89 protein-coding genes, 3 tRNA genes and 1 other RNA gene (2 of these 93 running past the window's edge) are annotated in these 115343 nt (G+C 55.2%); 36 read left to right on the top strand and 57 right to left on the bottom strand.

Annotation, left to right across the window (positions count from 1 at the left end; genetic code table 11):
• From STH12_RS04145 to STH12_RS04115, 7 genes are all read right to left on the bottom strand, one after another.
• On the bottom strand, positions 1-15 hold the start of the coding sequence (locus STH12_RS04145) for a TSUP family transporter (protein WP_126166387.1). The gene continues 756 nt to the left of window position 1, outside the view; the window shows 15 of its 771 coding nt (coding positions 1-15); its start codon is at positions 13-15; its stop codon lies beyond the left edge, outside the window.
• Positions 16-184: 169 nt separating this feature from the next.
• The gene (locus STH12_RS04140) at positions 185-2167 is read right to left on the bottom strand and encodes an NERD domain-containing protein kinase family protein (RefSeq protein WP_126166386.1); all 1983 of its coding nucleotides are present in this window, start codon (positions 2165-2167) and stop codon (positions 185-187) included.
• A 145-nt stretch (positions 2168-2312) separates the two neighbouring features.
• Positions 2313-2711 carry a ribonuclease E inhibitor RraB gene (locus STH12_RS04135; RefSeq protein ID WP_126166385.1) on the bottom strand — a complete coding sequence of 133 codons (399 nt, stop codon included), beginning with the start codon at positions 2709-2711 and terminating at the stop codon, positions 2313-2315.
• A gap of 10 nt (positions 2712-2721) precedes the next feature.
• Positions 2722-2952: an RNA-binding S4 domain-containing protein gene (locus STH12_RS04130; protein WP_126166384.1), complete on the bottom strand. Its 231-nt coding sequence runs from the start codon at positions 2950-2952 to the stop codon at positions 2722-2724.
• Positions 2953-3021: 69 nt separating this feature from the next.
• Positions 3022-3564: a GNAT family N-acetyltransferase gene (locus STH12_RS04125; protein ID WP_126166383.1), complete on the bottom strand. Its 543-nt coding sequence runs from the start codon at positions 3562-3564 to the stop codon at positions 3022-3024.
• 104 nt (positions 3565-3668) lie between these two features.
• Positions 3669-3947: a peptidylprolyl isomerase gene (locus STH12_RS04120; protein ID WP_126166382.1), complete on the bottom strand. Its 279-nt coding sequence runs from the start codon at positions 3945-3947 to the stop codon at positions 3669-3671.
• 126 nt (positions 3948-4073) lie between these two features.
• Positions 4074-5897: a DUF885 domain-containing protein gene (locus STH12_RS04115; protein WP_126166381.1), complete on the bottom strand. Its 1824-nt coding sequence runs from the start codon at positions 5895-5897 to the stop codon at positions 4074-4076.
• Positions 5898-5973: 76 nt separating this feature from the next.
• Between STH12_RS04115 and STH12_RS04110 the strand changes: the two genes are divergently transcribed.
• Positions 5974-6483 (top strand): diguanylate cyclase domain-containing protein, encoded by a 510-nt coding sequence (locus STH12_RS04110; RefSeq protein ID WP_126166380.1) that lies wholly within the window; start codon positions 5974-5976, stop codon positions 6481-6483.
• Positions 6484-6683: 200 nt separating this feature from the next.
• Here STH12_RS04110 and STH12_RS04105 read toward each other — a convergent pair whose 3' ends face one another.
• The 10 genes from STH12_RS04105 to STH12_RS04060 all read right to left on the bottom strand — a co-directional run bounded on the left by STH12_RS04105 (position 6684) and on the right by STH12_RS04060 (position 20853).
• Positions 6684-7937 carry a tetratricopeptide repeat protein gene (locus STH12_RS04105; protein WP_126166379.1) on the bottom strand — a complete coding sequence of 418 codons (1254 nt, stop codon included), beginning with the start codon at positions 7935-7937 and terminating at the stop codon, positions 6684-6686.
• Between the two features lie 2 nt (positions 7938-7939).
• Complete coding sequence (locus tag STH12_RS04100; RefSeq protein ID WP_126166378.1) at positions 7940-8560, bottom strand: energy transducer TonB; 621 nt, start codon at positions 8558-8560, stop codon at positions 7940-7942.
• A gap of 2 nt (positions 8561-8562) precedes the next feature.
• The gene (locus tag STH12_RS04095) at positions 8563-8967 is read right to left on the bottom strand and encodes an ExbD/TolR family protein (RefSeq protein ID WP_011759373.1); all 405 of its coding nucleotides are present in this window, start codon (positions 8965-8967) and stop codon (positions 8563-8565) included.
• 13 nt (positions 8968-8980) lie between these two features.
• Positions 8981-9508, bottom strand: coding sequence for a MotA/TolQ/ExbB proton channel family protein (locus tag STH12_RS04090; protein WP_126166377.1), 528 nt, complete (start codon positions 9506-9508; stop codon positions 8981-8983).
• Complete coding sequence (locus STH12_RS04085) at positions 9508-10863, bottom strand: MotA/TolQ/ExbB proton channel family protein (RefSeq protein WP_126166376.1); 1356 nt, start codon at positions 10861-10863, stop codon at positions 9508-9510. The genes STH12_RS04090 and STH12_RS04085 overlap by 1 nt, the downstream gene beginning before the upstream one ends.
• A complete protein-coding gene (locus STH12_RS04080) occupies positions 10863-11645 on the bottom strand; it encodes a DUF3450 domain-containing protein (protein WP_126166375.1) in 783 nt (260 codons plus the stop codon). Before STH12_RS04080 ends, STH12_RS04085 begins: the two co-directional genes overlap by 1 nt.
• Positions 11646-11903: 258 nt before the next feature.
• Positions 11904-13670, bottom strand: coding sequence for a tetratricopeptide repeat protein (locus STH12_RS04075; RefSeq protein ID WP_126166374.1), 1767 nt, complete (start codon positions 13668-13670; stop codon positions 11904-11906).
• Between the two features lie 64 nt (positions 13671-13734).
• Positions 13735-16455: a TonB-dependent receptor plug domain-containing protein gene (locus STH12_RS04070; RefSeq protein ID WP_126166373.1), complete on the bottom strand. Its 2721-nt coding sequence runs from the start codon at positions 16453-16455 to the stop codon at positions 13735-13737.
• Between the two features lie 506 nt (positions 16456-16961).
• Entirely contained in the window at positions 16962-18170 is a 1209-nt protein-coding gene (locus STH12_RS04065) for a porin (protein ID WP_126166372.1), read from the bottom strand.
• 214 nt (positions 18171-18384) lie between these two features.
• The gene (locus STH12_RS04060; protein WP_237158741.1) at positions 18385-20853 is read right to left on the bottom strand and encodes a DNA polymerase II; all 2469 of its coding nucleotides are present in this window, start codon (positions 20851-20853) and stop codon (positions 18385-18387) included.
• 77 nt (positions 20854-20930) lie between these two features.
• Between STH12_RS04060 and dinG the strand changes: the two genes are divergently transcribed.
• The 6 genes from dinG to STH12_RS04030 are packed head-to-tail and all read left to right on the top strand — an operon-like array spanning position 20931 to position 26380.
• Complete coding sequence (gene dinG, locus STH12_RS04055) at positions 20931-23006, top strand: ATP-dependent DNA helicase DinG (protein WP_126169410.1); 2076 nt, start codon at positions 20931-20933, stop codon at positions 23004-23006.
• A gap of 8 nt (positions 23007-23014) precedes the next feature.
• Positions 23015-23788, top strand: a complete 774-nt coding sequence (locus STH12_RS04050) for a TSUP family transporter (RefSeq protein WP_126166371.1) — start codon at positions 23015-23017, stop codon at positions 23786-23788.
• Positions 23785-24447 carry a primosomal replication protein gene (locus STH12_RS04045; RefSeq protein ID WP_126166370.1) on the top strand — a complete coding sequence of 221 codons (663 nt, stop codon included), beginning with the start codon at positions 23785-23787 and terminating at the stop codon, positions 24445-24447. Before STH12_RS04050 ends, STH12_RS04045 begins: the two co-directional genes overlap by 4 nt.
• Before the next feature lie 9 nt (positions 24448-24456).
• The gene (locus STH12_RS04040; protein WP_126166369.1) at positions 24457-25170 is read left to right on the top strand and encodes a DUF2057 domain-containing protein; all 714 of its coding nucleotides are present in this window, start codon (positions 24457-24459) and stop codon (positions 25168-25170) included.
• Position 25171: 1 nt separating this feature from the next.
• Complete coding sequence (locus STH12_RS04035; protein WP_126166368.1) at positions 25172-26086, top strand: histone deacetylase family protein; 915 nt, start codon at positions 25172-25174, stop codon at positions 26084-26086.
• Between the two features lie 15 nt (positions 26087-26101).
• Positions 26102-26380: a late competence development ComFB family protein gene (locus STH12_RS04030; RefSeq protein WP_126166367.1), complete on the top strand. Its 279-nt coding sequence runs from the start codon at positions 26102-26104 to the stop codon at positions 26378-26380.
• A gap of 298 nt (positions 26381-26678) precedes the next feature.
• Here the strand turns inward: STH12_RS04030 and ffs are convergent.
• The 8 genes from ffs to pspA form a co-directional block, all read right to left on the bottom strand.
• An RNA gene (gene ffs / locus STH12_RS04025) (signal recognition particle sRNA small type) lies at positions 26679-26775 on the bottom strand.
• Between the two features lie 151 nt (positions 26776-26926).
• The gene (locus STH12_RS04020) at positions 26927-27265 is read right to left on the bottom strand and encodes a ComEA family DNA-binding protein (protein ID WP_126166366.1); all 339 of its coding nucleotides are present in this window, start codon (positions 27263-27265) and stop codon (positions 26927-26929) included.
• A 286-nt stretch (positions 27266-27551) separates the two neighbouring features.
• Positions 27552-28730, bottom strand: a complete 1179-nt coding sequence (gene megL, locus STH12_RS04015; protein WP_126166365.1) for a methionine gamma-lyase — start codon at positions 28728-28730, stop codon at positions 27552-27554.
• A gap of 113 nt (positions 28731-28843) precedes the next feature.
• Positions 28844-29932, bottom strand: coding sequence for a TIGR01620 family protein (locus STH12_RS04010; protein WP_126166364.1), 1089 nt, complete (start codon positions 29930-29932; stop codon positions 28844-28846).
• Between the two features lie 24 nt (positions 29933-29956).
• Entirely contained in the window at positions 29957-31378 is a 1422-nt protein-coding gene (locus STH12_RS04005) for a YcjX family GTP-binding protein (protein ID WP_126166363.1), read from the bottom strand.
• Positions 31379-31466: 88 nt separating this feature from the next.
• Positions 31467-31862, bottom strand: coding sequence for an envelope stress response membrane protein PspC (pspC, locus tag STH12_RS04000; protein WP_126166362.1), 396 nt, complete (start codon positions 31860-31862; stop codon positions 31467-31469).
• Complete coding sequence (gene pspB, locus STH12_RS03995) at positions 31849-32088, bottom strand: envelope stress response membrane protein PspB (RefSeq protein WP_126166361.1); 240 nt, start codon at positions 32086-32088, stop codon at positions 31849-31851. Before pspB ends, pspC begins: the two co-directional genes overlap by 14 nt.
• A gap of 24 nt (positions 32089-32112) precedes the next feature.
• Positions 32113-32796 carry a phage shock protein PspA gene (pspA, locus tag STH12_RS03990; RefSeq protein ID WP_126166360.1) on the bottom strand — a complete coding sequence of 228 codons (684 nt, stop codon included), beginning with the start codon at positions 32794-32796 and terminating at the stop codon, positions 32113-32115.
• Between the two features lie 175 nt (positions 32797-32971).
• On the opposite strand from pspA, the gene pspF reads away from it, so the two are divergent.
• The 8 genes from pspF (at position 32972) to ung (ending at position 41483) form a co-directional block, all read left to right on the top strand.
• Positions 32972-34051, top strand: a complete 1080-nt coding sequence (gene pspF, locus STH12_RS03985; RefSeq protein ID WP_126166359.1) for a phage shock protein operon transcriptional activator — start codon at positions 32972-32974, stop codon at positions 34049-34051.
• Positions 34052-34121: 70 nt separating this feature from the next.
• Entirely contained in the window at positions 34122-35750 is a 1629-nt protein-coding gene (locus STH12_RS03980; RefSeq protein WP_126166358.1) for an ABC transporter substrate-binding protein, read from the top strand.
• Positions 35750-36781 (top strand): ABC transporter permease, encoded by a 1032-nt coding sequence (locus STH12_RS03975; protein ID WP_126166357.1) that lies wholly within the window; start codon positions 35750-35752, stop codon positions 36779-36781. Before STH12_RS03980 ends, STH12_RS03975 begins: the two co-directional genes overlap by 1 nt.
• Positions 36768-37658 (top strand): ABC transporter permease subunit, encoded by an 891-nt coding sequence (locus STH12_RS03970; protein WP_126166356.1) that lies wholly within the window; start codon positions 36768-36770, stop codon positions 37656-37658. The genes STH12_RS03975 and STH12_RS03970 overlap by 14 nt, the downstream gene beginning before the upstream one ends.
• A gap of 2 nt (positions 37659-37660) precedes the next feature.
• Positions 37661-38668: a peptide ABC transporter ATP-binding protein gene (locus STH12_RS03965; RefSeq protein WP_126166355.1), complete on the top strand. Its 1008-nt coding sequence runs from the start codon at positions 37661-37663 to the stop codon at positions 38666-38668.
• The gene (locus STH12_RS03960) at positions 38649-39434 is read left to right on the top strand and encodes an ATP-binding cassette domain-containing protein (protein WP_126166354.1); all 786 of its coding nucleotides are present in this window, start codon (positions 38649-38651) and stop codon (positions 39432-39434) included. Before STH12_RS03965 ends, STH12_RS03960 begins: the two co-directional genes overlap by 20 nt.
• 96 nt (positions 39435-39530) lie before the next feature.
• On the top strand, positions 39531-40733 hold the full coding sequence (gene fabV, locus STH12_RS03955) for an enoyl-ACP reductase FabV (protein ID WP_126166353.1): 1203 nt from the start codon (positions 39531-39533) through the stop codon (positions 40731-40733).
• Positions 40734-40826: 93 nt separating this feature from the next.
• The gene (gene ung, locus STH12_RS03950) at positions 40827-41483 is read left to right on the top strand and encodes a uracil-DNA glycosylase (protein ID WP_126166352.1); all 657 of its coding nucleotides are present in this window, start codon (positions 40827-40829) and stop codon (positions 41481-41483) included.
• A 121-nt stretch (positions 41484-41604) separates the two neighbouring features.
• Here the strand turns inward: ung and STH12_RS03945 are convergent, their stop codons facing one another.
• The 9 genes from STH12_RS03945 to STH12_RS03905 form a co-directional block, all read right to left on the bottom strand.
• Entirely contained in the window at positions 41605-43452 is a 1848-nt protein-coding gene (locus STH12_RS03945; protein WP_126166351.1) for a SurA N-terminal domain-containing protein, read from the bottom strand.
• Between the two features lie 196 nt (positions 43453-43648).
• A complete protein-coding gene (gene hupB / locus STH12_RS03940) occupies positions 43649-43921 on the bottom strand; it encodes a nucleoid-associated protein HU-beta (protein ID WP_011759343.1) in 273 nt (90 codons plus the stop codon).
• Positions 43922-44179: 258 nt separating this feature from the next.
• Entirely contained in the window at positions 44180-46537 is a 2358-nt protein-coding gene (gene lon / locus STH12_RS03935) for an endopeptidase La (RefSeq protein WP_126166350.1), read from the bottom strand.
• Between the two features lie 128 nt (positions 46538-46665).
• Positions 46666-47943, bottom strand: a complete 1278-nt coding sequence (clpX, locus tag STH12_RS03930) for an ATP-dependent protease ATP-binding subunit ClpX (RefSeq protein WP_126166349.1) — start codon at positions 47941-47943, stop codon at positions 46666-46668.
• Positions 47944-48025: 82 nt separating this feature from the next.
• The gene (gene clpP / locus STH12_RS03925) at positions 48026-48634 is read right to left on the bottom strand and encodes an ATP-dependent Clp endopeptidase proteolytic subunit ClpP (RefSeq protein ID WP_126166348.1); all 609 of its coding nucleotides are present in this window, start codon (positions 48632-48634) and stop codon (positions 48026-48028) included.
• Positions 48635-48723: 89 nt separating this feature from the next.
• Positions 48724-50028 (bottom strand): trigger factor, encoded by a 1305-nt coding sequence (gene tig, locus STH12_RS03920; RefSeq protein WP_126166347.1) that lies wholly within the window; start codon positions 50026-50028, stop codon positions 48724-48726.
• 254 nt (positions 50029-50282) lie between these two features.
• Positions 50283-50358, bottom strand: a tRNA-His gene (locus STH12_RS03915).
• Between the two features lie 11 nt (positions 50359-50369).
• Positions 50370-50446 (bottom strand) — tRNA-Arg (locus tag STH12_RS03910).
• Positions 50447-50511: 65 nt separating this feature from the next.
• A tRNA-Pro gene (locus STH12_RS03905) sits at positions 50512-50588 on the bottom strand.
• 237 nt (positions 50589-50825) lie between these two features.
• On the opposite strand from STH12_RS03905, the gene folD reads away from it, so the two are divergent.
• On the top strand, positions 50826-51680 hold the full coding sequence (gene folD / locus STH12_RS03900) for a bifunctional methylenetetrahydrofolate dehydrogenase/methenyltetrahydrofolate cyclohydrolase FolD (RefSeq protein WP_126166346.1): 855 nt from the start codon (positions 50826-50828) through the stop codon (positions 51678-51680).
• A 115-nt stretch (positions 51681-51795) separates the two neighbouring features.
• On the opposite strand, the gene cysS is transcribed toward folD, so the two are convergent.
• The gene (gene cysS / locus STH12_RS03895; protein ID WP_126166345.1) at positions 51796-53175 is read right to left on the bottom strand and encodes a cysteine--tRNA ligase; all 1380 of its coding nucleotides are present in this window, start codon (positions 53173-53175) and stop codon (positions 51796-51798) included.
• A 141-nt stretch (positions 53176-53316) separates the two neighbouring features.
• Between cysS and STH12_RS03890 the strand changes: the two genes are divergently transcribed.
• Both STH12_RS03890 and STH12_RS03885 read left to right on the top strand, forming a co-directional pair.
• Positions 53317-53811, top strand: coding sequence for a peptidylprolyl isomerase (locus tag STH12_RS03890; RefSeq protein ID WP_126166344.1), 495 nt, complete (start codon positions 53317-53319; stop codon positions 53809-53811).
• A 10-nt stretch (positions 53812-53821) separates the two neighbouring features.
• The gene (locus STH12_RS03885) at positions 53822-54535 is read left to right on the top strand and encodes a UDP-2,3-diacylglucosamine diphosphatase (RefSeq protein WP_126166343.1); all 714 of its coding nucleotides are present in this window, start codon (positions 53822-53824) and stop codon (positions 54533-54535) included.
• Positions 54536-54617: 82 nt separating this feature from the next.
• Here STH12_RS03885 and miaE read toward each other — a convergent pair whose 3' ends face one another.
• Entirely contained in the window at positions 54618-55385 is a 768-nt protein-coding gene (gene miaE / locus STH12_RS03880) for a tRNA isopentenyl-2-thiomethyl-A-37 hydroxylase MiaE (protein ID WP_126166342.1), read from the bottom strand.
• Positions 55386-55571: 186 nt separating this feature from the next.
• Between miaE and STH12_RS03875 the strand changes: the two genes are divergently transcribed.
• Positions 55572-56168 carry a Yip1 family protein gene (locus tag STH12_RS03875; RefSeq protein WP_126166341.1) on the top strand — a complete coding sequence of 199 codons (597 nt, stop codon included), beginning with the start codon at positions 55572-55574 and terminating at the stop codon, positions 56166-56168.
• Positions 56169-56235: 67 nt separating this feature from the next.
• Here STH12_RS03875 and glnS read toward each other — a convergent pair whose 3' ends face one another.
• The 3 genes from glnS to STH12_RS03860 form a co-directional block, all read right to left on the bottom strand.
• The gene (glnS, locus tag STH12_RS03870; protein ID WP_126166340.1) at positions 56236-57903 is read right to left on the bottom strand and encodes a glutamine--tRNA ligase; all 1668 of its coding nucleotides are present in this window, start codon (positions 57901-57903) and stop codon (positions 56236-56238) included.
• A 163-nt stretch (positions 57904-58066) separates the two neighbouring features.
• Positions 58067-60361 (bottom strand): Fe(2+) transporter permease subunit FeoB, encoded by a 2295-nt coding sequence (gene feoB, locus STH12_RS03865; protein WP_126166339.1) that lies wholly within the window; start codon positions 60359-60361, stop codon positions 58067-58069.
• Positions 60354-60608 (bottom strand): FeoA family protein, encoded by a 255-nt coding sequence (locus tag STH12_RS03860; protein ID WP_126166338.1) that lies wholly within the window; start codon positions 60606-60608, stop codon positions 60354-60356. Before STH12_RS03860 ends, feoB begins: the two co-directional genes overlap by 8 nt.
• Before the next feature lie 393 nt (positions 60609-61001).
• Here STH12_RS03860 and STH12_RS03855 point away from each other — a divergent pair, with 393 nt between their 5' ends.
• From STH12_RS03855 to STH12_RS21410, 14 genes are all read left to right on the top strand, one after another.
• Positions 61002-61958 carry a DmsE family decaheme c-type cytochrome gene (locus STH12_RS03855; RefSeq protein WP_126166337.1) on the top strand — a complete coding sequence of 319 codons (957 nt, stop codon included), beginning with the start codon at positions 61002-61004 and terminating at the stop codon, positions 61956-61958.
• A 10-nt stretch (positions 61959-61968) separates the two neighbouring features.
• The gene (locus STH12_RS03850) at positions 61969-64071 is read left to right on the top strand and encodes an MtrB/PioB family decaheme-associated outer membrane protein (protein WP_164551139.1); all 2103 of its coding nucleotides are present in this window, start codon (positions 61969-61971) and stop codon (positions 64069-64071) included.
• A gap of 25 nt (positions 64072-64096) precedes the next feature.
• Positions 64097-66022: an OmcA/MtrC family decaheme c-type cytochrome gene (locus STH12_RS03845; RefSeq protein ID WP_418856596.1), complete on the top strand. Its 1926-nt coding sequence runs from the start codon at positions 64097-64099 to the stop codon at positions 66020-66022.
• Between the two features lie 57 nt (positions 66023-66079).
• Positions 66080-68233 carry an OmcA/MtrC family decaheme c-type cytochrome gene (locus STH12_RS03840; protein ID WP_126166335.1) on the top strand — a complete coding sequence of 718 codons (2154 nt, stop codon included), beginning with the start codon at positions 66080-66082 and terminating at the stop codon, positions 68231-68233.
• Positions 68234-68835: 602 nt separating this feature from the next.
• Positions 68836-71241 (top strand): OmcA/MtrC family decaheme c-type cytochrome, encoded by a 2406-nt coding sequence (locus STH12_RS03835; RefSeq protein WP_237158740.1) that lies wholly within the window; start codon positions 68836-68838, stop codon positions 71239-71241.
• 273 nt (positions 71242-71514) lie between these two features.
• A complete protein-coding gene (locus STH12_RS03830; RefSeq protein WP_126166333.1) occupies positions 71515-73704 on the top strand; it encodes an OmcA/MtrC family decaheme c-type cytochrome in 2190 nt (729 codons plus the stop codon).
• 307 nt (positions 73705-74011) lie between these two features.
• The gene (locus tag STH12_RS03825; protein WP_126166332.1) at positions 74012-75982 is read left to right on the top strand and encodes an OmcA/MtrC family decaheme c-type cytochrome; all 1971 of its coding nucleotides are present in this window, start codon (positions 74012-74014) and stop codon (positions 75980-75982) included.
• 133 nt (positions 75983-76115) lie between these two features.
• Positions 76116-77036 carry a DmsE family decaheme c-type cytochrome gene (locus STH12_RS03820; protein WP_418856602.1) on the top strand — a complete coding sequence of 307 codons (921 nt, stop codon included), beginning with the start codon at positions 76116-76118 and terminating at the stop codon, positions 77034-77036.
• Between the two features lie 12 nt (positions 77037-77048).
• On the top strand, positions 77049-79130 hold the full coding sequence (locus STH12_RS03815; RefSeq protein WP_126166330.1) for an MtrB/PioB family decaheme-associated outer membrane protein: 2082 nt from the start codon (positions 77049-77051) through the stop codon (positions 79128-79130).
• A gap of 272 nt (positions 79131-79402) precedes the next feature.
• Positions 79403-80491: a M35 family metalloendopeptidase gene (locus tag STH12_RS03810; RefSeq protein WP_126166329.1), complete on the top strand. Its 1089-nt coding sequence runs from the start codon at positions 79403-79405 to the stop codon at positions 80489-80491.
• 206 nt (positions 80492-80697) lie between these two features.
• A complete protein-coding gene (locus STH12_RS03805) occupies positions 80698-81270 on the top strand; it encodes a hypothetical protein (protein WP_126166328.1) in 573 nt (190 codons plus the stop codon).
• Positions 81267-81854, top strand: a complete 588-nt coding sequence (locus tag STH12_RS03800; RefSeq protein ID WP_126166327.1) for a uracil-DNA glycosylase family protein — start codon at positions 81267-81269, stop codon at positions 81852-81854. The genes STH12_RS03805 and STH12_RS03800 overlap by 4 nt, the downstream gene beginning before the upstream one ends.
• 59 nt (positions 81855-81913) lie before the next feature.
• Positions 81914-82708 carry a GGDEF domain-containing protein gene (locus tag STH12_RS03795; protein WP_126166326.1) on the top strand — a complete coding sequence of 265 codons (795 nt, stop codon included), beginning with the start codon at positions 81914-81916 and terminating at the stop codon, positions 82706-82708.
• Positions 82709-82711: 3 nt separating this feature from the next.
• Positions 82712-82873 carry a hypothetical protein gene (locus tag STH12_RS21410; protein ID WP_164551138.1) on the top strand — a complete coding sequence of 54 codons (162 nt, stop codon included), beginning with the start codon at positions 82712-82714 and terminating at the stop codon, positions 82871-82873.
• 60 nt (positions 82874-82933) lie between these two features.
• Here the strand turns inward: STH12_RS21410 and STH12_RS03790 are convergent, their stop codons facing one another.
• Positions 82934-84394, bottom strand: a complete 1461-nt coding sequence (locus STH12_RS03790; RefSeq protein ID WP_126166325.1) for a M4 family metallopeptidase — start codon at positions 84392-84394, stop codon at positions 82934-82936.
• Between the two features lie 379 nt (positions 84395-84773).
• On the opposite strand from STH12_RS03790, the gene panP reads away from it, so the two are divergent.
• Positions 84774-86420: a pyridoxal-dependent aspartate 1-decarboxylase PanP gene (panP, locus tag STH12_RS03785; RefSeq protein WP_126166324.1), complete on the top strand. Its 1647-nt coding sequence runs from the start codon at positions 84774-84776 to the stop codon at positions 86418-86420.
• A gap of 166 nt (positions 86421-86586) precedes the next feature.
• Here the strand turns inward: panP and STH12_RS03780 are convergent, their stop codons facing one another.
• The 7 genes from STH12_RS03780 to agaR all read right to left on the bottom strand — a co-directional run bounded on the left by STH12_RS03780 (position 86587) and on the right by agaR (position 95147).
• Positions 86587-87882, bottom strand: a complete 1296-nt coding sequence (locus tag STH12_RS03780) for a sugar MFS transporter (protein WP_126169408.1) — start codon at positions 87880-87882, stop codon at positions 86587-86589.
• Positions 87883-88017: 135 nt separating this feature from the next.
• Positions 88018-89391, bottom strand: coding sequence for an N-acetylglucosamine-6-phosphate deacetylase (nagA, locus tag STH12_RS03775; protein WP_237158739.1), 1374 nt, complete (start codon positions 89389-89391; stop codon positions 88018-88020).
• Positions 89388-90479, bottom strand: a complete 1092-nt coding sequence (locus STH12_RS03770) for an ROK family protein (RefSeq protein ID WP_126166323.1) — start codon at positions 90477-90479, stop codon at positions 89388-89390. Before STH12_RS03770 ends, nagA begins: the two co-directional genes overlap by 4 nt.
• Positions 90480-90481: 2 nt before the next feature.
• Positions 90482-91687, bottom strand: a complete 1206-nt coding sequence (locus STH12_RS03765) for an SIS domain-containing protein (RefSeq protein ID WP_126166322.1) — start codon at positions 91685-91687, stop codon at positions 90482-90484.
• Between the two features lie 6 nt (positions 91688-91693).
• A complete protein-coding gene (locus STH12_RS03760; RefSeq protein WP_126166321.1) occupies positions 91694-92962 on the bottom strand; it encodes a class II D-tagatose-bisphosphate aldolase, non-catalytic subunit in 1269 nt (422 codons plus the stop codon).
• 4 nt (positions 92963-92966) lie between these two features.
• The gene (locus STH12_RS03755; protein WP_126166320.1) at positions 92967-94334 is read right to left on the bottom strand and encodes a Gfo/Idh/MocA family protein; all 1368 of its coding nucleotides are present in this window, start codon (positions 94332-94334) and stop codon (positions 92967-92969) included.
• Positions 94335-94352: 18 nt separating this feature from the next.
• The gene (gene agaR, locus STH12_RS03750; RefSeq protein WP_237158738.1) at positions 94353-95147 is read right to left on the bottom strand and encodes a transcriptional repressor AgaR; all 795 of its coding nucleotides are present in this window, start codon (positions 95145-95147) and stop codon (positions 94353-94355) included.
• Positions 95148-95460: 313 nt separating this feature from the next.
• On the opposite strand from agaR, the gene STH12_RS03745 reads away from it, so the two are divergent.
• Entirely contained in the window at positions 95461-98304 is a 2844-nt protein-coding gene (locus tag STH12_RS03745; RefSeq protein WP_126166319.1) for a TonB-dependent receptor, read from the top strand.
• 50 nt (positions 98305-98354) lie between these two features.
• Here STH12_RS03745 and STH12_RS03740 read toward each other — a convergent pair whose 3' ends face one another.
• The 5 genes from STH12_RS03740 to STH12_RS03720 all read right to left on the bottom strand — a co-directional run bounded on the left by STH12_RS03740 (position 98355) and on the right by STH12_RS03720 (position 106100).
• Positions 98355-99095 carry a helix-turn-helix transcriptional regulator gene (locus STH12_RS03740; RefSeq protein ID WP_126166318.1) on the bottom strand — a complete coding sequence of 247 codons (741 nt, stop codon included), beginning with the start codon at positions 99093-99095 and terminating at the stop codon, positions 98355-98357.
• Between the two features lie 69 nt (positions 99096-99164).
• Positions 99165-99548, bottom strand: a complete 384-nt coding sequence (locus STH12_RS03735) for a VOC family protein (RefSeq protein ID WP_126166317.1) — start codon at positions 99546-99548, stop codon at positions 99165-99167.
• A gap of 144 nt (positions 99549-99692) precedes the next feature.
• Positions 99693-101450, bottom strand: a complete 1758-nt coding sequence (locus STH12_RS03730) for a phospho-sugar mutase (protein ID WP_126169405.1) — start codon at positions 101448-101450, stop codon at positions 99693-99695.
• A gap of 199 nt (positions 101451-101649) precedes the next feature.
• On the bottom strand, positions 101650-105210 hold the full coding sequence (locus STH12_RS03725) for an ABC transporter permease/M1 family aminopeptidase (RefSeq protein WP_126166316.1): 3561 nt from the start codon (positions 105208-105210) through the stop codon (positions 101650-101652).
• 11 nt (positions 105211-105221) lie between these two features.
• Positions 105222-106100 carry an ABC transporter ATP-binding protein gene (locus tag STH12_RS03720; RefSeq protein WP_126166315.1) on the bottom strand — a complete coding sequence of 293 codons (879 nt, stop codon included), beginning with the start codon at positions 106098-106100 and terminating at the stop codon, positions 105222-105224.
• A 258-nt stretch (positions 106101-106358) separates the two neighbouring features.
• On the opposite strand from STH12_RS03720, the gene STH12_RS03715 reads away from it, so the two are divergent.
• Positions 106359-107651: a transglycosylase SLT domain-containing protein gene (locus STH12_RS03715; RefSeq protein WP_164551136.1), complete on the top strand. Its 1293-nt coding sequence runs from the start codon at positions 106359-106361 to the stop codon at positions 107649-107651.
• 5 nt (positions 107652-107656) lie between these two features.
• Here the strand turns inward: STH12_RS03715 and STH12_RS03710 are convergent, their stop codons facing one another.
• The 5 genes from STH12_RS03710 to oleC all read right to left on the bottom strand — a co-directional run.
• Positions 107657-108583, bottom strand: coding sequence for a LysR family transcriptional regulator (locus STH12_RS03710; RefSeq protein ID WP_126166313.1), 927 nt, complete (start codon positions 108581-108583; stop codon positions 107657-107659).
• A gap of 29 nt (positions 108584-108612) precedes the next feature.
• On the bottom strand, positions 108613-108903 hold the full coding sequence (locus tag STH12_RS03705; RefSeq protein WP_126166312.1) for a TapY2 family type IVa secretion system protein: 291 nt from the start codon (positions 108901-108903) through the stop codon (positions 108613-108615).
• Between the two features lie 9 nt (positions 108904-108912).
• Positions 108913-112428, bottom strand: coding sequence for a pilus assembly protein (locus tag STH12_RS03700; protein WP_126166311.1), 3516 nt, complete (start codon positions 112426-112428; stop codon positions 108913-108915).
• 374 nt (positions 112429-112802) lie between these two features.
• Positions 112803-113864: a 2-alkyl-3-oxoalkanoate reductase gene (oleD, locus tag STH12_RS03695; protein ID WP_126166310.1), complete on the bottom strand. Its 1062-nt coding sequence runs from the start codon at positions 113862-113864 to the stop codon at positions 112803-112805.
• Positions 113861-115343: the 3' portion of an olefin beta-lactone synthetase gene (oleC, locus tag STH12_RS03690; protein WP_126166309.1), read on the bottom strand. It continues 209 nt past the right edge of the window; only the last 1483 of its 1692 coding nucleotides appear in the window; its start codon lies beyond the right edge, outside the window; its stop codon occupies positions 113861-113863. The genes oleD and oleC overlap by 4 nt, the downstream gene beginning before the upstream one ends.

The following is a 115343-nucleotide window of genomic DNA, read 5'->3' as shown; positions in this document are numbered from 1 at the left end:
CAGCGAAAAATCCATGTTTACATCCAAAGGTCAGTCAGGCGAAATCGACACAAACCGGCGAGCGCCGGGTGTCGGTATTGGGAAATTCGAAACCAGCATTTAACGCTTTTTTGCCGTAAAAGGCAAAGGCAGGCAAGCGCGCAATTGTCCCCCTGAGCAAGGGGACAATTGCGGCAGTTTTCAATCAGCGAAAGTTCACATCGCTGTAGTCTTCAAGGCCGAACTGCTTGAGATAACAGGTATTGGGGTCGACCTGCGCCTTGAAGGTCAACACAGCTTCACAGTAATCAAACAACGTCTTGCCAAGATAGTCTCTATCGAAAGCATGCAGGGCACTGAGCATGCCCTCGGGCCCCATGTCGCCTTTGAGCTCTATGGGGGTCAGCACATCGATAAAGCTCGCCACCAGGCCATAAATATCGCGCTCGGCCTCGCCTTCATGCTCCCACAAAGCCGGGTCGGCATACTGGCTGGCGTAGCAGCTGGCGGCGATATCGAGTCCAACACCAAAGTTCACCAAACTGGCATTATCGGCATCAATAATAATGTTCTGCGGACAAATGGCCCCATGGTAGATATCGAGCTGATGCAAATAGTTGAGCGCGGTAAGCAGCTTGGCAAACCACAACAGAGGCTGTCCGGGCTCAATGGGGCCGCAGGCATCCAAAGCCGTGCCCTGCTCCCACTCGCGAACGATAAACAGGCTGTCGCTTTGAGGCAATTGGCCAAAGGCCAGAACCCGCTCAATATTGGGATGGCTGATACGACTTAAGCTGCGATAAAGGCTGGAAAGCATGGGCCAGGAAGCCTCTGTGCTGTGATACAGGCTCACCGCCACAGGGAAATTACCCAGCACGTGTTTGGCACGCCAAAGCTCGCTGTGATCGCCCTGCGCGGTTTGCTCCAGCAGTGCGTAATGGTGCTCAATCACGGCGCCGGGTTTGGTTTCAAAGGGCGCTTCGTCGTAATCGCAAACCCCAAGTTCAATCAGCGCGGAAAGATCAGCCCGAATGGCATCCAGGTCCACAGTCACGCCCTTGGCGGCGGCGCGGTACCACTGGTAAATTCGCGGCTGACGGGTGGCCTCGGCAATATTCAGGAAAACCGCCGCATAGGCTTTCAGATCGTCAAACTCACTGACATCACTGCGAATATCAATAAATTCCACATCGCCGCTGTCGCTGACAAAGACGCAATTCTCGGCCCAGCCCCCTACGGTGTGGCCACGGCGATGGATTTGCTGCAGCCCGGTCACCGAGCGACGCAATATCTCCAGCTTTTGATAGGTCGACAAGGGCGTGAGCGGCAGCAGATGCAGCGGCAGACCACGGGGCATACGGATCGGCAGCACCAGTTGCTCACCATCCTGGATCAGCGGGGCGCTGTATGGCACAGCGCCCAGGCCCGACAGCGCCTGCAGCCGCTGAAACTCCTGTCGCAGCCGCTCTTCGTGGCGGGCAGCTTCAGAGGCGTCTTCAAATTCAATGGGCAGAAGAATTTTCAGCAGCCAGGGAGCGCTCCAGCCGCCGGGATTATATTCCGCCTGCCAGACTTCCAGCCCCTTTTGTAAAAACAGACACTTAAGTTTAATGAAGTCCTGGATTTTGTTGTTGCGGCTCTCCACCAGAGCAACCTGACCTATGGTGTCGAGCACCAGCTCCTTCTGCGCCCGGGTCACCGGATGCTTGTGTGGCGCGGTCAGGCCCCACTCTTTGGTCAGCGCGGCGATGATTTCATCAGGGGTATAGATACTGAGGCTTTCGCCGGACTTGTCGAGCTCAATCTCCTCGCCCTTGCGGCCGGTGACAAACACCATGCCCTGACACCAGGGCGCATACACCCCGACCGGCACCTTGTGTTTAAGCTTGCCCGCCAGCACCCGCGCCACATAGTTGGCTTTGGAGAGGCTGTTATCGACATCGCGGCCATCCAGCAACCAGGCGTGCAGCCCGGCATCGAGCCTGCCGATGTAGCCTTTGACATCCACTACATACACACCCCACTGCCCTACCACCAGCGCATCGACTTCCATCGCCTGACCGGTCTTGGTGGGGATCTCCACATTGGTCAGCAAGAAGTAATCGGTGGGAAGCTCATCGGCCAGCAGACCGAAGGCCCAGCGCTCGGCATCGTTTACCGGGGTTCCAAAGCTGATGTGTTTTGCCAATCCTGCCTCCTTTCACGCTGACCGGTTGCTTCGCCCTGAAGCCTGCCCCGGCCGCATATGCCACGTTCTGTTTATAAGCACCTGAGTTTACGGCAATAAAAAACCACCGCAAGCGGTGGTTTTCATGAGTTTTTACTCAGGTCTATCAGTGGTTGCAGCCGGGGCCACAGTCGTGATGCTCATGGTCTTCGTCGTCCATGAACTCGTCATCACCTTCCTGATGCTGCATCACACCCCAGCCATCGCTCTGACCGTCGAACTGACCGGCAAAGGTGTTCAGTTCAAGCTCTTTGGCGACCAGCGCGTCGTATTCAGGCAGCATGTTGATGCAGACAATCAGCTCCCACTTCTCGATTTCTTCGTTGAAGTTGAGCTCAATCTCGCCGTCGGCCTCCTGGGCAACCAAGTCTTCCAGTGCTGATTCGGCATCGCGTCTGTCGTCAAACACCAGGAAAAAATCCACGTCCAGCGGCTTGGACAAATCGATACCCGATTCGTGCATTGCTTTGAGCATCTGGCCGTTATCGTCTTCTGGGAAATGCATTTTTTACTCCTTAGGGGGCGAGGATCTCGACGGTTTCACCATTGAAGGCAACAGTGTCACCGGCAACCAGTTTCTTACGCTTGCGGGTTTCCACTTCACCGTTCACCAACACCATGCCTTCGGCAATGACACGCTTGGCTTCGGCGCCGTCTCCGGTCATGCCTTCTACCTTAAGTACTTTATAAAGCTCGATATAGTCTTCACCCGCATGCAGGGTGAGGCTGGATGCTGAACCGCTCAATGCCGCTCTCCACTGATTATAAACCGCTGCATTATACACATAACCGCCGCCTGTCGCGTGAAGTTGCGGTTAATTTACATCACCGCGATCATCGGCCAGCAGACCATAAACGCAGTCGTTGTGCCATTCATCGCCGATAAGGCTGTGGCTTTTCAGCACACCCTCGAGCTGAAAACCAAGTCGCTCAAGCACGGCGCGTGAGCCGAGGTTTTGCTCACTGCACCAGGCAACAAATTTATGAATATTAAAAAGGTGAGCGCCCCAATCGATAACGGCGCGGGTAGCCTCGGTGGCAAAGCCCTTGCCGGACATTGCCGGACTCAGCATATAGCCCACTTCGGCGCGCCGCGACAGTGGGCAGTCCTGATGAAAACCCGTGTAGCCAACAAAGTCGCCCTCAAGGGTTTCAATCACCAGGGTAAGCCAGTCGCCACTGTCGTACTCCCATGGAAGCAACCGGGCTTCAAACTTGGCTTCCACCTGAGGCAGGCTTTCGCATACCCGCACATATCGGTTTACGCCTGCATCGGTTTGCATGGCCACAAAATTAGCCTTGTCGTCGGGGCCGAGGGTTCTGAGTTTGAGGCGGTCGGTGAAAAGCTCGATATGCACAGGGGTATCCTTTCTGAACTGGCAAGAATAAAGGTCAAAAGTGGTGGATGACGAACACTATGAGCAAAAGAAAACGGCTGCCAGTGCAGCCGTTTTTTAATCTATCATCCCCGACTGGTCACTTCCACCAGATGGTAACCAAATTGCGTTTTGACCGGCCCCTGGACCACATTGATGGGGGCACTGAATACCACTTCATCGAATTCCCGCACCATCATGCCGGGGCCAAACGCACCGAGTTCACCACCCTGGGTACCCGATGGACACGCGGAGTGCTGTCTGGCGATATCGCCAAAATCCGCGCCGCTTTCGATAAGTTGCTTCAGGATCTCGCAGTGTTCCTGCGAGCTGACCAAAAGATGTCGCGCTGTTGCCCGAACCATAGCTTTCTCCTTATCAGTATCGGGGCAAACGCCCCGGCTATTTACAGCTCATGGCCTGCACACCGCAGCAGGAAATCCAGTATAGGGATTCCCATACCAATTAAAAAGCCGGAGACGAAAAAATCATCAAAGCTGGCTTTCGACCCAGCGATTGATTTTTTGCTCCATCACCGCCATCGGCAGCGAACCCGATGTCAGCACCTGATCGTGGAAAGCGCGCAGGTCGAACTTGTCACCCAGGCGCTTCTCGGCATCGGCGCGCAGTTCCAGGATTTTAAGCTGGCCCACTTTATAGGACAGCGCCTGGCCTGGAATGGCCATATAACGTTCCACCTCGGCGATAATGTCGCTTTCGGCCATCGGTGAGTTGTCCTTCATATACTGAATGGCCTGCTCTCGGCTCCAGCCCTTGGCGTGCAGGCCGGTATCGACGACCAGACGCATAGCGCGCAGCATCTCATCAGACAGCTTACCAAAGTACTGGTATGGGTCGCTGAAGAGCCCCATTTCGATGCCCAGATACTCGGCATAGAGCGCCCAACCCTCTTCAAAGGCGGTATAACCGCTGAAGCGCTGGAACTCAGGTACACCGGTCAGCTCCTGCTTGATGGCAATCTGGAAGTGGTGCCCAGGCGCGGCCTCGTGCAGCGACAAGGTGGTCATGCCCCACTTTGGCTGGGCTTTGAGGTTATAGGTGTTGATGTAGAACACACCCGGACGGCTACCATCCACTGCGGGCGCCTCGTAGGAGGCTCCGGCGGCGGATTGCTCACGGAAGGCTTCCACCGGCTTAACAACATAATCGGCTTTTGGCATTACGTTGAAGTACTTGGGCAGCACCTTGTTGATGTCATCCTTGATGGCCATGTAACCATCGACCAGATCCTGGCGCTCGCTGAAGAAATACTGCGGCTCGCTGGAAAGCGAGGCAAAGAAGGCCTTGAGGTCGCCTTCGAAGCCGACCTGCTGACGCACCTTGTCCATTTCAGACAGGATGCGGGACACTTCGCTAAGGCCGATGTCATGGATGTCGTCCACAGACTTGTCGGTGGTTGTGTGCAGGTTGGCCAGATGCTGATACCACAGCTTACCGTTGGGCAGCCCCCACCAGCCGTCAGACGCTCGGGCGGCAGGCAGATAACTTTCTTTGAGGAAACCTTCCATACGGGCAAGAGCTGGAAGCAGGCGCTCGCTAATCAGTACCTGATAGCGGTTTTCAAGCTCAAGCTTGTCTTCGGCGCTGAAGGACTCAGGCAGTTTGCTAATGGGCGCGTAGAAGATGCTGTCTTTGGCATCGGCCACTTGCTGGGCAGTAAACTGAGGGATCATCCGCTCCACCAACACCCGTGGCAACACCACTTTGCTGGCCATGCCTTCTTTCATGCGTGCCTCAGCCCTATCGAGCCAAGCGATAAAACCATCAACCCGCGATTCCCAATTGAGGTAGTCCTGTTTGGTCGCAAAAGGCTGCGCCGCTTCACCACTGCCCAGCTGGATCATGGTGATCACTGTGCTGTAGAACTGGTTCATCGGCAGGAAACGCGCCGGGAAGGTCTCGTCCACGAGGGCGATGTTACGGTCATAGACGAACAGGTCGTAGGACAGCTGCAAATCGGCTGGTAAGGCGTCGCGGTTTATCTTCTTCACCTCGGCAAGATAGCGGGTATTGAAGTCGTGACGGGCTTTCAGGTATTCATCGGACAGATCGCCGCCAAACTGGTCGTTGTAGTCATTCACGCCAAAGAAGGTAGCGTAGATAGGCTCAAGCTTGAGGTAGTCCTTAAAGTAATTGTCGACCATCTCCAGATAGCGGGCCTCGGCCGACACCTCAGGGCTGCTTGCCGTCTCGGCTTTGGCCGGTGCCTGAGCTGGTGCCTGCGTCTGGGCTTCACCACAACCACCCAACCACAGCACGGACGATACTGCCAGTGCCAATATACCTTTTTGCATTATCCTTATCTCCCTTTCGCTATAAACCCGCAAAGTTTCCTATACTGGGATCAGAACCTTTGCAGGAGTTCGCCTTATGATTTATTCATTTCGTAATTCCGGATTCAGGGATCCGGAGACGGGCGTCTACAATCAAACCTATTTTTTGGAAGTGTTCAATCGCGAATGGCACAGGCACATTCGTGAACAACAAAGTCTGGCGCTATTGTATCTGTACCCTCACCTGCGCGAAACCATTAAACACCCCGGTATTTTAGAGCTGTTTACCAAAGAAATTGAAGGCGCCCTATTACGGGCGACTGACCTGCTGGCAAGGATGAGTGATGACTGCTTCGCGCTGGGACTGTTTAACATAGATACCGAAGGTACATCTGTGGTGACCGAGCGCATCGAAAGCGCTATACGGGAGTTTGTACACAAATATGATAAGGACCACAGCGTGCAAATGGAGTACAAGCTGGCCGCCTGTGTCTGCAGTCCCAATCGTGAGCAGCGGATCGAAAAGCTGTTTACCAATACCGAAACCATCGCCAAATTACTCGAGCAGGACAAAGGCAAACATTCGGTGATGGAGCAGCTGCAATAGTCTGTCAGTAGATCTAACGGATATTGGCAAGACACGTTGCCGCAAACATTCACAGAGGCAATCACTAAACAGTAAACCACCTGTGAGGCCTGGGCACTAACAGCCAGTCAGACACCCATTGGCAACTTGCGTTTCCCTGTTTCGCCGCCAATAAAAAAGCCACCCGAGGGTGGCTTTTTTGAGCTTGGGATCAAGCGCCGTTACAGAGTCACGTTGTTGATACGTGCTTTCTCTTCGATGTAAGAGACATAGCTCTTGGCACTGCGCTCGGTCTTCTTGTCCTGGGCAGCCAGTTTCGCACGGCGATGTGCGGACTTGTACTGCTTCAGTTGAAGATGAGCCAGAGCCAGTTCGAAGTGAACTTCACCTGGGTGTTCAACACCGGCATTGAGCGCCTTTTCGAGAACCGGGATAGCTGCAGAGTATTTCTCAGCCAGTGCCAGCATGCGGCCCTGCTTCAGATACAGCTTGCCATCGTTCTTCTCTTCTGCAGCCTTGCCATAGAATTCGGCAGCTTTTACCGTTTCTTTGGCATTGGAGTAGAAGTTAGCCAATTGCTCGTAGTTCTTGGCGTTGGTCTCAATCACACCAGCCTTCATGTATTTTTCCATGATGGTACTGGCACGATAAGGAGCGCCCTGGCTGGCAAGCAGCTGAGTGAAGCGAGTCAGGTTGCTGCCGTCTTCTTTCAGGAAGCCGTTGCGGTAGCACAGATCATAGGTCTGCAGCGAACGAGGAAAATCCTCGGTCAGCAGATAAAACTGTGCCAACTGGATCCAAAGACGTTTGTCGTCCTGGAACAACGGAACCATGGTCTCAAGTACCTTTACAGCGTTCTTGTACTGCTTCTTCTCAAAGTAAGCAGTCAATTTCATCTGATACAGGTTCTTATCGGGCTCTTTGGCGTGAGACAGACCTTTGTCTGCAACCTCAACTACCTTGTCCCACTGCTTCAGTTCGCTGTACGCGATACCGATGCGACGATATACCACAGGATCGTCAGTCTTACAGGCAAAGTCCATCCACTTATAGTAAACGGCAATAGCCTCTTTCCACTTCTTCTCCTGGATGAGCAGATCCGCATACAGCTTCATCGAGGCTGCATGGTCGGTTCCGCCCAGTACATCGGCGTCAACGGCTTGCTTCATGTACTTGATAGCAGTGCCCATCTGGCCCTTCTCGGCATAAAAGTTACCCAGCATACGGGCAACATAGGCCTTGTCAAAGTCACCTTTGGCATTGGCTTCAAGCAGAATAGCAATCGCTTCGTCAACCTGGCCGTTGGTGTAGGCTTCGAAGGACTTTTGTACCTTCTTACCTACACTTTCTCCAACAGCTCGGGACTGGCGCTTTTCCATTGGACACTTTTCAACAGCCTGCGCCATGGGAACAACCAAGGCGCCGGCAGTCAGGGACAGCAACAGAGCGCTGGCAAGTTTATTGACTTGACGCATCCTTATTTGCCTCCCTTATCCAGTTTAAAGTCCAACTGTACAGTCATACCGGTTTGCTTCTGGGCTTGGCCATCAACAACCTTTGGCTTGTACTTCCACTTTTTGAGCGCGCGAATCGCTTCTTTATCGAATACACGCTTGGGTTCTGCGGCGATAACTTCAACGTCATCAACACCACCAATCTCGTTAATGGTGAAGCGCAGCTGTACCCAACCTTCCTTACCGTCACGTGCCGCAGCAATAGGATACTGAGGTTCGATACGCACGATTGGCGTTGCATCGCCATCGCGGGTCATCATGTTACCCAGTTTAAACCCAGTGCTGGCACCACCGGCCTCAAGGCCACCCATGTTAAAGGTAAGGCCGCCGTCGATGTTAGTCGACGTGTCTGGCGGAGTGGTATCCGGCTTTGGCGGCTGCTCTGGTGGTGGGGGTGGCTTAGGCACCACCCTCGGCTTGTTCTGCGCCTTCGCATCCTGCCTGTCCATGGTGATTTCAATCACCGGGGACTCGGTGGAGTTATCGTGGCGCGTGGCGCCACCTCCGACCAAGGCAGCCATGAACCAGAACAAACCAAATGTCACCAAAGCACCAATAATGATAGATACTAGTGCTCTCAACATAATTAGTCGTTCCCCGCAGATACCGCGATCTTGTCGATACCGGCAGCCTTCACCTGGTCCAGAACCTTAACAACGATGCCGTGTTGGGCTTCTTTGTCGGCCTGGATCAGAACAGAGGCTTCCGGCGCTTCCGCCAGCATACGTTCAACGTTTGCAGTGACGCGCTCGATGTCAACCTGACGGTTTTCCATCATGATCACACCAGTCTTGCTTACACCGATAAAGATGTTAGCAGATGGCTTCTTGGTCGCCTGTGCTGCCGGAGGCTTGTTGTAGTCCAAACCAGATGGCTTCACGAACGAAGTAGTTACGATGAAGAAGATCAGCATGATGAACACGATGTCGAGCATCGGGGTCATGTCGATTTGAGCTTCCTCGTCTACGCTGGAATGCTTTTTACGAGCCATGTTAAATCTCTCTTTAGTGGTGTGGCAGGCTGTCTTTCAGCCGCTCAAGGCTAATTCTCATTTTGGCATCCAGACGGGTACTGAAGAATACCCCTGAGAGTGCCGCAACCATCCCAGCCATAGTTGGCATAGTTGCTTGAGAGATACCAGCCGCCATCATACGAGCATTACTGGTGCCCTGTACTGCCATCACATCGAACACTGTGATCATACCGGTAACGGTACCGAGCAGACCAATCATGGGGCAAAGCGCCACTAAGGTCTTGATCATCAGCATACGCGCGTTCATATCTTGCTTCGCTTGGGATACCCAAGCTTCACGGATACGGTGAGCATACCAGGAAGTTGTTTCTTCCCTGGCTTCCCATGCAGAGATGATGGCCAGATGCTCTTTTGGTGCTACCCAGTTCAGGTACCAAAAGCGCTCCAACATCAACACCCACATGACAAACAGCACAACCGCTACAAGCCAGAGGACGTCGCCCCCGGTGGCCATGAAGCCCCTGACGGAATCCCAAACATCCATCAGGAATAGCATCATTAGTTAGCCCTCTTCTCAGCGTGTTCAGCAATGATACCCGCACTCTGCTCTTCGAGAGTTTGTACGATAGTCTTGCTGCGAGCTACCACGATAGCGTGAACCAGCATCAGTGGCAGTGCGGCAACCAGACCCTGTACAGTAGTAACCAGCGCCATAGAGATACCGCCGGCCATCAGTTTTGGATCGCCAGTACCGAACAGCTGGATGCTCTGGAAGGTTGCAATCATACCGGTTACGGTACCCAGCAGACCCATCATAGGAGCGATAGCGGCCAGTACTTTGATGATAGAGATACGAGTCTCAATCGCAGGAGTTTCTTTCAGGATGGCTTCATCCAGTTTCAGCTCCAGAGTTTCAACGTCGGCATCTTTGTTGTCCTGATACACTTTCAGGATACGGCCCAGAGCGTTGTTACCTGGGTTGGCCACGTTCTTGGACTGAGCCTTAACTTTAGAACCGATCACGAACAGAGTCAGCAGACGCTCAAGACCAATCAGCAGACCCAGAGCCAGAATACCGATGATGATGTAACCGATAGGACCACCGGCTTCGATACGGTCTTCGAAAGAGGCTTTCTGAGTGAAGATGTTCAGCAGAGTACCGCGAGCTGGATCGATGTACATCTTCTCAGCACCGCTGGTAGCGGCTTCCCACTTGGCGATAGGTGCAACCTGGTAGCCTTCTGGCTGAGCAGACAGCTGCTGGATCAGACCCAGTTCTGGGTTGTAAACAACATACTTGCCATCGGCAGTCAGGTTGAATGCACCGATACGGTGTACAGTGGTGTTCACTACGTTACCGTCGATGTCGGTTACGGCAGCTTCGAACTTAACCACTTTGCCAGACTCGGCCATTTCGAACAGCTGCTCTTGCCAGAACTTTTCCAGTTCTTCGATTTTTGGCAGCTGCTTGCGAGAACCCAGGTCAGCGATGAACACGTCACGCTTAGGGTACTGAGCAGAAACGTTAGAACCTACCAGCTTACCAGCGAAATCACCGGCTTCACCTTTAACCACACCGAACATCTCACCCAGGTCACCCTGAGCAGTTTTCAGGTCTTCTTCGAGCTGAGCGATTTTACGCTCGTTGTCGATGAAGGCTTGGTTCAGGTCCTTGCCACGCTGCTTTTCGGCAGCCAGGGCAGATTTTTCACGCTGCAGCAGTGCCGCTTTATCACCACGCTCAGCTTTGAACTCGGCTTCGCGCTTGGCGTTGACTTTGCCTTCAGCTACACGCTCGGTTTTCACCTGCTGCAGCAGCTGATCGATAGTCTTTGGCGCGTCGGCAGCACTAACCATACCGGCAGTGAGTGACAGACTGGCCGCAACAACGGCGGTAGAAATTAGCTTCTTCATTATTTTGCAGTCTCCGCAGCTGGAATTGGTAACGCAAAGAGGTCAAGAGCGCCCTGCTTACGGGCAATGCGGATGCCTTTGGTCAGCTCACGCAGGTGGCTGTCTTCCAGCTTGTCCCAACCTTTGGTTTCAGTGTTGTACATCCAACCGGTCTTCTGGTCCAAGCTCTGAGCATACAGAGCAACACGGCCCAGGTTGAAGAAGTCAACCAGCACTTCTTTACCGTCGAGGTTCAACTTACCAGTGTTAACTGCAACGAAAGTGCCGTACTCACGCTCGATGCTGTAAGCATCCAGGATAAGACGATATTTTTCGGCCAAGGTAACTTCAGCAGTGCTGAGGAGGTTTTTCAGGTTATCAATACGCTCTTTGCGTACTTCGGTGTTGAATGGCAGATCCAGAGCAACAAACTGCTCCAGTGACTCAACCATTTTAAACATCAGGGGCACAACACCCTGACGCAGCTTATCAACACCGTTGATGTCGTCCTGGATAGACGTCATGGTCTTCTGCTGGTCAGCAACCAGCGAAGCCAGGTAGTCGTTGTAGGCTTTCAGCGCTTCGCGCTCATCAGCGACAGAGCCGTATTCAAACAGCATGTCCTGAGCCTGATCAAAGTAGCCATCTACTTTTTTCTGAGATGCAGCCGCATCGGCGTGGATCTGGGCATCGGCTTTCTGAACCTCTTTCAGAGGATCTGCAACTACCAGGTTGCTGCCGGCCAGAGCCAACGCGCCAACGAGTGCAGTAGCGATTTTGGTTCTATTGCTTACCTTGGACATAGTTCCCAACCAATTTGAAGTGAATAAAGGTTTAACTTACGAGTAACTCAGACGGTTTGACGGGTCAAACGCCCGTTTATCACACATAAGTTGGTCTTTCTCTTGTGATTGTTAGAGTTTTCTTCCCTTTCCTATGCCCCGCAGGGCATAGACCCGCTCGCATCATTTCACAAAATGTTGACCTGTGTCAACATGCGATAATGACTGAATACGCGGCCTTTACAGCCTAAAAGCGAGCCTCTTATCGAACCGGTTTGATTATATAAACTTGATATCAAATGCGACTGTCATTCTCTGGTGATTGGCGCTAAACGACTCAGTCCCATGCCACATATAAGATGGAAATACAACGAGCAAACCCTCTTTGGGTTGAACAATGAAGTCAGGATGATCTTTGAACCACTCGCCTAGTTCAGCCTGACCAAACTTCAACCACCCTTCTCCAGCCACCTGACCCACACCTGATACATCAAGGTAGAGACATGCACTGTAGTCACCCGCATTGTGAAAATGATTTGCGTGAAAGTGCCCTGAATGCAAAAGAACAGACCAAGAGTCTTTGATGATTAAGTCGTCTGAAGCGATATTGGCCAGAGGGCTCAATGAACCTATCTCATCGCCACGTTTCAGTCCCGTCAACTGCCGCAATATCCGCTTCTTCAACTCAACGATCACCGGAACCTGACTATCAAACAGTTGCCCAACGGTCTGACTCCCACCGCGCAACGACTGTTCAAACGGTTCATAATTCAAAGAGTGTAAATCGGTTAAATAACCTAACAGATCTTCATATAGATTATCTGTTTTAAGGTCCACCGAACGAAACTGGACCAAACGGTCATAATCAAATAGTTGCCGGTAAGCCTTAAAATCACCACTTTTCTTGAGCACAGTCCCATAAAGTGCGTAGCTACCCTGAGTTAGATCTGCTTGCTTAAGGCGAGTATCCATTAAGGCCCGGGCTTCACTTATTTGTTCGGAAGCCAGACAGGCTTTGGCCTTGAACTCCAGTAATTGACCATCTTCACTGTTTGTTTCTAACAATGCGTCGAAACAGCTATGCGCTTCTTCTGGAGCATTCATCTCAAGGGCAAGGACTCCCTTAAGAAAAGTCACACCGAATGTAGTTGATGAACCGCTATGAAGTGCTCGGTAGGCCTTTTCGTAAAGACCACATTTCATCAGTTTTTTTACATAGTCCTCAAAAACGCCGGCAACGTTTAAGTCAGACCACTCATAAACGGAAAAAGCCTGGTCTCGCTCGCCCCCCCATAACGTACGAAAACGTATGTCCAATGATTGACGATAACAAGGGTGCGTTGCCGGTACTTTCGCAAGCCAAGCTGCCACAATGCAGTGCGTTTTCCGGTCAGCAATAAGCTTATACATCAAATCCATTGTAGCGCCGGAGATATTATCCATTTGACACCGGGTCACCAGCACCTGCGTGGCTTCAACAGGACTTCCCAGAGAAAAAAATAAAAAGGCCGCTTTTTCAATTAACTGTTGGGACAAATCAGGTTGTTGAATGAAAACCCTGAGCTCTTTTAGAGCAACGCCTTCCTCACCCAACTGTCTTAAACATTCAATGTATGACAGCCTCGAAGGCCTATCCCCAGGTTTGATAGCAAGAGCCCCTTTGAGGGCATCCTTCGCGGCAAGCCAGTTGGCTTGTACAAAGTAAACTCGCGACAAATTCACCAACGCATCGTGGTGTGGCTGCCGTGCCAACACCTCCTTATAAAGGCTTTCTGCTTCGGTATACAGCTGCTGTTGGACATATAAGTTGCCCAGTGCAATCAGATAGTCTGGCAAGCGTTTCTTTTTCAACAAATCCAATAGAATACGAGCAGCCATATCAGAGTCCCCCAGCTTTCTAGCGCACAGGCCGAGCAAAAAGTGGGCATCCAGATGCTGTGGAACCTGTTTAACAATGGGGTTCAGATACCTATAGGCCAGATGAAAGTCGTTCTGTTGAAACGATTGAAGTGCCATGAGATAGGCCTGCCCGACGCTCATTTTCATCGCTGTTCCCTCCAAGCAAAAAGCCAGCCCTAAGGCTGGCTTTTTCTAACACGAGAAATTCAAATTAGAACTTCACGTTCACACGAGCATACCAGTACTGGCCAGCAGTATCGTACGATACTGGGATAGTGTTCATGTCCTGGTTGTTGGAGATATAAGGGGCCTCTTCGTCAAACAGGTTGCGCACACCCAAGGTCAGTGACAGGTTGTCCATTGCGAAGTAAGTACCCTGCAAATCGTGGTACCAAATGGCATCAGCGATGTTATCCAGGTTGTCCTCGCTGGCGAAGTAGTCTTCACCTTCAGACTGGTAACGGGTCTGCCAGCTAACAGACCAGTTGTCCATTGCGTAGTTCAGAGACAGGTTGGCACGCAGTCTTGGGAACACCGCTAAGGTAGTTTCCCACTGGTCAGCAGCCACTTTACCGGCAGCAGAAACGATATCTGCACCTTCATATGGCAAGTAGTCGTACTGATCCAGGTAAGTACCGTTCAACAGTGCAGAGAACTGGCCTTGGCCAATGTCTGTCTTGTACGACAAATCAAAGTCAACGCCTGATGTTTCGAAAGTAGACAGGTTAGCGTTGGTCAGCAGGATACCAGCCACTGGACCCAGAGCGGTACGGTATGGTGAAGTAGCGTGCGGTGCATCACCAGTCAAGCTAGGACCCTTGATTAGATCACACAGTGGGCTGGAGAAGTTGGCAGAGTTCCAGCACGCACTCACTACGTTGTCGGTACCAGCAGTACCAATACCGTTAGTGATTTCAATGTTGAAGTAATCAACACTGGCGCTGAAGCCGCTGTCGTGGCTGTATACGAAACCTGCAGTGAAGCTCTCAGACTCTTCAGGCTGCAGATCGGGGTTACCACCTACTACTGTTGAAGATTGGTTGGAAGACAGTTCGAAATCGCCTGGCAGACCTTCAGCAGCACAGTTTGCTTTCACAGTAGCGTTTTGACCACCGGTAGCATAGTTCTTACAAGGCTCAGCATAAGCCAGGTTAGTTTCAGACTGAGGTGCATACAGTTCACTTACGCTAGGGGCACGGAAGCCTTCAGCAATGGTAGAGCGAATCAGCAGACCATCAAACGGAGCCCATTCCAAACCAAATTTAGTATTGGTGGCACCATCGTCCAAGAAGTCAAAATCAGAGTAGCGAACTGCAGCAGTCAGTCGGACAGACTCAGCGAAAGGCAGACCTTCCACGATAGGCATATCGAATTCGGCGTATGCTTCATTCACTGAATAGTCACCCGAAGTCGGCTCACCGGCTACAGAGTAGATCTGACCGATTGATGCCGCACCATCAGGAACGCTCTGGTATTCTTCCCAGCGCTTTTCGAAACCAGCAGCAAACATCACTTCGCCACCTGGAAGTTCAAGACCGAACAGGCTACCAGAGATGTTACCTTGCAACTGACGGGTTTCACCACGAACAACTGGAGAGTTAGGTACGAAAGCGTAAGCCAGCATTTCTGGAGTCAGAGTGCCCTCTTCCAGAGGATTCCAAATGCCTGGGCAAGCATCGTCTTCAGCACACAACGCTGGATCGAGCAGAGTTTCGGCACGAGTTGGGTTGACACGACCCAGATCCAGACGTGAATCAACATAACGCGCAAAGTTGTAAGACACATCCCAGTAGTAATCACCGAGAGCGCCTTCCAAACCAAACACCATGCGATAGTCTGAGAAATCCTGAGTAAAGCCACGACCACCAGTTTCCGCCAAACGACGCACTACAACCAAATCTTCACCAGTCGGGTTGTATGGGTTAGAAGCTGGCATGGTCGGTCCCCAGAAGGTACCTTCCGGAGCCATCAACTGATCAGATTGACGGTTGGTGAAACCACCTTCCAGGAAGCCAGTCAGGTTGTCAGTAATTTCATAGCGGCCAGCGCCATTAATGCTGAATACTTCCTGTGGCGTAACCATGTAGCTGGCTACTGAATAGTTGTAACCATCAACTGCTTGGTCAAATGGGCGAACCTGACCAGAGGAAGGATCAACTACATAACCGCCTTTTGGTGAGCCATCAGCGTAGAAGAATTGACCGTAAGGAATGGTGCCTGAACCACCACAGAGTTTTTCACCGTCACGTTCAAAAATTGGGCAGTCAGAGAAATCACGATCACCCTGCCAAATAGCATCACGCTTGGTATATTGCAGAGACATGATCACGTTACCGCGATCACTTGAGGTACCGGTAGTTACAGACATAAGAGTCTTCTCACCGTCACCTTCGCCACTGATATCGTACTGTGCACCAAACTCAATACCTTCAAAGTCTTTCTTGGTAATGAAGTTGATTACACCAGCGATGGCATCCGAACCGTAAACAGTCGATGCACCGTCACGGAGAACTTCAATTCGCTCAACATAAGCGGTTGGGATAGAGTTCAAATCGCCAGAAGCGAAACGACGTCCGTTGATCAGTACCAGCGTACGTCCGGAACCCAGACCACGCAATGAAGCAGTTGCAAAACCGCGGCTACCGTTGTTCACAGATGAACCTTCAGCGCCACCGTTAATAGCAGGAATGTTTTGAACAAAATCTTCCAGCGTAGCTACGCCAGAATTTGCAATGTCTTCCGCAGAAAACATAGTGATAGGACTGGCAGTCTCAAGGTCGGTGCGCTTAATGCGTGAACCGGTAACCTCGATACGTTCAACAGTCTCACCCTCGTCAGCAGCATAAACTGCTGGGATGGTCAGTGCTGAAGTAGTCGCACCAGCGACCAAGGCAAATCGTACTGATTTTGCCAACATGCTGTTCTTAAGCATCGTCTATCTCCCTGGATTTACATTTTTATAATGTGCCCTATGGGCTTGTGCTGCAGGCGTTACATTGATGAACGCCATGTCACTTTCAATGATGGATGGAAACACATAAAACACAACTTTTCAACATCCAGCAACAGATGCGACACACCCACTCCAGTTTGATCGAGTAAAAAACTCACAACAATGCGCACAAAAAACCACCAAATGATGAAGATTCCTCCTTACTTACAAAGACATAGAATGAAGTCATCAAGCTCTTCCTGCCACCCACTATTAACAATTATTTAATCTTTTACATAAATTGACATTTGTTGATAAAACAACCAAAAACACTCTTGGTCAGATCGTTGACGCATTTATCCATGGGAAAACCTGCATTTGTCGGCTATTCCAATCGAAATCAACGATAACCACCAATTCAATCTCTTGAATATTTGGTCAATAAAAAAGCCGGGCGTATGCCCGGCTTAATCAACTGATAACAAATTACTCGACTGGCTTTCTGCTTAGAGCGAGTAACGGATACCGATGGCGATGCCGTCGTCTTCCGACAGGGCCATTCTGGCTTCCTGCTCTTGATCTGCGCTGGAGAAGTCGCTGAAGTCTTTACGACCTTCCACGTAAAGCACGGTGTCTTTGTCCCAAACGTAGTGCAAGCCAGCTACCACGAACTGACGCTTGAACACGTCGTTTGGATCAGCATTGTAGTTTGGCTGGATCACGTAGTCGCTGCCGGCATCCAGCAGGTTGTAAGACACGAAGGTGCGGAAGCCGTTTTCAAACTTGTACGAAAACAGGGTTTCAACACCGTAGGCTTCTTTGATCAGACGACCAATGTTGTCGGTGTCGTGGTTTTCGTTGTAGTTCACATTGGCAGAGGCGTAGAAACCATCGGCATCAAAGTTGCCCCAGGTCACGCCCATACCGTAGATGAGGTCAACGGCAGTGATACGCTCGCCGTTACCATAGGTCACGTCGAACTCACCGCGGTTGGCACCCAAGGCAATGGCCAGTTTGTCCATGGCCTGCCAGGTTACAGCGCCGCCGTAGGTATAGTTGTATTCCACCTGCTGAGCTGCACGCTCGCCGGCGTTCCACTTGTCTTCACAGGCTTCCTGGGTGATATCGTCGAAATCACAGGTAAAGAAGGTGCTGTTTTTCAGCTGCGCCTGTACGGCAAAGCTGAAATCGCCCAGGGTGTTGCGATACTGCACCACTTTGTCACCACGACCAACACCGTTTACGGCGCCGTCGTCTTTGTTATAGGTGTAGACGCCCGCTGCGTTACCGTCCCACACAAAGCCATAGTTGGTGCCATACACCACGTCGTACCAGGCACCCCATTGCTTACCAATGGTCAGCGTACCCCAGGTGTCGTGGCTCAAACCGGCGTAGCCAAGACGGTTATAGAAGAACTCGTCCTGTACTGACTCAAATTTGTTGTTGTAAACGATTTCGCTGCTGCCAAAGGGGTTAATGCCCCACTCCACCAGTGCGAAGGCTTTCCAGTCGTTGCTGAGCTGACGTTCGAAACCAAAATTAATTCGCGAGGCACCGTTCACCACTTCCGTGGTGTCTTGCGTGTTGATGACGCGTGCGTCGATAAAGCCGCCGATAGATACGGCATTTTTGTCATCTTTGTAGATTTCAATGGCCGAAGCCGTTGGAATGGTCAGCAGTGCGATGATGCTGCTGGCTAACATGGTCTTGTTCATGGGTGCCTAACCTTTCTATTTGAGCCGCAGGACATATCCGTAATTTTATTTCCATCCTGGTCCTGCGCAGATTAGCAAACACCGAACTAACCACCAAAGAAAAAACTCTGACAAACGTGTTAAAAATCACACAAAGAACACCAAAAAACAGGATTTGCGCAGAATTTTAACCCGTGGTTAACCACTAAATTGGTCAAGCACCATCGAAAAAACACTAAATTAACAAGAGTTGCTCAGCGCCCTCTTTTTGGTAATTAACTTTCAGAACAGCCAAAATAGGCTCCAAAATGGGCATCAGTTGTTTGTCGAAATAATAGTCATAGTCAATGGGTAACGACCTAAAGCCCAACGGCTCGGCCCCTGCCTTGGTAAAGACATACTCGATTCGGGTGCCCCTTTTGCCCTTTGACTCATCGCCGGTAGCCTTTACCCAGGCGGTTGCTGCTTTTACATGGGGGGCCGACTTGGCGGTGTACTGGCTGATATCCCGTTTGAGCCGCTTCTTAAACACCAGTTCTTTGTCGAGTAGCCCGCCGAACAGCGCCTTTTCGGTGTCACGCATAAAGCCAAGCACATCTTCATCCTCAAACAGACGTCGATACAGCTCGTGTTGTACTCGCCTTGCCAGCGGCGTCCAATCGCTTCGCACCTGCTCCATGCCTTTAAACACCAGCGGCCGCTCAGCGGCATGCTGATACTGGCCAACATAGCGCTTCTTGCTGCCCTCTGTGGAATGGCGCAGTGTGGGCATAAAAAACCTGTGATAGTGACGCTCAAACTCAAGCTCGAGGTGGCTGTCTATGTTCAGGGTTTCAGCCAGAGTGTTACGCCAGCGCTGATTAACCATTTCAACCAGACGTTTACCGGTGGCATCTGCATCGGGCGCTTCATCACCCAGCCACACAAAGGTTGAGTCGGTATCGCCATAAATCACGGTATAGCCTTCGGCTTCAATCCACTTGCGGGTGGTTTGCATGATTTCATGGCCCCGCAGGGTAATGGAGCTTGCCAGGCGATAATCGTGAAACACGCAGCCGCGGGAGCCAAGCACTCCATACAGCGAGTTCATTATAATTTTTACCGCCTGCGACATGGGCGCATTGCCCATGGCTTTAGCCTGTTCACGCCGCTGCGCCAGGGATTTAATCAGCTCTGGCAAAATAGGGGCGCGGCGACTGAAGCGGGCGCCGCGAAACCCGGGCACTGTGTCCTGCTCGTCTTCGGCAAGCCCCAGCACCAGCCCCTTGGGATCAATCAAAAAGGTACGGATAATCGATGGGTACAGGCTTTTAAAATCCAGCACCAATACATTGCGGTAAAGCCCTGGCAGCGAGTCCATTACGTAGCCGCCAGGGCTGTCCGGCCCCGGCTCTTTGGCCATCACAGGCGCCACAAACCCGGCCCTGTGCAGGTGGGGCAAATACAGATGATTGAAAGCCGCCACGCTCGCCCCTACCCGGCCAAACTCAAGCCCGGTAAGCCGCGCCCGCTCCAGCGCAAAATTAATCAAATCGGTATGAGCAAAAATATCCCACACCAAACGGCAATCGGTGAGGTTGTAATAGGCCAGCGCCGGCTTATCTTCATTAAACAGCCGGGTAATTTCCTCACCTCGGTCTTCCGGGTTGTGGATGGCTTTGCCTTCGCCGAGCATTTCATTGGCAACCGCGTCCAGGGCAAAGCTGTCGAACTGATAAAAAGCCGCCTTAAGCCAATCTATGCCATCCAGCACCACCCTGCCGGGTAAATCCAGGGTTTCGGGCCTGTGTTTATCCTCCACCTTCCAGCCAAGGGGCCGGCCGAAACGACCTATATTCAGACGTATGCCGTGGTGTCTGGCGCGCCGCCATAACAGCGATAAATCGAAGGTCACCACCGACCAGCCAAGCAGCACGTCCGGATCCACCCGATAAAACCAATCCTGCAGTGCCAGCAGCAGCGCCAGTTCATCGGCCACCCACAAAACAGGTACGTCCTGAGGCTCGCCATTGTGGGTATGCCTCAGTGTGGCCTCGCCAGAGCCTTCTGCACCGACCATCAGCACCAGTGGCTCGCAGTCGCCATATAGCCCGATGGAATACAGCTCACCAGCGAAGCTACATTCGATATCGAGCGACACCGCACTAAGCGAGATGTCCGCCGGTGCGTTTCTGACTCTGGATGCGACAAAGCTTTTGTTATCTTTGGAAAACTGCCCATAGAACTCGCCATCGAGAGCGACAAAGCGCTCGATAAGAAACCGCTGCTCGGCCTTGATATCGGCCTCATAAAGGGGGATATCCAGCTCGGCGGCACGGGCAATCAGGCGGCGCATCACCTGGGGATTACGGCAATAAAGGCCACTGACACTGCGCATATCAAAGCTTTTAAGCTCAAGCGGCTTGGCGCTGACGTCCTCGGCGCTGAACTGAGCTGTGAGCGCCGGAGCGTCTGCCTGCGGGCAAAACGCCAGCACCTTTTGCTCTGGCACTTCCACCCGCAGCGGCCCGGTGGGCGTTTTCACAAAGTACTCAAGCACTGTTTCGCCGCCGCGCTGCGTCACACTTCGGGTCAGCACCCGTCCTTTCACAAGCTGTGCAGGTTGTGCTTTGCGATTGGCAGCGCCTGAACTTGATTCAAGCTCAGGCTCAGAACCTGGGGCAGCGTGGGATGAATTCATGGTGATGGGGCAAAAAACAGCCATATTCGAGTGATGCAGGGTTCTTAGCCTAAGCAATCACTGTTATTATGTACAGCATTATCGCGCCTGTAGAGAGCCCCATGCTGCCAGACAAAGTTAAAACCCAAGTTCGTGCCATCTATAAGGACATCGCTGCCGCGCTGCCGAATTTCCGCTCCCGGCGCGAGCAAAACTATATGGTGGCCGAGATCTCCAAGACGCTGGCAGGGGAATACGACAAGCACAGGCGCATTATCGTGGTTGAGGCGGGCACGGGGATCGGTAAGTCGCTCTCCTATATTCTCGGCACCATTCCGCTGGCGCTGAGCACCAAGAAAAAGGTCTGCATTGCCACCGCCACCGTAGCGCTGCAAGAACAGCTGCTGCATCAGGATCTGCCCTTTTTCCTCGCTCAGTCCGGGCTCAATTTCCGCTTTGGTTTGGTGAAAGGCCGCCAGCGCTACGTGTGTCTGGCCAAGCTTGAGATGCTGATTGGCGATAACAACGGCACCCAGATGGCCATGTGGCAGACCAAACCCGATACGGCACAGGTTGAAATGCTGCAAAAACTGCATCAGGACTACCATAAAGGGCTGTGGAACGGTGAAATCGACACCCTGGAAACGCCGCTGCCGGACCATTTGTGGCAACAAATTGCCTGCGACAAGCACTCCTGCCATCGGCAAAATGCCAGCCACCGCAACTGCCCGTTCCACAAAGCGCGGGAAGACGTGGATACCTGGGATGTGCTGATTGCCAACCACAGTCTGCTGTTTGCGGATCTGGAACTGGGCGGCGGGGTGATCCTGCCGGATCCCGAAGAGATGTTTTACGTTATCGACGAAGCCCATCACCTGCCGGTGGTGGCCCGCGACTTCTCCAGCGCTCAGGCTACGCTGAGGGGGGCCGCCGATTGGCTGGAGAAAATCGGTAAAACGGCCGCCAAACTGCAAAACCAGATTAAAAGCAACAACATCATCGCCCCTGCGCAGGCGATGCAGGACCATGTGGGCGATCTGGTGGGCATGCTCAATCAGGTGGCCCATTACTGCGATGGCGAGCGCGCCAGGTTTGATAACCCGGAAAACCGCCTGCGCTTCAACAACGGCGAGTTGCCAGAGGTGCTGAAGCGTCACGCCGAAAACCTCACCACGGCCAGCAGCGGCGCGCTAAAGCAATTCAACAAGATGCAGTTGCTGCTCGCCGAAGCCATCAAAGATGGCGACATCCCCCGCCATCAGGCCGACAGTTTACAAACCGAAACCGGTTTTATGCTGCAGCGGCTCGAAAACCTTCACAAACTGTGGAAGATGATGGCCAAGGAAGACAGCAAAAAAGGCGCCCCCACCGCGCGCTGGATTGAACTGTTATCCGCCGGAAAGCTGCCGGACTATCTGTTTTGCGCCTCCCCCATTGAAGTGGGCTTTATGCTCGAATCCATGCTGTGGGAGAAAGCCGCCGGCGTGGTGCTGTGCAGTGCCACCTTAAGGGCCTTGAATCAATTTGATTATTTCGCCCATCAGGTGGGATTGTCGCTCCACGACGGCAGCCGTTATCTGGCGCTGCAATCGCCCTTCGACTTTGAGAATAACGCGACCCTGTATTTGCCGAAGATGCGCACTGAGCCCACCGACGACAGCTACACCGAAGAGCTGGCGGAACACATTTTAAAGCTGACTGAAAATGAGATGGCCAGCCTGGTGCTGTTTGCTTCTTACTGGCAAATGGAGAAAGTGGCTGAGATCCTCGGCCCCAAACTTAAAATTCCGCTGCTGATTCAAGGTAATGCGCCGCGCCAGCTGCTGCTGGAAAACCACAAGAAGCGCTGTGATGAAGGCAAACCATCGCTGATGTTCGGCACCGGCAGCTTCTCTGAGGGTCTCGATTTGCCCGGTGACTATCTCACCAACCTTATCGTGACCAAGCTGCCCTTTGCCGTGCCCACCTCACCGGTGGAGCAGGCCCATGCCGAGTACATCAAGGCCAAGGGTGGCAATCCGTTTTTGCAGCTGACCATTCCCGATGCTTCACGTAAACTCATTCAAAGTTGCGGCCGTTTGCTGCGTAAAGAGCAGGACTATGGCAGGATCACCATTTTGGACCGGCGCCTGGTGAGTAAACGTTATGGCAAATCGCTGCTCGATGCCCTGCCGCCGTACCGCCGGGTCATTGAATAGGATTGAATTTGGACTTACTGCTTGACCCGACCAGTCTGGCCATTTTGGCGGCGGTCGGGCTCCTGGCTGGATTTATCGACGCCGTGGTCGGTGGTGGTGGACTGCTGTCAATCCCGGCGCTACTGACGCTGGGGCTGCCGCCCCATCTTGCGCTGGGTACCAACAAACTGTCAGCCTGCTTTGGCTCGGCGATGTCGGCCTTAACCTACTACCGCAAACAGCTGTTTGTGCCCGGCTTTTGGTACAGTGCAGCAATCGCCACTTTCATTGGCGCCCTCTTTGGCACCCTGGCGGTGTATCTCACCTCTGAAACCGTGCTGGCCAAGCTGCTGCCACTTATCATCATGGCCATCGCCATTTACACCTTGTTAAGCCCAGGCGCCATTGAGCACGCCGAGGCAAAAAGCCGCGAGCGCGCGCCGGGGCCGAAGCGGCAATGGTTGCAGGGGCTGCCACTTGGATTTTACGATGGTTACGCGGGTCCTGGCATCGGCGCCTTCTGGACCCTGAGCTCCAGCCGCCTGTATCGTTTACCGGTACTGCAAAACTGCGCCCTGGCGCGGGCGATGACCTTTATCAGCAACAGCACGGCGCTATTGATGTTTTTACTGCTGGGACAGGTTAATCTGGCTGTTGGTCTGTTTCTTGGTGCCTGCATGATGGCGGGCTCCTACCTTGGGGCGCGCAGCGCCATCCAATTTGGGCTTCCTTTTATCCGGCCACTCTTTATTCTGATAGTCATAGCCGCATCCTTCCAACTCGCCTGGAGAGCCTGGTTTTGAAATACGACGCACTGCTTGCAAGGTTAAAGAGCCAGCTTAAAACGCTGGAGCAGGAAGTATTGCAGCACGATGCCGCCCTGGCGCCCCACAGTCGTAAGCTGATGCAGGATACCGAACGCTTCAACAATGAGCTGTTTGTTCAGCATGGCGCGCAGCTCCACCCGTGCATCGCTCAGATTGAAAAAGACATAAAGCAGCTGGAACAGCGACTTAAGCTCAATCTTAACGCCGGCACCATCATTGCCGCCTGTGAACGGATTAACGACAGATTCAGCGCCGTGAAGCGAGCGCTGGTGACCACCGGCATCAACGTCAAAGCCCAGGCACAGGCCAAAGCGAGTGCACGGGAGCGGATGCTCAGCAGCCGCCAGCGGCAACACGACAACAGCGGTTTTACCTGGATAGCCGCCGGCGTGATGCAAAACAGCCACTTACTTTACGAAGAATTGAATAAACATTTGAACTGGGCCAGAAAAATAGAGTCAAAAATCGAAGAGCTGGAAACAATGCTTGAAAATTGTCACGGTGCTGACAAAATCAAAGCGCAAAATGAGATCCTTTTGATGCACCGCCGGCTGGGAAAATGCCGTCAGGCAATCAGCTATATCGAAGACCGCATTCAGGCTTTCGAGCGGCCACATCAAAGTTACAATCGTTAAGGAGCAACAATGAAATCAGTTTTGCCTGTCGGCGCTTTGCTTGCGCTGGCCGCCTCATCTTCGGTGTTTGCCGGCAGTCTCACCATTCCCATGTCATTTGAGTACCTGGCACTGGATGGCCAGCAAATTTCCACCAATAGCTTCACCCACAAAGCCGAGCTTGATCTGGCCCCGGGTACCCACAAAATTGCTATCCGCTACCACGACATGGTGGAAGACGACTTCAGTGACAGCCAAAGCTTTATCAAGTCTGCCCCCTTTATTGTGACCCTGAGGGTAGATGGCGACCATGATTACTTCCTGAAACCTGCCAGCGGCGAAGTCGTCAAGCAGCCCAAGCAGTTTGCCAAAGCGCCTCAGGTTGTTGTGACCCGCGCCGACAAGGGCGAAGTGAGCTACAAGGTTTTCCAGACCGACTACAAAGAAGACAGCTTTGTTGACCGCCTGTTTGGTGGCAGCAAAGGCGTGGACATCGATGAAGCCGCCGCAGCCGCTACCGCTGCTGCCGGTGTAGGCGCGGTTGCCGCTGCATCTGCCCCTGTGGCACCTGTCAGCCAAAGCGCACCTGTTGCTGCCACTGCAGCCCAGGCGCCTCAGGCCACCAGCCCAGTGCCACCGGCCCAGGCTGGCGACCATGCCCAGCAGATGCTGCAATACTGGTGGCTGCAGGCCGATGAGAAAACCCGTAAGGAATTCATGAGCTGGGCCATTAAACAGCTCTAAGATGATCCCACTGGTCTATCACACCAGCTATTCCCGGCTGGTGTTGCCGCCCAAGCATCAATTTCCTATCACCAAATACGCCCATCTCCGGCAATATCTGCTGGAGCATGGGCTTGTTTGTGAATCTCAGTTTATCTCTCCAGAGCCGGTTTCCGGCGCCGATATCCGCCTTATTCACGACAAAACTTACGTGGAAGCCTTCTTGGAGGGCAGCCTTGCCCCGGTGGCAATACGGCGGCTCGGCTTCCCCTGGAGTGAAGACTTGGTTATTCGAACCCTGCACTCCCTTGGGGGCACAGTGACCAGCGCCCGGCTCGCCTTCACCCATGGCGTAGCCCTGCACCTTGCCGGCGGCTATCACCATGCACATCATGACTTTGGCAGCGGCTATTGCGTGTTTAACGACTTGGCACTGGCCGCGCGGATGATGATAGATGAAGGCCGCGCTGACAAGGTCATGATTGTCGATTGCGATGTACATCAGGGGGATGGCACCGCCACCCTGTGCGCGAAGATGGACGATGTGATTAGTGTGTCGCTGCACTGCGACGCCAATTTCCCAAGCCGTAAGCCCCCTTCAGATTACGATGTGCCTTTGCCACGGGGACTTGATGATCAGGGCTACCTGGACAGCCTGAGCCAAACCCTCAGCTATCTGATCCGTCTGGAAAAACCAGACGCCATTCTCTATGATGCGGGAGTAGACATTCACCGGGATGATAACCTCGGTCATCTGGATGTCAGCACCCAGGGGCTATTTGAACGCGACCTGATGGTGCTGGGGATGGCAAAGGAAGCCGGGATCCCCATAGCTGCGGTCATTGGCGGCGGATACAGTGCAAATCCGCTACACTTGAGCGAAAGACACAGTCAGCTGTTTATCGCCGCCAACCAGTTGTGGAAACAGGATAATTAAAACGCGGAGCGCCCTATGCAACTCGAAATCCGGAATTACTATGAAGTGCTGCTGATGGAAATCCTCTCCGATGAGGGGTTAATGGATGAACTTCCTGAAGACTATCTGGCCGATCTCTCCTGTATCACCCTGAATCAATTGCCGGTACGTTATATCCGCCATCTGGTGGATACCTACTTTTTTGAGGATTACAACGAGCTGGCGCAAATGAAAAATGAAATTCAGGCGGCGCTGGAAAAATCCAGAGCATTTCTGAAAAAGCGCAACATCGAAAGGCTGCGTGAACAGGAATGAGCCTCCCCAAGCCATATTGCAGCTTGAGCCATCAGCCAGTGTGAGCTGCCAACCAGCAATGGTAGAGTGAGCAGTAGTGCACTGAGCCATTAACTAAACGAGCGGCAGTTCGGGAGTCGTAGTTCAGCCTAATCGTCACCACGAACTGATCCAGGTATCTATCGATAATCAATGGATAATCAATGGATATAAGTGAAGCGAATCAAGTTGATAGTTCTGCAAGCTGATACAACTTCGGGTGAAACAAGCACTGGGTGTGGTCTGATAAATCGAGGGGGAGATACAGATTTGGGTGGTTCCCCCAGAGCCTCACCCCGGCACACGAGTCGCCTGCTGCGGTTGCTTCCTTCCGGACCTGGCCGAGTTCACAGGTTATCATTGCGGGGGGACCCTGGGGTCACCATTGATTTCCACGATTGTGGAACGGCGCCGATTATCCCCCAAGCGCCAAGCGCAAATCAAGTAAATCCGGGAAATTAGCAGGCAAGCCTGTATCAACCGCCCAATAGATAAACAAAAGGCCTGCATTTGCAGGCCTTTTGGACTTCACAGACTCAATAAATCCCGGTTGTCGTCCAGCACCTTCTGCCCCACCCCGGGTACCTTGGTCAAATCCTCCACCGAGGCAAAACGGCCGTACTGCTTACGGTACTCAACAATCGCCTTGGCCTTGGCTTCACCAATGCCTTTGAGCAGCTGTAATTCTGCTTCGGTGGCGCTGTTAATACTGATTTTACTGGTTTGGTGCTTTTGCACTGAGGCATTGGGCGTCGGGGCATTGGTCGCCGGGGCCTTAGCCGCAGGCTCAGTTTTGGCGGCGTCGGCGGCATACAGCGGTAAATGGCAAGCAGCGCCGAGCAGAAGACAAACAAGCAGTTTGTTCATGATTCACTCCTTTGAGTCGTTTAACGTGGCCGGGGCTCCCTTTCCTTGCCACAAAATAACTCTAGTCAGCTGTCATAAAACTGCAAAATTCTGACCCATAAAAAATGAGCGCCGTGCAAATATTTGCATCGAAGCGCTCATCGGCGGTCTTCAGCGAATGACTTACGCTTTCTTGGCTCACGCAGTAATTGCCTGACGTTCAAACCACCTGAGGTGAACCCTGTGGCAAGCCACGCGGCAGTTCAGTTCAATTCAGCGCCGCCCTGATTTCAAAGCTGCCCTGAGTTCAAAGCCGCGCCAGTGCCTGATCCAAATCGGCAATCAGATCGTCCACATCTTCAAGGCCAACTGAAATCCTAAGCAGCGTATCAGTGATCCCGGCTTCCAACCTTGCCTCCGGCGTATAGGGGGAGTGGGTCATGGAAGCCGGATGCTGAATAAGCGACTCGGCATCCCCGAGGCTCACAGCAATGGTAAACAGCCTGAGACTGTCAACAAAGTTGATTGAACCATCCATGTCGGATTTAAGCTCAAAGGCTATTACCCCACCGGCGCGGCGCATCTGTTTGCCCAAAAATCTGTGGCCCTGATGGCTTTTAAGCCCCGGATAATACACCCGGCCCACTTTGGGGTGGGATTCAAGATACTCGGCCAGTTTTTCCGCATTATCGCAGTGGCGCTGTACCCGCACATCCAGCGTCTTCATGCCACGCAGAATAAGCCAGGCATCGTGGGGCGACATCACAGCACCAATATCTTTGATTATCTGGTACTTAACCTTATCAATCTGCTCTTTGCTACCGGCTACCATGCCAGCAATCACGTCGCCGTGACCATTGAGGTACTTGGTGGCGCTGTGAATAACCATGTCGATGCCATGTTCAAGCGGGCGCTGCAGCAGAGGAGTCATGAAAGTGTTGTCGACTATGGTTAAAATGCCCCGGCGCTTGCCAATGTCGGCAATCGCATCCAAATCAAACACTTCCAGATGCGGATTCACCGGGGTTTCACAGAAAATCACCCGGGTATTCTCACGGACCGCAGCCTCGATGGCACCGGCCTCTTTGAAATCCACCAAGGTCACTTCAATACCAAAGCGGGCCATCAGCTCAGTCATCAGCGCAAAGGTGCAGCCATATACGGCGCGGCTGGCGATCAGGTGCTCGTCCTGGCTGAGGTTGGCCAGCAGAGCCGCCGAAACGGCGCCCATTCCGGATGCGGTGGCAGCTGCTTCTTCTGCTCCTTCAAGAATGGCGAGTTTGCGCTCAAGCTCTCTGGTGGTGGGGTTTCCCAGGCGGGTATAGATATAACCGGTCTCGTCACCGGCAAAACGGGCGCCACCCTGACGGGCGTTGTCGAACACAAAGGTCGCGCTCTGATAGAGGGGGCTAACCAGGGCTCCCATGGCGTCACGCTCGTGGCCACCGTGGATAACCTGGGTGGCCAACTTGCTTTTATCCTGCATAAAACTGCTCTCCCAAAAGCACCACCTTAGGAAATTATAGGTTGTGGCGGTGGTGTGGGCACTAACATGACGGCCCCGGACGCAAACGCCAAGGGCCGTGGCAGAATTAAGCGTCAGCTGTTTGTAAAATCTTTGTTACGACGCAGACGGCTATCCACCTGGCCATTTAGAGCGCTACTAAACAAAGACTTAAGTTCAACAAGCAGTTGCTGATGGATACGGGAAAGCTTGGGTTTCTGCTCCGCTTTAAAGGTCAACGGCCGACAAAGTGCCATCGCCTGGTAACCAAGCCGCGCAGTCAGCAGTCCGCCGCCGAGCCCCTGAGCCAGGCGGGCTGACAGCTTGCCTGTCATCTCCACCGACAGCAGTTGACTGCCAAGGTCGGTCACAAGCTCGGTGGTCCCGGCATAAAAAATATTGACCAGAATGGCGCGGATAAGCCGGATGCGGCTCCAGTAGCCCAGCTCTACCCCGTAGCAGTCGGCCACATCACGGATCATCTTTTGGTTACGCCACAGGATGATCCCCATATCCAGCACCGCCAGAGGGCTTGCCGCCAGCAGCGCTGCCGACTCCATGGCATAGCGGCTCACTTTGCGTTTGGCGGCCTCATCCTGGGCTGTTAGTACACACTCCTCGTACAGGGTCAGCTTTTCCGCGTCGTTATGGTCATCGCACACCAAGCCCTTGAATTTGCTGAGCGCCTCAGCGGGCGCCTTGGTACTTAAGCTCTCGATAAAGGCATCGGCCTCGCCGATTTGTACGCTTTCACGGATCCGGGCGCCCTGCTCTCTGGCGTCATCTGTGGCTTTAAGGCGCTTGAGCAGCCGGTACTCGCGCCAGGCGGCACCAAGCCCCCAGGTGAGCACCAGCCCAAGCACCACCCCATAAAGGCCAAAGAGCCAGGGGCTTTGCCGGTAGGCATCCATTAAGCCCAGCGTGGTTTCGGTAACCACAAGCACACCCAGGCCTGTGAGTGCCCACTTCGCCAGCGGCGACCAACGGCGGCCCTTCAGCCCCTGCAGGGTAATATGGGCATCTATGGGTGACAGTGCCTGTTCAAGTTCGGTTTCATCGAGGGTGCGCACCTCGGTCTCTACGGCAAAGCGTTGGGTGCCGGCAAGGGCATCATCGCTTGGCTGCTCGGATTCAAAGCGGCGTGCGGGCGCCAGCGGCGTCTCGTCTTTCATGATTTCAGTCATCTCCTGCTACAAACTGGTTCCCACTCAGGCAAGCTTATCGCCGAGCAGGTATTCCAGCAGATGATCGAGGCGGATATGGGCCATGGGGCTCTCGCCATTTCTGGCCATGGGCGCAAACTGCACAAATTCAAAGCCCTGATTTTGCCAGAAATCCGGCTTGGGCAAGCTTTGCGGCACTTCGCCGGGAAACAACGTAATGGGCTTGCCAGTAGCGAGCTCGGTGCCTGTGACCACTTCCACCTCGCCTTTTTCGGTATTGACCATCCCCGGCCGGGTGGCACGGATAGCGCTGATGGCCATGGCCTCCACCTGACAGCCTTCGAAGCGGGCGAAGTGCTCACTTCGCCCCAGCATTTGTTTAAGCAGCCCCAGCACCCTGCCCTGCTGATCCCGGGTCACGTGGTCAATTTTACTGGCGGCAAACAGCAGTTTGTCGATGCGGGGTGAAAACAGCCTGCGGATCAGGCTGGACTGACCGAACCTGAAACTTTCAAGAATACCATCCAGCGCCAGGCTCATGTCTTCAAACTGGGCTCGGCCACGATTCAGCGCACTGAAGCAGTCCACCAGCACCAATTGCCGGTCAAAACGGGCAAAGTGACGTTTAAAGAAGGGCTCGACCACCGCATCCACATATTCACGGTAACGGCGACAAAGCTGGCCGTAGGCGCTGTCTTTGCCTGCCTCGGCGGCCCGCTTATGGGCCGCCTCATCCAACGGCAGCGGGAAGAACGCCAGCAGCGGCGCGCCTTCAAGCTCCCCAGGCAGCAACATGCGTCCTGGCTGGGCAAAATAATAGCCCTGGCTATGTACCGACTCTTCAAGGTAGGCGCGATACAGGCCTGCGATGCGCTCAAATTCTTCATCGCTTAAGGGCTCATCGAGGCGAACCCGGCTCGCCGCGTCGAGAAAAGCGCTGAGCGACTCCGATGGTGTGCGCTTGTTGATGGCGGCAAACACGCTCTGACTCCAGCTGGCATAGTCCTGACGCAGCATGGGTAAGTCCAAAAGCCATTCACCGGGATAATCCACCAAATCGAGATACAGGGTGGACACATCTGAGAGTTTTGATAACAAGCCGCCTTTGGGGCGATAGCGGATTTCGAGCCTGAGCTCAGACAAATTGCGGGTAGATGCAGGCCAGCTTGGCGGCATCTGTGATAAGGCCGAGAGTGCCCCCTGGAGGTCAAAACTGGCAATGTTTAAGTCTGGCTGACTGGCGCGGCGAACCCCAACCAGCCTTTCATCGCGGCTCACCTGCCACAGTGGCAGGTTTTTATCGTTTGCAGCGGTGGCACTCAGAAGCTGATGGACAAGGCCGGTGATAAAGGCGGTTTTCCCTGCCCCCGAGAGACCGGTTACCGCCAGTCTTAAATGCCGGTCTGTGCTCCTTGCCAGCAGATCGCGTGCCTTTTGTGTGAGTTTATCCACCGGGCTGCTCGCCATAGAATCTCCTGTGTCATTCCCTTAACGACGTCTTTGTTTTATACGCTGCCAACAAAGACAAAGGGCGACCGAGTCGCCCGTAGTTAACTTAAAGGTTATTGATTTGCCGCTTTAAGTCGTAGTTGTCTGATGTCACGTAACGCTCGAGTGACCTAAGCCTTGACTCCAGGGAGCGAAAGCGACTGTTCACATCGGCCAGTGCCTGTTTGGCGGGTTCTCCGGCCTGCCAGACCTTGCGCTTGACCTCGATGTCACTGATGTCGTCGTGGACTTTGGTGGATGCCGGCTTCACATCCAAAATCATCCACAGGGCCACGTAAAGAATGAAGATGATACCTGAGCCGCCAAGGAGGAAGATGGACACTGCCACCACTCGCACCAACCAGGTCTCGAAGCCGAAGTACTCGGCGACTCCGGCGCAGACCCCGGCGATTTTGCCTTGCTGGGGTATGCGATAGAGGGTCCTGCCATCACGCGTGCTCATGCTTGTTCCTCCACTCAGGAGACTCGGCGTCCAGAATAGCTTCCAGAGTCTCGATACGCTGATCCATCTTGTCAGCCAGGGCGATGAGTTCGTTAAGCTGTTTAAACTCTTCGTCGGAAAGTCCCTGGCTCACCTGCCGCTTGCTGCGGTAATGCAGAACCAGCCATATGGGTGCCACTATCACCATGAAAATAATAATGGGCGCCATCAATACATCCATATCCATAACTCACCTCCCCCGAATAATTCGTTACTTGCCAGCTTTTTCTTTGGTCTTGCCCTTCATTTTAGCCTTCAGGGCTTCCAGCTCGGCATTCACTGAATCTTCGGCTTGCAGGGCGGCAAATTCGTCATTCAGACTGGATTTGTTACCCAAATCGTAAGATTCCACCTGGGCTTCCAGGCTCTCAACACGGGCTTCATACTGCTCAAACTTCAGCATGGCGTTGTCGATTTTGCTGGAATCCAACTGCTTTTTTACCTCAAGACGGCTGGAAGCAGTTTGCTTGCGCATGATGATGGTCTTCTGGCGAGCCTTGGCATCGGCCAGTTTTTCCTGCAGCTGAGTCACTTCTTCTTTCAGGCGCAGGATATGGTCTTCAACCACTTCCAGCTCGCGCTGCAGGGTGTCGGCCAGGGTAGAGGCTTTTTGCTTTTCTACCAGGGCGGCACGGGCCAGATCTTCACGCTCTTTGGAGATGGCCAGTTCGGCTTTCTCTTCCCAATCCTGTACCTGGGCGTCAACCCGGGCAATCCGGCGAAGGATGTCTTTCTTCTCGGCCAGAACCTTGGCTGAGGTAGAGCGCACTTCCACCAGGGTGTCTTCCATTTCCTGAATGATCAGGCGAACCATTTTTTCCGGATCTTCCGCCTTGTCCAGCAGGGCGCTGATGTTGGAATTAATGATGTCCGCGAAACGAGAGAAAATACCCATAATTCAGTCCTCACATGTAGTTGGTTTTCGCAATGAGTAATACACAGAGCGTGCCAACTTTTGTTTTTCCTTTAAATTCAATAAAAAGCGTCAAAATTTAAGATTCACTTTATTTTGCCAGCCCAGGCACCTATTATGATTTTCACCACTTGTTAGCGAATAAGACCAACAAAAAGTGCCCAACGCATTCAAACAGGACAACCTGATAGGCCAATCCAACGCACTTCTGGAAGTGCTGGAGCATGTATCCCGCATCGCCCCTCTGTCAAAGCCGGTATTGATTATCGGTGAACGGGGCACAGGTAAGGAGCTCATCGCCGAGCGTTTACATTACCTGTCCCAGCGCTGGGATCAGAGCTTTTTAAAGCTAAACTGTTCATCGCTGAGTGAAAATCTACTCGAAACTGAACTGTTTGGCCATGAGTCAGGTGCCTTTACCGGCGCAAAAGGTCGTCATGAAGGTCGCTTTGAGCGCGCCGATGGCGGCACCCTGTTTTTGGATGAACTGGCCAACACCTCCGGACTTATTCAGGAAAAACTGCTGCGGGTCATCGAATACGGTGAATACGAACGGGTCGGTGGCAGCAAGACCCTGCAGGCGGATGTGCGCCTGATTTGTGCCGCCAACGAAGACTTGCCGTCACTGGCAGAAGCCGGTGAATTCCGGGCCGACCTGCTCGACCGCCTCGCCTTCGATGTGATCACCCTGCCGCCCCTGCGCCACCGCAAAGAAGACATTATGCCGCTGGCGGAATACTTCGGCATCGGCATGGCACGCCAGCTCAAACTGGATTTGTTCCCGGGTTTTGCCGAGCATGCAATTGAGCAGCTGATGGACCATCAATGGCCGGGCAATATCCGCGAGCTTAAAAACGTGATTGAGCGTTCTGTGTACCGCGCCGGTGGCAGCTGTGAGCCCATTGAAGACATAGTGCTGGACCCGTTCGAGTCGCCCTGGCGTCCCAAGGGAAGGATTAAAACGGTGGAGCGTCAGGCCAAAACAGTGCCTGTGGTTGAGGCCGCCGTCCAGGACACCCCGGCTGCCACGGCGGGTAGCCCAATGCAAGTTGCATCCCTTGAGGTGAATTTTCCGCTGGATCTTAAAGAACATCTGGAAGCGGTCGAGAAAGATCTTATCCAGCAGGCATTGGCGGCAAGCCAGTTCAATCAGAAAAAAACCGCCGATCTGCTGGGGCTCAGTTATCACCAGCTGCGCGGGATCCTCAAGAAATACAATTTACTGGATAAGGCATAAGTGGATTGCCCGCGGCGGCGGGCGACTGTTAGAATCAATCATTACTGCTTACACCAATAACGATTCATTAATGAATGCGCTGAAAAACCGGCTTTATCGGCTCGCCCTGCTGCCCCTGGTTGGGGGATGGCTTACAGCCTGTGGCCATCAGCAACTGCCACCCGGGGTGGTTTACTGCTCCGAGGGTAACCCTGAGTCATTTAATCCGCAGACCGTGACCTCAGGCACCACCATTGATGCCACTTCCCAGCAGATCTACAGCCGCCTGGTGGACTACGATGCCGACGAAGGCAAAATCGTACCGGCGCTGGCTACCAACTGGGAAATCAGCGACGACGGCCTCGAGTACCGCTTCACCCTGCGCGAAGGGGTGAAATTCCACCGCAGCGCCCTCTTTACCCCAAGCCGTCCTTTCAATGCCGACGACGTGCTCTTCTCCTTCCAGCGCATTCTGGATGACGACCATCCATTCCACTGGGTCAGCCGCAGCGGTTATCCGTTTTTCCAGAGTATCGACTTTGTCAATCAGGTCAGTTCGGTTACCAAAGAAGGCGACCATCAGGTGGTGTTCCGCCTGAATCGCCGTGATGCATCGTTTCTGTCGAACCTCGCCACCGACTTTGCGGTGATCCTCTCGGCCGAGTATGCCGAGCAGCAACTGAACGCAGGCACGCCGGAGCGGCTCGACACCCAGGCCATAGGCACAGGTCCTTTCCGCCTGGTGGAATACGTGAAAAACGAATACATCCGCTATCGCCGCCATGAAGGCTATTGGGGCAAGGCGCCTGAAATCGATATGTTGGTGTATGACATCACTTCCAAAAGCACCGTCAGGCTGTCTAAGCTCATTACCGGCGACTGCAGTGTCTCGGCGCTGCCCAAGGCCGGTGAGCTTGATTTGATTGATGAACATCCGGATTTACAGTTGCAGTCGCGCCCCGGCCTGAACGTGGCATTCTGGGCCTTCAACACCCAAAAGCCGCCACTGGATGATGTGCGCGTACGTCAGGCGCTGTCGCTCGCCATCGATAAGCGCAATATCCTTGCCGCCGTGTATCAGGACACCGCCGTTGAGGCCCAAAGCCTGCTGCCACCCTCTTCCTGGGCCTACGCCCGCGACTATGAACTGGATATCGACTACTCCCCCAGCAAGGCCATGACCTTACTGGCCGAGGCAGGAGTCACCAACCTCAGTATCGACATCTGGGCCATGCCGGTCGCCCGGGCCTATAACCCCAATGCGCTGAAAACCGCCGAGCTTATTCAGGCGGATTTAGCCAATATTGGCGTTAAGGCCAATATCGTCAGCTACGACTGGTCGGTGTTTACCCAAAAGCTCAACCGCAGCGACTACGACTCGGTATTGATTGGCTGGAACGCCGATAACTCAGATCCAGACAACTTCTTCACCCCGTTGCTGAGCTGCGCCTCGGTGGGCTCAGGCAACAACCGCTCCCGCTGGTGCTCACCCGAGTTTGATGCCCTGCTGACCCGCGCCCGCGCCAGCACCGACCGGCTTGAGCGCACCGCGCTGTATCAGGAAGCCCAGGCCGAAGTGGCCCGGGAACTGCCGATGTTTGCCTTTGCTCACGCCAAGCGCACCCTGGTGCACCGCAATAACATCAGCCATATGCCCATCAGCCCCTTTGGCGGCATCTCCTTTGCCGACATCAAACCCAAAATTGAGGAGCAAGATTGATGGGCGTGTACCTGCTTAGGCGTCTTAACCTCTTTATTGCCACCTCCTTGCTGATGGTGAGCATTCTGTTTATTGCCACAAGTCATTTCCCAACAGACAGAGCCTACGCGCTGACCGGGGTAATTAACCCTACTGCCGAGCAGGCGCAGCAAATCATTGATGCGTACAAGCTGGATAAATCCGAGTTTCGTCAGTATCTGGCGTATCTGGAGCAGCGGCTCTCAGGTGACCTTGGCATTTCCATCACCTCCCAGCAGAGCGTGGCCAAAGAGCTTGCCAGTGTGCTGCCGGCATCCTTTGAGCTGGCGTCATTTTCCGGATTGCTGGCGCTGCTACTGGGGATCCCGCTTGGGGTACTGGCGTCACTCAATCAGCACAAGCTGACCCAGAATGCCATTATGGCGATTACCCTGACCGGCTACTCAATTCCGGTATTCTGGCTGGGTCTGTCGCTGTCACTCTGGTTTGGGGTGCGGCTGGGATGGTTGCCAATTTCCGGACAAATCAACCTCTTGTATGAAATTAAGCCGGTCACAGGCTTTATGCTGATTGATACCCTGCTGTCGGATTCAAGCTACCGACTGTCAGCCTTTAAAGACGCGCTGGCGCACATAGTGTTACCGGCGGTTACCCTGGCGGTGCTGCCCTTCACCGTGGTGGTGCGCATTACCCGCGCGGCCATGCTCAACGTGATGAACCAGACCTATATTCGCGCCGCCGAGGCACGCGGGCTGCACACGGGGAAAATCATTTTAAAGCACGCCCTGCCCAACGCCCTTATTCCGCTGCTTAAACACCTGGGCTTGATGCTGGGCGCCTTTGCCAGCTATGCCATTGTGGTGGAAGTTATTTTCTCCTGGCCAGGGGTTGGCTCCTGGCTGGTTTCAGGCATTTATCAGCGCGACTATACCGTTATCCAGGGCGGTATTCTGGCGGTGGCGCTGCTGATTATTTTCCTGAGCATCCTGATTGAAGTGATACACACCGCCTCCAATCCGCTCAGCAGGAAGGAACTTTATGCCTCAAGTTAAGATTTATCAGGAAGACGATATCCCGTCTCCCATGAGGCGGTTGTGGCAGTCTTTTTCGGCGAATCCTTTTGCCCTTGCCGGGCTGTGGGCCATTGCCTTTTTGTTGCTGCTGACAGTGCTTGGGCCCTGGTTTGCCCCCTTCAGCCCCGAGGCGCAAAACCCCAAGGCACTGCTGCTGCCGCCATCCTGGGATCCGGCTGGCACAGTGGAACACTTCCTCGGCACTGACGATCTTGGCCGCGATATTTTCAGCCGCCTGCTGCACGGCGTTCACCTCACTTTCGGCATGTCGCTGGCGGTGGTGGTCACCGCACTGCTGCTCGGCTTCCTGATTGGCTCCATCTCGGGCATGATGAAGGGGCTTAAATCCAGTATTCTCGGGCACTTACTCGATGCCCTCTTGTCTATTCCATCGCTGCTGATGGCCATTTTGGTGGTGGCCGTGCTGGGCCCCGGACTCGACAACGTATTTTGGGCGGTGGGCATTGCCTTAACGCCGCAGTTTGTACGGGCCATCCATCAGGCTATCCACGAAGAGCTGCAAAAAGAGTATGTGACCGCCGCGCGCCTCGATGGCGCCAGCAGCATTCAAATCTTCTGGTTTGTGATTATGCCCAACGTCTGGGAAGTGGTGATTATTCAAACCACACTGGCAATTTCCACGGCAATTCTGGATATTGCCGCACTGGGGTTTTTGAACCTGGGAGCTCAGGCGCCCAGCCCCGAATGGGGAGCTATGGTGTTTCAGGGACTCGATAACCTGCTGACCGCCCCCTGGACCGTGACCATCCCCGGGGTGGCCATTCTCTTTACCGTGCTTGCCGTTAATCTGGTGGGCGACGGGCTGCGTTCGGCGCTGGCGCCGATAAAGAACTGATTATGCCGCTACTGGATATACGCAACCTCACCATAGAGCTGGACACCCCCCACGGGCGGGTAAAGGCGCTGGAAAAAGTCAGCCTGATGCTGCACGCCGGTGAAATTCACGGTCTGGTGGGCGAGTCGGGTTCCGGACGAAGCCTGCTTGCCCGTGCCGTGCTGGGCATTCCAGGCCCCAACTGGACTGTCACCGCCGACCGCATGATGTGGGATGGCCACAACCTGATGGAAATGTCCTCGGCCGAGCGACGTAACCTGATGGGCAAAGAGATGGCGATGATTTTCCAGGACCCATCCGGTAGCCTCGACCCTGTTATCACCATTGGCACCCAGCTGATTGAAGCCATGCCAACCGACACCAGTCTGCCGTTCTGGCGCCGTGGTCGCGGCAAGCTCAACACTGCCGAAAAATGGCTGCACAAGGTGGGGATTAAAGATCCCAAGCGGGTGATGGACAGCTACCCATGGGAAACCTCCGAAGGCGAATGTCAGAAGGTGATGATTGCCATGGCACTGGCCAAGCAGCCACGACTGCTGATTGCTGACGAGCCGACCAACTCGATGGAGCCCAGCACTCAGGCGCAAATTTTCCGCCTGCTGGCTCAGCTTAACCAGCTGCAGGGCGTGACCATTATGCTTATCAGCCACGAGCTGGAGACCCTGGCCGAGTGGTGCAATAACCTCACTGTGCTCTACTGCGGCCAGGTGATGGAGTCAGGCCCCATTGATGAACTTATCCGCGAGCCGCTGCACCCCTATACCAAGGCGCTGATGGACCATATGCCGGATTATCGCGGCAACCTGCCCCACAAGAGCCTGATGCCGACCCTGCCGGGTTCTGCGCCTGCGCTGCAGCATTTGCCGATTGGCTGTCGTCTGGGGCCGCGCTGTCCCGAGGCCCGTAAGCAGTGTGTGCATCAGCCGCAGCTTCAGCATCAAAAAGACAGGTATTACGCCTGCCACTTCCCCTATCAAACGGAGAGCAGCAATGACGACACCTCTGCTTAAGGTCACCAGTCTCTCCAAGCGCTATTTCACCGGCTATCGCCGTTTCCGGGCCCAATACAACGAGGCGCTGGCGCCTATCTCGTTTGAGCTTGGCCGCGGTGAAACCCTGGCCGTAGTGGGTGAAGCCGGCTCGGGTAAAAGTACCCTGGCGCGCATTCTGGTGGGCGCCGAGCAGCGCTCCAGCGGCGAAATTCTGTTTGAAGGCACAGCCCTTGAAACCCGCAACGTCAAGCAGCGCTGCCGTCTTATTCGGATGATTTTCCAGGATCCCAACACCTCGCTCAATCCGCGGCTGTCCATTGGCGAACTGTTGGAAGAGCCGCTGAGGTTCAACACCGACATGAGCGCCGCTGAGCGCAGCGCGCTGGTCACAGAGACCCTGCGCAAGGTGGGATTGCTGCCGGAACATGCCGACTTTTATCCGCACATGATTTCCGAAGGTCAGAAACAGCGGGTCGCCGTGGCCCGGGCACTGATGCTGAGCCCCAAGGTGATCATCGCCGACGAAGCCCTGACCGCTCTCGACCTCTCGGTGCGTTCACAAATCCTCAACCTGTTGCTGCAACTGCAAAAGGAAATGGGGCTGTCGTATATTTTTGTGTCCCATAACCTCAATCTGGTGCGCCATGTGAGCGATAAAATCATGGTGCTGCACAAGGGTCAATTGGTAGAAAAAGGCCCGGTGCAAAAGGTTTTCGAAAGCCCGGAGCATGAGTACACCGCCAGGCTGATTGCCGAGCAAACCCGTCAGGTGCGCAAGCGCTGAACTCATCCAACCACCGGGGTAAAACGTAAAAAAGAGGCTGCCATTGGCGCCTCAAGTCATTATTCTATTGCCAGTGTTGACTGAAGAAGCATAAACATGATTATCAAACCAAAAATTCGTGGCTTTATTTGTACCACCACTCATCCGGTTGGCTGTGAAGCCAACGTGCTTGAGCAAATCAATCTGACCAAGGCCCGTGGCCCTATCGTCAATGGCCCCAAGCGCGTACTCGTGGTTGGCTCTTCCAGCGGCTATGGTCTGTCTTCCCGTATCGCAGCCGCCTTTGGCAGCGGCGCCGCCACTATCGGCGTGTTCTTTGAAAAGCCTGGCACCGAAACCAAGCCTGGCACCGCCGGCTGGTACAATTCGGCCGCTTTTGACAAATTTGCCAAGGCCGAAGGCCTGTACAGCAAGAGCCTGAACTGCGATGCCTTCAGCCATGAAGCCAAAGCCAAGGTGATTGAGCTGATTAAAGCTGACCTCGGTCAAATCGACATGGTGGTCTACTCACTGGCCTCGCCTGTGCGTAAACTGCCTGACAGCGGCGAACTGGTACGCTCTTCACTGAAGCCTATCGGTCAGCCATACAGCTCTACTGCGGTAGACACCAACAAAGACACCATCATCGAAGCCAGTGTTGAGCCTGCTACCGAGCAGGAAATTGCCGACACTGTCACCGTGATGGGTGGTCAGGATTGGGAACTGTGGCTGAATGCGCTGGATGAAGCCGGCGTGCTGGCCGATGGCTGCAAGACTGTGGCTTACTCCTACATTGGTACCGAGCTGACCTGGCCTATCTACTGGCATGGCGCGCTGGGCAAGGCCAAGATGGACCTCGACCGCGCCGCCCACGCCCTGAACGACAAGCTGGCAGCCAAAGGCGGCAGCGCCAACGTGGCCGTACTCAAGAGCGTTGTGACCCAGGCCTCTTCTGCCATTCCGGTGATGCCACTGTACATTGCCATGGTATTCAAGAAGATGCGCGCCGAAGGCCTGCATGAAGGCTGTATGGAGCAGATCCTGCGCATGTTTTCTGAGCGCCTGTACAAGGCCGATGGCAGCGCCCCTGAAGTGGATGAAGACAATCGTCTGCGTCTGGACGACTGGGAACTGCGTGATGACATTCAGCAGCATTGCCGTGACCTGTGGCCACAGATCACCACCGAAAACCTGCCTGAGCTGACCGACTACGTCGAGTACAAGGCCGAGTTTATTAAGCTGTTTGGTTTCGGTATCGAAGGCATCGACTACGATGCCGACGTCAATCCAGAAGTTAGCTTCGATGTGATTGAACTCTAAGCGCAAACGCTTTAAAAAACGCCGCACTGCGGCGTTTTTTTATGCTCAAATATCAGCATAATAGAGACATTCAGACAAAGAGAAGGACAAAAGGTGGATTGGCAACAGCTTCTTGGCGCTGAAAAACGCGCCCCCTATTTTCAGGACACCTTGAGGTATGTCGACAAACGCATCCATGCCGGAGTGACCGTCTATCCGCCTAAAGCCGACATCTTCAATGCCTTTCGCTACACCGCCTTTGAGCAGGTGAAGGTGGTGATTTTGGGACAAGACCCTTACCACGGCCCCAATCAGGCCCACGGGCTGTGCTTCTCGGTCAAGGCTCCCTGCCCGCCGCCACCGTCGCTGCAGAATATGTTTATCGAGCTGGCAAACTCAATTCCGGGCTTTGTGGTGCCAGCCCATGGCGACCTAAGCGCCTGGGCCCATCAGGGGGTGTTGCTGCTCAATACCGTGCTGACCGTGGAGCGGGGCCAAGCTCACTCCCACGCACACCTAGGCTGGGAGCGCTTTACCGATGCGGTGATCCGCGGCCTGAGTGAGCACAGAGCCGGGCTGGTGTTTCTGCTTTGGGGCAGTCATGCGGGCAAGAAGGCGAGTTTGATTGATGCCAACAAACATCTGGTGCTGCGCTCGCCACATCCATCGCCCTTGTCGGCAAATCGGGGCTTTTTCGGCTGTAACCACTTTGCCAAAGCCAATGAGGCGTTGATCTGCCAGAACCTCACCCCCATCGACTGGCGCCTGTAGGCAATCTACGCGCGCCATTCCGGCCGATTGATGAAAAAGTCAGGCGGCTGCGCCAATCAAACGCCAAGATAAAAACAAAAAAGCCAGCACTGAGGCTGGCTTTTCATTTGGCAAATTGAGCTTATTCGGCGGCGTAGCTGATTTCAGCTTTGGCTTTCAGTGACTCAATCACACCACGGTAGGTGGTTTCAGTAAACTGACCGGACAGACGCTGAGCCAGAGCCTGCACCAGAGCGTCCTGAACGCCTTCAGCAGGATTTACCTTGTCCAGCACTACCAGTGCATAGCCAGCAGCCATATTCACGGTATCAGCACCGCCTACGGCCAGCTGGAAGCCCTTGTTCACAATGGACGGGTCCAGTTCGCGGTCAAAACGGGCCACTTTGGCTTTGGCCGTCAGCTCAAGCGCTTCACCTGCCTTGAACTTGGCCAGCAGTTCCTGAGCCTGCAGCTTGGCCGCTTCGTTGGCTTTGTCCTGGGTCAGACGGGCCACGATACCGGCTTTCACTTCATCAAATGGCAGGGTACCGGCCATCTTGTGCTCTTTCATGCGCACCACGGCCACGTTGTTATCACCAAGGTCAATCAGGTCACTGTTCATACCGCTTTGCAGTACCTGCTCAGAGAAGGCTGCCTTGATGAGCGCCGGGTTGTTGATTTCAACCGGTGGCAGTTCACGGGTAAAGAGAGCAGTGCTCTTCACTTCAAGACCTGTGGCCTTGGCAGCTTCACTCAGGGTATCAGGCACTTCGTAGCTGGTATCAGCCAGTTTTTGCTGCAGACCGTAGAACTTATCCAGCGCTTCTTTTTCTTTCAGCTGCGCCAGAATGCGGTCTTTAACCTCGGCAAAGGCCGCCTGCTCACCACCCTGCACATCCAAAAGCTTGATGATGTGGAAACCATAATCGGTTTTCACCACGGCAGAGTACTGGCCCTTTTCCAAACCGAACAATGCGGCATCGAAGGCTGGGTCCATTACGCCCTGTTCAAACCAGTCCAACTGACCGCCCTGCTCACCGCTGAAGGTGTCTTCAGAGTCGGTTTTCGCCAGCTCGGCGAAATCGGCGCCGCCCTGCAACTTGGCGTAGATGGCGTCAGCTTTGGCTTGCGCCGCCGCTTCATCATCTCCCAGATTCACCAGGATGTGGGCCGCCAGACGCTTTTCAGGAGTCTTGTACTGGCTCATGTGCTCATCGTAGTAAGCCTTGGCTTGCTCATCGGTCACGGTAATGGCATCGGCCAGTGACTTGGCAGACAACATCAGGTACTCGAGGCTCACCTGCTCAGGGTTGATGAACTGATCCGGGTTGGCATCGTAGAAGTTTTTGGCTTCTTCATCAGTGACGGTCACGCCCGCTTCGAAAGGTGCGGCTTCTACCACCAGATAACGCAGATCGCGGGTCTGGCCCTGCAGCTCGGCTACCGCCTTGCTTTCGGTGGGCAGCACAAACTCGCTGCCCACCAGGGCATTGAGCAGCTGACGTCGGGTCATATCAACACGCATCATGTCGCGGAAACTGTTGGTTTGATAACCCAGCTGACGCAGGATGGCCAGATAACGCTCGTTGTCGAACTTGCCATCGGTTTGGAAGGCTGGCTCATCAACAATAGCTTGCTTGATTTGCTCGTCAGAAACGCGCAAGCCCAGCGAAGTGGCAGTCTGGTCCAGCAGCTTGTCGGCGATAAGACGCTCGAGTACGCCCTGCTTGATGGAGCGCAGGTAGTTATCATCTGCTGCCAGGGTTTCGAACATTTCGCCCAGTTGCTGCTCCATACGGGCCTTTTCATTTTGATAGGCCTGCTCCAAAGCTGACTGGGGAATTTCCTCGCCATTGACGGTGGCAGCCGGAGTCTCGGTTGACGAGCCCAGGTAGCTGCTCACGCCGGTAAAGGCAAAGGAAAGGATCACCAGCACCAGGATGCTCTTGGCAATGGTACCTTGGGCACCTTCACGGATCTTTTCTAACATCAGATGTCCCGCTTGTTACTCTTGTGATTGAAATAAAAAAGCGCATCTCTGTTAGGATGCGCCTTTATGTAACTTTTCAGGAATGACCTTTAATGCTTCGTCACTCCGGACCTCGGTGCTGACACCCAAGCCCTTCAATTCGTAAAAAGCACTGCAAACGCAGTGCTTGAAGAACGAAAGCCTACAAAGGCGAGTCTTAGTTGACAGCGTCTTTCAGAGCTTTACCAGCTTTGAATGCTGGGATCTTAGCAGCAGGGATTTTGATCTCTTTGCCAGATTGTGGGTTACGGCCGGTACGCTCAGCACGCTCACGAACTTCAAAAGTACCAAAACCAACCAGGGAAATCTTACCGCCGTCCTTCAGACCTTCGGTCACAGCAGCGATGAAAGAATCCAGTGCACGGCCGGCAGCGGCCTTGGAAATGTCAGCACCAGAAGCAATTTTCTCGATCAGTTCAGATTTATTCATGTCATCCCCTTGAATGTAGTTTTTGCGCCGCAACCAAATCCTTCTCTAGAGCGGTCTGCGGAGGCTTTTATAACAAGCTTGAAACCAAAGTTCAAGCGTCAACGAAAAACCAAAGAATTAAAGTTGGATACAGCTCAAAGCCAGCCCTGCCAAGGGTTTGGGAGGTACTGGCTCTCCACGAACCTAGGCTACCACAGCTAAGGGGTTTGTTAAGCCCCTTTTTTCACTTTTTTTAAGCCTGTAGCGCACTTTTTTGCCTTATCCGGCGTTTTTTACCACTTCGAAGCCTTCAACCGGGCGCTCAAGCGCCAGTTTCAGCACTTCATCCACCCAGCGAACCGGGTGAATTTGCAGGTCCGCCACGACGTTAGCCGGGATTTCCTCAAGGTCACGCTCGTTTTCTTTGGGGATAAGCACATGCTTGATGCCACCGCGGTGAGCCGCAAGCAGCTTTTCTTTCAGGCCACCAATGGGCAGCACTTCGCCGCGCAGGGTGATTTCGCCGGTCATGGCGACATCGGCACGCACCGGGTTACCGGTGAGGCTGGAAACCAGTGCGGTGCACATAGCACAGCCTGCAGATGGGCCATCTTTTGGCGTTGCACCTTCAGGCACGTGCACGTGGATATCACGCTTCTCGTAGAAGTCAGGGTTGATGCCAAGCTGTTCGGCGCGGGCACGCACCACTGTCATGGCCGCCTGAATCGACTCCTGCATCACATCACCGAGTGAACCTGTGTAAGTAAGCTTGCCTTTACCGGCCACGGAAGTGGCTTCGATGGTCAGCAGGTCGCCGCCCACCTGAGTCCAGGCAAGACCTGTTACCTGGCCCACCTGATTGTTCGACTCAGCCTTGCCGTAATCATGACGCTGCACACCGAGGAAGGACTTGAGGTTGTCACCGGTCACATCCACGTGTTTCACGCTCTTATCCAGCAGGATTTGCTTAACGACTTTACGGCAAATCTTCGACAGCTCACGTTCAAGGGCACGCACGCCCGCTTCGCGGGTGTAGTAACGAATGATGCCCAGAATTGCGCCATCATCGACGCTGATTTCATGTGGCTTCAGGCCGTTACGCTCAACCTGCTTTGGCAGCAGATGCTGCTTGGCGATATTGAGCTTCTCGTCCTCGGTGTAACCAGACAGACGAATGACTTCCATACGGTCCAGCAGCGGGCCTGGAATATCCATGGAGTTACTGGTAGCCACAAACATCACATCGGAGAGATCGTAATCGACCTCCAGATAGTGATCGTTAAAGGTGGCATTCTGCTCGGGATCCAGCACTTCCAGCAGCGCTGACGCCGGGTCGCCGCGCATGTCGGAGCTCATTTTGTCGATTTCATCCAGCAGGAACAGCGGGTTTTTCACGCCCACTTTGGCCATCTTCTGGATGATTTTGCCAGGCATTGATCCGATGTAGGTACGGCGGTGACCGCGGATTTCCGCTTCGTCACGCACGCCGCCAAGGGCCACACGCACATACTTACGACCGGTCGCCTTGGCAATCGACTGCCCAAGCGAGGTCTTACCCACACCCGGTGGGCCTACCAGACACAGAATTGGGCCTTTAAGCTGTTTAACCCGGGTCTGCACCGCCAAATACTCAAGGATGCGCTCTTTAACCTTCTCAAGACCATAGTGGTCAGCATTGAGCACCTGCTCGGCCTTGGACAGGTCGCGCTTGATTTTGGAGCGCTCAAACCAGGGCACCGAGGTCATCCAGTCGACATAGGAGCGCACCACAGTGGCTTCGGCCGACATGGGCGACATCATTCTGAGTTTGTTCAGCTCGGCCTGGGCCTTGTCTTTGGCATCGGCGGGCATCTTGGCCTCTTCAATCTTGCGATTGAGAGTCTCGAATTCGTCGTGGCCTTCGTCCAGATCGCCAAGCTCCTTCTGAATGGCTTTCATTTGCTCATTCAGATAGTACTCGCGCTGGCTCTTCTCCATTTGCTTCTTCACGCGGGAGCGAATGCGCTTCTCCACCTGCAGCAAATCGATTTCGGCTTCCATCATCGCCATCAGGTACTCGAGGCGTTCGCCAACATTGACCATCTCGAGCACGGACTGCTTGTCTTCGAGTTTGAGCGGCATATGGGCCGCCATGGTGTCGGCCAGACGCGCAGCTTCATCGATGCCGGACATGGAAGTCAGCACTTCGGGCGGGATCTTCTTGTTAAGCTTGATGTAGCCTTCAAACTGGGCGATGGCGCTGCGTACCAGCACCTCTTCTTCCTTCTCGGCCAGTGGGTCCGATGGCAGCTCTTCAATTCGCGCAACAAAGAAGGGCTCTTCCTGAGTAAAACGGGCCACGCGGGCGCGGCGGCCGCCTTCAACCAGTACTTTTACTGTGCCGTCGGGCAGCTTGAGCAATTGCAAAATAGAGGCAATGGTACCGACTTCAAAGATGTCATCGGCCGCAGGTTCGTCAAGATCCGCATCGCGCTGGGCGACCAGCATGATCTGCTTGTCCTGTGCCATGGCGGTTTCCAGGCAACGAATGGACTTCTCACGACCCACGAATAACGGAATGACCATATGGGGGTACACCACCACGTCTCTCAGTGGCAGGACCGGCAATTCGAAATGCGCTTCACGCTCTTGGGACATAACTCGATTCCGTATCAGATGGACTATATCCGAGTATATTGGGGCAGTTTCCGCCCTTTCAATGGCTCAAATGTAAAAAAGGAGCCCAATCGGACTCCTTTCGTATCTTCTTGAAAGCAAATGACCAATTATTGGTCGCCGCTGGCGGCCTGTGATTCGGCTTGCTCGTAAATCAGGATGGGGGCCGATTCGCCCTTCACCACAGACTCATCTACCACGGCTTTGCTCACACCGTCCTGAGAAGGCAGGTCATACATGGTATCAAGCAAAATGCCTTCTACAATCGAGCGCAGACCACGGGCACCTGTCTTACGTGACATGGCCTTCTGGGCGATCGCCTTCAGCGCATCTTCACGGAATTCAAGCTCTACCCCTTCCATCTCAAACAGCGCCGCGTATTGCTTGGTGAGGGCGTTCTTGGGCTCAGACAGAATCTGGATAAGCGCGTCTTCATCCAGCTCAGCCAGGGTAGCTACCACAGGCAGACGACCGATGAACTCAGGGATAAGGCCGTATTTGACCAGATCTTCCGGCTCAACCTGCGACAGGATGTCAGACATGCTTTCTTTGTCTTCTTTGCCTTTTACCTGGGCACCGAAGCCAATACCACTGCCGGTATGGGTACGCTGCTCAATCACCTTCTCAAGGCCGGCAAAGGCGCCGCCGCACACGAACAGGATCTTGGAGGTATCAACCTGCAGGAATTCCTGCTGCGGATGCTTGCGGCCCCCCTGGGGCGGCACCGCAGCCACTGTGCCTTCAATCAGCTTCAGCAGCGCCTGCTGCACACCTTCACCACTCACATCACGGGTGATGGAGGGGTTGTCGGACTTACGGCTGATTTTGTCGATTTCATCGATATAGACAATGCCACGCTGGGCCTTTTCCACATCGTAGTCGCACTTTTGCAGCAGTTTTTGAATGATGTTCTCAACGTCCTCACCCACGTAACCGGCTTCGGTCAGGGTGGTGGCATCGGCCATGGTAAACGGCACATTGAGGAAACGCGCCAGGGTCTCGGCAAGCAAGGTCTTACCGCTACCGGTAGGACCAATCAGCAGGATGTTACTCTTGCCAAGCTCAACCCCTTCTTTGGGATTGCCGTTACGCAGACGCTTATAGTGGTTATACACTGCCACCGACAACACCTTCTTGGCTTTTTCCTGGCCAATCACGTAGTCGTCCAGATGCGCTCTCAGTTCATGAGGCGTCGGCAGTTTGTCGTGATCCCGCTTAGGCGAGATCTCTTTAATCTCTTCGCGAATGATGTCGTTGCAAAGCTCAACACATTCGTCGCATACATACACAGATGGTCCGGCGATCAGCTTTCGCACTTCGTGCTGGCTCTTTCCGCAGAAAGAGCAATACAGCAGCTTGCCGCCATCACCACTCTTGTTCTCGCCCATTACTTTACCCCGTTTGCGATGTGGCCATCGCCTGTCTCTCTCAACCCCGTCAATCTGAGCTTAGCCCAGTCGCCGGTAAAAATCAGCGGCTGGTCAGTACCGAATCGATAAGACCGTACTCGGCCGCCTGCTCTGCGCTCATGAAGTTGTCACGATCGGTATCGCGCTCAATCACTTCCATCGGTTGCCCGGTGTGATGCGCCAGCATCTGGTTGAGTTTGTGCTTAATGCCTAAAATTTCCTGAGCATGGATAGCAATATCCGATGCCTGTCCCTGGAAACCACCCAATGGTTGGTGGATCATCACCCTTGAATTAGGCAAACAGTGACGCATGCCTTTCTCGCCACCTGCCAACAAAAATGCGCCCATGCTGCAGGCCTGACCGATACATACGGTGCTGACCTTTGGCTTGATAAACTGCATGGTATCGTAAATCGCCATGCCAGCGGTTACCGAGCCGCCAGGGGAGTTGATATAGAGATAGATCTCTTTATCAGGGTTTTCTGATTCCAGAAACAGCAGCTGCGCTACGATAAGGTTGGCCATGTGCTCTTCAACCTGGCCCACCAGGAAGATGACACGCTCTTTCAGCAGACGTGAATAGATATCGTAGGAACGCTCACCTTTGGCGGTCTGTTCCACCACCATAGGCACGAGCGCATTGAATACTGATTCCGGTGCGTTATGCATTTATCCCTTCCCTAAATAAAAATGGCTCGCATGAGGAGCCTCATACGAGCCATTATAAATGGCTTAACGCCAATCAAGTCAAGCTGCGGTTACGCGCGGCCGGTAGCCTTGTTCATAAATTCTTCAAAAGCAACTTCCTTCTCGGTCACTTTTGCAGATTTCAGCAGCGCTTCAACGGCTTGCTCTTCCAGAGCCACGTTGCGCATGTTCTGCATCAGCTCTTTGTTGCCGTTGTAGTATTCAACTACTTCAGATGGATCTTCGTAGGCAGAAGCCATAGAAGCGATCAGCGCCTGAACGCGCTCATCTTCCACTTGCAGTTCGTTAGACTTGATCACTTCGCCCAGCAGCAGGCCCACTTTAACGCGGCGCTCGGCTTGCTCGGCGAACAGCTCGGCTGGCAGCTCAGGCATGTTGGCAGTCTGACCGCCGAAACGCTGAACGGCTTGACGACGCAGTACGTTGATTTCGCCGTCGATCAGGGCTTTTGGCAGCGTGATTTCGTTAGCAGCCAGCAGACCGTTGATTACCTGCTCTTTCACGTTGGCTTTCAGAGCTTGTTCCAGCTCACGGCCCATGTTCTTGCTAATTTCAGCTTTCAGAGCGTCTACGCCGCCGTCGGTGATACCGAACAGCTTGGCGAATTCGTCGTTCACTTCTGGCAGGTTGGCAGCTTTCACTTCAGTCAGAGTGATAGCGAACTTGGCCGCTTTGCCTTTCAGGTTTTCGGCGTGGTATTCCTCAGGGAAAGTCACGTCGATATCGAATTCTTCACCGGCCTTGTGGCCTTTGATGCCTTCTTCGAAACCAGGGATCATGCGACCGCTGCCCAGCTGCAGGTCGAAACCTTCAGCCTTGCCGCCTTCGAATTCTTCACCGTCGATGCTGCCAACAAAGTTGATGGTCACTTTGTCGCCATCTTCGGCAGCGCGTTCAACGGCTTCGAAAGTGGCGTGCTGCTTGCGCAGAGTTTCAATCATGTTGTCTACGTCAGCGGCAGTAACTTCAGCCTTTGGCTGCTCAACTTCGATGGCGTCCAGACCTTTGAGTTCAACTTCTGGGTACACTTCAAAAGTTGCTACGAACTCAAACTTGTCAGCGTCGCTGCTGCCAGGAGCAAAAATAGGCGCTCCGGCTGGGTTCAGTTTTTCAGCGATGATGGCTTCAACAAAGTTGCGCTGCATGATTTCGCCAGTCACGTCCTGACGGATAGCGGCGCCATAGCGCTTGCTGATAACGCTCATAGGAACTTTGCCAGGACGGAAACCAGGAATACGGGCACGCTTGGCTTCGCGCTTCAGGCTCTCGTTAACCAGTTTCTCGATCTGCTCGGCAGGTACAGAGATGGTCAGGCGACGCTCTAAGCCTTGAGTTGTTTCAACAGAAACTTGCATTGTTTTACCTCGAAATATGTCTAACGTCCTTTGTAAATAGCCGAGTCATCAACTATTCAGGTGTTCAGTTCTTGATCTTCTTAATTTGACTTTAATGCCTGTCGCGACTGACGCGCCAGCACGGGTCGCAGATGGTTGACAGTTATCAAGACGCGACATTATAGCCACCGTTATTGCCCGAGTCGAGCCTGAAAGGCGGGTATAAAGGTAGAAAAAAAGCGGCCATTGGCCGCTTTTTAAGCTTCTAGAAGAAGTGGGGTGACTGATGGGGCTCGAACCCACGACAACCGGAATCACAATCCGGGACTCTACCAACTGAGCTACAATCACCACTGAATTTTTGGCACGCCCGGCAGGATTCGAACCTGCGACCATCCGCTTAGAAGGCGGATGCTCTATCCAACTGAGCTACGGGCGCAAGGTATCAACCAACGTTGAAGCCTATCCGGGGCGGTCGACGCATACCTGCATCGCCTTAAAATTTGGTCGGTGATAGAGGATTCGAACCTCTGACCCTCTGCTCCCAAAGCAGATGCGCTACCAGACTGCGCTAATCACCGAGAAGTCTTTGTTTTTGACGCCTCGCGTCAGAACGGAGCGCATCTTATCCCCTCACCTGACACCCGTCAACGATTTTTTTAAGGCAAAAATCTGCCTGGCGAATTATAGAACAATACAGAGTTATCGGGATTTCTCCCCAATGGGAGCAATGACACTCTGCGCCTTGGCTGTTAGAATATGCGCGCTAAAAACCTCAGGCGGTCCAGAGCCCGCCAAATAAAGGAAGCCCTACACCCATGACAGCCCAAAATATTGATGGCAAGGCCATTGCCAGTGCCATCCGTACCACCCTCAGCGACAAGGTCAAAGCCCGTAAAGAGGCTGGCCAGCGCATTCCGGGTTTGGCCGTGATCCTCGTTGGTCTGGATCCCGCCTCTCAGGTCTATGTTGGTTCCAAGCGCAAAGCCTGTGAAGAAGTGGGATTCCTGTCCCAGTCTTTCGATTTGCCGGACACCACCAGCGAAGAAGATCTGCTGGCGCTGATTGACCGCTGCAACGAAGACCCTGCTATCGACGGCATTCTGGTGCAATTGCCGCTGCCGGCGCATATCGAATCCTCCAAGGTAATTGAGCGCATTCGCCCCGACAAAGACGTGGACGGCTTCCACCCTTATAACGTAGGTCGCCTGGCCCAGCGTATTCCTGTGCTGCGCTCCTGCACCCCGATGGGCATCATGACCCTTATCCGCTCCACCGGCGTGGATACCTATGGTCTGGATGCGGTAGTGGTAGGCGCCTCCAACATTGTTGGCCGCCCTATGACCCTGGAGCTGCTGCTCGCCGGTTGTACGACTACCACCTGTCACCGCTTCACCCGCAACCTGGAACAAAAGGTGCGCCAAGCTGACTTGTTGGTGGTGGCCGTGGGTAAGCCACACTTTATCCCGGGTGACTGGATTAAGCCCGGCGCCATTGTGATTGACGTGGGCATCAACCGCTTGGACGATGGCCGTCTGGTGGGTGACGTAGAGTTTGATGTGGCAGCCGAGCGCGCATCCTTTATTACTCCGGTACCAGGTGGTGTGGGCCCAATGACCATTGCGAGCCTGCTGGAAAACACCCTTTACGCCGCCGAAAACTATCACGACTAACTATCGTGACTGACTATCACGACTGACTATCACGACTGATGTGGTTTTCAGCCCCATAAAAAACGCCTGCGGATGCAGGCGTTTTTGTTTGGACTCAACCAGATAAAGGCGCGGCTTACTTTTTGCGCCAGGTGGTACCTTCCGGGCCATCTTCAAGCACTACGCCAAGGGCATTCAAGCGGTCGCGGGCTACATCGGCAGCCGGCCAGTCTTTCTCGGCGCGGGCTCGGTTACGCTCAACAATCAAGGCTTCGATTTCAGCCACTTCATCGGCGCTGCCTTCACCCTGCAAAAATGCCTCTGGGGTGGAAGACAGAATACCGAGCACAGCGCCCAGATCTTTAAGCACGACTGCCAGCGCAGACGCAGCTGCCATATCGGTCGCCTTGAGACGGTTGATTTCACGCACCATATCAAACAGCACAGAATAGGCCTCTGGGGTGTTGAAATCATCGTCCATCGCTGCAACAAAGCGGCTGACAAACTCATCGCCACCGGCGGCAGCCACGGTCAAATCCAAACCTTTAAGCGCTGTGTACATACGCTCAAGGGCGGCGCGGGCCTGCTTTAAGTTGTCTTCGCTGTAGTTCAGCTGGCTGCGATAGTGGCCAGAGAGCAGGAAGTAACGCACGGTCTGGGCATCGTAATGAGCCAGTACGTCGCGGATGGTAAAGAAGTTGCCAAGGGACTTGGACATCTTTTCTTTATCTACCATCACCATCCCTGTGTGCATCCAGGTGTTCACATAAGGTGTGTCGTGGGCGCAGCAGGACTGGGCAATTTCGTTTTCATGGTGCGGGAACTGCAGGTCACTGCCGCCGCCATGGATATCGAAGTGCAGCCCCAGGTGCTTGCTGTTCATGGCCGAGCACTCGATGTGCCAGCCTGGGCGACCCGGACCCCATGGCGAATCCCAGGTAGGCTCGCCGGGCTTGGACATCTTCCACAGCACAAAGTCCATCGGGTTACGCTTGTTTTCATCCACTTCCACCCGGGCACCGGCTTGCAACTGCTCGAGGTCCTGGCCTGACAAACGGCCGTATGCGGCGTAGGAAGACACATCAAACAGTACGTCGCCATCGGCCGCCACATAAGCATGACCACGGTCGAGCAGGCGATTCACCATGTCGATGATTTCATCGATGTGCAGGGTAGCGCGGGGCTCAAAGCTTGGGCGCACCATATTCAGCGCATCGAAATCCGCGTGCATATCACCAATCAGGCGCTCAGTCAGGCTGTCGCAGCTCTCGCCGTTTTCATTGGCACGTTTGATGATTTTGTCATCCACGTCGGTGATATTACGCTGGTAATTTACCTCATAACCACGGTAACGCAGATAACGCACAATCATGTCAAAACACACAAAAGTACGACCATGGCCGATGTGGCACAGGTCATAGATCGTCACACCACAAACATACATACCGACTTTGCCGGGCTGTATAGGTTTAAACTCCTCTTTTTGACGACTGATACTGTTGTATATCTTCAACATTATTGTTCTCTTTCCACTTACCAATGGGTGTAAAATCAAGCCTGTGAGTCTATCATGGTCAAAACGCCTTGAATACTGCACTTTCAGGGCCGTGCCAGATAAGTTAGAATCCGGCGACATTTTCAAATGAGTACTGCAAAAATGATCACATTGCACACCAATTTTGGCGATATCAAAATCGCTCTGAACCACGAACAAGCCCCAGTAACTGCTGAAAACTTCCAGCGTTACGCCAGCGAAGGTTTCTTCGACGGCACCATTTTCCACCGTGTAATCGATGGTTTTATGATCCAGGGCGGTGGTTTCACCGAGGATATGGTGCAAAAGCGTACCCATGATCCTATCAAGAACGAAGCCAACAACGGCCTGTCCAACAAGGTTGGCACCCTCGCCATGGCCCGTACGTCTGATCCTCACTCTGCCACTGCGCAGTTCTTCATCAACGTCAACGACAACACCTTCCTGGACTTCAAATCTGAGTCTATGCAGGGCTGGGGTTACTGCGTATTCGGTGAAGTAGTTGAAGGCCTGGACGTAGTCAACGCCATCAAGGGCGTGAACACCGGCAACCGTGGCATGCACCAGGATGTGCCTCTGGAAGCGGTTGTGATTGAGAAGGTCAGCATCGAAGGCTAATCCCAGGCAGATGCGTACCCTCTTTATCGGCGATCTGCATTTAAGTGCAGATCGCCCCGATATCACCGCGGCTTTTCGCCGCTTCCTGTCTCAACCCTTCGATGATGTCGATGCCCTGTATATTCTGGGCGATCTGTTCGAGGTTTGGGTGGGTGACGATATTGCCGAGCCTTTCGCGCTCAATATCGCTGCCGACATCGCCAAACTCAGCCAAAAACTGCCGGTTTACTTTATTCATGGCAATCGCGACTTTTTGATTGGCAAGCAATTTGCCGCATTAAGCCGGATGCAATTACTTGATGAAGTGCACCAAATCGACCTTTATGGCATCCCTACCCTGCTGCTGCACGGTGACAGTCTGTGCACTCTGGATAAGGGCTATCAGCGCTTTCGTTGGTTCAGAAATCAGCCTTGGGCCAAATGGGTCTACGGCAAGCTTTCTGAAAATCGCCGCCTGCGGATTGCCGCTAATTTGAGGGCCAAAAGCAAGGCCGGTAATCAGATGAAAAGTCAGTACATCATGGATGCCGAGCCCAGCGCCGTGGCTGAGCTGTTGCAAAAGCACCACTGCACTCAGATGATCCATGGCCACACCCACAGACCCGCCATCCATGAAGAAAGCGCGGGCAGGCGCATCGTGGTGGGAGACTGGTACGAGCAAGGCAGCGTGCTTGAAGTCAGCGCCGCGGGTGCCAAACTGCTCGAACTGCCATTCGGCAACTAATACCTATCTGCAGTAATGGCCAGCAACAAAAAAGCCCGGGCTATGGCCCAGGCTTAACACACCTTCTGGATCGCGGCACAGATTAATTCAGTGGCGTGCCACTGTGAAACCTAAACTCATCATCGGCTGATTGAATAAGCTCGGCTTCCACCGCCGCAAAATAGGCAACCCGCTCATCGATATTGGCCCCTGCCACCGCTTCGGCCAGTTTCAGATAATCCTGATAATGCCTCGCTTCTGAGCGCAGCAAAGACACATAAAAGCGCGACAACTCCTCGTCCATAAAGGGGGCCAGCTTGGCAAAGCGCTCACAGGACCGAGCCTCAATAAAGGCGCCGACAATCAGCTTATCCACCAGGGTGGCAGGCTCGTTGGTACGCACATGGCTCATCATCCCCTTGGCGTAACGGCCGGCATTGAGACTGGCATAGGGAATGTCGCGCTCATGCATGATTTCCAGCACCTGCTCAAAGTGATGAAACTCTTCCTTAATCAGCCGCACCATTTTGGCAATAAGCTCATCACCGTGGGCAAATCCCGCCTTGGGCGTGAGCGCCACATCGAGATCGTTTTTCTTGCCGCTGCGGGCCAGAAACGCCGCCATATCACGGTCTTTATGGTAAACAAAGGTCTCATAGGGCTTAACCCAGGCAAGCAGAGCCTCGTTGCAGGCGGGATCAACGGCATACTTACGGATCAGAAACAGCGCCGTCTGGGCGGCCTTGAGCTCACAGTTACAGTGATCCACCAAAATGGCCTGCAACATCTCGGGACTTTTGGCTTTTTCTATCCAGGCATCCGGGGTTTCACAGGCCAAAAATGCCTTCACCGGCGCCAACAACTCCTGCATCACCTTAGGTTTCTCCTTGGGGCTGAAAGAGCGCCATTTTACTGACTTGCAAAGCCCGTTAACAGCACAGTTTCGGGCACACCTTGACGGACATCAATTTTTGTTCAATAAATAACCTCAGAGCTGTAAAAGGTTCGTCTGAAGTTTGGCGAGCATGGGAACCACTGCTAAACAAGGATAATTATAATGATATTGAATCACTTATTGGGGTTATACACTCATCCAAAAGAAGAGTGGCACACTATCGAAAAGAACCACGAGGCGCTCAAAAGCAGTATGAGCCACCTGCTGTTGATTGCGCTCATCCCACCTATCTGCAGCTATTTTGCAATGGCCCATATCGGATGGAACCCGGGCGCAGGAGAGCCTTTGTTCCTGACCAGCCAAAGCGCACTTTACATGTCAGTCGGCATGTACTTCGGCTTGATTGCCGGGGTCTTTGCCCTGGCCTATCTGGCCCACTGGATGGCCATTACCTTCGACGCAAAACCCGATTTCACCCAGGCACTTGAACTTGCCACCTACACAGCTACCCCACTGTTCATGGTCGGCCTGTCGGCGCTCTATCCGGTGCTCTGGTTTATGATGGTCGTTGGTTTGGTTGGACTGGCTTACTCTGTGTATCTGCTCTATACCGGGGTGCCCATCATCATGAACATCCCTGAAGAGAAGGGCTTTATCTACGCAAGTTCCGTGGTCACCGCAGGCCTGGTACTGCTGGTTGCCCTGATGGCAGGCAGCGTGATCCTCTGGAGCCTCGGCTTCGGCCCTATGCTGCAATAACAGGCTGCAGCAACATCCGTAAAAAGAAAAAGGCGCCAAATGGCGCCTTTTTCAGTGGCTCATCCGATTAGAATGATTCGCGCAGTGGCACAGTCAGGTTAAACACCAGCTTGCCTGGGGCGGAGTCTTTGCTGTCGGCACAGAAGTAGCCTTCTCGCTCGAACTGATACGCCTGCGAAGCCTTGGCATTGGCCAGCGGCGCTTCGGCAAAGCCGTGCACCACTTCCAGCGAACCCGGGTTCAACACTTCATCCACGGTTTCAGCGGCAGCCGGATTGGCATCGATGAACAGACGATCGTAGAGGCGGAACTCGGCAGGCAGCGCTGTGGTTGCTTCTACCCAGTGGATCACACCTTTCACCTTGCGACCATCGCTTGGGTTTTGGCCCAGGGTCTCAGGATCGTAGGTGCAGTACACAGTAGTGACATTGCCTTCGGCATCTTTTTCGCAGCGCTCAGCCTTGATTACATAGGCATTACGCAGACGCACTTCCTTGCCCAGCACCAGGCGCTTGTATTGCTTGTTGGCTTCTTCACGGAAGTCGGCAGCATCGATATAGATCTCACGGCCAAACGCCAGCTCACGCTCACCCATCTCTTCGAGGTTGGGGTGCACAGGCGCCTTCACATACTCAAGCTCAGGTGCAGTGAAGTTCTCGATGATCACCTTAATAGGGCGAATAACCGCCATGGCGCGTGGGGCGTTTTCGTTAAGATCTTCACGAATACAGGCTTCCAGCATGCCCACTTCCACCAGGTTGTCCTGCTTGGTCACACCAATGCGCTGACAAAACTCGCGGATAGAGGCCGGGGTGTAACCACGGCGACGCAGACCGGCGATGGTTGGCATACGTGGGTCGTCCCAACCGGACACCAAACCACGTACCACCAGATCGTTCAGCTTGCGCTTGGACATCAGGGTGTATTCAAGATTCAGACGGGAAAACTCGTACTGACGGGTACGGTTAGGCGCCTGGAAATCATTGAGGTTATCCAGCACCCAGTCATACAGACGACGGTTGTCCTGGAACTCCAGCGTACACAGTGAATGGGTGATGTTTTCGAGCGCATCCGAGATACAGTGGGTAAAGTCGTACATCGGATAGATGCACCACTTGTCACCGGTCTGGTGGTGATGGGCAAACTTCACGCGGTAAATCACAGGGTCGCGCATACACATAAAGGGCGACGCCATATCGATTTTTGCACGCAGCACACACTCACCCTCTTTGAAGCCACCGTCGCGCATCTTTTCAAACAGCGCCAGGTTTTCTTCGGGGGAGGTGTCGCGGTAAGGGCTGTTACGGCCCGGCTCTTTCAGGGTGCCACGGTATTCGCGGGTTTCCTCGGCATTGAGGAAACACACATAGGCCAGGCCCTTGTTGATCAATTCAACTGCATAGCCGTAGAGCTGATCGAAATAGTTGGATGAATAGCGAACCTCGCCATCCCACTGGAATCCGAGCCACTTAACGTCTTCCTGAATCGAATTAACATAGTCGATGTCTTCTTTTTCAGGGTTGGTATCATCAAAACGCAGGTTGCACTGGCCCTTGTAGTCCTCTGCGATACCGAAGTTCAGACAGATAGACTTGGCGTGACCAATGTGCAGATAGCCGTTTGGCTCAGGCGGAAAACGCGTGTGCACACTGGTGTGCTTACCGCTGGCCAAATCCTCATCTATGATATTGCGAATGAAGTTACTGGGACGTACTTCGTTGTCCACGTGACTCATGGAGCTCCTCTTTTGCAAACAGTGGCAAATTTGTCAAAACCTGCATGATCCTACAGAAATCCCCCGCTGACAATGCCCCTGTATCAAAAACTCTGCCAAGGGGGATAATGCCCATAAAAAAGCAGCCGCAAGGCTGCTTCTCATTAAAAACTCAAGGCGACAATCAGCCCGTGATCACCCTGATCCCCGGAATAATCTGCTGGGTCTTCTTAGCCTTTTGCTTCAGGTAGAAATAGAAGGCCACCAGCGCACCCAAAATCACTGTGGTCCAGGCCAGGGTTTGCAGCGGATGCGCCGCCACATTGCCCCATTGATACACCAGGGTCGCCACGCCATAGGCAAGACCAAAGGTCCAGGTCGCGGCAAACACCGCCCAGCCCTTGCCAAACTCATTCACCAGGGCGCCCATGGCCGCAACGCACGGCGTGTACAGCAGCACAAACACCAGGTAAGAGAAGGCTGCCAGTTGTCCGGCAAAGCCGCTTTGCAGCGCACTGAAGGTACTTCTGTCCACGCCTTGCTCTTCGGCGGCGGTATCCACACTGGACACATCACCTACTGACATCGACATGGGATCTTCAGGGGCAATGCCGAGCAGGTTTGCCGGAATGGTGGCCAGCGCCTCGCTGAAGGATTCAGACAGCGGCGTCAGACCTTCATCGTCGCTGCCCGGCGTGCTGTAGAGGCTGTTCAGGGTGCCCACGACCGCTTCCTTGGCGAAAATCCCGGTGATAATGCCAACCGTCGCCGGCCAGTTATCAGCTTCTATACCCATGGGACTGAAAATTGGGGTCACTTTTTGGCTGACAACACTGAGTACAGACTCGCTGCTGTCTTCATGGCCAAAGGTGCCATCCACGCCCACGGCGTTGATAAAGTTCAGCAAGGTCACCACCAGCACGATGGTTTTACCCGCGCCGAGAATAAAGCTCTTGGTACGCTTGCCGGTACGGGACAATACCGCCTTGAACTTGGGCATCTCATAGTTCGGCAGTTCCATCACCACGGCGCTGCTCACCCCCGGCAGCAGGGTGCTGCGAAGCAAAAGGCCTGTGCCGATGGCGGCGATAATGCCGATGATATAAAGCAGGAACACCAGATTCTGACCCGATTCCGGGAAGAAGGCCGCAGCAAAAAGGGCGTAAACCGGCAAGCGGGCACCACAGGACATAAAGGGCGCCATCATACCGGTCACGATGCGCTCGCGCTCACTGCCAAGGGTGCGGGTAGCCATAATCGCCGGTACTGAACAGCCAAAGCCCACAATCATAGGCACGAATGCTTTTCCGGGCAGACCGATGCGGCGCATCAAACCATCGACCACAAAAGCGGCACGGGACATATAGCCCGAGCTTTCCAGCACCGACAGCGCCAAAAACAGCGCCATGATCACCGGAATAAAGGTCGCCACAGTTTGAATGCCCTGACCAATGCCGCCAGCCAGTAGGGTCACCAGCCACTCAGGCGCGCCCCAACTACCAAGAAGCGCACCAAAGTGATCCACAAACAGGGCGCCGGCGCTGATATCAAAGAAATCGATAAAGGCGCTGCCCACGTTAATGGCAAACATGAACATCAGATACATGACCAGCAGGAACACAGGCACACCCAGCAGCGGATGCAACACCAGTTGATCCAAACGGTCACTCAGGGTTGGCGCTTCATCGTTGGCCACAGCGCTGCGGTAAACCTGTTCAACAAAGTTGAAGCGGGTGGTGGCAACCATCAGCTCAATGTCCAGCCCCTGGGCCTTAAGACCATCGGCGCAGCGGCTCACTTCCGATTCAAACTCACTGTTTTTACAGGAGCCACAACCAAGGCCGTTGCCGAGCATGGCAAGCGCCCTGCCCCGTGGCAGACTGGTGTCTTTGGCTTGCAGCTCGGCCACAGCGGCTTCAATGGCGCGCTCGTAATTGAGCACCAACGGCGCTTCAGAAACCTTTCCTTCGAGCAGCGAAACCACTTGCTCCTGCACCTTGACCACATCTTTGGCATCTCGGGCGCACACGGCTACCACAGGGCAGCCAAGTTCCTGACTCATTTTCTGGGTATCAATATGCACACCGCGCTTTAAAGCGATATCGATTTTATTGACCACCACCACCATGGGGATGCCAAGCTCGCGCAGCTGTACGGTCAGGTACAGGTGACGCTCAATATTGGTCGCATCCACCAGGTTGATAATGCCATCCATGTGCTGCTCGGCCAGATATTGCTGGGCAATTTGCTCATCGAGGGAGCAATCGCAGCTGCGACCGGCGGGCAGAATGTCGTAAATGCCGGGTAAGTCGGTGAGATACACATCGGCGCCACTGAGGCTAAAGTGGCCGGTTTTCTTCTCAACGGTGACCCCGGACCAGTTGCCTACCTGCTGGTTGGCACCTGTGAGGGCATTGAACAGGGTCGATTTACCGGCGTTGGGATTACCAACGGTAACGCAATGAAATTGTTTAGCCATGGGCAGCTCCGCTCTCGATGGGATTGACGTCGATGATTTCCGCCAGCTCCTGACGCATGCACAGCTTGCTGCCGCGGATATCCAGCTCAATCCCACTGCCAAGTGGCGCCTTGCGAATAAAGGTCAGTCGGGTATTGGGGGTGATCCCCATCGACAACAGCTTGCGCTTGACGGTTTGTGGCAGGTCGAGCTGCCCGACTTCGGCGATAACAGCTTTATCACCCGGGCGAAGGTCACTCAATTTCATTAACAAGGTCCACCCTGTTCCATCTTGATCTTTGACTGACCGGCATTTTATCCAAGTCTGTCATTCGATAATCGTACCTGGATCAATTTTTTGACTGGTAACGATAATAGTTTTCAATTAATGCCAATTATGAGGCAAAAATCCGAAGGAATAAACGGGGGCTGCAAAGTTCTTGAAAGTGCCTTCCACAAGAAACCACAATTAAAATGTGATTAACATCACACTCCGCTGATATTCCTTGGAAAATCAACCAAATTACCACATACCAGACACGCGCCTGTTAATGACTTGTCGCAATTTTGCTCTACACTCTTGTTTTAGTGCTTTGCCAATTTACTGAATTAGCAATCACAGAATAACTATAAACCCGAACGCGCGTCAGGAAGTGTGAGAATGAAGATGGACATCCCCCTGCTTGGCAGCAAGCTGACCCTGGGTCTGCTTTGCCTGCTGTTTTCGTTCCAGTTGGCAGCCACGCCCTGGAAAGACATGCCCCCCAGTGAAATCGAAGCCACCCTCGATAAAAAGTTTGCCGAAGGTAAATACTCCTCCAAGGGAGCCGACTCCTGTTTGATGTGCCATAAAAAGAGCGCCACCGTCATGGCACTGTTCGATAATGTGCATGGCAGCACCCATTCGAGCGCCTCACCTATGGCCGATCTCCAGTGCGAAGCCTGCCACGGCCCCATGGGCAATCACAACAAAGGTGGCAAGGAGCCGATGATCACCTTCGGCAAAGACGCGCCAATTCCCGCCGACAAGCAAAATTCGGTATGTATGTCCTGCCATCAGGACGACAAACGCATGGCATGGGAAGGAAGCCATCACAACAGCGCCGATATCCCCTGCGCCAGTTGCCACCTTATCCATACCGCCAAAGACCCCATCACCGACAAGCAAACCGAGGTTGAGGTATGTACCAATTGCCACCTCGCCCAAAAAGCCGACATGCATAAGCGCTCAAGCCACCCGCTTGAAAGCAACCAGATGGTGTGCAGCGACTGCCACAATCCCCACGGCAGCCAGGGTGAAGCCGGCTTAAAACAAATGAGCATTAATGAGAACTGCTATGCCTGCCACGCTGAAAAGCGCGGCCCCAAACTGTGGGAACACGCCCCGATTACCGATAACTGTGTCAGTTGCCACAATCCCCACGGCAGCGTCAACGAAGCCATGCTCACCATCAAGGCGCCGCAACTGTGTCAGCAGTGCCACGCCAGCGTTGGTCACACCGCCAATGCCCAATTCAACGCCGCACCCAGCGCCTTTACCGCAGGCCAAAGCTGTATGAACTGCCACAGCCAGGTGCATGGTTCCAATCACCCATCCGGCAAATTGCTGCAACGCTGAGGAGGTCATAATGAAGCCATTTCCCAATACCGCCCTCAGCCTGCTGGCACTGGCACTGGCCGTGGCCTCGGCGCTGTCCGCGCAGGCATCGGCTGGCTACGGTTTGAAAGACGCCAACCGCAGCACCATCAAGCAAGAGGCCTGGGTGTGCAAAGGTTGCCAGTCGAAAACTGAGCTAACATCGTCCGTCACCGCAGGGGTTGCGCTGCAGAATGGCAAAGACAGCCATATCGGCAACACCACAGGGACAGACACAGACGGTGCCACCGCCTTCCTCAGTGCCGATATCCATGACCGGGGCGAAAACGACTACCGCCTCGATTTTCAAGCCGACAAACTGGGCTTCGATGCTGCCAGCGCCAATCTGAGCATTGCCAAGCCCGGCAGTTATCGCTTCTATCTCGATTACCGCGCTCTGGCCCGCTTCGACAGTAACGCCGCGCGCAGTCCTTACCGTGAAGACGGTGATAACCTGCGTCTGCCGGACAACTGGCAAGCGGCTGGCACCACCGCCGGAATGACGGAACTCGATAATGCTGCAACAGTCACCCTTGAGAAGAAGCGCCAGCGCTTCACCCTCGGCGGCACGGTAAAAGGCGAGGGTTTTGATACCGAGCTTAACTTCCGCCATGAAACCCGCAGCGGCGCCAGTCGAAGCGCGGTCAATCTGCTGACCAACGCCGCCATGATTGCCAAGCCCATCGACGACAGTACCGACACCCTGGAAGCACGGCTGTACTGGCGCGGCGAAGGTTTTTTGGGTGGCCTCAATGGCCAAATCAGCAAATACAAAAACGATCATCAACGCCTGGCCTTCGATAATGCCTTTTACCCCACGTTTGGCGCCGCCTATAACGGCCAGATGGCAGTAGACCCGGACAATCAGGCCTTCAGCCTTGGCGGGGACTTGCAGTTTTTTGAAGGCGCACAGCAAGCACTGATCCACAGCCGTTTTGCCCGCATGACCCAGGACGACCCGCTGCTGCCCGCCACTGTGACCGGCCCCTCGCCAGCGCTGCCCCACGCCAGTGCCGACACCCAGGTCGATATGATGGAGCTTGGGCTCAGTTACCGTAATCGGCTCAGTCGCGAGCTCTCTGTCTATGGCTCCTACGATTATCGCGACCGGGATAACAAAACCGAGCAGGCCTGGTATCCGCTGGTAACCACCGACAGCATCTATCGCGGTGAAGTCCAGAATACCCCTTACGACCGCACCCGCCAGTTACTGAAGCTTGGCGCCAAATACCGTTTTGGCAGTAACTGGAACCTGGATGCCAACTACAGCTACGACCATAACCAGTATTCCGGCCTGAGCCGCGATTCTGTGTTTGAAAACAGCGTCGAAGCGGCACTGCGGGCACAGCTGATGCCCGGATGGCGCGTGAGTCTGATGGGTGAAGTGCGGGCCCGACGCGGCGACAGTTACCAAACCAGCGAACTGACCCAAGCGGCCAACCAGAGCGCCATGCGGCAGTATTTCCTTGCCGATCGCGACAAGCGTGAGCTGAGATTGATGACAGACCACAACTTCAACGAGGTCTCCATTCAGTTCAACCTGCACACCGGCCTTGAAGACTATCTGGAAACCGAGCTTGGCCTCACCGAAGTACGCTACACCGGCTATGGATTGAACGCGGCTTATCCACTGGGCGACAACCTGAGCCTCAACGGCTTCTTTGGCCAGGATTGGCGCGATAACCGCCAAACCGGCAGCGCCAATGGTGTCAGTTTCTGGCAGGCGGAAAACCGAGACGACCAAACCAGTGCCAGCCTGGGCCTGAAATGGCAGCAGCTGATGGACAACAAGCTGACGCTCGGCATCGATTACGGCTACAGCGATGGCGCCAGTGACACCGAGGTCAGCCAGGGCTTGTCAGTGGTGTATGGCCCCTACAGCGCTACCCGTCACAACCTCAGCGCCTGGGCGGATTATCAGCTGGCCGACAACATGTCGATGCGCCTCGATTGGTTGTACGAAGACTATCAGGACATGGATTGGGGCAACGATGGCCTGATGCCGGATTCGATCCCCAACCTGATTTTGCTTGGCTCCCTGAGCCACGATTATCAGGCCCACTATGTTGGTCTCAGCTTCAGCTACCAGTGGTAACAGGCTTGCAAGGAAGGAACGCACAATGAACACAATAATCAATAAAAACAGAATGATTCAGATGTATCGCATGCCGCTGGTAGCCGCAGGTCTGTTGGCTCTGGCGGCCTGTGGCGGCAGCGATGGTGAGCCGGGCAATCCCGGCGATCCGGGCGGCGAACCCGCCATGGATATTCAAAGCCTGAATGTCGAGTTTATGGAGGTCGGTCTTAAAGACGGTATCGCCGAGGTCAAATACCGGGTTACCAATCAGGCCGATGAAGTGGTTATAGGTATTCCCTCCGCCACCTTTATTGCCGCCCAATTGGTACCTGAAGGCTTTACCGGTGCCGGCAATGCCAGCACCTGGCAGCACTTCGGCGCCGAGAACTGCTCCGCCTCGGCCTGTCCGGGCAGCTATACCGACCTTAAAACCGGCATCTACACCTACAGTTTCAGCGCGCCTTTTGATGGCATGAATGGCCAGACTTTGCAGGAAGGCGCCACCCAGAGGCTGGTGATAAAACTTGGCGGCGATGCGCTGCCTGACGGCACCAAGCTGCCAGTCACCAACGTCCACAAAGACTGGCAAACCGGGGGCGAGCCTGCCTACACCCGCAATATTGTCAGCATTGAAACCTGTAACAGCTGCCACAGTAATCTTGCCTTCCACGGCAGCAAATACAATCAGGTCGAAACCTGCGTCACCTGCCACAACGCCACCAAGGTCTCCAATCCGGCCAATGTGTTCGCTCCCATGGTGCATGGCAAGCACTTGGCGGGTTTCCCCAAACCGCTGGCAGACTGCCAAACCTGTCACAAGGCCGATGAGCAGCTCGCCGATAACCAGAACTGGCACACAGTGCCCACCATGGAAGCCTGCGGCAGCTGCCACACCAACATTAACTTCCCCGCCGGTGAAGGCCACCCGGCGCAGCCCACCAATGCCAATTGTGTCGCATGCCACAATGCCGACTGGACCGCTGAAGTCCACAGCGACGGCGACAAGGACACCACTCTGGCAGCCTTCCACGCTGAAATCGTCTCTGCAAGCCTCAGTGGCGACACAGTCACCGTAGGGGTGAAGCTGTCCAATCCGCAAACCGGTGAAGTGTACGGCGCTGCCGACAGCCTGCCCTTTGTCTCTGACCTTCGCGTCTACGCCAACTGGGGCGGCAGCATGGATTATGCGACCCGCAGCGCCCGCTCAGTGCGGCTGCAAAGCACAGCGCCAGTCTCCTCAGCCGATGGCGTGAACTACTATGCCATTGCCGGCCTTACTGTGCCTGCCGGCACCGAAACCGATACCGGCACGCTGGCGATGCAGGGCCGGGTATGCGGCGCCAATGGTGCGCTGGCCGAGTGCGCTGATGGCATTGAGGTTATCGTGACCAAATCGAGCCACGCTTTCTTCAGCGCCTCGGCACTCAGCGCCAGCGGCCGTCGCAGCGTGGTCAGCAATGAAACCTGTGGTAATTGCCACGGCGATCAGCAGCTTAACTTCCACGGCGCCCGCAACGACCTTGAGGCTCAGTGTCAACTTTGCCACAACCACAATATGCAGGCCGATGCCACTGCCGCCAATCCAGCCCATACCACGGCGGATTTCAAGCAGCTTATCCACGCCCTGCACCAGGGTAAGTTTGAAGGTTTCGAGACCCTCAACTATCCGGGCAAGATTGGCAACTGCGCCCAGTGTCACGCAAATAATGCCAGCGGCGTGCTGAGTATCGCCCTGCCACTGTCCACCGCGGTGCAGCCCATGGCATTGAATGATGGCAGCTTTACCAGTGCCACCGCCGCCGTGTGCAGCAACTGCCACGAGTCAGACAGCGCCAAAAACCACATGAGGCAGCAAGGTGCCGTGTTTGGCGGCACCCAGGCCGATGCCACAGCAGGCACCGAAAGCTGCGCCACCTGTCACGGCCAGGGCGGCATAGTCGATGTGCTGAAAGTGCACCCCATTCAATAATCCGCGCGGGGCCACCCACTTGGCGGCCCCTGACTTTTACAGGTTCGGGATACGACGATGAAGCAATACAATCACAGTTTATGGATGACACCGCTTCTTGGAGCCTTGCTGCTTGTTGGCTGTGGAAGTGACGGTAAAGACGGTGAAGATGGCACGCCCGGCGAAGTGGGACTGACCCTGGCCAGTGCCAGGGATATCGCAGTGCAAATTGACGATGTCAGCATTGATGCGGGCACAGTGGTGGTGAATTTCAGTCTGACCAATAAAAATGGCGTCGCCATTACCGACCTGGACACCTACGCCGGGGTCGATACCCTGGGGGTGGGCATTGCCAAGCTGGTGCCCCAAAGCGGCAAAGGCTACAAAACGCCCCAGTGGGTCAGTTACATCAACCGGGTGGTCGAGCCGGTAGCGGCGCAAATCCCCGCAGGCTACGAAGACAAAGCCGGCACCCAAATCCAGGCCAACATCGAAAGCAGCTGCCGTCAGGAATGTATCGAAAAAACCGGCAACGGCAGTTACAGCTACACCTTCAAGCAAAATATTGCCTCAGTGGAACCCATCGAGGGCCTGGATTTAACCTATGACGCCAACCTGACCCACAGGGTGAGCTTTGAGCTCAGGGTCGATGGCAGTACCGACAAACTGGTCAACAGCCACTACGACTTTATCCCGGTCACAGGCCAGGCCGCGAGCCCGGAAGAAACCCGCTTGGTGGAGAATTTGCAGGACTCCTGCCTGCGCTGCCACAGCAGTGATTACGGCCACGCCTGGGCGCCCAAGCTAATTTTCCACGGCAGCCGCCGCTTCGATACCCCCAACTGCCAGGTATGCCACACCAGTTACGCCGCCGATCCTGAAACCGGCTCGCCACTGGACTTTGGCTATATGCTGCACCAAATCCACCGCGGCAAGTATCTGATGGTGGGCTATGGCGGCAGCGTGCATGACTTCTCGGAAGTCACCTTCCCTGCCGATGCCTATGATTGCCGCGTCTGTCACCAGGAAGGTGAAAACCGCCCAGCGGATGCCGCTAACTTCCGCCATCACCGAGCGCTCGCCTGCGGCTCGTGCCACGTAGACAGCACAGACCCGGCCACCATCAAGGCTGAGATGCACGCCAAGTATCAACCTGACCATGCCTGCGCCGCATGCCATGCAGACAAAGATACAGAAGGCGCAGGGCATCATTTCACCGACGCTATCGCCAAAGACAATGTGCGCCTGGATTATCAGGCGACTCTGGTTGCTGATTCAGTGCGTCTCGAAGCTGGTATGCTGAAGTTTGCCGTCAGCGTGAAAGACAGCAAGGGCGCAGCGCAGCCAAGCCCGAATGCCGATCCCAGGATCAAATACAGCACCCTGTATTTAGGCTTTGGTAATGAAGAAGACTTTACCGCCGGCCACACCAACGTGAACCTGCTGAACCTGGCTCCGGTTTCCGGTGCCGATGGCATTTACCAGTACGAAAATGCCTTCAGTCTGACGGTCGACCCGGCGCTGCCTTCGTCGGCCTTCATCACCTCGCAAATGTGTGTCGACCGCGACACCCTGGCTGGCGTGGCTTGTGGCAGCGGCAGCGATGAAGCGCTTAACCCGTCGGTGATCCCGGGGCCTGCGGTAGTGTTTAATCTTCAGGGCGATACCGGTTTGGCAGCGCGTCGCAGTCTGGTGAAAAACAGCACCTGCGATAACTGTCACGACAATAAGTATCTGGCCAAGTTCGAAAGCAAGATGACCCACAGCGGCCGTCGCAGCAACTTCGAAGGCGAGTGCCAGACCTGCCACAACCCGTCCTATAACAATGCGGGCACCAAGGAAATCCAAAACCACATCGACTTCAAGGTGCGCATCCACGCCCACCATGCCGGTAAACGCACAGGTGAAGATCCGATAACCTTCCCCGAGCACTATGGCAACTGCGCCAGTTGCCATGACAAGGGCAGCCTTAGTCTGACCGGCCTGGCCAAGGTTCCCGCCACCCCGGCAACCGATGCCAATGGCAATGAAGTGGAGTTCTCGCCGATTGCCGCAGCCTGCATCAGCTGCCACGGTCCAAAAGACTCGCTGCTGGCCCACGTACGTGCCAATGGTGGCGTAGCCTCTGACCCTCGCGGCAGCTTCACCCCTGGCAGCGAAACCTGCGCCGTCTGCCACGGTGAAGGCAAGGCCGCCGGTGTCGATAGCGTGCATCCGGTACGTTATAAATAAATCATCCGCTTTAACCGAAAAGGCAGCTCAGGCTGCCTTTTGTTTTTGGCTCAGTTGCCCATCGCAATCGGCGCTGAAGTATCGCTTTCTCAGTGGCACTTGAATTGCCGTAACCAAATGACAGGCCAAACGCCCCGCCAGCCTTACAGCTGGCATAGCTTTATATGCTCTGCGTTATGAGTTATGTGCTCTGGCTTGCCCTGGAACAAATGCGGTGCCGATACCTTTTGCAGCAACTGTTATCGACCAGGCTTTGGCGTTTTCAGTTCAGTAACGATTCACTGAGTTGCCCTTGCTCGTACCTCACCAGCAACGCATAGCGGCATGATTTAGCGCAATAAATCGGCACAGAATTTCGCCATCCAGTCAGCCCGGATTCAGAATGGCCAGCCTAAATCGGCACGCCTTGCTCCCGGCACCAAAAACCTCTAACTATCTGCTTGTATTGAAAAGCAAATTACAAAGTTAACAATTCATCAACCGCCAGTTTGAAGCAGTTCACATCCCCTTTTATCGGCCGTGGCTGGCACTACGCCTTTATGGGTAAATCACGCCGAACACCAAACCTACCGGGAACCCGGTGACCTTTGCAGGGGAAAATGATGAAAAACCATAATAAAAGCAATCGGCTCCGTGCTGCCTTTGGCACGGCATTGCTGGCAGCCATGGTCGGCGGCTGCGGCAGTGATGGCAAGGATGGCAGCGACGGCAACGACGGCGTCACCGGCGTGCCCATCCAATCTGCCAGCAGCTTAACAGCAACTATTCTTGATGCCCGGATTGATAACGGCAGGGTGAGTCTGGATTTCAGCCTGGAAAATGCCAACGGCGTGCCCGTGTATGGGCTTGAGTCCTTCAAAGAAATCAATACCCTCGGCGTCGGCATCGCCAAGCTGGATGTATTACAAAAGCGCCAGCTTGATGAAGCGCCGGGCAAATCGAGCCGCAAGGGAAGCAAACCCAGCCAGTGGACCAGCTATATCAACAGCCTCAAGCAGCCAAACGATGCCCATGTACCTCCAGCGTTTGCGGCTCTGGCACGGACGCAGATCCAACCCGGCATCGAAAGCAGCTGTAAAACCGACTGTATTGACGTGCTGGACTCAGGGGTGTACCGCTTTACCTTTCCCAAAAGCCTTGCCGAGTATCCTCAAATTGATGGCCTGAATACCGAGTTCAACCCCGAACTGACCCACAGAGTCACCCTGGAGCTGAAACCCACCGCCACTGTCAGCAATGCCACTTTGATTAACAGCCATTACGACTTTGTTCCCGCCACCGGCATGGCAGCCAAGGCGGATGAAAGCCGCGAACTGGTGGCGCTGCAACAGTCCTGTATCCGCTGTCACAACGATGATTACCAAAACGCCGCTGCGCCCAAGCTGCTGATGCATGGCGGCAAACGCACCGATATCGAAAACTGTGTGGTCTGTCATACCAGCTACGCAGGCGATCCGGAAACCTTCGCCACCCTCGACTTTGGCGCCATGCTGCACCGCATTCACCAGGGCCGCTACACCATGGTGGGCCATGGCGGCAGCATCCATGACTACAGCAAGGTCACCTTCCCCGGAGGTGAGAGTTGCCAAACCTGTCATATTCAGGGTGAAGATGCCCCGGCGCAGGCTGAATACTTTGGTTTCCATCGTCAGGAAGCCTGTGCCTCCTGCCATATGGGTGAATTTAATGTAGTCGACCAGGCCGCCTGGCTCACCCCACCCGACGGCCAGAAAGACCGTGGCTTTGTCGGTAACTACTTCCACTACTACGCCAGCCCGGACATAGATGGCATCAAGGGCGCCGATGTGCGCGCAGTATTTGAGGCTGGCAACTGCGCCGGTTGTCATGCCGACGACTCCAATCCCTTGGGCTCCGCCATCTTCCACACTGCGGTGGACAACGCCAAAGCCTCGGTGCGCGAAACCTATGCATTCAGCCTGGAGACCGGCCGCTTTGTCCTGAATGAAGGCAAGGGCAGCCTGACTGTCACCCTGAACTGGCCAGCGGCGCAGGCACCGGATCTGGACCCTGCGGTAAAAAGTCTCTGGCTGGTTGCCGCAGCTTTTGACGGCGACTACAGCATCCGCCGACTGTCAGCCAACTTTGGCCAGCATGCCGGGCGCTTCAGCGTGGATTTGGCCGATTACAGCAAGTACAGCAATGGCACCATTGAGAAACACGAAAACGGCGCTCAAATTGAGTATCAGATTGACGGCCTGACCCATGCCGATATCAACGCCATCCAGCAAGGCACCCTGTCTGCCAAGTTGTATGTGTGTGCCGACAAGGCCAGCGGCGCTGCCGTTGCCTGTGATGATGAGCAGGCCAATATCACCGAAGTTGTGGTTGCCCCCAAACGCGCCAGCTTCTCCCAAAGCGGCGATGCCATCGAGGGTCCCGAGCCTGTGGTGTCTGCGGGCAAATGCGCCGACTGCCATGATGCGCAGGCCGATTTCTCCAAGGCCCACTCCCGCACCCGAGCCACCGGTAGCCCTGACACCGGCTGCTCAAGCTGCCACACATCAGAGCCCAACACGGCTGTACATCTGGAAGATGGCAGCTGCGCCAGCTGCCACAACGGCGCCCCAACCCAGGCGCACAATGCCAAGGCCTTTAATCGCGGCTTTGACTTCAAAGTGATGGCGCATCAAATCCACGCCAACACCCGCGACGGACGCTACGGTAACTACACCACAGAGATAAGCTTCCCGGGCAATGTGGCCGACTGCGCTGTTTGTCACGACAAGGGGCAAATCAAGCTCGACAGTCTGGCTATCAAGCAGGCGTTCCTCGCCGCCGACGGTGAATATTCGCCAACGGTTGCCGCCTGTGCCTCCTGTCACGCGCCAACCCTGGCCGGTAATGAGGCCGCTGTGAACCACTTCCTGCAAAACGGTGGTGTGTACCAGGGCACCCAGGGCAGCTACAGCGGCGGCGAGTCCTGCGCCGCCTGTCACAGCGAAGGCAAGAGCTTCGGCATCGATAAGGTTCACCCGGTGCATTTCTAAACCATGATGAGGTATCGGCTCGGGCCGGTACCTCTTTTTTGACCAGAATCAAAAGTCACAAGCATTTGAAGAGGAATGAGTTAGCCAATCGAATACCTCTAAAGAAATAGTCAGAACTCAGTCACAGATCCGACCTAAATTGACTGCGAAATGGTCACACCTTGGATAGCCTTGGGGGTGGAAGCTTAATTCCACACACCGCATGAGGTTAATAGGAATTATTCTTATTTGCCAACAAGTTCGGTGATAACTAAAACTATTGCAGGGAATACCATGATGAAAGGGTTCAACTTCAATGCCGCGACAAAAGCGATATTGGGTGCCGGACTACTGTCTTTAACGCTCGTCGGATGCGGCAGCGACGGCAAAGACGGTGAAGACGGCAAAGATGGTGTCATCGGCGTCAGTATCGACACCACTTCCACCCTGAAAGCCACCTTTACCAACGCCACCATTGATGCAGGAAAGCTCAGTGTCGACTTCTCACTGGAAAACGCCAATGGCGTTGCCGTGCTGGGTCTGACCAAGGATCACGACCTGCGTTTTGGCATTGCCCAGCTGGCCCACGTCACCGAGACCATTGGTGAAGGGGAAGAAGCTGTTGAAGCCGATCGCGGTTTCCAGTGGCAAGCCTATATCAACGCCAAGAAAGACCCCAACCCAAGTTGGGTACCTGAAGGCGATACCGACATCAATCCTTCTGCCCAGTTCCAGGCCAACGTAGAAGCCGCCAGCAAGTGTGATGCCTGCCTGGTTGACCACGGTGACGGTACCTACACCTATACCTTCCAGACCAACATTGCCGGGGTAACCGAGCCTGTACCTGTGACGTTCGATGCGGACAACACCCACAGAGCCACCCTCGAGCTTGAATTGCCCCAGGTGACCGCCAACGCCCACTATGACTGGCAGCCTTCTTCCGGCAAAACCGATGGCATTCAAACCCGTGATGTGGTCAGTATCGAGACCTGTTACACCTGCCACCAGCCAGAAAGCCTGAAGCTGCACGGCGGTCGTCGTATCGACATTGAAAACTGCGCCTCTTGCCACACCAATACCTCGGGCGATCCTGAGTCCGGCAACAGCGTTGATTTCACTTACATGATCCACGCCATTCACAAAGGCGAAGAGCGCATGACCTACTCTCCCACCGAGGAGAAAATGGTGCAGGCGCCTTATAAGGTGATTGGTTATGGCGGTGGCGTACACGACTACAGCAAGGTGATGTACCCACAAGGCCCAGCGGCCGACTGTGCGGCCTGTCACACCGAAGGCGCCAAGGCACCGGCCAATGCCGACCTGTTCAAGGCCGACCTGTCGAACAATGCCTGTATCGCCTGTCACACCGAGCTGCCATCTGACACCCACTACAAGTACAACTCAGGCACCAACTGCATGAGCTGTCACGCTGATGGCGGTTATGCCCGCAGCGCCGCAGAGGCCCATGGCGATGTACTGAAAGCCTTTGACATGACGAAAGAAATGTCAGTGAAGTTCAGCAACATTGGCGTTGATGCCAACGGCAAGTTCACCTTCAAGGTGCAGGTACTGGATAAAGACGGCAACGCCGTTGGCACCGAGTTCCTCGACACCGGCAGCCGCGTGGTCATGGCCTGGGACAGCGATAAAGACTTCCCCGGTTACTATGATGGCTCTTACAGCAACCGTCGTATTGCGCTCAAAGAAGGCACTTATGACGCTACCGATAAGAGCTACACCCTGACCGCCAGCAAGATTGATCTGCCAGCCGATGCCAACGGCAAGACCTTCGAGCTGTGGTCAGCACTCAAGGTGTGCTTCAACAACGGTGGTTACGGCCGTCCGGAAGTGGTGATGACCGACTGCGCCACCGAAGGTGTACGCAAGCTTGAAGTCAAAGATGATGCGCTGCACTTCGTTTGGAAAGACGGTGGCGTGGACGATGCTGCCAAGCCTGCCATGCGCCGCGAAATCATTGATGCCACTACCTGTCAGGGTTGTCACAATCAGCAGGTGTATCACTACGACAATGGCGTGAACTGTCAGACCTGCCACACCTCTGACAAGACCACCAAGACGGACGACACCTACCCAGGCGGCAAGAAGCCTACCAGCTTCGCCTACAAAGCCCACGGCGCTTCAGGTCACTACCTCAAGTACGCCGGTGCCCAGACAGGCACAGTGCTGAAGACCGATTGCAGCACCTGTCACACCGACAAGGGTATCACCCTGGGCCGCGCGCCTGACCGCGTATGGCGCTATGGCGACAAGGACAACGGCGGCGCAGATATCTGGGTATCTTCCGATGCCGGTGCCTGCCTGAGCTGTCACCAGAAGTACATGGGTGAAGCGGCCAAGTCTCACATTGAAACCAACGGCGGTATCGTCGATGGAACCAGTGCCGACGACGTACGCACCCGCGCCAAAGAAAGCTGCTCTACCTGTCACAGCCCAGAGCAGATCCGTGGCCTGCACAGCAAGTAACGGATAAGTTACCAACATCAAAACGGGGAGCATTTGCTCCCCGTTTTTTGTTGCAAAATGCTGCTGAAAAAGCCCGGTTTTTTTGATCTGAAACAGCTTTCCCCGCCCGGGGTCTCTACCCCTTTTTAAATAGCCGGATCCAGTTCACACATTGGATACAAGAGAACAGATTTTCTACCCCCTATGAGGTAACTTTTCCTTGGGGAATTCTATTTCCAACATTGACTTAGATGGCCAAGCCACTAGACGGCACCCCAGATGGCAAGCCGCCCGGCCACAAGCGATGACAACCTATGCAGGGAACACCATGATGAACGCACATAACTCAAAGTTAGCACTGCTCCTGGCAGCCAGTGCCATTGGCTTAACCGCCTGTGGTGGCAGCGATGGCAGCGACGGCAACCCCGGTAACCCCGGTGGCGAACCCGCCGGTGCCATTAGCGAACTCCACTTCACCTTCGACGATACCCGTATCAACGACGGCATCACCAACGTTGAATTCACCGTTACCAACGAAGAAGACAAACCCGTAATCGGTCTGCAGAAAATGCGCTTCTACGCCGAGCAGCTGCTGCCTGAAGGTGCCACTGGCGCCGGTAACAGCTCCCAGTGGGAATACCTGCTGGACGAAACCTGCGACCTGCCAGCCGGCAAGTGTCCAGGAACCTTCGTTGACCACAAAAACGGCCGCTACAGCTACACCTTCGCCGCTAACCTGGCTGATTCAACCCGCTCTGAATACAAGGCTCAGCTGGCTCAGCGTCTGGTGATCCGCAACTACAACGTGCCCCTGCCAGATGGCACCACAGTGCCCGGCACCACCGCCCTGACCGACTTCATGGGCGACTCAGGTGCTGATGCCTTCTACAGCCGCAAAATTGTTGCCACCGAAAGCTGTAACGCCTGTCACGGCGACGTTCAGGAAGCGGGTCACATGACCGGCGATGTCAACTTCTGCGCCAGCTGTCACACCCCTGGCCGCGTCAGCGATGGTAAAGAGTTCAACGTCTTTATCCACGACATCCACTTCAACCTGGATGAAGCCGACAACAAGATCAAACCTGCCTTCGGCGTAGCCGCTCTGGAAAACTGCCAAAGCTGTCACGTTGAAAAAGAAGTGGCGCCTGACTGGGCCAACTGGAGCCGTATCCCTACAGCGCAAAGCTGTGGCAGCTGCCACACCAATATCGACTTTGCAGCCGGTAAGGGTCACTCTCAGCAGGTGGATAACAGCAACTGCGTTGCCTGCCACAACAGTGACTGGACAGCCGAGCTGCACTCAGCCCAGGGCCAGGTTGCCAAAGAAGTGGTAGCCAAGCTGGGTATGGATGCCATGCTGCAGGGCAATGACGACAACACCGCCACCCTGACGCTGACCATCACAGATGCCGCCGGCAACGCGGTGGATGCGAGCAGCCTGATAGCCAAAATCCAGCGTATCGAAACCATCACCAACGTGGGTCCCAACTTCCCCATCATGGGCTACAACCCAAGCCCAGGCAGTGGTGAGAAGAAAGTAACCAAGGATCTGGTGAAAGCCGGTGCCCTGCAAGCCGATGTGACAGTAGTTGACGGCAAACTGGTATACACCACCCCAGCGCTGCCTTTCGGCGCGGGTGATACCAACACCGCCTTCAGCTTTATCGGTCTGGACATGTGTGTCAGCGGCACTGACTTTGTCGATTGCGGCGACGGCGTTGCCACTCAGTCGATGAAAGCGCAGCTGGCCCATGGCACCAAAGCGGGCGAAACCGCCAACTTCCGCCACATTGACTCAGTGAACTTTGCCACCTGTCAGGGCTGTCACGGTGAAACCTTCGATATCCACAAGGGTTACCACGCCGGCTTTATCATGAGCGAGCAACTGGGCCGCGATGTGAACGGCAAGCTGACTGTGGGTGTGGATGCCTGTGTGGCCTGTCACACCCCTGATGGCACCTATGCCGGTGGCGCCAACAAAGGTGCCTTCGAGATGAAGCTGCACGTGGTACACGGTAAAGAGTCAGTGTTCAACAACTGCTCTCAGTGCCACAACGACTTCAATCTCAATGCCTTCAAAGCCAAAGGTGCACTGGCCACTTCCGCCAGCAAGTACACCACGCCTATCACGGCCACCTGTACCTCTTGCCACGCGCCAGAGAGCATAGGCCACGGTCTGACCAACATGGGTGCCATTGTTGATGGCGACTATGTGGAAGCCAACCAGGCGGCGCAGCAGGAAACCTGTTTCTTCTGCCACCAGCCTACCGTTGCCGACCACACTGTGGTGAAGATGTAATTTGCCTTGTCCCGGGGAGAGCCCGCTCTCCCCTTCTTTCGGAAAGGACAAATAAGGAAGCCAGATAATGAAAACAAGACCCCTGTCAGTCGTCCTCGGCTCGCTGCTTATCGGCGGTCTGCTTGCCCTTGGCATGCACGCCCCGGCACACGCATCGAAATGGGACGCCAAGATGACGCCCGAGGAGGTTGAGGCCACCCTGGACAAGAAGTTTGCCGAAGGCAACTACTCGCCCAAAGGTGCCGATTCCTGCTTGATGTGTCACAAGAAGTCAGAAAAAGTCATGGACCTCTTCAAGGGTGTCCACGGCGCCATCGACTCCAGCAAGAGCCCCATGGCTGGGCTGCAGTGCGAATCCTGCCACGGCCCCATGGGCAGCCACAACAAGGGCGGTAACGAGCCGATGATCACCTTCGGCAAGGACTCTACCCTGAGCGCTGAGAAGCAAAACAGCGTGTGTCTGTCGTGCCACCAGGACGACAAGCGCATGGCCTGGAATGGTGGTCACCACGACAACGCCGATGTGTCCTGCGCCAGCTGCCACAGCGTGCACACCGCCAAGGATCCAGTGCTGTCGAAAAACACCGAAATGGAAGTGTGCACCAGTTGTCACACCAAGCAGAAGACTGAGCTGAACAAACGCTCAAGCCATCCGCTGAAGTGGGCCCAGATGGTGTGCAGCGACTGCCACAATCCCCATGGCAGCATGGGTGATGCCGGGCTGGTAAAACCCAGTGTCAACGAAACCTGTTACGCCTGCCACTCGGAGAAACGCGGCCCAAAACTGTGGGAGCATGCGCCCGTCACTGAGAATTGTGCCTCTTGCCACAATCCTCACGGCTCAGCTAACGACGCTATGTTGAAGACCCGCGCACCGGCGCTGTGTCAGCAATGTCACGCCGCCGACGGCCATGCCAGCCGCGCCTATCTGGGCAATACCGGCATGGGCAGCGAAATGGGCGATAACGCCTTCACCGGCGGCAGAAGCTGTCTGAACTGTCACAGTCAGGTGCATGGCTCCAACCATCCATCCGGCAAGTTGCTGCAACGTTAAGGAGGCGCCATCATGAGATTTCAACTCAATATGATCACCCTGGCGCTGCTGGCAGCCTCAGCCCCCGCACTGGCGGGCGGCTACAGCCTGCAAAACGCCAATACCGACAAGGTGAAATACGACGCCTGGGTGTGTAAGGGCTGCGCCCTGGAAACCGGCACCAATGGCACAGCTGGTGTAGGCGTTGGCTATCAGGACAGTGACGATATCCGCTCGGCCAACAGCTTTGGCAGCGATGAAGAAGTGCCTTACAAGCTCGATGCCGATGTACGCAACGTCACCGAGTCTGGCTATCGCACCGAGTTCAGCGCCGAAAACCTCGGCATGGACAATGGCCGCGCCAGCCTGAAAACCGGTCGCCCAGGCAGCTACAACATCAGCCTGGACTATCGCAGCATCAAGACCTATGACTCAGATACCGTAGTCAGCCCCTTCCAGGGCATAGGCTCAGGCAATCTCACACTACCTGGTGATTGGGTGTATTCCGGCTCCAGCGATGGCATGAGCGGCCTTAGCGGCGCCAGTCCGTTCGAGCTGTCACTCAAGCGCGAGCGTGCCGGTCTGGGATTTGAATATCAAAGCGAATCGGCCTTTGCCACCTATGTGAACTATCAGCGCGAAGAAAAAACCGGCATCAAAACCGCCTCCGGCAGCTTCTTCAATCAGTCCATCATGTTGCCAGAGCCTGTGGATTACACCACAGACACCCTGGAAGCCGGCGTGAAGGTAAAGGGCGACCATGGTTTCCTGGCGCTGGTGTACAACGGCAGCCGTTTCTCAAATGGTTACAGCGAACTGAGCTTTGATAACCCCTTCCACCCCACCTTTGGGGCGGCAAGAAGCGGAGCTATGGCGCTGGATCCCGACAACCAGGCTCACACGGTCTCACTGCAGGGGCTGTTCAATGACGGCACCAGCCAGCTGACCGGACGCCTGATGGCAGGCCAGATGAGCCAGGATGAGCCACTGGTTACCACAGGTTATGGCTATGCCCTGCCGGTGGAAGCGGTGGACGCCAAGGTGGACATCATCGGCATGAGCCTGAAGGCATCCAGCCGCGTCAGCAAAGATCTGCGTCTGTCCGGCAGCTATGACTATAACGATCGCGACAACAAGACCCAGGTCGAAGAATGGACTCAAATCAGCATCAGCAATGTGTCCGGCAAAGTGGCCTACAACACACCGTATGACCACACCAGCCACAGATTCAAGGCCGGTGCCGATTACCGCATCAGCCGCGGCATCAAGCTCGATGGTGGTCTGGACTACCGTGTCGATGAGCGCAGCTATCAGGACCGCGAGTCCACCGATGAGACCACAGGTTGGGCCCGTCTGCGCCTCAATAGCTTCGAGCACTGGGATATCGCCGTGAAAGGCAGCTACGGCAAACGTGGCGGCAGCGAGTATCAGGCCAGCGAGTGGACCTCTTCTGAGAATAACCCCTTGCTGCGCAAGTACTATCTGGCCGACCGTAACCGCACCCAGGCTGAAATGCGTGTCACCCACATGCCGCTCGATAGCCTGAGCCTCGACTTTGGCGTGCGCTACGCACTGGACGATTACGATGCCACCGAAGTGGGTCTGACCGAGTCTAAAGATCTGGGGTACGATGCAAGCCTCAGCTGGCAGCTGACTGACAAGCTGCTGCTGAGCAGCTTCTACAACCACCAGACCATAGATTCGGCCCAGGCTGGCAGCAGCAACTTTGGCAATGCCAACTGGTTCTCCGATATCGAAGACAAGGTGGATGTTTATGGCATTGGGCTTGCCTGGAATGAACTGATGGACAGCCGCCTGAAACTGGGCCTGGACTACAGCTACTCAGACTCCTCCAGCAGCACCCAGGTGCGTCAGGGCATCACCGGCGACTATGGCGACTACTATGCCAAGGTACATAACCTGAATCTGTATGCGCAGTATCAGGCCACCGAGCGCATGGCAGTACGCCTCGATTATCGGATGGAGAACTACAAAGACAACGATGTTGCCAACGACATCGCGGTGGACGGCATTTGGAACCTGGTCAGCTTCGGCCCCATGAACCATGACTATAACGCCCACCTGATCATGCTCAGCATGAGCTATCGTCTCTAGTCCTTTGCCTTGCCAAAAGCCCGCCTTGTGCGGGCTTTTTTATGGCCTGAATTACGGTATTTACACCCCCGGCAAGCCGCAGCTTTACAGCATGAAGGCCTATAAAAACAGCCCCTCCAAAGTCGATTTATCCCGTGATTGGCAAAAACACCAAAATAGCTATTGCCAGCAGACAGACAAAAGACTTACACTGCCAATCGTTACATTTTTATAACAACTACAACAAATAAAACAACAACACCTGATAACAACCACATTAAGGACAAGCAAGCATGAAACACTCAACACTGCTGACTTCTGCCCTGCTGGGCAGTGTGCTGTTCTCAACCTCAGCACTGGCCGATGGCATTCGCGCCAGCCTGGAAATGAGCAAGCAAAATTACAACGCCAACGAAGATGTGACCGTTCGCGTTACTCTGACCAACGATGAAAAAGTACCGGTCAAAATCCTCAAGTGGTACACCGCTGCCGACGGCGTGGAAGAAGCCCTGTTCAAGGTATCGGTAAATGGCGAAGCCAAACAATACCTTGGCGCCCACTACAAGCGCCCGGCACCGCAGAGTAAGGACTACATCAAGCTTAAGTCAGGTGAAAGCGTCAGCTACGAAGTTGAGTTGTCTTCACTGTACGATCTGACCGAACAGGGCAACTATGAAATCGCCTATGACGTCAGCTCACAGCAACTGTTTGCGCCCAACCCAGGGCAGCAGAACAAGCTCGCCCGTCTTGGTATCGACGGTATCCATTCCGATGCAGTGAGCTTCTTCCACGAAGGTATCGAAGCCAAGGGCGGCGCCAACAAAGGCAAGCCAGGCGGCGGTGATGGCGGCGGCTCTGTCGATGGCGTCAGCTTCTCCGGTCGCTGCTCCAACAGCCAGATGAGCGACACCCTGGCAGGTTTGGCCGCAGCCAAGTCGATGGCGGGCGATGCCAAAGGCTATATGAACTCAGCTTCAAATCCTGCCAGCTCAGTCCGTTACAACACCTGGTTTGGCGCCTACAGCAGCAGCCGCTGGAACACGGTAAGCAACCACTTCAATGCCATCGACTCAGCGCTGAATACTCAGCCACTGACCTTCGATTGCTCCTGTAAGAAGAGTTACTACGCCTACGTGTATCCAAACCAGCCATACAAGATTTACCTGTGCAGCGCCTTCTGGAGCGCCCCTGTTTCAGGTACCGATTCCAAGGGTGGCACTATCGTTCACGAGATGAGCCACTTCGATGTGGTGGCCGGTACCGATGACGTGGTGTACGGCCAGAGCGGCGCCAAGAACCTGGCTCAGACCAATCCGGACCAGGCGATTCAGAACGCTGACAGCCACGAATACTTTGCGGAGAACACGCCTTTCCAGAACTAACCCGAACGCCGGCCCTGAGCCGGCGTCCTTTCATCTGGTTTCACACTTACCTTGTGAATTTTGGGCAGAGGATCTGCCCCTTTTTTTGCCCTTTTGGCGCCAAAGCGTGAGAAGCGCCGAAAAGCTGTTATAAATCCGACTTTTCCCATTGCAACGGCTATCACTTTAGGAGAAGGTAATCCAAACCCTCTTCTGCGTATTCTCTGATGACGTCCAAGCTTATGAACTCCAAGCTGTTACCCGGTTTTCTCCTGCTGCTGACTCCCCTGCCTGCACTGGCCTTTGACCCCTCCGGCTCCATTGCCACCCTGGCATTGCTGCTTGGACTTGGCGGCTTTACTGTGCTGAACCTCATCAGCCAACTGAGTTTCTTTGCCTCGGGTTTTTACCGCTCCGCCCGCTTTGCCCGCCATCACGTGCTGCTGTCGTTGTTGCCCGTGTTGCTCGGCGCCCTGGTAGTGGTAATGGACCACAAAGGCGCCGCCGATGTGCTGATGAATGTAGGCCTGTTACTGGTTGCCATGGCCTTTGCCCTGCTGCCTCACCTCTTTGCCGAAAAAGCGGTGACCAGCCGCCCCTGGATAAGTGCCGTCACAGCGCTGCTGTTTTTGGCCCTGGGCTGCTTTATCGGCCCGGTTACCGCCTTTGCAATCCTGGTTGCCCATGTGGCCTGGTTTAAACAGGAAACCCTCGGCAAGTATCTGTGCGTGCTGGTTCTGTGCCTGGGCTATCCGCTGCTTGGTTATTATCTGTATCAGCTGCTGGGCAAACTGGCGTGAGCGAGCTTACGCCGCTGCTTGAAGACATCCGCCGCTGCACCCTGTGCAGTGGTTTACCCCTGGGGCCCAAGCCCATTTTGCAGGCCGGCAGCAAGGCCAGGATCCTGATTGCCGGACAAGCGCCCGGCGCCAAAACCCACGAAAAAGGCCGCCCCTTCGATGATGTAAGTGGTGATAGGCTTCGTCAGTGGCTCGGCGTCGATAAAGCGCGCTTTTACGATGCCAATCAGTTTGCCATTGTCCCCATGGGATTTTGCTTCCCGGGCACAGTCATAAAACAGGGGCGCCGTCAGGGCGATTTGCCACCGCGCGCTGAATGCGCGCCCGCCTGGCGGGACAAACTGCTGGCAGCCCTACCCAATATCGAACTGACGCTGGTTCTTGGCCGTTATGCGCTGGATTGGCACCTGCCCGAACATCAGGGGCTGACCGAAGAAGTGGCCCTGTGGCAACGTCACTGGCCCGAGCTGATGGTATTGCCCCATCCAAGCCCCCGTAATGCCTTGTGGCTTAAGAAGAATCCGCACTTTGAGACCACACAGTTGCCGGTGCTTAAACAGCGCATCAGCGCAATACTGGGCTGAGTTGCAGCGCTGAGTCGTCTACACTGAAAGTTCGGGGAGATTTACATCGGAGGGTTGCGATGCAGTCCTACGGCTACCATTCATTTCGCGAAATCGAAGTGGATGAAATCGACTGGCAACGTTGGCAGCGGCTGGTCAACACTGTGGCAGATATGTTTAAGGCACCTGCCGCCTTTATCAATCAAGCCAACACCAAGGGCATTGAGGTATTGATAGCCTCTGAGCTACCCACCACCCTGTACGCGCCGGGTGAAGCTTCGCCTATCAACTCCAACGTCTACTGTCATTATGTGGTGCAGCACAACGAGCACCTGTATGTACCCGACGCCAGCCGGGACCCGCGCTGGCTGGATAACCCCGAGTACCTCGAGGACAACTATATTTCCTACCTTGGCATGCCTATAAACTGGCCCGATGGCAACACCTTCGGCACCCTGTGCGTACTGTCGGACATCACCACCGATTATCCGGGAACCTATCTTAAGGTGCTGGAAGTGATCCGCGACGTTATCAATGCCGATCTGGCCCATATTTACCGCGAGAGCCAGCTGCTGACCGAAACCTACGTCGACCCCCTCACCCGCATTTACAATCGCCGTGGTTTTGAAGAAATGTTCACCCAAAATCAGCAACTGGCCAAACGGCTGGGGCGACAGATGGTGCTCCTAAGTTTCGATTTGGATAAGTTCAAGCCCATTAACGACAGCCTGGGTCACGACACCGGCGACAAGGTATTGCAATATTTCGCCCAGAGCTTGAAACACAGCTGTCGCAGCTGCGATCTGGTGGCTCGCTGGGGCGGCGATGAGTTTCTGGTACTGGCCCATTCGGAAACCGATCAGCTGGAAGACTAACTGTTGCTGCGCCTCGATACCGCCCTGAAAGACGCCAAGAATTTGCCCTGTATCGAATACTCGGTAGGAATTCTTAAAATCGACAGCGGTCAGGAGCAGAGCCTGGAGCGCCACCTGCCCAATGTGGATGCGCGCATGTATCATCACAAACGCTCAAAATCCTGAATGACCTGCACAAAAAAGCCCGGCCAAGCCGGGCTTTTTGATGTTACGTAACCGCCATGATTACTGGCAGCTTACACCTACAGACGAGAAGGCAGCAGTCACGTCAGCAACTGAGTAGCCATAGTCAGAGGCCGCGGCTTCAACGCCACAGGCACCCTGGTTGTAAGTGCTGGTAGCAGACCAGTAGGCCTGGTTAGCCAGTACGAACACGTCGAAGGCTTTCTGGGTGTTCCAGCCATTCTTCTTGGCCAGCAGGTAGAAGGCCTTGTTGTACACGCCTGAAGAGTAGTGCACGTCCATGCCGTTGGTGTAGTCAGAAGCGTGACCGATAGAGCGGCCATCCTTGGTTGGGTCATCCATGTAACGCAGGGCGCCATTGCCCTTGAAGATGTCATAACCCACCATCCAGTCGTTGCTGCCGCGCATGTAGTACTCGGCTGCTTCACCGGCCATATCGGAGAAGGCTTCGTTCATGCCGCCAGACTGGGCTGAATATTCCAGACCTGAGTTCTGCTCGGTGAAGCCGTGGCTCACTTCGTGGGCAGATACGTCCAGGCTTACCAGCGGATAGAAGTAGCTGGCACCGTCACCAAACGACATGGCGCGGCCGTCCCAGAAGGCGTTTTCGTAGTTGCGACCGTAGTGAACACGCATTTCCAGCTGGAAGGTCAGCGGCGCAGTGTTGTACCAGTCTTTGTACATGTTGAAGATCACGCCACCGAAGTAGTGGGCATCGTTCAGCGGTGAGTAAGCACCGTTGATGGCACGGTAGGTGTTTTCAGGGCAAGTGAACGAGTAAACAGTGCCGCGACGGGTGCTGTTGGCCATGTCGACGGTTTTCACGTTGGCATTGTTCATGGTGCACACGCCGTTGGCTTCTTCTACCTTCAGCGGACCGAAGTCACTGCCGAAGTAGTACTGGCCAATCTTGGCGTTACCGCCAGGACCTGTGGCATCGAACGCAGTACCTGGAGTGGTGCCACCGCCGTTACCTGGCTTGCCGGCGCCGTTTTTGGCGGTCATCAGCTCGTTCCAGTGACGGATAACGTCACCGCTCATGGCATCAACCAGACCAGCTGGACGGGAGATGCTGTTGTTGCCTTCGCTCAGGTAAGACACGCGATAAGCCAGACGAGGGGCATCGCCTTCGGCCAGAACAACCAGCTCAACATCCTTATGGCCAGACGCGGCAGAACCGGCATATACCTTGTTCAGCGCAGCAATGGCCTGACCGCGGGTCAGGGCTGGCTCAACGTTGAAACCTTCGTCAATGGCAGCAGCCTTGCCGAAGATATCACCGCTTGAAGAAACAACCAGGTGGTGGCCGTAAACCTTCACACCTTTGAACATTTGCTGCTGTTTTACTTTCTGATGACCAGCGGCAGTCGCGAACGACTTACCGGCGGCGAAGCTGTGCCCTTTGGCCAGCCCCATAGAGTCTGCAAGAGAAGCCTCACCAGCATGCAGTGCGCCGGATACACACAGGGCCAAAGTTGCTGGAATTAAGGTATATGCTTTCATGTGCTGTTCCTTTTATAGTTGTTTTGTCCGAAACTCGCGCCTCGGTTGGCACAAACTGTCACAACCGAAGTGTTAGCTCAAGGGTATTTGTAAAGCTTTTGTAAACTCTTTCGAAATACACTGTAACAATATAGTTACATAATGCTACAAATCAACGATTTTATTCGCCTTTTGGCCAATTAGCCTTTGAATAAGATTTTACAGTATGCAATTCATTAACCCTTGATTGGCTGAGCTTTAATATCAGCAGCAGCGCAGAAAGCCCCTCACCCTTGATGAAGCGTGAACCTTGCAGTAAAGTGACCTCCCTTTTGCCGTCTGCAGCCTGGGTTGCAGGCGAGTCAGCCAGCCCGCTGGTGTAACACCCAAGATTATCGCCATGACAGACAAACACAGTCGCCGTGCCACGGCCTCAGAAGACAACCTGATGCGGATTTTTACCGTGCCTGAAGCGGCAGATTCGACCCTGGGTCGCATCGAGCAGCAGCTGTCGGTGGATTTGGCGGGCTTTCTGCAGGGCAGCATTGCCGCCCTCGAGCAGCCACTGGCACAGATTGAGCAGCATTTCGATGCGGTGGAAATCCCTCGTCAGCCTCGCTTTGTGTCCGACTATGTGGACGACATCATGGCGCATCTGGTGGCTCAGTCGGTCCACACGGCGGCGCCCTCCTTTATTGGCCACATGACCTCGGCACTGCCGTACTTTTTGCTGCCGCTGTCAAAGCTGATGGTGGGGCTGAATCAGAACCTGGTAAAAATCGAGACTTCCAAGGCCTTTACACCAATGGAGCGCCAGGTGCTGGGGATGATGCATCACCTCACCTTCGGCGAAAGTCATGACTTCTACAGCCAACATCTGCACAGTGCCAGCCACTCCCTGGGCGCCTTTTGCTCAGGCGGCACAGTTGCCAATATCACAGCGCTGTGGATAGCCAGAAACCAACTGCTCAAAGCCGATGGCGCATTTCGCGGCGTAACCCGCGAGGGGCTTAACAAGGCGCTTAAACACTACGGCTGGGACGATTTGGCGATTCTGGTGTCAGAGCGCGGCCACTACTCTCTCGGTAAAGCAGCCGACTTGCTCGGTATTGGCCGTGACAACATCGTCAGCGTGGCCGTGGATGAGCACAATAAGGTGGATGTGGGCGCCATGCGTGACGCCGCAGAGGCGCTTCAGGCCCGCAACATTCGGGTAATGGCGATTGTTGGCGTGGCGGGCACCACAGAAACCGGCAACGTTGACCCACTGACCGAGCTTGCAACGCTCGCCGCCGAGCTGAATTGTCACTTCCATGTGGATGCAGCCTGGGGCGGCGCGACCCTGCTCAGTGAAAAATACCGCCATCTGCTCAAAGGGATTGAACTTGCCAACTCAGTGACCATAGATGCGCACAAGCAAATGTACGTGCCCATGGGCGCTGGCATGGTGCTGTTTAAAGACCCGACCCTCGCGTCTGCCATTGAGCATCACGCCGAATACATTTTGCGTCAGGGCTCCAAAGACTTGGGCAGCCAGACCCTCGAAGGCTCCCGCCCCGGCATGGCGATGCTGGTGCATGCCTGTTTGCAAATCATCGGCCGCGAAGGCTACGAGATTTTGATTAATGGTTCACTCGAAAAGGCCCGCGCCTTTGCCCGTCTGATAGAGGCCGAGGCGGATTTTGAGCTTATCAGCGAGCCAGAGCTTTGCCTGCTCACCTACCGCCATGTGCCCGAATTTGCCCGTGAAGCGCTCAATGACGCCCTAGCCAAAGGCGACAGCGCCAAGCTTGATGCCATCAACGGCGAGCTTGATGCCCTCACCCGCGCCATTCAAAAAAGCCAGCGCGAGCAGGGCCGCTCCTTTGTTTCCCGCACCCGTATCGCCCCGAAAATCTACGGCGCCGACAAGCGCACCGTGTTCAGGGTGGTGCTGGCAAACCCGCTGACCACAGAGCAAATCCTCAAAGAGGTGCTGGCCGAGCAGCGCGCTATCGCCGCGAGCGAAACCGAGATCCTCAGCGCCCTCAAAGTCGTTTGCGATTGAGGCCAAAGCGTGCGCTGAAGAAAAAAGCCGCACACAGGCGATAAGCGACGCTTCGCAAACTCTGATATATAAAAAAAAGGCCGGTTTCCCCTGGGATAACCGGCCTTTTATTTTGGAAAGTTTGTACAGCTAAACGCCTTGCAGGTAAGCCGCCTTACTCGAGAACTCAGCCAAACCAGCTTTTCAGTCTGTGACCTATCAGGGCGTAGAACAGAATGACCGAATAGCAGGGCAAGAGGATGCCATAAGCCCCCTGATGACCTATGCCGCTCTCGACCAAGGCGCCGTACAGCAGCGGCAACAAGGCGCCGCCGGCAATCCCCATAATCAGCAGCGCCGAGGCGCTGGCGGTGAGCCTGCCAAGGCCATCAAGGGCCAGCGGCCACACCGCAGGCCACACCAGCGCATTGGCAAAGCCAAGCAGCGCAAGGTAAAGCACAGGGTCGGGAATAGCCGGGATCCCAAGAGGAACTAACAGCAAGCCTGAGAGCATCATGCTGGATTCATCGGCGAAGATAATCCCAAAACTGAGCCCAATACCGCACAGCGCCGAAAACGCCAGCGCGGTCTTTTGGCTCATCAGCCTAGGAATAGTGGCAATGCCGAGCAGGTAGCCAAGCACCATAAAGGCCATGGTGTAGGAGGTCAGCACACCGAAGTTATCCAGTCCCAGATGGCGGCCATAAAGACCAATGCTGTCACCGGCAATCACTTCGACGCCTACATACAAAAACAGCGTCAACGCCCCGAGAATGACCTTGGGATGGGCACCCAGCTCCCGCCAGTGCACCTTCTGAGCCGCACGGCTCTCACTGTCACTGGAAGCCCCCTGCCCCAAGTCGGGTTCAGGCAGTGGCGATAAACGCACATAAAAAATCAGCGCTATCAGCACGCCCGCCATGGCCAGATAAGGGGTAACCAGTCGGGCAGACAGTGCCTGCAGAGCCTCCTGCCTGGCGCCTTCATCCAGGGCCGCCAGCGCATCAGCGCTGTATGCGTCCATGCCAGTCAACACCCAGGCGGTAAACAGCAGTGGCACCAGGATCCCCGCACCCTTGTTCACAATCCCCATGCAGCTGATGCGCATAGCGGCACTTTCCCGTGGGCCTATCACCACAATGTAGGGGTTGGCGGCGGTTTGCAGTATGGTCAGGCCGGTGCCAAGCACAAACAGCGCCAGCAAAAACATACCAAAGGTGTGGCTGAAGGCCGCCGGAATAAACAAGAGTGCGCCGAGCGCCATCACCCCAAGACCGATTTGCAGCCCGGCGCGATAGCCGTAACGCTCAAGGAGCCCCGACATGGGCAGCGCCATTACAAAATAGGCGATGTAAAATACAAAGGTCACCATATATGCCTGCAATTCGTTGAGTTCACAGGCGATTTTTAGAAAGGGGATCAGGGCGCCATTGAGCCAGGTGACAAAGCCGAACACAAAAAACAAAATACCAATCAACACCATAGGCAAAAAGGTCGATGTTGGTGAAGCTGAGTTCACCCCGGCTTTCGCTGCACTATTTTCAGCAATGCTTGTTTCTGAAACGCTTGTTTTCATTATTATTCTCCGTTGAGTTTCATTTGTGCCGACAGGGTAAAGCTAGATCCCCTGGGCGACATCGGCACCCGGTTCAGCGCCCGCTACCAGACTGCCACCCTGCCAGCGATGCAACTGATGTAAACCGCTATCCAGCGCCAGCAGGTCGGCCCTCGCGCCAAGGCTTATATGGCCCCGGTCACTGAGGCCAAGGAACGCCGCAGGCGAACTGCTTGCCATCGCGAGGGCATCGGCAACGCCAATCCCCAGCGTTTGCACGGCATAACGCAGCGCCCCTGTCATGGTCAGTACCGAGCCGGCCAGAGAGCCCGCCTCATCTTTAAGCGCCATACCATGGCGGCGCACCTTGCCGCCAAAGAAATCGAATTCGGTATCCTCAGTGCCTGCCGGGCCCATGGCATCGGTCACCAGCATCAGTCGCCGCCCCAACTGACGAAATGCCAGCTGGGCGCTTGCCGGATGTAGATGCTCGCCATCAAAGATAATGCCTGCATAAACGGTATCATGCAGCAAGGCAGCGCCCACCATGCCGGGCTCACGCCCTGCAATACCAGACATGCCATTGAAAAGATGAGTAAAACCACTGGCCCCGGCAGCAATTGCCGCTGAGGCTTTGGCAAAGCTCGCGTTGGAGTGCCCAAGACTGACCAGAATACCGGCCTCAACCAGACGGCGAATATCCACAGCGTCCACCCGTTCAGGGGCCAGGGTCACCAGACAGCAGCCAAGCTCGTCTTTGGCTTTGAGGTACAGATTGAACTCATCTTCACCCAGGGCTCTTAACTTCACTTCGCTGTGGCAGCCCCGTTTATCACTGCCCAGATGCGGCCCTTCGAAATGAATGCCTACCAGCATCCAGTTGCCCTGATCTCTGGCATCAATCACCGCTTGCAGCGCGTCGGCCATCGGGCCAATATCATCACTGATAACCGTTGGCAGCAGCGCGCCGCTGCCGAAACGGCCATGGGTACCGGTCATGGTTGCAAGTGCCGCGACGGTCGGCTGCTGATTAAACAGCACCCCGCCGCCGCCATTGACCTGGGTATCAATCAGCGCAGGTGTCAGGGTTCCTGCAAAGGAATAACAGGGCGTCACCGGGTCTGAGCCTGAGCCAGAGTCTGAGCCAGGGCCTGAGCCAGAGTCTGAGCCAGAGTCTGAACCAGAGCCTGAACCAGGGCCTGAACCAGGGCCTGAACCAGGGCCTGAACCAGAGTCTGATACAGGCGCGGTCTGCTCTATGGCCTGAATAACACCCGCGCCTATGCCTATCCAGGGGCTGATGACTGGCGCCATCTCCTTACCGATAAAGGCACTGGCAGGGTTTAGCCAATATTCGATAGTGCCCTTGGCAAGGGCATCGCTGAGTGCATATTCGGGCAGATTGTGGGGCGCATTTTCAGTCGCGTTTGCACTCATGAGGCCCTACCCCGCAGCAAAGTCGGCTCGACGTTGTTATCTTCATGCTCAGGGCTGTTGACAGTTGGCTCAGGGCTGTTGGCAGTTGGCTCAGGGCTGCACGCCGACAGGTCCTGCCCCATTTTCAGCTCGCGGCCAAACATCAGCTCTCGGCCAAGGAGCGCCGCGCCTCTCACCCCACTGACAGCACCAAACTCAGCCACCTTAAACTCAGGTAAAGACACCCCATTGAAAAGATGCCTTGCGGTAGCCTCGGGAATTGCGGCCATGATTTCAGGCACCTCCGAAAGGCCGCCGCCAAAGACGATGCAATCGGGATCCATGCTGAGAATTTGCCCGGCGAGTACACTGCCAAGGGCGTCCACGTAGGCATCAAAGGCTTGCACCGCGGGCATCTGCCCCAAACGGTAAGCATCGAGCCACTGATAAGTGTCGGCGGCGCCGCCAAAGTGCCGATAAAGCCTGCCAAGGCCGGTGCCGGATACATAGGTCTCGGCGCAGCCTTTAAGGCCGCAGCCGCAATCAAACAGCGGCAGCTGATGGCGCATCACCACAGATGCGGCGAGCCCCAGATGACCAAACTCTCCGGCCAGGCACTGGGCGCCCAGGATAAGCTTGCCGTCGATACAGATCCCGCCGCCAAGGCCGGTGCCGAGGATCACCCCAAGAATTCGCTGATGCCCTCTTCCGGCGCCAAGCATGGCTTCGGACAGGGTAAAGCAGCGACAATCGTTGCCAATGGCCACAGGTCTGCCAAGACGGCGCGCCAGATCGTCAGCCACAAAGCGTCCATTCAGGCAGGGCACGTTGCTTGAGAGCACCCGGCCGTCGGCCTGAATAACCCCCGGCAGAGCAATGCCGACACTGCCAAGGCACAGCATGGTGTTGCCCTTTGCAGCGTCATGGTCATTGCCGGGACGCTTTGCCGCCAGCATATCGGCTCTGGCAACCTGCTCACACACGGTTGCGAGAAAAGCCTCATAGTCATTTACCGGCGTTGCCGTTTGCCACTGCTCGATGCAGCCAAGGCTGGCATCAAATACTGCCGGGGCGATTTTGGTGCCGCCGATGTCCAATCCGTAATGCATAATCAGTCCCCTGCAAGCGGCTTTCGATAGAGGGACAGCGGATGCAAAGTCACCCCCTGAACGACCCGGTTCACCTGTCCACCGGGACAGGGATTATCCGGGCTGATGCCAAGTTGCAGTGCCTTGAAGTAGGCCAAAAGTTGACAATACAGGATAAAGGGCAAGGTAAGCCAGACTTCATCGAGCCGCGCCTCACCGTCACTGCAAAAGTCTTCCTCTTTTAACAGTTGCACCCGGGCGCAGGCACCGTCACGGATAAGCTCATCGGCCATGTCCTCATCGAAAGCACGGGCGTAGGGCTCTGAGGAAGCCAGCAGCACCACGGCCGTATCCACATCCACCAGCGATTTGGGGCCGTGGCGAAAGCCAAGGGGGCTCTCAAACACCCCCATCACCTTACCGGCGCTAAGCTCCAGTAACTTAAGCGCCGCCTCCCGGGCCACACCTTTTAGCGGGCCTGCACCAAGGTACACCCAGCGCGACAGATCCAGGGACGCCAGCTGATACAGCTTATCGAGATGCCCCTCGACAATGCCCTCAGCCATGGCAGCAGCACGGGTAAGAGAACCGTTCTTTTCGCTGCCGCTATCGGTAAATAACAATAAGGTAGCCAAATACATGCAGCTGAAACTGCTGGTCATGGCGAAGCTTTTATCGTGACTGCCCGCAGGCATCAGCCACAGGCAGGCATGTTCAGCCTGAGCGCGGCCATAATCGGCCATTTGACCGTTGGGGTTACAGGTCAGCAGCAGATGAAAACACTCAGGCACAAGCGCATCACACACAGCGATGGCACCCATGGACTCGGGACTGTTGCCGGAGCGGCCGTAGGACACCAGCAAGGTAGGACTGCCGCTGCGAAGATACAGGTGCGGATGGGACACCAGATCCGTAGTCGCCACCGCCTCCACACTCTGGCTTGCCAGCGGCAGGTGCCTTGCAAGCGTTGCCGCCAGCGCCTCGCCGATGTAGGCCGATGTTCCGGCGCCCACCAGCAAAATCCGCAAATTCTCTTTTGCCAGCAGCGGCGAAATAAACCCATCCAGCCGCGACTTCTCACTCAGAAATTGCTGGCACAGAGTGCGCCAAAGCGCGGGCTGCTGGCAGATCTCTTTGGCGGTGTGCTCAGCGCCCCTGGGTGGGCTAAAAAGTGCACTCTGGGCAAATTCCGGACAGATCCTGGTCTTTGATAAGTCGTTAACTTGCATGAAAATCTATCCTTTTTTTGTGCTCAGGCAGCAGGCGTTGGCGTAAGGCTCAAGCACCTGAGTAATATGGTCGAGCACCAGCTCGAGGGCGATGGCGGGCAGTTGTCCGCGCAGCACCTTGGGGTATTGCAGTGGCAGGTATTGGCTGATGAGGGGCAGCGGTATCGGCTTACTCAGGTTTTGCAGCAGCTTGTCTATGGCAAGACTCAGCTCTGGCCAGTAATAGCGGATCCGGTCGCTGTAGCTGAACCCCAGTTGCCATTCCCGTTCATGGGGGTCGGTGTAAAACGAGCGCCAAAAGCCTGGGTCTGACAGCATTTTGTCTTCGCACAGCGCCCGCAGCCCAGCGCGCTCGCACACAGGCACCAAAAGCGCCTCGATATGGTCGAGGGCAAACAGAGCCTCGCGCAGGGCGAAGGTCAGTGCCGGTCCCACCTTGAGAATGGCAAAGTGGTCTGCCACCAGCGCCGGGTAATGCTCAGGCAGCTGATAATCGGTGGAATGGGCCTCATACACCAGATTGGGCTGGCTACGGATAAAACGGCGCTGGCACTCAAGCAAGCTTGAATCGTACTGATGCACATCGCTGTGGCCAAATTCAACGCCGGGCTGCACCACCAGCGCAATCACCCGCTGCCAAACTGATTCATCCAAGCCCGCTGCCAAAAACGCCTGCTGATGGGCACTGACCGTGGTTTCTATGGCAGGCACCGGGGTCACTTCCAGCGCATGCAGGCTGGCAACACCGCCGGGCGGCGGCACTTCGGTGCCAACCACATAGGAAATCGCACGGCCGTTGGCGGCATCTTCGGCCACCTTACAAAGCCTCGCCGCCCGCCTGGCAATAAGGGCATCGCCAAGTGGCTCCTGCTCGCCATGGCAGGCCATGCTGGTATCGAGATGAATTTTCTCAAAACCTGCCTCCACGAAGGAGCGCACCAGGGCTTCGGCCTCGGCCATGGCAGCTTCGGGCGGCAGGTGTTTCCAGGCCACCGGGCCCAGATGATCGCCGCCGAACACCAGCTGCTCTCTCGCCAGTCCTTCGGTATCGGCAAGGCCGTAGACAAAGGCGATAAAATCCTTTGCCGTCATACCAGTGTAACCGCCGTGCTGGTTTACCTGATTGGCGGTGGCTTCTATCAGCAGCGGCGAGCCGCTTTGGGCGGCATGGCGCAGCGCCGCTCGCAGCACCAACACCTGGGCAGAGCAGACGGCAAAAATGCCCTTCTGCTCGCCGCGTTTGTTGGCGTTAATAATGGATTTGAGCACCGACATGGGCTTACCCCACAATGCCAAGTGGCTTGGCGGTTTGCCACACGCCACGGGTAAAGTCGGGGAAATCCTTCGAATTGCCACGGTCAGCCACCGACTGGGCCGACAAGGGCTGCACCGCGGACCAGGCGGCGCCGTCATACACGTCCTGATCCAAGGGCTCGCCGTTTCGCAGGCAATAGATCATTCGCCAGCACATCAAAAAGTCCATGCCGCCGTGGCCGCCGTTCTGCTCGGCTTCCCGGCCCATACGCAGCCACAGCGGGTGATCGTATTTTTCATACCAGTAGGCCATATCTTCATCCCAATGGTGGAAGCTGTCGCGGCCGCCATTTTCCAGCGCGATGCGATTGGGGAAACCGGCAAACACCCCATTGGTGCCCTGAATGAGATTGTGACGACTGTATGGGCGCGGCGTGGTGGTGTCGTGCTGCACCATGATGGTTCGGCCTTTGACGGTTTTGATAAGGCTGGTGTTCATATCGCCGCTGATATAATTGAGCTGATTGCGCGGGTGATCGGCCGGAAACTCGCGCTTGGCATAGGCGGCGCGGCCAAGGGCGGGAGAACTCATGGAACTGAGGTAATCAAAACGATCGCCGCGGTTGATATTCATATACTGGGATACAGGGCCAAGGCCATGGGTCGGGTACAGGTTGCCGTTAATTTTGGCATGGTACGCAGTACGCCAGGAGCCGGTTTTACGGTCCATTTCCTTCATCTGCCAACGCAGCTCGTGGATGTAGGCGGCTTCGCCATGGAGCAAGTCACCAAACACGCCCTGACGCACCATGTTCAGCACCATCAGCTCGTCACGGCCGTAGCAGACGTTTTCCATCATCATGCAGTTGCGCTGGGTCAGCTCTGAAGTATCCACCAGATCCCACAGCTCTTCGATGGTCAGGCCCATGGGCACTTCCACAAAAGCGTGCTTACCGGCCAGCATGGCTTCTTTGGCCATGGGGTGGTGCCACTCCCAGGGCGTGCAAATCACCACTATGTCCACATCTTCCCGGGACAAGAGCTCGCGGTAGGCATGTTTGCCCTGCTGATAGAACGCAGGCAGGCCCTGACCGTAATCGGCCATGATTTTCTCAGCCCTGGCAATCACCAAAGGGTCGATATCGCAGATAGCGGTAATGCGCGCGCCGTCGATATTGTTAAAGTGATGGATAAAACCCACACCGCGCTCGCCCACGCCAATCAGGCCCACACGCACTTCGTCCATCTTTGGCACCACCAGGCCCATCACCGATTTACCGGCGGCCTTGGGTGTTGCCACTGCGCCTTCTTTGGCAGCACATCCTGCCAGTGCCGCTGCCGCCACCGACGCCATAGAGGCCTTTAAAAATCCACGCCTGTCCAAACCCGCCATTGCTTCTCCCCTTACTCGCTATTGATTGCGTTCAATCAGGTGCAACTGCACCCCCTGTTGTTCCAGGGCCTGGGCGTAGCGCTCCGGGATCCCTGTATCTGTGATAAGCCGGTCGATTCGCATCAGTGGGCAAATCACATGGAAGGCCTGCCGGTCAAACTTGGATGAGTCGGTCACCACGATAACTTCGCTGGCTATCTCCACCATCATCCGGTTAAGGCAGGCTTCTTTTTCAAAATGGGTGGTCAAACCGGCCTTGAGGTCGAATCCGTCCACACCCAAAATAAGCTTGTTAAAGTTGTAATCTGTAAGGCTTTTCTCAGCCGCGCTGCCATAAAACGACAGCGATTTTTTCCGCAGAAGACCACCGGTGAGCATCACCTCCACCGACTCCGACTTGGACAGCACAGTGGCAATGTTGAGGCCATTGGTCATCACTATCAGGTCGTCGTGCTGCATCAGGTGGTGGGCCACCTGCTCGGTGGTGGTACCTGAGTCCAACAACAGCCGATCACCGTTTTGCACATATTCAGCGGCGGCGGCCCCCAGCGCCCGTTTCAGGGTCGAGAAGCAACTGCCTTTTTCCTTCAATGACAACTCGCGGCTCAGCTCTGAGTTCACAATGGCGCCACCCCGTGAGCGCACCAGCAGCTGCTTTTGATCCAGGGTCGCCAGATCGGAGCGAATGGTGACTTCCGAGACGCCGAACTTCAGCGCCAGTTCACTGACCGTGACCTTGCCCAGCTGCTGGGTGAGGCGAACTATTTCCTGCTGTCTTTCTATGGTGTTGAGCACATTCATCGCGTTATTCATCCCCCGGTTGAAAGGCTTCAATGTAGCACAGGCAAATGACTTTCAATAGGTTTCGATTTCATAAACCGACAACAAAAAACACTCACTTCCAATACTTTTCAGCCATTTAGGCAGCAACACCTTTCAAACCACGACTTTCGTTACAAACCAATATGCCCAACTTCGAAAGAAAATAAAAGCTATTTTACAAATTTTTGTTGATCTGAACAGATTTTTAACATTATATGTAAGCGTTCGAAAGCAATTAAGCCAATCACAAGCTTTCGAAGTTGACGAGCAATAACCACAAATGCATGTACACGGAGGGGAGAAGATGGCTAAGTTACACACTCAGGTTGCCAGCCTGGCGCTGGCAATCAGTACGGCACTCTGGGCTACACCGGGGATGGCTGCCGACACAGACAAGGTGGACGAAAAACAACAGGCGAGCAGTCAACAAACTGAACAGGCATCCGAAGACGTTGAACGTATTCAGGTGTATGGCATTCGCTCCAGCATCAAGGAGTCGATGTTCCTTAAACAGAATGCCACCAGCGTGGTCGATCTGGTGGTGGCAGACGACATCGGCAAGTTCCCCGATGAAAACCTGGCCGAAGCACTGCAGCGGATTCCCGGCATCACCATCACCCGCAACGGCGGTGAAGGTCAGAACATTCTGGTACGTGGCCTGGGTTCGGGTTACAACGTGACCACCCTCAATGGTCGCAAGCTGGCATCGGAATACGCCGGTCGTGACTTCAACTTCGACACCATCGCCTCTGAGCTGGTGAATGTACTGGCGGTGTACAAGTCGCCCGAAGCACGCCTGACCGAAGGCGGCATCGGCGCCATCGTCGATATTCAAACCCGCAAGCCACTGGATTTGAACGGCTTTACCCTACAGGCATCGGCCAAGGGCATTCATGAATCCCGCACCGGAGATATACATCCGCACGCCTCTTTTATCATTGGCGATCAGAATGATGACGGCACCTTCGGCGCCCTGCTCTCTGCGGTGTACTCGAAAAAGACCCTGCGGGCCGATACCTATTCTGCCGCGGGCTTCTTTGATGAAGACGAAGGCTGGGGCGCCGACAGCGCCGGTGTCCCTGTGGATACCAACAGCAACGGCTTGATTGATGAAGGCGAAATCTACGCCTCAAAAATCCCCAGCTACATGTACTTTGCCAACGCCCAGGACGTGCGTGAGCGTATTGGCTCTACCCTGGCTGTGCAGTGGCAGCCAGCCGATAACCTCACCCTGGGGATCGATGGCCTGTACTCACGCTACAACACAGATGGTCACCGCTATCAGATTGGGTTTGTAAACTATGACGAGTCCTGGACGCCGGGCACGCCATTGTTTACCGATGCGGAATTTGACGACTCAGGCCGGGTCATCAAGATGAAGCAAAGCGGCGAAAACACCATGGTGGAGCTGCTGAATATCTCCGAGCCCCGTCAGACCGACACCTGGCAGGTTGGCTTTAATGCCGACTGGAACCCCAGCGAAAACTGGGAAGTGATTGCGGATTTGGCGCTGTCTGAGGCCAACAATAAAAATGCCGGTGACAACCGCTTTATTGTGGCCCGCGGCTTCGTTGACAGCATCGGCATCGACTACAGCAAAGGCAATATTCTGCCGGATGTGGAAATTAGCCCTGCGCTGACCGCCGACCAGACCTACGGTGCCCACTACAGCCTCAACAGTGGTACCGGGGTCAAAGACAAAATAACCGACTTCAAGCTGGAAAGCGTATACCTGCCCGATGATGGCATCATCAGCAAGGTGCATTTCGGTATGAACTATGTAAAACAGACCAAGAGCCAGGAAGCGTACCGCTCGAAAAACCCCAGCCAATTCAGCCGCGGCGGCTATTATCTGACCCGCGATGGCTACACCTTTGCGCCGGGGCAAGTGTTCAATCAGGGCGAATTTGAGCTGTTCCGCATTCCCGAGTCTGTATTTGTTGCCCCCAACTTCGATAATTTCCTTGAAGGGGAAGACAGTGTCTCGCCGGATCCCTGGCCAAGCTTTGACTATGATGCGCTGCTGGAATACTTCCGCTCCATCAATGCCGACGCCGCCAATGCCAGCATCGTCGCCAGTCAGCGACAACAGGACAGCTATGAAGTATCCGAAGCCGTCACCTCCGGCTTTGTGCAGTTGACCCTGGAAGATGAGCTGTGGGAGCTGCCCTACATGCTGAACCTCGGCGTACGAGCCAGCCACACCGAAGTCACCTCCGAGGGTTTTGGTTATGACTTATCCAAGGTGGTGCTGGACAGCGAAGGCCAGCCGGTGAATAACGATTGGCAGGCGGTGGTGCCTACCGAGTATGAAGGCAGCTACAACAATATTTTGCCAAGCCTCAACTTCCGTTTAAATCTGCAGGATGACTTGCTGCTGCGTGTCTCCGCCGCCAAGACCCTGAGCCGCCCTTCCCTGTATGCCCTGCGTACCTGGGCCGCACCGAACTTCACCGTACGTGAACAGGGTCTGCCAACCCTGAGCCGCGGCAACCCGTCGGTAAGCCCAGAGGAAGCCTATCAGGGTGATATCACTCTCGAATGGTACTACGGCGACAGCAGCTCCCTGAACGGTGGTGTTTTTATTAAAGACATTCAGTCATTTATCGAAAACACCAAGACGGCAGCCAACGTCGATGGCATCGATTATCTGGTCAGCCAGCCAGGTTCGGGTGAGTACGGCGCCAAGATAACCGGTTATGAGCTGGCCTGGCAGCACTCGTTCGACAGCCTGCTGCCGGAGCCTTTCAACGGTCTGGGTCTGCAGCTGAACTACACCTATGTGGACAGTGAATACGACGATCCCGAGCGCAAGGCAAAAAACCTGCCGTTCGCCGGCATGTCTGAAAACTCCTACAACGCGGTGGTGTACTACGAGCAGTATGGTATTCAGGGACGTTTGGCGTACAACTGGCGCAGCAAGTTCCTCGCCAATCCCGAAGATTGGGGCGGCCCATCCTGGATTGATGCTTATGGCCAGCTGGACGCGAGCCTGAGTTACGATCTGCTGGAAAATCTGACGGTATTTGCCGAGGCGTCCAACCTCACCAACAACCGCTACTCAGGTTATGTGAAGCGGGAAGATCAGGTGAACTATCTGGAACGCTTCGGCACCCAGATTGCCCTGGGTATTCGCGGCAGTTTCTAAGATGCGCATCCATAGGCGGCTTCGGCCGCCCTTTCACTGAAATGGTAAGGTCAAGTCTCAGTGACCCGCCCGTCAGGCTCACAAGGCGCTGCGGCGCGGGCTTTTTCATATTCACGGCTAGCTTCGTCCATGCGGGCGATAAAGTCCTCCAGCTCCTTGCCGGGGCTGCGGGCAAAACGCTGGTCTTCTTCAATGAGTGCCAGAATACGATCGGCGCGAAAACTGCGAAAATCATCCCGAAGTTCACACCAGCCCAATAAGGTCCAGGTACCACGCCAGAAGTAAATCGCCAGTGGCCGCAGGCGCCGCTCGGTCACCGCGTCTTTGGCATCCTTGTAATTAATCCGGCAATAGCGCCGCTCCCTGGCGGCAATCCGCAGCGGATCCAGAAACTGAAATTCGGCCTCATCCAGATAAAAGTCCGGCGAGAACATCAGTGACTGCATCTCTCTTAGCCGCTCCGGCAGTACGGCCTCCACCTTGATAAGCGCCTGGGCCGCGGCCTGCCCGAGGGCTTTGCCGCCCCAGGTCTGTACCATGCGAATCCCCACCTGAATGGCTTCCAGCTCGGCCTCGGTAAACATCAGCGGCGGCACACTCACTTCCTGACGCAAAAGGTAGCCAACACCGGCCTCCCCTTCGATGGGGATCCCCGACAGGCACAGGTCCTGAATATCGCGGTAGATGGTGCGGGATGACACCTGCAGCCGCTCGGCCAGCTGCGCCGCCGTGGTCAGGCGCCGGTGGCGAAGGATTTGAACGATTTGAAACAGTCTGTCTGCGCGGCGCATAGGGTTTCCATGCAAAGGCCGGTGCGTCAATGCGCCCGGCCTGTCTGGTTAGAAATCAGTTTGTCAGCATCACAGCGCCGGGCTCCACAGCCCTACTGTGTTGCCTTCGCTGTCGACAAACAGCGCTATGTAGCCACACTCACCGCCCTTGATGCCCATGGGTGGCATAGCAATTTTCACTTGGTTTTGCTCCAGTTTGCCCACCAGAGGCCCCAGATTGTCGGCCAGATGCAGATACAGGCAGGCGCCGCCGTTGCCGGGTTTGAACTCAGGGTGCTTCATCAGGCCGATGGTGGCGGCCTTTTCATCGCTGCATTCGAGGATGGCGTATTCCACTTCATCCATGTCTTCGCGGCGGAAACTCACGCCAAACTGTGCTTGATAAAAAGCGATGGCGCGGGCCATGTCACTGACAGCGATTTCGCCCCACACCAGAGGTTGAGTTGCTTGCATATCCTTATCTCCTTATTGAATTAAGCTTTTCTATCAATGTGTTGAAGTAAGTATTACTTCTTGCTTCATCGATGTATTCAGCTTAATCCCCCCCTGCTGACAACATGGTGTCAGCAGGGTTTGTCAGGAGTAAAAATAATGCACTCAGCGTGGCAGGCTGGCCTGATGTCCATCCACCAGCGCACTCATCAGCCTATCGCCGACGGCCTGGGCGTCTGCCATGGCCATTTGAGCCGTCATCGGCATCACCAGCTCGTAGTAACACTTGATTTTGGGCTCGGTGCCAGACGGGCGCACAATCACCCGGGCTGTGGTGCCGGGCGCTGAGCCAGACTCACCCAGATGATAAATCAGCACATCACTGGATGGCAGCGAGATGGACTCGCTGCGGCCATCGGCAAAGCTGTGGCTGAGGGTTTTAAAATCCTCCACCGACAGCACCTGCCGCCCATCTATGCTCGCTGGCGGCGTTTGACGCAGCGCAGCACCGATATCCGGGGTATCGGCGCCAAGGGCAATGCTCACCTGACGGTTTACATACAGTCCGTGGCGGCGATACAGCGCCTCCAGCGCATCCCATACACTTTTGCCCTGTGCCTTAAGCTCGGCGGCAACCCTGGCAAAACACAGCTGGGCTGTGATGCCGTCTTTGTCCCAGACAAGGTCGCCCACTGTGTAGCCCAGAGCCTCTTCATAGGCGAACAGAAACGGCTTTTGCGGACTGGCCAGCTGCTGGGCGGTATTCATCAGCCATTTGAAGCCGGTGAGCGTGGTGTAGCTTTCGGCCTTGTGATAGCGGGCAATGGCATGCAGCAGCGCCGATGAGACTATGGTGTTCCCCACCAGCGGCACAGTTGCGGCCTGCCAGCGGCCAAGCAAATAGTCCACAAACAGAGCGCCCACCTGATCGCCGGTCAACATCCGATAACTGCCATCGGCTTTACGGGCCGCCACCGCAAAGCGGTCGGCATCCGGGTCGTTGGCACAGGCAAGTTCGGCATCGTGGGCGGCCGCTTCGGCCATCACCATGTCCATGGCGCCGGGTTCTTCCGGGTTGGGGAAGTTTACTGTGGGAAAGTCGCCATCGGGCTCACGCTGGGCCGCCACGCTGAACACCTTGCCAAAGCCCGCATCCTTAAGCACCCGCTCGGCCATGGGCGCACCCACGCCGTGCATGGCGGTATAGGCCAGCGAAAGTTGGCTGCTGGCGGACGTTGCAGCCGTGGCAGCCGTCAGCAGCGGCGAGTGCAGCACGGCACGGCGGTAATGTTCAAAAAAGTCATCCTGCAGGAAAGACAGCAGGCCCTTTTTCACCGCATCGGATTCACCAAGCCAGGGCAACTCAGTATTGGCCGCCATCTCGATGCGGGCGGCAATGCCGCTGTCATGGGGCGGAATAATTTGCGCACCGTTTTCCCAGTACACCTTATAGCCATTGTATTTGGGTGGATTGTGGCTTGCGGTGACCACTATGCCGGCGGCAGCTTCAAAGTGCTTTACCCCAAAGGCCACCAGCGGCGTAGGCGCCACATGGCTTGTGAGGCGTACCTTGAATCCCAGGCCACACAGCACGCTGGCGGCATCGTGGGCAAAGGTTTTGGAGTCGTGACGGCCATCGAAGCCAATCACCACGCCGCGACGTTTGGCGTCTTTGACCTGAGCGCTGAGATACTCACCGAGACCCGCGCTGGTTTCGCGCACCAGCAGCCGGTTCATGCCCATGGGGCCGGGGCCGACGATGCCGCGAATACCGGCGGTGCCAAAGGCGAGCCTGCCGGAAAAAGCCTGACTCAACGCGGTTTCATCGCCGGCATCGAGCAGACGCTCAAGTTCGCTGCGGCTGACAGGGTCAGGGTCTCGGGTAATCCAGTGTTTTACTCTGAGTGCAAGCTGGGTATCCATATGTTCTCCAATCCATTTCTGCAGCAGGCCAACCCACAATGGCAGGGCCTTGAGGCTTGCTTGTGCTGCGACACCAATCTCCCCCACCATAGGCGAGCCGGCCACGCCACTCAAGCAAATTTGCACTTCCACTCATGGCTCAGGCAATAAAAAAGCGGCCCGCTAAAACGGGCCGCTTGGGTCGAATGACTATCAGGCGTTACAGCTTGAAGATGTTGTCCTTGCTGTCACGGTCGACCAGCTTCACGAAGGGGTCAACCCCAACGAAGGCAGGCTTCTTGTCCAGTTCAAACGACAGCTGGTTCTCACCGCTCTTGAGCGGATGCTTCTCCAGCAGCAGTACATCCTTTTCATCGGTCAGGGTGTCGGGATCGGCCGCAAAGAGGCCAATATCGACCCGCTCGCTGATCTCCACCTGCTGCTCTTTACCCTCGTTGTTGGCGGTCAGCTTTCCGGCGTGAATGGTCAAATCCACCCGTACCTTGCCGCTATCGAGTTCGGTCAGCTTCACATCCTCAAGACGCAGGTCGTAGAGGGTGATGTCGTTGAAGGAGCTGTCCACAAAGGCCTGCTGCTCGTCGCTCAGCCCCTGCTTGATGTAACTCACCAGATCCAGGGTGGTCGGGAAAGGATCGGTGCGGTAGCGGAAACGCTCGGCAAAGGCCGCCAGATTGGCGTTAAGCGCCTCTTCACCCACCACATCCTTGATGGCCATCATCACCACAGAGCCCTTCTGATAGTGAATGTACTGCTGATTCTCACTGCGAAGCAGTGGCATCTCGCCAATACGCTCGGCGCCGCGACCACGCAGGTAACGGTCCAGCTCGTAGCGCAGGAACTTACGCAGCATATGGGCGCCGTACTTCTTCTCCATCAGCATCAGTGCCGCATACTGAGACAGTGACTCGGAAATCACCGCACTGCCCTGCACATCGGCCGCGCCTACCTGATGGCCCCACCACTGGTGCGCCACTTCGTGGGCGGTCACGTAGTACACGGGGTCAATCTTCTCCGGATCGCGCAGGTCGGTGATAAAACCGATGCGCTCGGAGTAAGGCACTGTATTGGCAAAGCTCTGGGCAAAGGTGCGATAGCCCGGGTATTCCATGATCCGCATCTGACGATGCTGATAAGGACCGAAGGCTTCACCGAAGTAATCGATGGAGTCACGCACCGATTCCATCATACGGTCGATGTTCCACGGGTGATCCGGGTGGTAGTAAACCTCGATGTTAATGCCCTGATACTCTTCCTTTTTCACCGCATAACGGCCAGACACAATGGAGAAGAAGTTCACCATGGGGCTGTCCATCTTGTAGTGGAAGTAGTTGCGGCCATTCTCCTGCCACGACTTGGTGAGGTAACCGGGCACAATCGCAGTTTGATCGCCTGCGGTAGACACTGTGGCCTCAAAGTCGATAAAGGTGCCCTGGGGGCCAAAGAAGTTCTGCTGATGGAACCGCTCATCCTCAAGCTTATGAGCACGGTCTTTTGGCGCCAGACCACGCTTTTCCCGCTCGTGGCGGTCAAGCAGCTCGGCTTCGTTCTGATAACCAAATACCGGCAACAGCGAGAGATTGTCGATAAAGGTGCCGTTTTCCACCACAGCCCAGTCGTGATTGGTTTCGGCGATGCCATTGGTGTCGCGGATAAGCGAAATCTCACCACTCACCTCGGCGCCTGGTGCTACCGGGGTGGCGAAGCTGAGCCAGCCCACCGGCATATCCGGGTCGATATCACCAAAACTCGCGCCTGGGATATCAAACTTGATAGTGGCAGGGTCGGTGTGATTAGGCAGGCTCACCAGCATACGGGAGACAGGCTCCGCCGAACGGTTTTGCCAGCGCATGGCAACCCTGGCTTCGATGCGTCTGTATTCGGGGAAGATGTTGAACTCCCCTTTTACTGATACAGGCGACAGCTCGGGCAAGGCGTCGTACTGCTTATACCGCTTTTCGTACTCGGCCAGCTGATCCTGCTGCGCCTCAGGCGTCATGTACTGATTCACCACTGTGGTCTGGTAGAAGAGGTAACTCCCCATTCCCAGAAATACCAGCACCGAACAAGCAGCCAACGCTTTACCGCCACCGCCGAGCTGATACCCCAGCAGCTTAAAGCGTGCCTTGAGGCCCACTTCCGGACCACGGCGATACAGACCAAAGGCCGCCAAAAACAGCAGCACAGTAAAGGCGCCCCAGTAAATCATGTACAGGCTGTGGCTCTTAAGGCCCCAACCAAAGCCGTTCATATCCGAGTAAGGAATGGTTGGCGAGGCGGCAAAGTTATTCAAACTGTGGCCAAAACCCCAGGTCGCCAGCACCAGGCTGACAATGTAATAGCCCACGAACAGGCCCATACCGGCATACTTGTTCGGTGCCAACACCTGCAGGAAGAACGCCAGCACCGCCGACATCATTAACGGCAGCAGAATGATAAAGCCCAGGCTGATGGCGTAATGGCCAAGCTCCAGGTTCATTTGTCCCTTAATCAGCTGGAAGCAAATGGTGGTCAGCATGGCGAACAGGTACAAAAGCACCATCACCAGACTTAAGGCCACAAATTTGGAGCCGAGGAACACCTTGTTGGATACCGGCATGGCATCGATGATGTCGCCCATGCCTGTGCTGCGCTCACGCCAGACGATTTCGCCGCAGTAGTAAACCTGCACTATGACCATCAGCAAACCGGTGGAGCCCACAATCAGGGTTACCATATCCTGGGTCAGCGGCCAGTTACTGGTGCCGTACCACTGCAAGTCGCCCGCAATCATGGGGCCAAGCAGATTGAAGATACTGAGCGCACCAAGGATGTAAAACGGTGCGGTAAACAGCACCTGTTTTACTTCAAAGCCCACCCGGGTCCAGAACTGCTTGCTGCCATTCACCTGGGGACGGCGCACCAGCTCAGCCAACGCCGGCATCACAGGCACCTTGTAGGTGCCGGTTTTCTTGGCTTCGGTTTTACGGGTCAGACTGGGCTGACGATGCAGGCCACTCAAGGCCAGAATAGCCATGGAAATACCCAACCACAGCAGGCGGTTTTGCAGCATCAGGCCTTCAAGACCCATGCTGATGGTGTTCTTCTCTTCGATGGTCCAATAACGCGCCACCTGGGCGTAGGTACGCAGACCAAAGGGGTCCAGCAGCGCGGCGATTTCACGGTACTGTGGCTGGCTGGCAAGCTGACCGGCCAAGCCATACAGCACAAACAGCGCCACGGCGGTGAGATACAGCGCCATCATGGAGCGGAACTTCTGCGCCATGGCGTAAAACAGCGCCGATAACAACAGCAACGTTGGTGCCACCAGCAAAATCAATGGCTTGATATAAAACCACAGCGAGATATCACCAAAGCGACTGGCATCCACCCAGGGCATCAGCGAGCCAAGCAAATGGCCCAGCGGCGCCAGGGTAAACAAAGTCAGCACCACCAGATAACTGCCCGCAAATCGGCCCAGCTGGTATTGCAGCGGCGACAGGGGTTTAACGTAAATCAGCTCTTCCATCATCGACTGCTGATTACGCACCGCGGTGCTGCCGACAAAGTTCACCACCGCAAACATGGCAATAATGCCGGTAATAAGCAGTGTCTGACCAATGGCAAAGGGGCTGTTTTTCAGGACTTCACCGCCACTGCCAATCTGCACTGAGTCAGAGCCGGTCGCGAAAAAGCACACCATAAACAGCAAAAGGCCGACCACATAAAAGGACGGCTGGCGCAGGTAATAGCGCCACTCGAATGAGAGTGTCTGTAGAAACATACTGCCGCTCCTTAGGCCGCCTGACTGCGGTGGCTGTGGAGGGTAGAGAAATACAGATCCTCAAGGCCGGCATCTGTGGCCTCAAAGCCCTCAGGGCAGGTATCCGACAGCACGTTCAGCACGGTGCGACCGGCAAACAGACGCTTGGAGATCACCGGCAGTCTGGCTTCCAGATCCGCCGCTTCCTGCTGAGTCACGGTGCGCTGCCAAATCTTGCCCTGCAGGCCACTGACCAGATCCTGCGGGTTGCCTTCCAGCAAAATACTGCCGGAAGCCAGCACCGCCATATTGGGGCACAGCTCAGCCACGTCTTCCACGATGTGGGTCGAGAGGATAACCACCCGCTCTTCACCCAGGCTCACCAGCAGATTGTGGAAACGGTTGCGCTCTTCCGGGTCCAGACCCGCCGTCGGCTCATCCACAATCAGCAGTTTGGGGTCGCCAAGCAGCGCCTGGGCAATACCAAAGCGCTGACGCATACCGCCAGAATAGCCGCTGACTGACTTGAATCTGTGCTGGTACAGGTTGGTGTGGGCCAGCAGACCGTCGACGATTTCTTTGCGCTCTTTGGCGTTATTAATGCCCTTGAGCACCGCCAGATGATCCAGCAAATCCACCGCCGTCACCCGAGGGTAAACGTTAAAGTCCTGGGGCAGATAACCGAGCATGGTGCGAAGACGCATAGGGTCGGCCATCACATCGATGCCATCGAAGTGGATACTGCCGGAATCGGCCGACTGCAAGGTGGCAATGGTGCGCATCAAACTGGATTTACCGGCGCCGTTGGGGCCAAGCAAACCAAACATCCCCTTGGGGATTTCCAGATTGACGTTGTTCAGGGCTTTAACCCCGTTATCGTAGGTTTTATTAAGGTTTTTTATGCTAAGCATGGGTCCTTTCCGCTTCAATTTACTAAATCCGCGAGTGAAACATATCAAACCCAGCTTTAACGTCACCTTAATAATTGTAATAAAAAATCAATATTTTACAGTACAGCGTTTAGAGTAAAAACTAGCATGGGTGCACTGAAGCAGTGGGCAAAGCCTTTTACCCAACCGGTGAAAAGCTTTTGCGTCTTTGGGTGGATGTGGCGGGCTGCGAAGCGGAGTATGATGAGCGGTTTGCTGGCCATTTACTGCGGAGACGCCATGGTATTGAAGTTAAAACCATCCAAACAAAGGCGTTATGCCGAACGCTTTTGGGGCGCCCCTTCGCTGGCGCTGTTTGCAGCACTGTTTTCTACATTGATACTCTCAGGCTGTCAGCTGTCCACTGTACCTGCCACCAATCCGACCGATGAAACCGTTCTCAGTGAGCCATCTGATGAGCCAAACTCGGCCGCGACTGAAACGAGCAATGACGAAGACACCGGCGCTGCGACTGGCACAGAGACAACAACCAAGGCATCGACAGCTCACCGGGTAAAAACCACCAAGGCCCAGCAGACAGATACCATAGCGGTGGACTACAGCGACCTGTGGCACAAGATTGCCGACGCCCGCAGTATCGACATTCCTCCCCATAAAGAAGTGGACTACTACCGCAGCCAATTTGCCTCCCGCGCCCTGTTTCCGGCCAACGCCACCCGTGCAGCCAGCCCCTGGATGTTCCATGTGGTCAATGAACTCGAAGCGCGCGACATGCCGCTGGAACTGGCGCTGCTGCCCTTGGTGGAAAGTGGCTTTCAGCCCGGCGTAAAAGGCATTGGCGGTGCAGGGCTTTGGCAGCTCTCGGCCCAGACAGCCCGGGGCCTTAAGCTCAGGGTCAATAAAGAATACGACGGACGCCTCGACCCCATTCCCGCCACCCGCACGGCGCTGGATTACCTGCTGTATTTGTACGAGATGTTCGACAACGACTGGTTATCGGCGGTGGCGGCCTACAACATGGGTGAAGGCAAGCTCAAAAGCGCCATTGCCCGCAACCGGCGCCAGGGCAAGCCTGAGGACTTCCTCTCCCTCGGCATGAGCCGCAACCAGGCACCAAGCCTTTACAAGTGGCTGGCAGTAATTGAGATTGCCCGGGACCCCGCCGCCCTTGAAATGAACTTCCCTGTCATCGCCAACACACAGGTACTGGGCCGCGAAGGTGTGCCCAATGGCGTTAGCCTCAGCAGCGTAGCCAAGGCGATTGCCCTGCCCAAAGCAGAGCTGCTCGCCCTGAACCCGGCCTTTAAAACCCAGGTGGTACCATCAAGCGGTAAGTACATGATAAACCTGCCACTGGAGCAAATCGGTGCCTTTGAGCTGGCCAGGGCTCAGTTGAAGCGGGAACCCACTGCCGTCGGCAAGGGTGGCAGCTATGTAGTCAAGTCCGGCGATACCTTAAGTGGCATCGCCAAGCGTCAGGGGGTGAAACTATCAAGCCTGATGCAGGTTAACGGCCTGAATAACAAAAGCATTATTCGCCCGGGACAGAAACTGGCGATTCCCGGGGCCTGAACGGCTTAACGCTGCGCCATGGCGCCGTTGCCGGCCTGCAGCCCCATGTTCAGTGGTCTGCTCAGGGCCATAAATGCCTCGGTGGCCCAGAATGCATCACGGGCACTGGCCTTGAGTAGACGAACGTCCAGCGCGGGGGCACTCTCGCGCAAAGGTACCGCCACCAGGCGCTGCATATCGACGCTCCAGGGCCGGAAGGCAAAGTCCGGCAGCAAGGCGATACCACTGCCCGCCGCCACCAGGCTACGGGCGGTTTCTATGTTGGTCACCCGGATCTCAGTCACAGAGGCAGGCATGCCTGCCCACAGCTTGTGCTGTGCCCGCTCGAGTTCTTCATCCTCTACCCTGATAAGGGTTTGGTGTGCCAGTTCATCCAGTGAAACCTCACTGCGACTCGCCAGTGGATGAGATGGCGCCAACCACAAGCTCCAACCGGAGTTAAGCAGTGGCTCGGCGTCTTGAGGCATTTGCGCACCGGCGCTCTGAAGGCTCAGCAGCAAATCCAACTCACCCTCAGATAAAGCCTGCTGAAGCAAAGGCCCGCGGCCCTCACGCAACCGGATACTGACGCCGGGCTGCTCTCTGGCAAAACGGCTGAGCAATGACGGCAACAGGTAGGTTGCCAGCAGCGGCGTCACGCCAATCACCAGCTCACCGCGGCGGGGTTCATCACGGCGCAGGGTACGGCCGGCATCTTCAACAGCCTCGATTATCCTGTGGCAAGACACCAGAAACTTGTGTCCTTCTGCGGTCAGGCTTACCCCCTTGGGCGAACGAACCACCAACTGGTGTGCAAGTTCGGTTTCCAAGTCTGAAAGGGAGTTGGTCAGCGCCGACTGGGACAGCCCCAAACAACGGGCGGCCTTGCTCAGGGAGCGTTGCTCGGCAATGGTCACGAAATAGCGCACCTGCCGAAGACTGAAATTAACCATAGTCTTCCTGTAAACGATTTAATGGGATGTCACTCTTTGCCCCAGAAAGCCACTTCAGCGGCATTGGTTCCGGGGTTTTGGAAATGGGCACTTTTTGGGATGCACTCACCCACCCTGCGAATGTAAAGACGGCGACTGTTGGCTCTGGGTGGAACAAACCAGCTTCCGGGTAATCTGATGGGAAGGGCACGGATCTGTGCTACTGGCAGAGAATAACGTGCCACAAAGATCCCATGTTGGGTGTCGAGCTCACACTTATATTCATCGGCTGCCACCGCCGCCGTTATCAGCGTCAAGCAGCCGAGTAAAAGCTTACGCATAGCGCCTCCTTATTGGCTGTAGTAGTAGATTTTGTGGGTTTCGAGCCCGCCGCCAATACAGCGGGGACCGCCGTCTTTACAGGGGTCGCAATTAGGGTCGTTCGCCGGACAAGGGGCTTTTCTCATGTCGTAGTCGGCATTACCGACACCGATGAAATACATGCGCTCACCATCCGGGATCACCAGTTGGGGGGTATCTGCCAGATGGGAGCTCATCTCCAGCCGCTGACGGGTGAAGAAACTGAAGCCCCGGTGCAAATCCATGCCATAGAGAAAGCTGCGCCCCTTTGCCTGGCACAGGTTCTCGTCTCCCGCCTCGGGCGCAAACGTGGTGAAGAACACCCTGCCCCGGACTATGGTGGCGCTGGAGAGACTCTTTTCACCGGGCAAGCCCAAGCCATAAACCCAGCCACGTGTCTGGGCAAAGGCTATTTCGTCTTGTTCCGATATTGGCCGATAACTGACGTCAAACAGGTCCTCGCGGGTGAGGGGTTCTGGCGGCTCATCTCCGCCCAGCATTTTGTTAAACGACTGACTGGCGGTAATGCGATCCTGCAACAGGAAGAAGGCATCCTCGCGGCTGGTATCCATGGGTAAGGGCCGGATCCCCGAGCCTATGGCAACTGCATCGTAAGGCAGTTGGCGGCGGCTAACCCGGGTTTCGGTGCCTGTTGTCGTGTCCAGCTCCAGGGTAAAACTGAGGTCTGTTGCGGTCTGGGCAACAACGGGTGCAGAAAAGAAGCGTCTGTCACTGACGGCCGAATCGCCCCCCAGGCTGGCAAACTTGAATGCAGACCATGCAGCGCCAATCTTATCCGGCTTAGGGCCGGGCAAGTCCAAACGCCAGACATTCCCCCCTGTGTCGGTGGCATAAACTCTGTCGGTCAGACCATCGCCATTGGCATCCAACACCGCCACTTCGTTGGGAATACTGTCTTTCAGCCCCCGCATCAGCGTCTGGTTCTCACGGACAACTTCGGCACTGAAGCTGTGGATCAGGCTGCCATCGGCCGCATCGAGGATATACACCCCCAGCCCCTTGCTGTCACTGCTGCCGACTTGAGCTGAGTCTTTGGCTCCGGGCTGATAGCCACCGCCCACTATCAGCACCGGTCCCTTATGGCCCGGGATACGAGTCACGACCGGCCTGGCCCAGGTCTGCCCCAGCCCTTCCAGCCCCTCGCTGTCCGGGCCAGCCTGCCACAACATGGTGGGATTGCCAGGGTCTGAAATATCCAGCGCAAAATATTGCTTTCCGCCACGGCGCATCCCGAAAAAGACCCAGGTCTTTTGCCCGTCAACCCCGTTAAAGCGATGCACGACCGGGGTCGAGTCCAGACCGTAAATATTGTGACCGCCGCTGACAGCCGTTCTCAGAGGATACTGATTTGACAGCAAACTCCAGGGCATAAAGGCCCACAGCTCAAACACAGAACCACCAGAGTCTTTGAACATGTGCAGAAAACCCTGATTGGTGGCGGCCAGCAGGTAAACGGCTTTGTCACTCCCGCTACCGTATTCCAGCGCGACCGGCCTGGCATGGAGCATGTCGCCGAAACTATCGCTGCGGCTGTCTGTGCGGTCGCCATCCCTGTCGGCATCATCGACATCGATGCCACGGATCCAGGACACATGGTTTTCGACCAGCACCTCAGGCAATCCAAGCTGCAACGCCAGCTCGTTAATGCCACCGGCAATATTGGTAAGGCTATCCAGAGTCAAAGGCTCCAGCTTGGCTCCGTCCTGGGTGTAAAGCACCCTGTCTTTGTTCTTCATCGCAGCGACTGCAGCGGCAACACCGCCACGACCGAAATTCTGACCATCGCCCCCGTTGCAGGAGCTAGCCCACACAGAGCAGGCCTCGGCTGCCACCCCACCATCCGCCCCGGTGACAGAGACCCCATTTTTATCCAGCACCCTGCCATCGCCACTGAGGCGATACTTCTTGATATCACCGCTCCAACGGGGGCGCTGGGCTGAACGGAACATGGGTAAATATACGTGCTCACCGGTTTCAAGTCGGGTTTCACTGTTAACCACCGCCGGAGACGAAAAGCTGGATTCCCGCTCGACTATCTGGTTCAGCGCCGCCTTCAACGCCTGCTGCAGCTTATCCTGAAAATTGTTTTGGGAACTAAGATCGGTGGCATCGAAGAAACTGCCGCCACCTGCCGTGGCTACCGACTCCAACAGGGTTTTGGCGCCCAACGCCCCCTCGGAGTAGCCAATGGTGTGGGTAGACACCATCTGCTCGCCATCAACACCGGGGTTTACATCATGGGTGTTCATCCACCCTGCCAGCGCAATTAATGCCTCGCTGGCATTTTGCATCTTGCCCCAGTCATTATCATCACTGTGGCTGTATCTCACGCCGGTCAGAGCGCGGATGGCATCGTTGGCGTCAAAGTCTTCGGTGGGCTCGCCGTCGGTGATGTAGATGATGTAACCACGGCGATCACAGCGCTTAAAAGGCGACTGATATACGCCTTGAACTTCGGCGGCAGGATCGCCGGACATGCCTTTGTAAGCGGCACCGTAATCCCAGTAGTAGTCCCTGTCCTGATGGCCATAAAGCACAGGTTCACCAGCAAAATAACGGTAAGCCTCGTATAAGGTTTCACAGGTCGGTGTTTGGAAGGCGTAGCCCATGCGCTCAACCTGCCCAAGGAAGGTCATCCGCCGCGCGCTGTCAAACCTGTTAATGGCGGAGAAAATTTTCCCTCCGTGGCCGTAGGGGCCACCGGGTGCCTCACGCTCGCCCAGATTGACGTTGAATATCGCCAGCCCCAAATCGATATCCACCATGGAAAGCGCCACCTGCCGCAGCGCCTCCTTGGCGAGATCCATTCTGGTGCCATAAACCGGAATGGGGTTGTCTATTTTCCAGTTAACGTAGTGCTCGCTGTAAAGGGTGACTGCCACGCCACGGCGAAGTCCAGACGCTCTGGCACTGGCCTTGGCGGCATCACGATGGGCCTGGGAACTGTTGGCATTGACGCGGATATGGGCTTCAGAACCACTTGCTACCGGTAAGCCCTCTGCGCGTCCTGCGCCATTTTGATAGTTGCTGCTTTCGATGTCGGCAAGACAGTCCACCAATACACTCCCACCACTGGCTGGCGTATCGGACCACTGACGCAGTTGCGGGTCAAAACTGCCGATAAAGCCGGTGTAGATCCCGTACTTTTGCAGCTGCTCCCATGAATCGGCGCAGGCGTTGTTGGCGTGCAAAATATAGCTGGCCGCCTGCAGGTTATTGACATCCAACTGCTCATCCCCGCGGATAAAGTAGAGCTTGCTGCCTGCCGCAGGAGGCAGCGGCTCGCCACTGCGGCTGGTTGGAGGTACATAGACCGGGGGCATCTGAACCGTCGCCCCCATACTGCTTGAGGTATCCAGAATTATCAGTACCTGTGGTCTGCTGTTACCTGTGCTGACCTTGAACAGTGACGTATCGTCTGCAGCACTCAAGCTGGCGATACACAGGAGCGCCAGGGCGCGGACAATATTTCTGGAAACAGACATGACAACTTCTCGAATGACTGGTCTGAGGCAAGAACACAACAGGATTTCGCCATTAAGTTGGCCGTAAGGCGGCAACCATGCTGCGCAAGTGTCGGCGACTTTACCTTGTTAGTTCATTGTCACTCAAGCATTTTGCATACAATATATATTATTAAATGGTAAAAATTGCTTTACAGACAGGAAGACAATCTGGGCGTCACATAAAACTTTATGCTGCTGTTTTATAAATGATTTTAACCATGGCGATGTCTGAGCGACTTAAATTGCATGGATGGGAATAACAAAAGCTGATGAGGATGAAGCGGCAACTGCGGCCAAAAAGATAAGCCCCGGCATTGACCGGGGCTCACAAAAAGACGGGATCGTCTAACAAGTCAGAGCGCTGATTTGACCCAGGGAGCCAATCGCTTCATCCCTTCATCGAGGGAAATCAGCGGCTGGTAGCCAAGTAAGGTTTTGGCGGCATCAATGCGGTAGTAATGGCTGCAGGAAAGCTGACGCGCCACAAAGCGGGTGATAACCGGCTCTTCCTGTTTGCCAAGCAGGCCATAGACACCTTCAAGCAGCGCGCCCACGGCGTAGGCGAGCCCCACGGGAACACGGCGCAGACGCTGGTGCTGATTGTCACAGGCGAGAATGCGCCCCAGCATGTCGGCCATGGTCACCGGTTCATCGTTACTCAAAAAGAAGGCTTTGCCGCCACAGGGGCTATCGTCCTTCAGCAGCGAGATGGCTGCCAACACATGGGCGTGGGCGGCATTGTCCACATAAATGGTATCCACCAGCTTGTCTTCACGGCCCACAAGCTTAAGGCGCCCTGCCCGGCCGCGGGTAATGACGCGTGGCACCAGATGAGGGTCTTCCGGCCCCCAAATCAAATGCGGCCGCAGCGCCACTGTGCGTAAATCCTGGCAGTGTGCCGACAGCATCATGGCCTCGGCCTCTGCCTTGGAGGCGCCGTAATGATTCAGGAAATGCTCAGCATAAGGCGCCGACTCATCGATACCTGACTCGTCTTCTCCGGCAAAGGTCACGCTGGGGGTGCTGGTGTAGATAATGCCCTTTGCGCCTTGCTGCCTTGCGGCCTCAATCACGTTGGCGGCACCTGCGACATTGGGGCCATAGTAGCTTTCGCGGCTGCCCCAAACGCCTGCCTTGGACGCCACATGGAACACCAGCTCGCAGCCCTGCATGGCCGCCTCCAGCGAGGCGATATCGGTTATATCGCCCCTGTGCATGGTCACGCCCAGCTGCTCAAGGGCCGGGTAATCCGAGCGGGCAATCCCCACCACGTCGATACCCGCCGAGAGCAACTGGCGGCAAAGCGCCTTACCCAAAAAGCCACCGGCGCCGGTCACCAGCACTTTGGACACCTGGCTGGCCAGCGTTCTGGCGGCACTGATTTGTTCAGGATGCAGTGGAAAAGCCTGGGTCATTTAAGGCCACCGGAGAGTTGTTTTTCAGCCCATACCGCCAGTTTTTCACGGAAAATCTTGGCGTTATGGCGCACATCCATGGGGAAAGATTCATGGATAAGGAAGAAGTCGATACCGCGGGTGATGTCATTGGCCTCGGCCATTTCCCTGAGCTCGCGATACAGGGTACTGGCGTTGTTGCAGGCAAGGGTCTTATCAAGCTCGATGCACACCAGAGGTAACTTGTCGCCGAGGCGATGCACTCCCACCAGCGCCGAGCGCGCCACCAGCGGATGGTTATTGAAAATTCGCTCACAGGGGATGGAGAAATAGCGTTTGCTGAAGGCGCCGCCCTCGGTGGCATCTACCCTGTGGGCCTTGCGGCCACACATCCACAGCCGCCCTTCATCATCGAGATACCCGAGATCGCCCATGCGGTGACGTTTAACGCCTCCATCAGAAATTTTGGCCTGAAGCGTAGCTTCATCTCTGTGGTAATAGGCCTGGCTCACCATGGGGCCTTTGGCAACAATCTCACCGATTTCATAGGCTTGCAAAAGCGGTGCCTGTGACCAATCGGCGATGGGAGCTTCATCAATGGCAATAATGTCGATGGAGACGCCGCTCACCGGCTTACCCACCAGGATGCCACCACCTTTGGCAGTCACCTCACCACTGGCCAGCAGCTCATCGCTGGCGACAAAACACAGCGGCAACCCCTCGGTTGCACCGTAGGAATTGAGCACAGGTGCGCCTTCTGGCAATAAACGGCTGAAGCGGCTGATGGCATCGATAGAGGCTGGCGCCCCGGCAGAAATCACCCGTTTGACGCCGGTCAACTGCCTTTGATTGTCCACACCGAAATGGCCAAGCTTATCCAGCAGCGCCGGATTCAGGAACAGGTTGGTACAGCCATAATCGGCAATGGCTTTAAACAAATATTCTGGATTTGCCTTGATAGGACGGCTCGCATCCATACAGGGCACAATGGAGGCCATACCGAGCGCGGGACCAAACAGAGCAAACAGCGGAAAAGTCGACAGGTCACGCTCGCCAGGGCTGATGCCATAGTCCTGCTTAAGCGCGGTTATCTGCGCTTCAAACATCCGGTGGCTGTATTCCACACCCTTGGGCACGCCGGTGCTGCCGCTGGTAAAGAGGATGGCGCACAGCGCATCTTCGCCCAGCATCTGCATCGGGAATGACGCTTTGCCATTGCCCTGCTGCTCCAGCTGGCCCAGAGTCGGGCCGCCCCAAATTTTCAGGCCACGGCCCACGGTTATCAGGGTCTTTAGCGTGCGCTTTCCCCAGCCAAACAGCATCCGCGCCACATGGGCCTTGGGAATACCGATAAAGGCATCGGGCGCAGCTTCATCGAAGCACTGACCGAGGTTTTTAATGCCCATTCCCGGGTCGACCATCACAGGGATGATCCCTGCCTTGAACAGAGCAAAGGTGAGCGCAAAGAAATCCAGCCCCGGCGTCACCATCAGCACGGCT

Source organism: Shewanella khirikhana, assembly GCF_003957745.1.
Lineage (GTDB): Bacteria > Pseudomonadota > Gammaproteobacteria > Enterobacterales > Shewanellaceae > Shewanella > Shewanella khirikhana.
Note: the sequence above shows the minus strand (reverse complement) of the source record. Positions and strands in the feature narration are given on the sequence as shown.

Coding starts and splice junctions, on each gene's coding strand:
- STH12_RS03765 (WP_126166322.1), bottom strand. CDS start 91,687: ATGCAAGTTAACGACTTATCAAAGACCAGGATCTGTCCGGAATTTGCC.
- STH12_RS03970 (WP_126166356.1), top strand. CDS start 36,768: ATGCCTCAAGTTAAGATTTATCAGGAAGACGATATCCCGTCTCCCATG.
- STH12_RS04110 (WP_126166380.1), top strand. CDS start 5,974: ATGATTTATTCATTTCGTAATTCCGGATTCAGGGATCCGGAGACGGGC.
- STH12_RS03845 (WP_418856596.1), top strand. CDS start 64,097: ATGAACACAATAATCAATAAAAACAGAATGATTCAGATGTATCGCATG.
- STH12_RS04120 (WP_126166382.1), bottom strand. CDS start 3,947: ATGGTTCGGGCAACAGCGCGACATCTTTTGGTCAGCTCGCAGGAACAC.
- STH12_RS03820 (WP_418856602.1), top strand. CDS start 76,116: ATGCACGCCCCGGCACACGCATCGAAATGGGACGCCAAGATGACGCCC.
- STH12_RS03700 (WP_126166311.1), bottom strand. CDS start 112,428: ATGTCTGTTTCCAGAAATATTGTCCGCGCCCTGGCGCTCCTGTGTATC.
- STH12_RS03770 (WP_126166323.1), bottom strand. CDS start 90,479: ATGCATTACGGATTGGACATCGGCGGCACCAAAATCGCCCCGGCAGTA.
- STH12_RS04010 (WP_126166364.1), bottom strand. CDS start 29,932: ATGACTGAAATCATGAAAGACGAGACGCCGCTGGCGCCCGCACGCCGC.
- STH12_RS03780 (WP_126169408.1), bottom strand. CDS start 87,882: ATGGTGTTGATTGGTATTTTGTTTTTTGTGTTCGGCTTTGTCACCTGG.
- STH12_RS03790 (WP_126166325.1), bottom strand. CDS start 84,394: ATGAAAGCATATACCTTAATTCCAGCAACTTTGGCCCTGTGTGTATCC.
- STH12_RS04135 (WP_126166385.1), bottom strand. CDS start 2,711: ATGCATTTCCCAGAAGACGATAACGGCCAGATGCTCAAAGCAATGCAC.
- STH12_RS04065 (WP_126166372.1), bottom strand. CDS start 18,170: ATGAACAAGACCATGTTAGCCAGCAGCATCATCGCACTGCTGACCATT.
- STH12_RS04030 (WP_126166367.1), top strand. CDS start 26,102: ATGCAACTCGAAATCCGGAATTACTATGAAGTGCTGCTGATGGAAATC.
- STH12_RS03740 (WP_126166318.1), bottom strand. CDS start 99,095: ATGCGCCGCGCAGACAGACTGTTTCAAATCGTTCAAATCCTTCGCCAC.
- STH12_RS04075 (WP_126166374.1), bottom strand. CDS start 13,670: ATGAAAATGAGCGTCGGGCAGGCCTATCTCATGGCACTTCAATCGTTT.
- agaR (WP_237158738.1), bottom strand. CDS start 95,147: ATGAATAACGCGATGAATGTGCTCAACACCATAGAAAGACAGCAGGAA.
- STH12_RS03810 (WP_126166329.1), top strand. CDS start 79,403: ATGAAACACTCAACACTGCTGACTTCTGCCCTGCTGGGCAGTGTGCTG.
- STH12_RS04060 (WP_237158741.1), bottom strand. CDS start 20,853: ATGGCTGTTTTTTGCCCCATCACCATGAATTCATCCCACGCTGCCCCA.
- STH12_RS04115 (WP_126166381.1), bottom strand. CDS start 5,897: ATGCAAAAAGGTATATTGGCACTGGCAGTATCGTCCGTGCTGTGGTTG.
- STH12_RS03885 (WP_126166343.1), top strand. CDS start 53,822: ATGCGTACCCTCTTTATCGGCGATCTGCATTTAAGTGCAGATCGCCCC.
- tig (WP_126166347.1), bottom strand. CDS start 50,028: ATGCAAGTTTCTGTTGAAACAACTCAAGGCTTAGAGCGTCGCCTGACC.
- STH12_RS03735 (WP_126166317.1), bottom strand. CDS start 99,548: ATGCAAGCAACTCAACCTCTGGTGTGGGGCGAAATCGCTGTCAGTGAC.
- STH12_RS03745 (WP_126166319.1), top strand. CDS start 95,461: ATGGCTAAGTTACACACTCAGGTTGCCAGCCTGGCGCTGGCAATCAGT.
- dinG (WP_126169410.1), top strand. CDS start 20,931: ATGCTGCCAGACAAAGTTAAAACCCAAGTTCGTGCCATCTATAAGGAC.
- glnS (WP_126166340.1), bottom strand. CDS start 57,903: ATGAGTCACGTGGACAACGAAGTACGTCCCAGTAACTTCATTCGCAAT.
- STH12_RS03840 (WP_126166335.1), top strand. CDS start 66,080: ATGAAGCAATACAATCACAGTTTATGGATGACACCGCTTCTTGGAGCC.
- STH12_RS03715 (WP_164551136.1), top strand. CDS start 106,359: ATGGTATTGAAGTTAAAACCATCCAAACAAAGGCGTTATGCCGAACGC.
- oleD (WP_126166310.1), bottom strand. CDS start 113,864: ATGACCCAGGCTTTTCCACTGCATCCTGAACAAATCAGTGCCGCCAGA.
- STH12_RS03705 (WP_126166312.1), bottom strand. CDS start 108,903: ATGCGTAAGCTTTTACTCGGCTGCTTGACGCTGATAACGGCGGCGGTG.
- pspC (WP_126166362.1), bottom strand. CDS start 31,862: ATGAGCACGCGTGATGGCAGGACCCTCTATCGCATACCCCAGCAAGGC.
- STH12_RS04070 (WP_126166373.1), bottom strand. CDS start 16,455: ATGCTTAAGAACAGCATGTTGGCAAAATCAGTACGATTTGCCTTGGTC.
- STH12_RS03980 (WP_126166358.1), top strand. CDS start 34,122: ATGAATGCGCTGAAAAACCGGCTTTATCGGCTCGCCCTGCTGCCCCTG.
- pspA (WP_126166360.1), bottom strand. CDS start 32,796: ATGGGTATTTTCTCTCGTTTCGCGGACATCATTAATTCCAACATCAGC.
- megL (WP_126166365.1), bottom strand. CDS start 28,730: ATGCAGGATAAAAGCAAGTTGGCCACCCAGGTTATCCACGGTGGCCAC.
- cysS (WP_126166345.1), bottom strand. CDS start 53,175: ATGTTGAAGATATACAACAGTATCAGTCGTCAAAAAGAGGAGTTTAAA.
- STH12_RS03975 (WP_126166357.1), top strand. CDS start 35,750: ATGGGCGTGTACCTGCTTAGGCGTCTTAACCTCTTTATTGCCACCTCC.
- STH12_RS03720 (WP_126166315.1), bottom strand. CDS start 106,100: ATGCTTAGCATAAAAAACCTTAATAAAACCTACGATAACGGGGTTAAA.
- clpP (WP_126166348.1), bottom strand. CDS start 48,634: ATGCATAACGCACCGGAATCAGTATTCAATGCGCTCGTGCCTATGGTG.
- STH12_RS03860 (WP_126166338.1), bottom strand. CDS start 60,608: ATGAAATTGAGTGACCTTCGCCCGGGTGATAAAGCTGTTATCGCCGAA.
- STH12_RS03825 (WP_126166332.1), top strand. CDS start 74,012: ATGATGAACGCACATAACTCAAAGTTAGCACTGCTCCTGGCAGCCAGT.
- hupB (WP_011759343.1), bottom strand. CDS start 43,921: ATGAATAAATCTGAACTGATCGAGAAAATTGCTTCTGGTGCTGACATT.
- STH12_RS04105 (WP_126166379.1), bottom strand. CDS start 7,937: ATGCGTCAAGTCAATAAACTTGCCAGCGCTCTGTTGCTGTCCCTGACT.
- STH12_RS03890 (WP_126166344.1), top strand. CDS start 53,317: ATGATCACATTGCACACCAATTTTGGCGATATCAAAATCGCTCTGAAC.
- STH12_RS03960 (WP_126166354.1), top strand. CDS start 38,649: ATGACGACACCTCTGCTTAAGGTCACCAGTCTCTCCAAGCGCTATTTC.
- STH12_RS03965 (WP_126166355.1), top strand. CDS start 37,661: ATGCCGCTACTGGATATACGCAACCTCACCATAGAGCTGGACACCCCC.
- STH12_RS03850 (WP_164551139.1), top strand. CDS start 61,969: ATGAAGCCATTTCCCAATACCGCCCTCAGCCTGCTGGCACTGGCACTG.
- STH12_RS03815 (WP_126166330.1), top strand. CDS start 77,049: ATGAGATTTCAACTCAATATGATCACCCTGGCGCTGCTGGCAGCCTCA.
- STH12_RS03835 (WP_237158740.1), top strand. CDS start 68,836: ATGAAAAACCATAATAAAAGCAATCGGCTCCGTGCTGCCTTTGGCACG.
- STH12_RS03830 (WP_126166333.1), top strand. CDS start 71,515: ATGATGAAAGGGTTCAACTTCAATGCCGCGACAAAAGCGATATTGGGT.
- STH12_RS04100 (WP_126166378.1), bottom strand. CDS start 8,560: ATGTTGAGAGCACTAGTATCTATCATTATTGGTGCTTTGGTGACATTT.
- STH12_RS04095 (WP_011759373.1), bottom strand. CDS start 8,967: ATGGCTCGTAAAAAGCATTCCAGCGTAGACGAGGAAGCTCAAATCGAC.
- pspB (WP_126166361.1), bottom strand. CDS start 32,088: ATGGATATGGATGTATTGATGGCGCCCATTATTATTTTCATGGTGATA.
- miaE (WP_126166342.1), bottom strand. CDS start 55,385: ATGCAGGAGTTGTTGGCGCCGGTGAAGGCATTTTTGGCCTGTGAAACC.
- feoB (WP_126166339.1), bottom strand. CDS start 60,361: ATGGCTAAACAATTTCATTGCGTTACCGTTGGTAATCCCAACGCCGGT.
- STH12_RS03855 (WP_126166337.1), top strand. CDS start 61,002: ATGAAGATGGACATCCCCCTGCTTGGCAGCAAGCTGACCCTGGGTCTG.
- STH12_RS04005 (WP_126166363.1), bottom strand. CDS start 31,378: ATGGCGAGCAGCCCGGTGGATAAACTCACACAAAAGGCACGCGATCTG.
- STH12_RS03725 (WP_126166316.1), bottom strand. CDS start 105,210: ATGTTTCTACAGACACTCTCATTCGAGTGGCGCTATTACCTGCGCCAG.
- STH12_RS04020 (WP_126166366.1), bottom strand. CDS start 27,265: ATGAACAAACTGCTTGTTTGTCTTCTGCTCGGCGCTGCTTGCCATTTA.
- STH12_RS03875 (WP_126166341.1), top strand. CDS start 55,572: ATGATATTGAATCACTTATTGGGGTTATACACTCATCCAAAAGAAGAG.
- STH12_RS03795 (WP_126166326.1), top strand. CDS start 81,914: ATGCAGTCCTACGGCTACCATTCATTTCGCGAAATCGAAGTGGATGAA.
- STH12_RS04040 (WP_126166369.1), top strand. CDS start 24,457: ATGAAATCAGTTTTGCCTGTCGGCGCTTTGCTTGCGCTGGCCGCCTCA.
- clpX (WP_126166349.1), bottom strand. CDS start 47,943: ATGGGCGAGAACAAGAGTGGTGATGGCGGCAAGCTGCTGTATTGCTCT.
- STH12_RS03945 (WP_126166351.1), bottom strand. CDS start 43,452: ATGTTAGAAAAGATCCGTGAAGGTGCCCAAGGTACCATTGCCAAGAGC.
- STH12_RS03755 (WP_126166320.1), bottom strand. CDS start 94,334: ATGGCGGGTTTGGACAGGCGTGGATTTTTAAAGGCCTCTATGGCGTCG.
- folD (WP_126166346.1), top strand. CDS start 50,826: ATGACAGCCCAAAATATTGATGGCAAGGCCATTGCCAGTGCCATCCGT.
- STH12_RS03730 (WP_126169405.1), bottom strand. CDS start 101,450: ATGGATACCCAGCTTGCACTCAGAGTAAAACACTGGATTACCCGAGAC.
- fabV (WP_126166353.1), top strand. CDS start 39,531: ATGATTATCAAACCAAAAATTCGTGGCTTTATTTGTACCACCACTCAT.
- STH12_RS04090 (WP_126166377.1), bottom strand. CDS start 9,508: ATGATGCTATTCCTGATGGATGTTTGGGATTCCGTCAGGGGCTTCATG.
- STH12_RS04035 (WP_126166368.1), top strand. CDS start 25,172: ATGATCCCACTGGTCTATCACACCAGCTATTCCCGGCTGGTGTTGCCG.
- STH12_RS03805 (WP_126166328.1), top strand. CDS start 80,698: ATGACGTCCAAGCTTATGAACTCCAAGCTGTTACCCGGTTTTCTCCTG.
- lon (WP_126166350.1), bottom strand. CDS start 46,537: ATGTCCCAAGAGCGTGAAGCGCATTTCGAATTGCCGGTCCTGCCACTG.
- STH12_RS03760 (WP_126166321.1), bottom strand. CDS start 92,962: ATGTCGGTGCTCAAATCCATTATTAACGCCAACAAACGCGGCGAGCAG.
- panP (WP_126166324.1), top strand. CDS start 84,774: ATGACAGACAAACACAGTCGCCGTGCCACGGCCTCAGAAGACAACCTG.
- STH12_RS04080 (WP_126166375.1), bottom strand. CDS start 11,645: ATGTCCAAGGTAAGCAATAGAACCAAAATCGCTACTGCACTCGTTGGC.
- STH12_RS03710 (WP_126166313.1), bottom strand. CDS start 108,583: ATGGTTAATTTCAGTCTTCGGCAGGTGCGCTATTTCGTGACCATTGCC.
- STH12_RS04085 (WP_126166376.1), bottom strand. CDS start 10,863: ATGAAGAAGCTAATTTCTACCGCCGTTGTTGCGGCCAGTCTGTCACTC.
- nagA (WP_237158739.1), bottom strand. CDS start 89,391: ATGAGTGCAAACGCGACTGAAAATGCGCCCCACAATCTGCCCGAATAT.